Source organism: Affinundibacterium fentianense (genome assembly GCF_018139545.1).
In the GTDB taxonomy this organism is placed as follows: Bacteria; Pseudomonadota; Gammaproteobacteria; order Burkholderiales; family Burkholderiaceae_D; genus Undibacterium; species Undibacterium fentianense.
Window position 1 is genome coordinate 230,687 of sequence record NZ_JAGSPJ010000004.1, and the last position, 115,343, is coordinate 346,029.

The following is a 115,343-nucleotide window of genomic DNA, read 5'->3' on the forward strand; positions in this document are numbered from 1 at the left end:
CGTGACAAGCTGCGCCGCTTGCTGGCGCAGGAGACCGACATCCTGAGTATCAGCGAGGCACGCGACGGGATCGAGGCACTTGAGCGCATCGCCGCAGAAACACCTGATGTCGTGTTTCTGGATATTCAAATGCCAGAAGTGAGCGGCATCGAACTAGCGGCGTCATTACCCACACCTGCACCACTGATCGTCTTTGTCACCGCCTACGATCAGTACGCCATTCGGGCTTTTGATACGAATGCGATTGACTATCTGCTGAAGCCCTACGACCAGACGCGTCTACTTCGAGCGCTAGAGCGTGTGCGCGAACGCATGTTGGCACAGAGAGCAACTTCAGCAACCACTGCAAACACAGCAACAAGTTCAAGCCCGGCGTCAGGTCTGCCAGTGCGCCAGCTTTTGGTGAGTGAACGCGGCAAGACTAGAGTAGTCAAAGTCGAGCAAATTCAATGGATAGAAACCGCCGACAATTATGTGGTCTTGCACACACTAGATGCCCAATTCCTTCTTCGCCAAACCTTGACCGGGTTGCTGGAGCAGTTAGGCGAGGCGTTCGTCCGCTGCCATCGGCGTGCGGCGGTAAAAACTGATTGTATCGAAACCGTCATCACGCTTGAAAAAGGCGATTGCGAACTCGTCTTACGTGGCGGCGCACGGGTTTCATGTAGCCGCCAGTTTCGCACTTCGGTGATAGAAAAACTATAAACTCGGTACCGAGTAAATACGCTAATAATCCAGCTCGCCCCAGCCGCAATCCAATTCGCCCCATCTCGCTGGCGCCTCGATTTATTCTCAATTAGTCTGCATCCTGTTATCACTATCAGGTCACACATCATGCTCACAAATCACCATGACGACAGCCGCCAGTTCTTTCTTGACTGGGTACGCATTTTCGCTTTTTTTGTTCTTATTTTTTATCACGTGGGAATGTATTACGTCACTTGGGATTGGCACGTCAAGAGTGTCCACGCTAGCAATGCGATTGAACCATTGATGAAGCTTTCTTCGCCATGGCGGCTCGGCTTATTGTTCTTGGTGTCGGGTGTCGCATCGAGCTGGATGCTGAATAAGCTCAGCATCGGTCGTTTTATCCGGCAACGGAGTGCGCGACTCTTGATCCCGCTGATTTTTGGCATGCTGGTCGTCACGCCGCCTCAAGCCTTTATTGAGGCAGTCGAACAAGCTGGGTATCAGGGAAATTACTTCGATTTTATGAAGCTGTATCTTCAGGCTTATCACGGCTTTTGCGATAAGGATGGTTGTCTCGATCTTCCAACCTGGAATCATCTCTGGTTTGTGCCTTATCTATGGATTTACTCCTTATTATTGGCTGGAATCTCGCTCGGCCTTGGCAAGCATTTTGAGTCACTCGGCAACTTCTTAGCGAAACATCTAAACGGTTGGAAGTTATTTGTGCTACCAGCACTCCTACTTGGTCTAATCCGTATTTTGTTGGCGAATCGGTTTCCGACGACGCACGACTTAGTCAATGATTGGTTTAATCACGCCAATTCATTTAGCCTGTTTTTGCTCGGCGCTTTGTTGGCACGTCAAACTGAATTCTGGCAAGGCTTTAATACCGCGCGTTGGACTTTGCTAGGCACGGCACTCGCTTGCTGGGCGTTGGTGCTGATCTTCGATGCCTGGCCTGACGACAGATGGCCAGCCACGCCATTTCCTGTTTGGAGCAAGCTGTATCATTTAATTTATTCACTATGCCAGTGGAGCGCGATTGGTGCGGCATGTGGCTTCGCGCACAAGCATCTTCAATTTGATAGCCCCAAACGACGCTATCTGACCCAAGCTGTTTTTCCGCTATATATTTTGCATCAGACTTTTATCGTGGTATTCGCCTATGTGCTCAAACCAGCTTCACTAGCACCAGGGATTGAAGCGATAGTGTTGATCGTATTAACGATTACGAGCAGCTTTGCGGTATTTGAAATCGTGCGCAGAATACCAGCACTACAACCCATGTTTGGCTTGCGTGCGGATAAGGTCTTGGCACTGCAATCGACTGCACCTCATTAATAAAGAGCAAATCCGCGATGTCGGATAGATAGGCTCCAACATCCACACATTGGGTATTGGAGCCTTTAATATTGGAGCCCCTAATGCTTCTCATCCCATCAGACACCGTTGCTCGGCTTGTTTCAACCAACAGGCGAATAAGTTGAATATTTCAGCTATGTGGGCTAATATATTAACGGTATACTTAATTTATGTGCGCATTCCGCTGCTTGAATTTCCTAGGATTGTTGGTAAAAGCAAATAAGATGAGTGAATGTCTATGGTTCCGTTTGCTCTGATCTAAAAGTGAATAGTGCGAAGTGAAAAGTGCGATCGCGATAGCAAAGACAATATGCGCTCTGGTTTCAGCCTATGGTTGACATGATTTGGCATGTGGTGGGCTAAGTGCGTGAGCTTAAGCCCTTTGATAGCGTAACCTAATAAGCCTCCAGTTTTACCGGCATTGGTTCAACTGTTACGAACTATTTAGTGAAATTTGTATGTAATGTTTTTAAATGTAGGGCTTACGCAAAATTGCGCTAGCTAGGCGTGTCGCCGAAGACAGTACATTTGTACGGCGAGGCGACAACAACGACGCTAACGTCTGTTTTGCTGAAGTACTAAAATAATAGGGAATATGATGGAAACAAATAGTAAAGATTGGCGATATACGGTGATGCCAGCGGTGTTCACATGGCTAAAAGAGTCAGAATCCGGCGCTCTCGAAATTGACTTTGATGAGACAAAAAGACAAGCCGCATCTGTCTTAAAAGCGCAGGGAAAAGGCGGTAGCCGATTTGGTGGATTGGTCGCGTCTGGTACGCTCGGTGAAAACAGTTACCTGACTCCCGAACAGCGTCTCGCTTTACTCAAATCCCTATCTGCAGTTGCAAAAGAATACGATGTCCCATTGATCAGTGGCGCTGCAGCAGAAACCAAGGAACAGCTCGCGACTATCATTGAAGGACTCGCAGGAGTTGGCGTGAATACCGTCATGGTCATGCCACCAAAAACCAAGGAAGCGCCTTCTGATGAAGAAATGTATGCCTACTATGCACTTGCCGCAGCCACTGCAAAAAAAGTAGGCGTCACCATCATGCCGTATAACAATCCTGACGCAGCTGGCTATCATGCACTGTCAACCGATCTTCTGAGAAAGCTGTCTGCGCTACCAGAAGTCGTCGCTCTCAAAATATCGACGCTCGATGTGTCGATCATCGAAACGCTGATCGTAGAAAATAGTGATCTCAAAGTTTTAGCGGGCGTTGACTCTGTCACTGTGCATGCAGGATTGGCTGGCGCATGCGGTGGGATTACTGGTGTAGGCACCATCTTCCCCAAAGCAAGTATCACGATGCAAGAGCATGTGTTGAAAGGTGAATGGGCTGAGGCCAACAAAATTTCTCAGGCACTCAACTCCATCTCCTATCTCGATGCGCAGCCTTTGCTGTTGGAATACCTGAAGTTTGCCATGGGCATTCATCATAATGATGCCGAAGGTGGGCTTCGCACTTACGGTAAGAAATTGACGCAACAGCAAATTGATGATGTGCGCGCAAGATATATGCTTGCAAAAGAAAGATTGGAACGCTTGGGTTTGGCGGACTGATTCTTTCAAATAGTGGACTTACGCAAAAAGAGATAGCTCCTAGCAAGCATCTGTAAGACCATCAACTGTAAGTATTTGTGGGAGCTTTGCCTTAACGACTCGGTCGAATTGTCGATCGGGTCGTTTGTCTTTGAGAGAGACTATGCAAGCTTTCGCGTAGATGTTTCTATGATGCTGGGAGCTTGCCATAAAATCGTGTCACGGAATGGGAGTCAAACCTTGCATTTGACGTTCGACATTCAGTACACCACTTTCTTTCTGCTTCACAGCCTGACTAACTGTCGCGTAACATACTCCAAATGACTACCTACTTGCTCTTGTGTGTAGTGCCCACTTAAGTATGCCAGTGCCATACTTCCGTTTCGCGGGTTTCCTCAATTGATAGAGTAATTCGATGGTTTGAAGGTAAGCGTTCATTGACAGGTCTAAATTAAGTCTTTAAACTGACTTTTCAATATTCATTCAAGGGAGTATGCCATGCGCCTTTCCGAACAAGTCAAACCAATCAGCTATTTCAAAGATAACGCAGCTAAAGCTATTGCTGAAATGACCGAGACGCATGAACCACTGATCATTACTCAAAATGGTGAAGCGACCTGTGTCATACAAGATATTAAGAGCTATGAAGACACAAAAAATACCATGGCTCTGCTGAAAATATTGGCGCTTGGTCGCAAGCAAATCGAAGAAGGTCAATTTAAACCTGCTCGCAAAGTCTTCGCAAAAATGGACAAGGAAATACTCAAGTGAGTTACACCGTGTACATGCTGGACGATGCGGAAGACGACTTATGGAACATCCATAGTTACATTAAGAACCAGTTCTCCAAAACCTTAGCAGATCAAATTTACGTCAGCATTCGCGACAGCATTCTCCTGTTAGAAACAAACCCGCTTCTAGGCACAAGCATTCCGCAACTCGCAGCACTAGGAATGACGCAGTGGCGACAAATGGTCGTCATGGAAAAAAATAGAGTGGTCTATGAAGTTGAGCAGAATCGCCAACATATTTATGTCTATTTGATCTGCACAGAACGGCAAGACTACGATGCTTTTCTTCAACGAAGGATTTTTAAAAGATAATGCAGAGCGCTTGTTCGTGGCGAAATTTAAGCTGCCAATCACCTATTGTTCGTCTGGTTAACATGTCGTTTCACGGCTCAAATTACTCCAAGGGCAGACACAGTTGACGGCAGGCGGCTAGATGATTATCAGTTCTAACTTTCATGCATGGTAGTTGGTCATGCTTGAATGTTGGAACTGACCTCAAGCTCATGTCAAATGTAAGGCCTGACCACGTGCTCCCGCGCGCGCTCGATCGAATGTTACGGTAGTAGAGATCAAAAAAATCACACACGAGCCATCTAATATCAACCACTACAAACAGTAAGGAAAATTACTCATGGAGTACAACGATTTACTAACCGGTTTTTACTTCAATGTGAAAGTTGATGGGAGCAGCAGCGATGCCGATGCCTCATTTCAGGAAGTTCATGGCTTATATAAAGAAATGAATATCGAAGAGGTGAATACTAACGATGAAAATCACTCTACGTACCGCCTACCCAGCACCGCAAAGTGTCCTAATCTGATTTTAAGGCGAGGTATCGCATCGACTAATTCCGAATTGATCGCTTGGTGCCAAAACACAATCGACTGTGATTTGGATAAGCCGATACAAACTAAGAATATTTCACTGACTCTAACCAATGAAAATGGGGAGAGTTGTATGAGTTGGCGTTTCGTGAAAGCATATCCGATCAAATATTCAGTTGCGGATCTAAAATCAACGGAAAATTCGATTTTATTGGAAATTCTAGAATTTAGTTACCAATGCTTTGAAGTTGAAACCAGTCCAGTCAAGGAAAGTAAGCTTAAATCAAGACGTTAATACATTCGATAAATTGGCTACAGTCATTCTGCGTTTAAGCATGCATGGGGTCAGGTTTTAATTCGACTTTAAGCAATCAATCAACACCACGCTCTTTCTGTCTCACAGCCCGACTAACCGTCGCGTAACTTACACCAAAATGGCTACCGACTTGCTCGAGTGTGTAGTGTCCATTTAAGTATGCCAGTGCCATATTTTCGTTTCGCGTATTCCCCAGATTGACAAAGTAATCCAATGGTTTGATCGGGGCTTGTTTTTGTTTTTTGGGGATGTCTTTGCGTGATTGTTCGGAATCGAGCTTGCATTGCATATCCAGTACAAAATCGTCGTCACCGAGATAAATTTGGTTCTTCAGGCTCTGCCAAGGAGAAGGCTGTCCTTTGCCCTGTTGTACAAATTCACGATAGCGCTGCTGTGCGATATGCTTGGTCTTGGCAAATCCACCCAGAACCCAATCGGTCGTTAAACACGCAGCACCTTCTACCATGCCTGCGGTAGCGCGATAACTGCTCCACGGCCAATCTTTAGCGCTGCGAACCATGCCAGCACGTACCGGATTTAAGGCGATGTAGCGCGTCAATTCAAGCAGGTAGGATTCCTTCTGCACCAAAATCGCTTTAAATCGCCCCTTAAAAACATGGCCGACGCGTTGATACTGCCGATTGACATACTGGGTATAAGAACCATTGAGCAATTTCATCCCGTCAGACAAACTTGCGCGATTGGTTTCAATCAACAGGTGGTAATGATTGTCCATCAGACAGTAAGCGTGACAATACCAATCATAACGATCCACCACGATTTTCAACAGCGATAAAAACCGCTGTCTATCATCGTCATTGCCATAAATGTTCCCTCGTGCATTCCCGCGAGCGGTGACGTGGTACAAAGCACCTGTGTACTCTATACGCAAGGGTCTTACCATTTCAATCTTCCGTCGGTTTAGTAACGGTCGAGTGTGGGATGGTGAAAGAGGAGTGTCAAATATAAGGCCTGACCCCGTGCACCTTGCTTACTTTTTCTATGTTTCAACATCAAATCGAATGCACATCTCCCTTTAATGAATTCAAGATATTGGAGATCTCTCAATTTTAGCAGCGAAATAGAACTCGCTTCTCAAAATAGGCGCCTACGCTTTTAATCTAAATAACTCAATCAAAACCCCGGCGGCCGTTCCCCCGCTACCGCAAAATGTTTTTCCAAAGCCAAGCCCGCACGGGCGATGGTGGCTTCGTCGAATAGGCGGCCGATGAAGGTGACGCCGTAGGGGACTTTTCTTGGTGTGCTGAATTTGATCGGCGGATTGTTGGGATCAGGTGCCCAGTCGCTGCGGGTTTCGGTGATTTCTACGCTGCCTGTTTTTATGGTCAACGATGGATGTCCGGTGAAGTTGGAGATCGTCAGCATTTCGTCGCGTAGTGAGGGCACGAGTAAGAGATCGACTTCGTTCATGATGCGGGCCATTTCGATGGCGACTTTGCGGCGTAGGCGGTCGGCTTGCACGAAGTCGACTGCGGAAAGGAAGCGCGCTTCGCGGAAGAGGTTGGGCCAGGCATCGGGGACTTGGGCTTTGAGTTGATTGACTCGGGCGTCTAAGGTGATGTCTTCGAAGGCCGCCGCCGCTTCGGCGAACAGCACCACATTCAAAGAACTGTAGGGCCAATCGGGTAGCGATACCGGCGTTGGAATCATGCCGAGTTTTTTTGCCGCTTCCAAAGCCGCGCGATCGACGTCGGTGGCGCCGCTATCGTTCATCCATGCGGGAAAGTAGCCGACTTTTAAGCCGCGTACGGAGGCATTGGCATCGAAATCCAAAGTCGATGGTACACAGGCGACGTCGGCTTGATCGGGGCCGGAGATCGCGTTCAATACCAACATAGCGTCTTCCACGCTGCGCGTCATCGGGCCCAATTTGTCGAGCGACCAGCATAAGGTCATGGCGCCGGTGCGTGGCACGCGACCATAGGTGGGGCGCAGACCCGTCACACCACAGCGCATACTCGGGCTGACGATACTGCCGCCGGTTTCGCTGCCGATAGAAAACGCGACCAATGCCGCGGCAGTGGCTGCGCCTGGGCCCGCGCTGGAACCAGAAGCGCCTTCTTCCAATAACCACGGATTCATGGTCTGCCCACCGAACCAAATATCATTGAGTGCCAAGGCACCTAAGCTGAGCTTGGCAATCATCACCGCACCCGCTTCGTTCAAGCGCGTGATGACGGTGGCATCTTTGTTGGGCACACGATCTTTAAACGGCTCCGCGCCCCAAGTGGTGGCGATGCCAGCGGTGTCTAACAAATCTTTCACGCCATACGGAATGCCATGCAAAGGCCCACGATATTTTCCGGCGGCGATCTCGGCATCGGCTTGCTTGGCGCGCGCCAAAGCATGTTCGCGCGTGACGGTGATGACACTGCGCAGTTTGGGATCGAGCCTTTGAATGCGGTCCAGATAAATTTGCGTCAAACGCATCGAACTCAACTGCTTCGTTTCAATCCAGCGCGACAATTGCGATACCGGCGCATAAGCGATGTCCGCATCGCTCTTCGGCAAAGGCATGGCTTTGGCGTGTGAACGTATGAATTGATTGTGGGCAGAGCGTTTTTTGCCAGCGACGACAGCAGGGTTCCACACCGTGGCAGGAGAAACTTCTACTTCGATCGCCAGCTTACGCGGCCCCGTGCGACGCTCCAACGAAGATGCCATCGACACCCGCCAACTATTCGCCGCCATCTCGCGCTCTGCCGGCGTCATCGACACTTGCATCAACTTCTCTGCTTCCGCAAACGTCGTCGCCGTCACTTCCGGTCCCACCGCCGCTGTCGCACCGAAGGTTGGCGGTGCACCGGGTGTAGTTGGATTTTGTTCAGCGAGTGCAACACGACTTGAAGTGGCTAAAGCGAGCAGGCCTAAAGGCGCATTCATCAGAAATTGGCGGCGAAGTTTCATACGTTCTCTTGGTTAGGTGAGGTGGATGAAACTTGATACTAACATGCGGTTGTCACAGTGTTAGAGCAGAAATTTGATTTTACTTGGTAAAATCAATGGTAAGTTTGCATCCTGTGTAGTTGCTATTCATCGCGAGATGGGTTATTCGAGGCTTGGCTCTGTGTATCTTGGAATTGAGTGTTCATCGAACAAATCTCGACCAAGAGATGGTAGTAATTGTCCATCAGACGGCGAGCCTGGCGATACCAATCATAGCGATCCAAGGTGATATTCAACCGCAAAAAAGCCGCTGTCGACCATCTTCATTCGCATAAATATACACGTGCAATCTCGAGGGTCGTGACGTGGTAAAAAGCACCTGCATACTCTATTCGCAATGGCCTCACCATTTCAATTTCCGCCGATTTTGTTTCGGTAGAGTCTCGAATGTCGAGTTACAAATATAAAATTTAAGTCTTATTCCTTGCTTGGATGTGCCCCTTTGTTTGCGAATTTCATATTGAAAGACTTAATCGCAGCAGTTAACGAATATTCGATATAGCCACTTGGCAACTGGAGTCGAAGAGCCCCCCAATTTGTTTGACTATTTAAAGAAAATGTTATCATTGAGCTTAGCTCAAAGCCTTACTGTGATCGTGGCAGCACTAGAGGAAAATACGTACGGAGAGTCAATATGGATACAAGCGAATCAACTTCATATAGCGCAGGGCTCCAGCGCGGTATCGACGGTAAGGCGGAGGACTCACCTCTTTTTGATTTGGTATCGATCTTCGAGAACGACGAGCAAAAGAAGCTACGATCAGAAGGGCATAAGGAGGGACTACGCATTCGCGCTCAGAATGCAGTACTAGCAGAAACACTCAATAGCATCAATGAAAAGCAAGTCGAATCAACTCTCAACAATACTGTTTCAAGTAACTCCAGCGAAGAAAGTTCTAGCTATAGTTCAAGTTCGGGTTCTAGCGACGGTGGTGGTCTCCTTAACCTCGTCGGGCTAATTGGCGGTGCTTTTGCTCTATATTACCTCTACATATTTGCCAACAAATTCTGGGACTACTGCTCCGACTGGAAGCTCCACACTCTGCTGCAAGACAAATATGTTGCAGCCTATTACTATTATTTGGTCATAGTGCCATTAAAAGGTTTTGCGGGCATTGCATCGATCTTAAAATCGATAGCTTTGACGATCGGTATCTCGGACGCTTGGTTCACCACCACAGCGACCATCGCCTTAGTTATATGCGGCATCATTTATGCCGCTGTATTATTGGTCGCATACTATTTTCTATTGTTACTGCCAAGCGTCGCTTTTGTTCAGATTAAAGGACTCGTTACCGGCGATACCAATAATAGAAATGATTCGTACCCGATCACATCATTCGCACTGATTTTTGCCATTATTCCGCTCTGTTTGTGGGGAGCATTGAGCTTCAAACAAAAAGATAGACTCGAACCAGATGTCGCCACGCTAGGTTCGCAATCGGAATCGACAAACCGCTCTACCGAAAGTGGATACGAGTCTAGATCAAAAAATAATCACAATACAATCAAACCTAGAACTTCAATCGAATCAAAGAAAAGCACGCCACAAATCGCTCAGACTGAGTTAGTGTCAATATCCCCAGCGAACCAGTTTGCCACTAACAAGGTGCCATCTAATGTTGTAAAAACTCCAGAGTCCATAGCAAAGGAAGTTAAAATTGAATACGGTGCAAAGCTTGACGCCTGTATCGACAAACATAATTTTGGACACACGATGGATGAGATCTTAACAACTCTCTGCGCAGACGAAAAAAAACAATATGATTTGCATCGTTAATCTACAAACACTCTGTCACCAACAATTAATGCAAAAGACCAATTTCATCACTAAGGAAATGCTATGAGTCCATCTCAAACGATCGGAATGCTGTTCGTATCAACTGGAATCCTTGCTGGCTGCGCCAACAATATACATCCTGTTGCGGTCTCAAATGACAAGCTCGAGATTAAAAAAATGACATCCTGCGCGCGCCCCATAGGTACGATTTTCATTCGTGAAAGTGATGCTCTACCTTCATACCGCCAAATCTATAACGCCGCTGGCAACACGAGCAACTATGGCCACCTCGAATCACTTGTGCCACTTGCTCGAGCAGCTCTTCAGACACGAGGTTGTTTTACGGTTATTGATGCTCCAAAATCAAATGACTGGAACAATAGCCAACAGGCTTCTGCCCGTTACAGGCTAAACATTGAAAGAGCAATGTTGGATGATTCTGGCGATTTCACGACAGATGAACTTGGCCGACGCAAGCGTGTATCACTTAACCCTGGTATAAGCGTAACTAAAGCACTATTTGGTTCAAGACTGATTACTTCAGTCATAAGCGTAACGATTACAGATTCCACCACAGGAACGGTTTATAGAGGTATTGGCCGAGCATCAACTCAAGAAAATTACACAAGTATGCCCGAAGTTCATGAACTATCGACACTTGCAATGGGACGAATAGTTCCCGGCGATGGCGATTTACTCTCGGCCGCAATGTTATTTAGTATTGATCGGGCTGTCGATGAATATCGAAAAACACGTTAAATGATATAAATGCGTTTCTTTTGAACGACCAGATTACTGCTTACCACTTGTATTCTCAGCTACTCGTTTTGCCTCAAGAATCCAACTTTGAAAAGACGTCCATTTACTTCGACACTTTCCAGACCAAGAACACGATCATCATCGTCTAGCGCAACTACATAGTCGCTGTTTGCTAGTTTAAATGGTTGTTGGAGAATCGTTTCATCCGCTGACAAAATCAATTCCTCAAGTTCAGCCTTGTCGTAATTTATCGAAAACATATATTTCCTAATTTTTAGCAGTCGTTTAATTTAGCTCCCGCGTGAGCGTAACAGAAAATCAAAACGCATCTATTTTGAAAGCCGAGAAAAACAGGCTCTTTGAAGTGGCTAAAGCAAGCAGGCCTAAAGGCCCATTCATTAGAAATTGGCGACGGAGTTTCATACGTTCTCTCAGTTAGTTGGGGTAGATGAAGCTTGATACTAACATGGTGTCGAAGAGGTGTTGGTGCTGAGGCAGGTTTCAATCACGCGTAGTTGATGCGGCTTGGACATCTATTTCAGATTTGTTCGGAAACAAAAATGGATGCCCTGCGAACATTAAAATCTAGTCTCAAAATTTATTCCTATCCGACGATTTGACAAGGCCTTTTCTAATGTCGTGATCTGATTTTGAAAATCTTGGTAGTGGTTCACCGAAATTTGATCTTGCCCTAAGAGATTATTCATCGTGAGGCGTAACTTAGCATCGCTACTGACTTTATATGAAAGATAGCTATCCAAACGCCGTTGCGGCTTGCTATAGCTGCTCAAGTACACAGTGCTTCTTACGTCTCCTTCGGAAGCGAAGTTAAAAGCTGAGCCTAAACTCCAAGTGTCATTTGGTTGATAATCGATTCCAAGATTGGCGGTTATTCTTGGTTGGCCTAACAATCGATTGTTAGGGCCAGGCACATTCAAAACGCTTGACCAGTTACGCCCAAGATTCGCTTGCACGGCAATATGGTTAAGGTCCTTCAATAATAAATTTAGAGGAAATTTGACGTCAATTTCTATTCCCTTTGCTTGGGCCTTACCATCATTATTTGGTTGACTCACCCATCGATTATTTACGAAGCGTAAATCTCGTTGAATTACATTCTGAATTTGTTTTGCATAAAACGATGCGGAGAATTTGAGTCCGTCCTTACCGAAATGTTCGAAAGCACCATCGACGCCCAAGGCAATTTCGGGCTTCAAACGATAATTGCCAACGAAATCTGGATAGATAACACTATTGTTTGCACCCCGAAAGTTGTCCGACACCAGTTCACGGAAGTTTGGATTTCTAAAAGTTCTGGCAAGTGCTAGACGAACTTGGTTTTCTTTATTATTTTCAAATTTCAGCAAGGTTTGATAGATGGGACTGAAGACATTCGTGTTACTCACCCACGGCATCACTTCTACATCGGTTACCCGAGTTTGAAAACCTTCCCATCTAAGCCCAAAGTAGTTGGACCACAAAGGTGTCGTTTGCCATTCATCTTGTGCATAAGCCGCCGCACGATAGATGGTGATGTCTTGTGATTGCACGCCGCCATCAACCGAATGAAATTCTCTCCCTAGATCCCAACCAGTTTTTACTTGATGTCCTTGAGTCAGTGGGCTCTCAAAGTTTCCGAAAAACTTGACTGTGGTTTGCTTATCATCGAATTCCTTTTTTACCACAGAAAAACTGGGAGCTCCTTGATTAGCATAGTCGGTCTGGCTTTGTTTCGAACTTGCGCTGTTAACCCCAAAATTTACCGACATCTTTGCATCGCCACCAAACCGATGATCTAATTTAGCGGTCGATCCAATTGCGAATCTCTGATCAGAATAATGTGTTTCATTTGCACTCTTCACATTTGAGGTTTGATCCTCAGTTAACCCAATTCCTGTGGTGCGAATATCAATCGGTTGAAAATAGACGCTATTGGAGATAGTTAATTGGTCGCCATTTCCAAGCGTCCAAACGAATCTCGGCTCGATATTAAGAGAAGGGAGTGTCGCTTTGCGTGTTAACTTCGTGTTTTGTTTCGAGAGAACATGATCTCTCAAATTGATGCTCTCAACGCTCAGGTACTTATTCTCACCAAGTCGTGCATCAGCAATTCTCATCCCAACATCATAAGCAAATTGTTCCGTTTTATCGCTAAACTGGAGAGAAAGATTTGAAAACAGCGTATCGCTACCCCAGCGGTCCACTGCCACCTTCAGATTGCGCTTTACAAATTTCGCGATTCCTCTAAGGACAATGTTGATTGTTCCACCGATTGCTTGCGTGCTATGTTCTGCGGTCGCAGACCGTATGATTTCAACTCGATCGATTTGGTTAAGATTTAAGGTATCGATGGTAGTGCCTCTGAGCAAAGGCTGCCCATCGACAAGAATCTGCGTATAGCCGTCTAAGCCGTTTAAACTGACGATGTTTCCTTTGACCGAAATGCCAGACTGTCTTCTCAATACCTCGACTAAATTCGTATCTCCAAATTTCTCAATTTCCGCACGGGTGACTATCTGTTTCATCGCGGTGTCATCCCGCTTCGCATCAAACTTGCGGCTTTTTACTTCGACGCTCTGCTGCGTTTCATTCGTCACACCAGTAGCTTGCCCTTCTTTTACTTTTTCTTGTGCATACGTGTTTGAAGTACTCAAAAATAGAAAGCAAATAGATAGATATGCGCACGTTTTTTCTATTTTATTGTTCGAGTTTTTCATTGTTGGTTTTGCGATCTCAATTTCCCGTCTGTTTAATCACGGTCAAGTCTGCGATGGTAAAAGAACGATGCCAAATGTAAGGTATGACTACTTTCTATGTTACCCACCACCCGCTAGGTACAAATATGCTACAGACTGTCGCGGCTCACATCAGCTCGACACAAGCTGCAAACCTAGAGCTATTTCTCCATCCCTCCCTGAGAAGCTTTCAAGAGTTCTTTATCAACCGCCTTTTGAGATTCGTTCTGAAATAAAAATTGCCCCAACGAAGTCTTACAAACCAGCCTGCCAGAATCACTTGAATCTATCGCACTAAGCTTTTCCGACCTAATTTTATTCAAATACTTGAAACACTCTCCTTCCTTGGCTATTTCATTACGTTCTTTGACGACTAAATTTGAAAAAGCGTGTGCATCTCCTGTTGGACATGACGCATTCATCCAATAAGCACTCTCAAGCATTCGCACTATTCTCTCTTTATACAAAATCAATAAGTCGACCAAATTAATCACAGACTCAGTGTCTGTAATAAATTTCTCAGTAGCCGCCTTACATGAAAGCTTCTCTTTTGATCGAGCTATAAATTCATCCAGACTCTCTACTTTGCGACTGACCAATAAATTTGCTGCATACTCCGTATATTCAGAGACGACGTTGGACTTTTCGGCCCCCATCACTTTCGTTATAGGATTTTTGCATTCGGCCTGAGTTTTACGCCAATGTTCAGCCAATTTTTGTCCTTCTTTCAAATCCGCAGACAATGCATTTTGTCGCTTCTTTACTGGAAGATCTCCATTTACAAATATGTCCTGCCAGCGGCTATTGATGATCCTCCTTATCTCATCGTACTCAAATATACAATTATTGGCCGTTGCAGTCTCGATATTGTTAAAAGCAATCTGCCTATTTCCAGCAGCTATTTCACTATTAGCACCAGCGCAGCTATGAGCTGCTTTTTGCCACAATTCAGCCGCCAATTTGTATTCATTACGAGCGTCGATCCACCTCTTTTGATCGAATACGAGTTTTGCCGTGGATGCAGCGTTCTTCGCTAATGCAAAAGCACCCTCACAATTGCTTTCCATAGCTTGAACAGGCAAGGAGAAAAGACAGATGAATGCAATCAATAATTGGTGTAAATAGTTATATTTCATGTTTAGTGTTCGAAAAAGAGTCGATCTCAACAGACAAAGAAACAGCAATTCGTTGGCTCAATCTTGGTTTAAGATTCAAAGTTTTAGGTGTATTTTTATACACGCCTCTACCAATGCATGTTTTGTTAAAGCCGATAAATGCTTTTATTTGAGTGCAGATAATAACAAGCAGGATCCTCAATCTGCCACGCTCAAGTATTGCACAAAAAATCATAAACGTATCGTAACGTTAACGCTTTTCGTGTATCTATCCAACAAAATAATTACGCAATATAAATTTTGAAGTGAAATCGTATTTTTTAAGGAAGAATGGGTAACAAGCCTTACATTTGAAATTCAATAGTCAAACAACACCACGCTCTTTCTGTTTCACTGCCCGACTAACCGTCGCGTAACTTACACCAAAATGGCTACCGACTTGCTCGAGTGTGTAGTGCCCACTTAAGTAGGCAAGTGCCATATTTTCGTTTCGCGTATTTCCCAAATTGGCAAAGTAAACCAATGGTTTGATCGGGGCTTGTTTTTGTTTTTTGGGGATGTCTTTGAGTGACTGTTCGGGATCGAGCTTGCATTGCACATCCAGTACAAAATCGTCGTCGCCGAGATAAATTTGGTTCTTCAGGCTCTGCCAAGGAGAAGGCTGTCCTTTGCCTTGCTGTACAAATTCACGATAGCGCTGCTGTGCGATATGCTTGGTCTTGGCAAATCCACCCAGAACCCAATCGGTCGTTAAACACGCAGCACCATCTACCATGCCTGCGGTAGCGCGATAACTGCTCCACGGCCAATCTTTAGCGCTGCGAACCATGCCAGCACGTACGGGATTTAAGGCGATGTAGCGCGCCAATTCAAGCAGGTAGGGTTCTTTCTGCACTCGCTTTAAATCGCCCCTGAAAAGCATGACCGACGCGCTGATAGTGCCGATTGACATACTGGGTATAAGAACCATTGAGCAATTTCATACCGTCAGACAAACTTGCGCGGTTTGTTTCAATCAACAGGTAGTAGTGATTGTCCATCAGACAGTAAGCATGACAATACCAATCATAGCGATCTACTGCGATTTTCAACAGCGATAAAAACTGCTGGCTATCATCGTCATTGCCATACAAAAATGGGGTCAGTTCCAACATTCAAACATAGTGTATGAATGTTAGAACTAACCCCTTGCTGTGCTGTGGTTCGACCTCTTGACTACTGGGGCTAATTAATGGGTGACCCCGTGCTTCAGATTTCAAAACCTAATGACATAGGTATTCCATGCAAATGCGCCAACAATACTATTATTATACAGAGTGAACCAAACAGTATCCTCGTTCTTGATTTTGACCAAATTCAATTGCTGCATACTCGGGTAGGACAGCGTTTGAACTTGCATGGTGCCACTTGGATTATTTGACGCTCGCAAAAACGCAATCTTATTTTCAACGAAAATAATATCTAAAATATCACCTTGTGCGCTACATGGGAGTGTAATTCTCGCATCGTCGGAAAAACTATTGTGACTATTTAGAAATATTGTGAACGGGATATCCCAAGGACTAGTTCCTGGAGTTGACTGACTTATCTTACTTGGGTCTACATTCCAGCCTAAGTTATTCTCACTGCCATACACTGCCAAATCAAACAAACCATCTTTATTTGCATCAATAAAATCTAAACTCCAAATCGATTTACGATTCGTACTGGGTGGAAGTTTATCCTGCACATCTGAGAAACTGCCATCATGATTATTTTTCAAATATGCTAGTCTCCCAAGCACTGGCGGTGAAGCAAGTACGATATCTGCATAGCCATCATTATTAAAGTCGGCTGCAGCTGCACCATGGCAATAACAGTTTAGTTCTAATTGAAAATTCTTATACTTTCCATCAGCCTGACTTAATAAATATCTTGGCTTTTCACCTTGTGGAAAACCTTGGGGTATTTCCCCATCAATCCCGTGACAAGCAACAAAGACATCTGGCTTTTTATCACTGTTAAAATCAGCTACGATAATTTTTCGCGGACTAATACAACCAGTTCGAGCATCATCTCCGATTAATTTTTCAGTCTGATCTATCCAACCACCTTTGCCATCGGAATGAAAAAAATAGATTCGACCTGCAACGGTCGATCCAAATCCATTTCTGCCAGCAAAAACGTTGGTTGCAGCAACCATCGAAATGGTGCCATCTTGAAAGAAATCTCCATAAGCATGTCCCGCAGTTATTGCCTCATCTTTTACATACTCATTTGAAATAGGCATTATTTGTGGAGCAATGTTTATATTCTTTGCATTGAGATAAGAAGTACGTTGTACCGGCACTGGTGCAGTCCTTAAGTCTTCTATTTGCCTAAAAAACCAATCGATCTTCCCAAAGGCTTCGATAGCCCGGCTTGTATCAATTGGAGTAACAGCGCTTACGATAGCGACAGTTTTTCTAATTGACTCCTCTGGAGCCTGATAAGTAATTCCCTGCTGGATAGAAATGAGATTTGCTACAAGCAGTTTGTTATCTAAATGATCCGCAACGAATCCATAGTTCTTGTCTCCTTTAAACGTATGTGCGGAATTCAATATTGTTCTCACTAACGTACCACGAGTTGCTGTACCATTTGATAACTGAAAATTCCAATAGTTGAGACCTTCTTGATCAACACTCTCCCTTCCAAGTACATTTCGGTAAATAACTTTGATGAAATCGGCATTGGTCATGCTGTCGGTGTATCCAGTTACTTCCGAAAAATTAAGTCCGGCACGATAAAACGATTCTCCTATTTGATCAAAAGTCATTCCCGCAACTTTTCGACCAATCCAATATTCGAGCCCATCCGCGTCAGGAATTCTACTGAAATAGGCAATATAAAGTTCAATGATCGCATTCATGTCTGTTACCGGAATTTTTCTATATGCTTCACCCATTTTTAAATTTACATTCAGATCGACGAATCTAAATACATCCGCCGAAGTGAAAATTTGAGAAACACCATTTTTATCGGTAACAACAAATGAATCACTTTTCTTTAAAATTGCATAATCTGAGCGAGGACCATCGAAGGTAATAATCGATTGAGTTGATTGAGGAGCCGGAGCTAGAGTAGCGCTCAGAGTTGAAGAGTCACCACCACCTCCACATGCAGTGAGAAGAGCGACTAATATCAATGAGAGTTTGGTCTTCATTTTGAATCCTTGTTATAGGTATTTTATGTTTCTTCGATAGTGATCTTACAGACTCGGCATTTAATTTAACGATCTGCTTCAGCAAATTTAGAAAGCTCATTAATTAGGGCGCGATCTTTTACCCAAGAAATTCCGTTTTGAAGATTACTCAGACGATATACAGCAGCATCACTAGCGTTGAGAGTGTGCCATCCTTTTTTAATTGAAAAACGAGCCGAATAGGTTACCACCCAACATTTTATGCGGGGCCGTGGTTGATTCGATTTAAATGCTCCGTACTTTCCGATGTCACCGTCCAAGCTTACTTGCGGAACATTTGCACCTTCTATCTCGAAAGTATGTATGACGCGTTTCTTGCGGGGGAGTTCTGACATTCACACACTATTTGAAAATGTTTGAGGCCCCCCTTCTTTTCAGATCTGCCCATTAATTGGACACAAAGCGGTACTGAGATACTTCTGGAGTAGCAGTGCTACTTGGGCGAAAACAGCAACAGCATTTTCGCTAGAACCACATGGGTGACTGGTGCGATTCACGCAACCACACATTGAAGCAAAAGGCACGACAGCATTTTGAAACGAATGTGCGATGGCGTTACAGGAAAATTTTTATCGCGGTAATTTGCGAGTATTTGGTTCGACTTCTTGACTACCGGGGGCTAATGGATGACTCCTTGATTTTTTTATTTAGACTTTATCCAAAATCATTGTTACTGTTATGATGATTATTTTAATTAACTTGTGTAGGTTTCCAAATGCGTAAACTAGTAATTAAAGATTTTTCATGTATCGCAAAAGCTGAATTGGATTTTAGTCGGGTAACGGTTCTAATTGGGCCACAGGCTAGCGGAAAAAGTATTTTGTGCAAACTAAGCTACTTTTTTATCGACATTTTGCAGGAACAATCGAATTTAGTGAGCGATCACGAAAATCTCGATTCGTTTACAAAGCAATTAAAAATTAGGTTCTGCGAATGGTTCCCGCCATCTGCTTGGGGTGATAAGAAATTCAGCATCGATTTTTTTGCTGGTGAATATTCTGTTCAACTGAGCAGAAAAACATACAAGGGTATGGTCAGCGAAGATTTTCGAGTGAAATACTCATCTGCGTTCGAGCAACAGTATAACGAAACGTACTTACAAGTTAAGAAATTTCTATCTAGACCCAAGAAGAACGAATCTGACTTTTTTGAGATTGAGTGGGAAATTAGACACCTGTGTGAAAAATCATTGTCTAAAGTTTTAGGTTCTGACTATGTTCCTTCGCAAATTTTTATACCTGCTGGACGATCTTTTTTTACAAGCATTGGAAAAGCGGTAGCGGCATTCGAGCAAGGTAAAGTTTTAGATCCATTGACAATTAGGTTTGGTCGAATTTTTGCCGCTTATAAAGATCGACGCTTTGGAATGAATAGTGAAAATGTTGAAAAAAGCGGCATTCGAGAGTCTCTTAACTTACTTTTGGGTGGCGATTATGTAAACAGGAATGATTCCGAATATGTTCAATCAACAGATGGAAGAAAAATCCCTATTTCCGCTCTTTCATCTGGTCAACAAGAACTATTGCCATTGGTAACGGTATTACCACGGTTTATTTCGGCGAGCCGCCGAAATATTTATATCGAGGAGCCAGAAGCGCATTTATTTCCCTCTGCTCAAAGCAAATTGGTGGAAATATTCTCCAATTTAATTAATCAAACTCGCAATAATGTGGACATGGTATTGACAACACATAGTCCGTACGTTCTGGTTAAATTAAACAATTTAATTAAGGCTGGTCAGTTAGGTAGAGTACAAATTCGAGACCGCTCAACAAAAGTAAGTGAAGTTATCCCAAAGAATTTTTGGATGCGTCCAAATTTTGTGAAAGCTTACGCAATAATTAACGGTGAACTTAAAAACATAATTGATAAAGATGGCTTCATAGATGCAGAATATCTTGACGACGTCTCGGGTGAAATTTCGAATGAATTTATGCGTCTCCTAGAAATTGAGGTCGCGTAATGACACCGACAGAAATAAAATCTCAATTCTACAAAAAAACAAATTCTTCAAAAATTAAAGTAGAGGAAAATGGTAAACAAGCCGTATTTTTGAATCCAAATCGAAGTGCTTATTTCGTGATTAGAGTCGACGGTCATTTAATTAAAAATAAGGTCGCTTGTGATTTCGTTGTTTCGAAAGAAGAATTTGCGGATTTAATGATCGAATTAAAAGGCATGGATGTAGACCACGCTGTGGAACAAGTTCTTTCAACAGCAAAATTTTGGCATGACACAGCACTTAGAGAAGGAAAAATCGCGGCGCTCGTAGTCAGCTCGAGATATCCACGATTTGATTCAAAAGTCGCTCGGTACAAAGAAAAATTCGCACGACAATTTAAAGGTCCTTTGCATTTAGTTACAAAGAACCAAGAATATTGCATGGAGCGAGTAGTCGAATTCAATGGGCCATTATAGTCGGAATGGAGTAATCATTAATTCCATATGTGCCACGAAGGCAAAACATATGAAAGGGAGGGCACTAATCGTGACCTCCCTTCAAGCTACATTCAACCTCAAGCCAACCCACGCAACTCCCGCAACGCCACAGACACCGGTGCCAAATCCGCCCCCTGCGTCGTAATCGTCGCCAACAATTGATTCAACTTCGCAATCGCTGCGGTGTGTTGTTCGCGCCATGTTGCGATGTCTTCTTGGCGTGATAGCAGTGATTTGGTGACTTGGCTGGCGATCGAATACACGTCGTCGCGGGCGCTGCCGCGGGCTTGTGTTTGCCATAGCGTGTCGGTTGGTAGGCGATTGATTTGATCACGCCAGCCGGTTAAGCCTAGTTCGGCGTCGACACCAAAATAGGTGCGCGCTGCTTTTTCTAAATCGCTGCCTGTGCTTTGTGCGAGGTCGACTAAATCCAGCGCTGGGAAGATGAATTCCAAGGCGGCGAGATTTTCGGCGAGGCCTGCTTCAACACCTGCTTGGACCAAGGCTGCGCTGGCTTCTTGCAGGCTGGCGTAGGCAGCTGCTGGCAACCATGTGGAGACGTTGGCGCGTAGTTCGCGTGCACCTGGTTGGTAACGTTGGATCAGCGTTGGCAAGTCGGCGTTTTGAGTGCGGGCACGTAGCATCCAACGTGAGGCGCGTTGTGCAATCGCTGTCAATTTGCTGAGCAAGTCTAATTGCAGTTTGGAATCGACTTTGTAATCCAAGGCGTCGATTTGATCCCACAGCGCTTCTAAGTCAAAAATCTCGCGTGCTAAAGTGAAGGCGCGGATCACATCGGCGGCGGAAGCGGCGGCTTCTGAGGCGATGAAATTGACAAAGGTCGCGCCAGTGCGATTGACCACGGTGTTGGTGATGAAGGTGGCGATGATCTCACGCTTCAATTGGTGATTGGCAATCGCTTCTGGGAACTTCTCTGATAAAACTTGTGGGAAGTAGGCCTTCAAAGCGCGGCTGAAGAATGGGTCGTCTGGCAAATTAGACGCGACCAATTCATCAAACACCGCCATCTTGGCGTAGGCTAAGACGACTGCGTTTTCTGGTGCGGTGAGGCCTTGTTTGTGGGCGCGACGACGAGCGATTTCTTCATCCGATGGAAGGAATTCAATCGCACGGTTTAAGCGACCTTGGCGCTCTAAGGTTTGCATCAATCGTTGCTGACCATCGAGGACATACAGCGGACGATGGCAAGCGATGTCGAGTGCTTGGCCTTGGTAGTAGTTGTCGGTTAACACCAAATGGCCGACTTCATCGGTCATCGAGGCTAACAAATCATTACGTTGTTTGAGCGTGAGATCGCCTGCTTCGGTGATCGCGCCAACCAAGATCTTGATATTGACTTCGTGATCGGAGCAATCGACACCGGCGGAATTATCAATCGCGTCGGTGTAGATGCGACCACCTTTTTGCGCGAATTCGATACGACCGTTTTGGGTGCAACCGAGGTTACCGCCTTCTGCCAAGACTTTGCAACGCAGCTCGTTACCATTGACGCGGAAAGCATCGCTGGATTTGTCGCCGACTTGGGCATGGGTTTCAAACGTGGCTTTAACGTAGGTGCCGATACCGCCGTTGTAGAGCAAATCGACAGGCGCTTGCAAGATCGCTTTGAGCAATTCGACAGGCGTGAGTTCTGCGGTCTCGATGCCTAACACAGCGCGCGCTTCTGGGCTGAGGCTAATTGATTTAGCACCACGTGGATAGACGCCGCCGCCTTTGGAGATTAAGTCTTTGTTGTAATCATCCCAGCTGGAGCGCGGTAGATTGAACATGCGTTGGCGTTCAGCGAATGACTTAGCGACATCCGGATTTGGGTCGATGAAAATATGGCGGTGATCGAATGCCAATACCAACTTAATTTGTTCGGATAAGAGCATGCCGTTACCAAACACGTCGCCCGACATATCGCCGATACCTGCCACGGTGAATGGCGTGGTTTGGGTGTTGTGACCGAAAGAGCGGAAATGACGTTTGACCGATTCCCATGCGCCACGTGCGGTGATGCCCATTTTTTTGTGGTCGTAACCGACGGAGCCACCAGAGGCAAATGCATCGCCTAGCCAGAAGCCGTAATCGGCTGAAACACCATTCGCGATATCAGAGAAAGTTGCCGTACCTTTGTCGGCAGCAACCACCAAATATGGATCATCTGGATCATGGCGTACCACTTTGGTCGGTGGTACGACATTACCTTTGACGATGTTGTCGGTCACGTCTAACAGGCCTGACAAGAAGATCTTGTAGCATGCCACGCCTTCGGCTTGGTAGGCTTCGCGATCTGACATTGCAGGTGGATTTTTGAGGACGAAACCACCTTTAGAGCCGACTGGCACAATGACGGTATTTTTAACTTGCTGCGCTTTGACCAAACCAAGAATCTCGGTACGGAAATCTTCACGACGATCTGACCAACGCAGACCACCGCGCGCGACTTTGCCGCCGCGTAAATGCACACCTTCGACACGTGGGGAATAGACCCAGATTTCGAATAATGGTTTTGGTTCTGGCACGCCTGGTACTTCGCGTGGATTGAGTTTGAAACTCATGTAAGGCTTGAACGCACCGGTCTCTGTGGTTTGCCACAAGTTAGTACGTAGCGTTGCCAAAATCGTGGCGATGAATTGGCGTAAGATGCGGTCTTCATCCAGACTCGCAACTTGGCTCATCGCTGCTTCGATTTGTTCGCGGATGTGTTTTTGTGCTGCATCACGATCACCAACAAAATCAGGCTTAAAGCGTGCGCCGAATAATTCAGCGATCAATTGCGTAATGCCGCTGTTTTTGTTCAAAGCCGCTTCGATATAGTTTTGGCTGTAAGCGAAACCGAGTTGTTTGAAATAGCGTGAGCATGCACGCAAGACCGCGATAGAGCGAGCATCGAGTGCGGTGTTCAATACCAAACGATTCAGATCATCACTCTCAACTTCACCACGCCATGCTTGGCAGAACAGTTCTTCAAAACGGGCTTTGACCGCAGCCAGATCAGTTTCGACTGGCAATTGCAAACCCAGATCATGAATCCATAATTCGCTAGCGCCATCTGCTACGTGGTAAGGATGTTCGTCGAGTACACGTGCGCCCATGCGTTCTAGCACAGGTAGAGAATCGGACAAGGCGACTTTAGAGGTGTTGTAAATCTTAAATCGCAACAAACCCGCGACGGCATCTAAAGGACGATACAGCTTAACTGCCAATGGCGCGGCATTTGATAAGCCTGCCAAGATATCGGCGTCTTCAGCACCTGCTTGTGGGGAGAAGTCTTCGCGATAGGCGCTTGGGAAAGCATTCGCAAAACGATTCGCCAAATCCAAACCACGGCCTTCACCATGCGTGCGCAAGAGTTCGTTGCTGCAATCATCTTCCCAACGTTGTGCGAGTTTGGCGATGCGGGCTTCGAGCGCAGACACGTTCACATTCAACGGCGCATCGGCTTTGGCACGAACCAAATAGTGAATACGCGCTAAAGGACTATCGGTCAGCATCGGTGTGAATTCGATCGATTGACCATCTAAGGCGCTCATCAATTCGCTACTGATCTTGACGCGCAATTCGGTGTTGTAGCGATCACGCGGCACAAACACTTGTGCCGAAGTGAAGCGACCAAACGGATCACGGCGCAAGAACAGACGCACACGCTGACGCTCTTGCAAACGCAAAATACCAATCGCGTGATCGGTCAAGGTAGCGGTATCGACTTGGAATAATTCATCACGTGGATAATCATCAAGAATCGATTGCAATGCTTTAGCGGCATGGCTCTCAGGCACGACACCTGCGGCACTCATCACAGCAGCAGTGCGTTGGCGTACTTGTGGAATCTCACTCACTGCTGCGGAATACGCGGTGGAAGTGTAGAGACCGAGGAAGCGCGATTCACCAATCACTTGACCGGCATCGTTAAAGCGTTTGACCGCGATGTAATCGAGCCATGCTGGGCGATGCACGGTGGCGCGTGTCATAGCTTTGGTGACTAAGACCGTTTCGTCGGAATCGATCAATGCCACAACTTCAGGCGGCAATAAGGTTTCGTTGGTATTGACCTTGCCACGCAAAATGCCGAGGCCAGAATCTGGCAATGCCACCAAACTAACTTGATTGCCATTGCGTTTGAGTTCGTAATCACGCGCACCCAAGAAAGTGAAATGACGATCTTCTAACCAGCGCAAAAAGGCGATACCTTCGCCGTGGCTGTGATGCGTGCCGGTGAATTTTTCTGAGGCAGTGATGAGTTCTTTGACGCGGCCTAACATTGGCTGCCAATCAACCACGGCGCTACGCACATCGGCGAGCACATGCATCAAATCATCAACTAAGGCTTGTTGATCAGCGGCGCTGACGATGCGATCGCATTCGACCAAGATTAAGGATTCCACCGGATCATTACGGCCAGCGGCAGTCGCCGCAGCGACGGTACTGACTTCGGCAATGCTGCCATCGGCATTGCGCGCCACGCTCATTAAAGGATGCACGATCCAGTGCGCGGTGCGACCTGTGCGGTTAATCGCCATCGTGACGGAATCGACCAAGAACGGCATATTGTCGTTCACGATCTGCACCACGGTGTGCTCGCTGACAAAGCCATCTTCTGCCAAACTAGGGTTAAACACGCGGATCTTCGGCGTATTCGCTGCGCGCGGTGTATCTAACAAGCGCCAATGCGCGTTCGCCAGGGCAAACAAATTCGCCGCGCCACGGGCGGTGATTTCATCGGGATCGGTGTTTTCAAAATAAGCAGCGATAAAGCCGCCTTGACGTTTGCTGGCTGAGCCAGAATGTTCTTGGGCATATGCCATGAGTTCGGCAAAATGGGATGAGGTCATGCTTGTTCCTTACTTGTTTAAAGTTCAAGAAGTGCCAATTGTTTTAGTTTTAATGTTTGATTGCACACACTTTCTGGGTAAGAAAGCGGGCAATCAAACCTAGTGGAAAGTCTCTAGAAATTCCCATATTGCAAGTATCCTCCATTCGGCAAGGAATGACAAATTTGAGAGCGGTTTTTCGAGGAGATCAATACCACCTGACAAAGTGGCGTCAGTGTAGCTTTAATTGAAATTGGCAGGCGGTAAGACCAGTCGGTGAAATACGATTGTTTGGTTTAGATCAAATGCCTGTCGCGCGATCAGCAGCGGGTCTGATTGGAATATCTGACTGGGCGGATTTGGATGCCTTCTCGTTTGCCACTCTCCTCAAGCTGGCACGCCCAAAATCACACTCGATGCTTTGAAAATGCCGGTTGCGGTTTGCCCGACTTGTAGCGCCAATGCATGACAACTTTCATTTGTGATGGTGGCGGCGAGCGTCGCGCCGCCGGGGAGTTCGAGTACGATTTCGGTATTCACGGCGCCTTCTTGGATGCGCACAATATGGCCTTGGAGTTGATTGCGTGCCGATAGGCGTTGTGACTCACCGGCGCTAAGCAAGATGATGGAGGAAGATTTGATCAAGGCGAACACCTCAACACCGACTTGCAGCGCGAGCTCTTCGGTACTCTCATGACTGATATTAGCGACCATCGTCTGTCCGCCCGCTATGCTAAGGAGGATTTCGTCATTCACAGCGCCACGTTTGATTTGGGTGATGACACCTCGGTATTGATTGCGCACACTGGTTTTCATATTCATTTTTTTGAGCAGTAGAAAGTCGTCGGCCAACTTGTCGGCATGTTGCGCTAGTTGTTGGATAAATTGTTGATGCTCTTGTTCAATCAGCTTGAAGTTATCGACCAACTGCTGACCACGCTGCGTCAGGCGCGTGCCACCGCCACCTTTGCCGCCGGTAACACGCTCAACTAAGGGTTCGCCCGCCAAGTTATTCATGGTATCGATCGCATCCCATGCTGCTTTGTAGCTCATCTTGATTGCTTTCGCTGCTTGCGTGATGGAACCAGACTCGGCGATGTGGGCAAGGAGTTCGATTCGATTTTTTCCACCAAAATTTTCTCCATCGACGGCTAGCCAGACGGCGCCTTGCAGACTCATCGTTTGATTTTTGGGTGTACTCATGCTCTTCTTTCTTGTCATCACCGTTTATCGTGCGTCGGGTTTTTCATATTTTGCTTGCGTGTGGAATTCCTCCAACCGCTCTACGCATCAGGTAGTCAAGACCTAGGTAGGAGACTGCCATTTTTCATGTGCAAGACTTGCTCCCCGAAAACGGCGGCGTCATCGGGATCATGGGTAATTAATAACATAGGAACTTGCAGCTCCTTTTGTAGTTGATCTAACTCTGCCCGCATGACACGCCGCAAATGGACATCCAGCGCGGCAAAGGGTTCATCAAGCAGCAAAGCTGTCGGTTGCGCGATTAAAGCGCGCGCCAACGCTGTTCTTTGTTTTTGCCCGCCCGAGAGTTGATGCGGTAGTTGCTGCGCAACGGCGCGCAGTTGAAATACATTCAGCCAATATTCGACTTGAGGATCGGCGAACTCTGGTTTCGGATTGCGCCATCCTTGCACCAAACCAAAAGCGATATTTTGACGGACATTAAGATGCGGAAACAGCGCGTAATCTTGGAATAGATAAGCAACGCGGCGCTGCTGCGGCGACAAGTGAATGCCTTGTTGTTGGTCGTAAAAAACCGACTCGCCTAGCAAGATTTGTCCGGCGTCGGGTCGCATCAATCCGGCAATCGCTTTGAGGGTAAGACTTTTACCCGCGCCCGATTCCCCCAAAATCACAATACGCTGTGCATCCGTATCCAAACGGACGTCCAGTGAAAATGTGTGTTCACGGCTACGGAAGGTTTTTTGTATGTTGAGATGAAATCGCATGGCTAGTTTAAATTCACTGGAAAGTAGGCCGATTACTTAGATCTCATGACTGCGATGGCCGACGCGCCCTGGGGCGAGTCGATTGGCGCTCAATAGCACGATGATACAAACTAGCGAGGTGACCAACACCAAGAGATTCGCCCCCTCATCGTTACCCGCTTGGACGGCTTCGTAGATCGCGATCGACAGTGTCTGAGTCTGTCCGGGAATGCTACCCGCCACCATCAAGGTTGCGCCAAATTCACCCAAGGCTCTCGCAAAGCCAAGTAGGACGCCTGCCATGATGCCACGCCAAGCCAAAGGTAAACTAACCCGAAAAAAGATCGCAAACTCCGATACACCGAGCACGCGCGCGGCTTGTTCTAGTTGACTATCAATCGCTTCAAACGCAGCTCGTGCGGGTTTAAATACCAAGGGAAAGGCAACAATAGAGGCAGCAACCACGGCCCCCTGCCAAGTGAAAATAAAACTAAAGCCGAAATGATCGTGTAACCAAGCACCGAGCCAACTACGGCGACCGAGGAGAACCAACAGATAGTAGCCGAGCACTGTCGGTGGCATCACCATTGGCAAGGTCAGTAGTGTGTCCAACAAATCGCGTCCCCAAAACCGCCAACGTGCAAGCGCATAGCCGACCGAAACACCTAATACGATATTGATCAACGTCGCCACTCCTGCCACTTTGAGTGACAGGAAGACCGCGGTCCAATCTAAGTTTGTAAGGTGGTCCATTGGCGGGTGCGATGATCAAGGTTTCAGGAAGCCGTACTTCACGAGTATCGCTTGACCGGCTGCGGAGCTAACAAATTGAATGAATCGTTTGGCTTCTTCGCTATGCTTGCTGTCTTTAATCGGCGCTATGGGATAAGCAATCACGCTGTCGAGAGAGATCTCAAAGGCGACTTTGATCTTGTCACGCAGAATCGTCGCATCGCTCGCGTACACAAATCCGGCATCCACCTCGCCACGCGCAACATAGTCCAACGACTGGCGCACATTTTGGGTAGAGATCATTTTGTTTTCCAAGGCAGGCCACAATTTGGCTGCGCTCATCGCTTGAACCGCATAACGTCCCACTGGTACGCTGGCGGGCAAGCCCAGGGCTATTCGCTTTACCGCGACTTGATTCAGATCTTGTAATTGCTTGAACGCGAATTGGCTATCCGTCGGCACAATGAGTACCAAGCGATTGTGCGCAAAGTCATGCCGTCCCGCTGACACAATCAAGCCCTGTTTTTCTGCGGCATCCATCGTCTCTTGGTCGGCAGAAGCGAAGACATCCACGGGTGCGCCTTTGGCTATTTGCTGCAATAAAGCTCCCGAAGCTGCAAAATTCAGATTCACTTTCGCATCAGGATAATGGGTTTGATAGATCTGGGCGATGTCTTTAAATGCGTTGGTCAGACTCGCGGCAGCAGAGACCGTGACCTCCCCTGCCCAAGCATGCTGAACACTGATCAATACCATCACCGCACCGAAACACCTACGTCCCCATTTCCCACACCAATTTAGCATATTGTCTCCCGCGAGCCTTGCTATCAAAAAGCGTAATATACACTGATATATAACGCTTGCGTTGAACGAAGTAAGGACACGGAATGCGTGTTGCAAATACTTGATTTGTATCAGAAAAATAAAATTACATCATGTCTAGATGGCATACAATCTCGGCAACCCTTGATCGGGATCGCGCAATTTAATCTAGCTCGCATCGCTTTCTTCCCACTTGTCTACCCAAGATTGTTTATGAAAAACGGCATTTATCAAGCGCTCACAGCGCCCCTAGAATTACGCCAGAGTAGTCCAGGCTGGAGCTACACAATTGCTGTTTGCTGGTTAGTGTTAGGTTATTATCTTATTCAGTACCAAAAAAACTATAACGAACGGGAACGGTTACAAGAACCCGTGCAGGCTAAAGTACAATTCCTAAGTGCCCAATGCCAATTAAAAAGTGGTCGCAATTCACCCGCTTTTTTGAACCAGACTTACACCTACCAAGTACCGCACCAGACGCAAACTTACGAAGTAGTTGACTCGATTCGCTATCACACAATGGCGAAGTGTGAGGCTGCGTTACCGGATGCCAGCAAGCTTGCGTCACGCTCATTCGTCTGGTTCGACAACACCCGCCATGCGAAAGCGCGCTGGGACTTAGAGGAAGGTTCGTTCACGTCCATTTATTGGTTCACGGGCCTCGGCTTTGTTCTATTAGTCGGATTAGGAATCTATGGACAACGCCATCAGCGGGCGATGAAAAAATAGAGCTCGCTGTCCTCGCGAATTTGCTTGCGTTTGCTTGCATTTGCTTCGACATTCCTTTCTAATCTTGGCATGAACACGCCAAATTCCAACGCACCAGCGCTCTTTCAACAAGCCTATGGACTGCACCAGCAGGGCAAAATCCAACAAGCGAAACTGCTTTATGAGCAAATTATTGCGATGGCACCTGAGACCTCCGATGCCTATTTATTGTTGGGAGTGATTGCGCAGCAAACGCGCGACTCAGCCCTGGCTATTCGCTACTTCGAGACGGTGATACAGCAACAACCCAATTTTGCCGTGACGTATTGCCATATGGGCGTGGCACAGAAGAGTCTGGGCTTACGCGATCAAGCGCTGAAAAGCTATGACCAAGCCATCGCGCTTGACCCTCGCTTGGCGGATGCGTTTTACAATCGCGGGATTTTGAGAGCAGAGATGCGTCAGTATGAAGCCGCGCTGCAGGACTACGATGCGGCGATTGCTGTACGCCCGCACTATCCAGAGGCTTACTGTAACCGTGGTATCGCCTTACGCCAATTACATCGACTCGAAGAAGCCCTTGCAAGCTATCAACAAGCACTGACCTTGAAACCCAATTTGGTCGATGCCCTGTACAACCGCGGTCTGTGCTGGTTGCAGCTCGGTGATTTTGCGCAAGGATGGCCGGCGTATGAATGGCGCTGGCAATGCCAAGGAATTAGCGCATCCAAAAATCGCAGAGAATTCGTTGCGCCATTATGGTTAGGTGAGCAGAATTTGTCGGGAAAAACCATCTACGTGTATAGCGAGCAGGGATTGGGCGACACATTGCAATTTTGCCGGTATCTCACTATCCTCAAGGCGATGGGAGCATCCGTGATACTCGAAGTGCAAGCACCTTTGCTCAGCCTACTGCAACACATCGAAGGTCTGGATCAATGCATGACTCGTCCAGCCATTTATCCACCGATGGACTATCAAATTCCCTTGATGAGCCTACCTTTGGCATGTGAGACGAATCAAGTTACGGCTATTCCTGCGCCTGCTGCATACCTTTATGCCGATCCCATCAAATTAGCGAATTGGCAGCAACGCTTAGGCCAATTAACTGGACTCAAAGTTGGCCTAGTTTGGAGCGGTAGTGCCAGTCACAAAAACGACCAACAGCGTAGTATCGATTTATCTCAATTGCTGTCCTCTTTACCACAGCAAAGTGACGCAATCCATTACATCAGTTTGCAAAAAGAATACCGCGAAGCCGATACCGTGACCCTGCGTGCACATCCTGAAGTCATGGATTTTGCGGCAGAGTTACAGGATTTTTCAGATACCGCCGCTCTTTGTCAGGCACTCGATTTGGTCATTAGTGTCGATACCAGCGTTGCCCATTTAGCGGGTGGCTTAGGCAAACCCGTCTTGTTACTCTTGCCGTGGATCGCCGATTGGCGTTGGTTAGATCATCGCGACGATAGTCCTTGGTATCCCAGCTTCCATTTAATGCGGCAGTCCCGCGCGAACGATTGGGATGCGGTGTTGGCGCAACTACCCACAAGGTTGCAGCAACACCTTGTATTGAAATAAACCACACCCAAGATCGACGAACAGAGTTTTTGCTTGGGGTACAAAAATCGATGAAACGACACAGAGGACATTCGAGAGATGCTCGACTATCTGCAACGCATGCTGACACTCGCCGCCAACAAGGAACTTCAAGGTATCCATTTTTGGGCTAGCGTGTATGTCAGTTTTGTATTGTGTGGTACCGCTCTGCACATTCTACGGGTGCGTCGGTGGCCTTCTGTCACTGGTCGCCTTTTGCAATTAGGAATACGACCGCTTGGCTCATTGGGGATCAATGAGAGCGGTCGTACCCACCAAGGCTTCATTCCTAACGCACTGTATGAATACGAAGTGGGCGGGCAGCAGTATCGTGGCTCAGAGCTCTCGATCTGGAAAATGTCCGCATCGGGTTTCTTAAAAAAACAGTACGAGATTCTTGCCATCCTTAGTGGATGCCGATACGCAGGCACAAGTTCAAGTCTACTACAACCCAAAGCGACCGCATAAAAGCGTGTTTCTCAGACCGGGTTGGTTTGGCTTGGGGCTGACGCAAGTTGGACTGATCTTGGTACCAGCGTTTTATGTGTGGCGCTGGTAAATTTTTCAAGGTAGCGCTAGGCCATCCCCATTTCTTCTAAACGCATCAGGATTTCCAAGCGGCGCTCCTTCTTAATTTCTAGCCAGTGACGCTGCTCTTGCGCCCCCATAATAGCGTACAGCAAATTCAGACTCGTCGAGGGAAAACGTCGTTTGAGACTTTGATACAAAAAATAAGGATCGGCACTGTAGAGATCTCTTACAGTCACGATGCCGACATCTCTCAGCATGCTACTAGATTTAGGACCCAAGCCGGGGAGATGCTCTAAGGTGATTGGCTGTTTCATTTGCGCGTGATCTAAGTCAGACCCGTCCGACAATGTATTCCGCTTCCCGCTCCAGCCTTGCCGATTAGACATGGGTAAGGCTGGAGCATGATCAAAACATGAGGAAATACCTTGAATGGAAGCTTAATTTTTCAAAATTTTTTTCAAACTATCTGCACCACCCACCACCGGTAAGGCCAAGCTCGTTTGTTTGAGATCGACACTTAACTCGGTGCCAGCCTTTGGCCACAAAGTGAAATCTTGATCACTCGCCATAATCATCAAAGCCAAGCGTTTGCCCGCCGGAATAATGCGATCCATAGGCTGTAAATCGAAGGTCAAATCAACAAACTTATTTGGCAGCAACGGCGTTCCGGGTAATTTCGAATCATAATTGCCTGATTTCGTTAGGGAACGATGATTTTGTGGGTCCGCCCATCCGCGCGTGACGACCCCAACTTGTCCATTGGATCCGACGACTTTGTCGTCAAACGGGAGTGTCACTAACCACACAGACAGATTCGTTGCTGGTTTGCTCGCAGCAACACGCAAAGTAATCGTGGGAGTGCCCGACAAATGCACGGATTCGCTTAATTCTGGCGTCGCGTACAACAAGCGATGGGGGGATTGTTCTGCTTGGGCTAACACGCCGCCTTTGAATTGCACATCATCGACGAGTTTTTCTACCACTGACTTACTGAGTGCTTTCAAGCCCAAACTGCCGGCTTGATTGCCACCCGATCCCAAGTAAAGTTGGACCGCACTCGCTTCTGGATTGGGGAAATCAAGATACGGTGTTGGTGGTGTCCCACGCTCAAGATTTTCACGAACGATCATCGCGCGTGCGTCGCGTTCAACGCCATTATCCACACCGTACAAATAGTGTGAAAACCATCGATTGCGCATTTCCAAAGGTGGGGTGCCACCGCCATGACCGCCTTGGTGCAAATACAATTGGGTGGGTACGCCCTGCTTTTTAAGCGCTTCATAAATGCGAATGGAATGCTCGGGTACTACGTTCCAATCTTGCTGACCATGAGCGAGCAAGGTGGCGGCTTTGACACCTTTAATCTTGGTTAGCAGATCACGCTCTGCCCAAAAATCATTGTAGTCCCCTTGTTTTCGATCGAACTTGGCGGGGTACAAGCCGTCGCGGATGGTCGCATTGCAGTAAGCACGCTTTTCTGGCGCGCCGCTGTAAATAAAGTCATATAACTGATCGATGTCTTCCCCCAAATAGCCGCCGGGGTGACGCACCAAACCATTACTTCGATAATAATGATAGTAAGACGTGTTGGGCGCAATCGGAATAATCGCTTCAAGACCCGCCACACCCGTGGTTGCAGCAGCGAGTGGAATCGTGCCGTTGTATGAGGTGCCTGTCATGCCGACTTTACCGCTCGCCCAACTGGCTTTCACCTCAAGCTCGCCGTCGATTGTCGTGTAGCCTTTTGCACGACCATTAAGCCAATCGATCACGGCTTTTGGTGCGAGCTCTTCTGGTGCACCGCCCACAGTAGGGCAACCTTGAGACAATCCTGTACCCGGTGCCTCCGAGTGTACAACTGCGAATCCGCGCGGCAGCCATGTGTCGATTTCCGTTTTGGAAATTTCTGGACGGACAGGGATAAATTTCGCTTGTTCATTGACGGGACGCGGTGGTGGTGCTTCCCCTAGCTCGTGTTTCACGTCCCACATTTTTTGGTTCTTCATCGTTCCCGCGAAATACGGCGAGGATTCGTACACAACTGCCACTTTCAGACCCTCTGTTTCGGTTTGCTGTGGTCGCGTGACGTCAACATGAACACGGTCTTTCTTGCCATCGCCATCGCTATCAAATTCGGTCTCGACCCAAAGCTCTTGTTTTATCCATTTGGTTTTGTCTTGAAAACCTGGGACGATCTGGGCCTGGCCATTAAAGAAAGTAGGGACACTTTTTTGTACGAGCGTTTCGCCTTTATTCTCACTTGTACTCGCAGGTGTTTGCGCATACGCGAGGCTACTCAATGCGAATGCAAGGGCTAGGCTGATCGCCTTGACGGGGAAATGATCCGATAATGAAATGTCAGAATGATTCATGTGATGGGATAAGTGTTGAATTGACGTTGATTGTGGTCGATACAGGAAGGATGCCGACAATTCTAGCCCTCCCATGCCTCTCAGACTACGATTATGCCAAGAAGTTTAATCTAAATATATTAAATATTGTGCGGCATCGAATGCCATGCTGACTTACGCATCAATCATGCCGAAATCCGCCGATATCGACCGAAACCAAGCGATCTCGACAGCAGAACTTGGCCTCGCGTTGGTCGTGCCAAAGACTTGCAAGTTCTACCGAAGTTGCTATGCTGCGCGTCCTTGCTATCCAAACTGATTTCCTATGCAACGCCGTACTGTACTTATTCTCTCCTCCACCTTGCTCATCTCTGGGTTGTCTTTGTCGGCCTATTTTTGGTTGAAACCCGAAACCGTACAACACGCGCAATCGATCTTTAAAAAGAAACCGATAGTCACCCGTTTTGATTGGGACGCAGAATTAGAAAGCTATCTCAGTAGCTATGTTTTCAAGGAACTCCCCACCCAACAGCAGACACTGAGCGATCCGTTTGGGATCGTCGTTGACCGGGCTGGCAATCTATTCATCGCGGATGCGGGCGAACACAATCGCATCTTAAAGATGAACAAGGCAGGGGAAATCAGCGTGTTTGCAGGCGGCACCGAAGGCTATGCGGATAGCCCCAGCGAAGGCAAAGGAAACGCGCAGTTCCACACACCGTCTGGCCTCGCAATTGATACGTCTGGCAATCTCTACGTCGCGGATACCGGCAATCATCGAATTCGCAAAATTAGCAAGGACGGCATCGTGACAACGCTTGCTGGGAATGGACAAGCTGGCTTTCGTGATGGCAATGCAGGCGAGGCAGAATTTAACGGCCCTATCGGCGTCGCGGTTAGCAAAGAAGGTTATGTCTATGTCGCTGACACTTATAACGACAGGATACGCGTGATTTCACCCGCCGGGGTTGTGACCACTCTGGCTGGCGGCGACAGTCCCGGCATGCAAGATGGGGTCGGCTCCTTAGCGCGCTTTGATACACCCAGTCACATCGTGATCGATAGCCAAGGAGCGCTGATCGTCACCGACACCCGCAACAACGCGGTCAGAAAAATTCTGCCGAATGGCGATGTCAGCACGCTCATTAGCAGCGACCCCAAAGATCGCGATGCCCTGCTACGTCGTCCGGTTGGCCTTGCGATCACCCATGATGATCATGTCTATGTGAGCGAACTTTCACATGGCCGAATTCTACAAATCGCGCCTGACGGTCGAGTTCGTGGTTTAACGGGTGTCGATATTGATATCATTCCCGGTGATGACACCAGCCCCCGTCTGAATAGTCCTGTCGGGATCGCAGTCGATCGCGATGGTCATTTATTGGTCAGTGATAATGGTAAGTCGATGCTGCATCGTGTCAGGCAGCGCGGTGTGACAACAACGGACTCGATAGCACCACGTGCGGTCAGTGTGACCGAACCAGTTGCGCCATTGGTCTCTTCGACGCTATGGCCTTTATTGCCACAGGACAAACCACATGAGGTAGTTGGCACCATAGGTGAGGTGCGCGGGAATTATGAGGGAGAAAGTCGCGATCATTTTCATCGCGGTGTGGACATGCAAGCCGCAATGGGCGATGCGGTCGTTGCCATCAAAGAAGAAAAAGTAAGTTCTCCTGTGTCAGCATGGGCGGCAACAACCATCAACGAAGGGATGCGTGTCAACAAACTTTCCTACATCCATATGAAGGTGGGGCGCAGCCTAAAGGAAACACCTCTTGATGCGCAGAAATTTCAGCTGATTAAAGATCCACAAGGAAAATTGCAGCAAGTTCGCGTTCGGCGTGGCACACGCTTTCATGTGGGAGAAAGCCTCGGAACTGTCAATAGCATGTACCACGTCCATCTCAACTATGCACCGCAGGGGGACGTTGTGAATCCATTGCGGCTCAATTTTATCGGTTTTCAGGACAGTGTCGCGCCACAAATCACCCGAATCGATATCGCTGACCGTGATGGCAAAATCCTCGACAAACCGGTGCCTGTGAGACCTGTGACGCACATATCCAAGTCGAAGACGGGCAAAAAGCAAAGAATCGCGCCACTCCCATCCCTTGCGTCGACAGAACCCCTAAGATTGTCACGCAATTTGGAAGAGGTCAGCATCATCGTCGATGCCTACGATCAAGCCGACGGCAATATGGCGCGAAGACGCCTGGGTTTGTATGAACTCGGCTATCAAATAGTCGATGCGGACGGCAAAGCTTTGCCTGGTTTTGAGCAAGCAAACATGACGATACGTTTTAATCATTTGCCAGCTGATGAAGAGGCGGTCAAAGTCGCTTATGCTGAAAATAGTGGGATCACTGTGCATGGGAATGCTAGTACCAAGTTCCTCTACAACGTCACGAATGCGATTCACGATGGCCATGCCACGATTCAATTTTGGAAAATCAAAGACTTGCCTGCTGGCGAATACCAGATTCGTATTGTTGCCAAGGACTATGCGGGCAATCTCGCGGTAGGCAAAACAAGTTTGCGCGTGGTGCTCGACTAGGTCTGCGATATTAACTAGCTGACTTCTTCGCGCACAAAGTGTAGGATGACTTCGACAAGGCAAACGGAGTCATCCATCAGCCTTACACCTTTTAAGATATTTTTTTAACGCAATTCTCACTATTCCATTCAGTATGTTTTCAGCCGAACTCGACATTATTTTGCTCAATCTCGTCCTTGCTTTAGTCGCTTATCTGTCGGTGTATCCGGCGCTTGCCGGCAATGATCTGAACAAGATCGCACTCTATGACCTCGGCACCTCGGGTATTGCACTTGGTATCGTCGGCTATCACTACTGGGGGAGTGAAGTGCAATTCAATATACTGCTGGCAGACGTCAATTGGTTTTGGTTCACGCTGATCAGTTATGCTGCGATCGAATTTCCCATGATGCTCTGGTATTTCAAAAAGCATGGCGTGAAAATGAAGTAATTGTGAGAACCGACAGACTTGCCCGATGAGCGGACATCGATGCCCTTATTGCGACTCGGGCGGCTGCCGCTTTCGTGCAATGAAATTGCCAATGGCAACACCAATGCCGAGTATGAGTAAGCTAGGCAGAGCTAACATCAAAAGTCCGCCCCACATATAAATTTGTGCTTCTTTGCCGGCATTCACACTGAGCAAAAAACCGCTGAGTAAAATCACCAAACAAAGTAATGCATACCAAATGAGGCGACTTTTCTGTTGTTTCGTCTCAGAACGACGACCACGATACAAACCGAGGCCGTGGCCAAATCCAAATCCGAACAAACATGTCATGTAAATGCCGATAAGAAGTGTTGTCATGGTAGCGCTAGCACCGAAACCGTCGTTGCCACCCTTTCCTAAGCTCAGCAGTAATTATTTCTTATCCCATGCGATAGATGCATCCGCTATCTCGCAAATCTCTCGCATCCATCAATCTCAAATTGCAAGGCAACCGCCATCCCGGTTGCCGTGTATTTACTCACCAGCAGCGGCTTTTGTGCATGGTATGTTCCTTGTTTTGCCTTTTCAGTCAAGCACAGGGCGAGATCTTCGACACCATCTTGATTGAGGTCTCCACGATGTAACAGCTGAATTTGATAAATGAAACCTTCGTCTTCCAAGACCAGAGTATTGGGCGTTGGTGTGCTCTTGGTAAAGCCGAAACTATGCAAAGTTCGATGCGACTGATCGCGCCTTGGGCCCAATGAAGAACGGATTGTCGCCAAATCAAAGTCCGTGACGATTTGTTCTAACACGTCTTTTTTCACGAAGTGCGATGTTAGCGAAGTCTGCGCGAACGCCTGCAGACTCGCAGCAAAAAAGAACATGCATCCTACTACCCAGATTTTTCTACAGCTTTGCATACCATCGCCCCATTGTCGTAAAAAAAGCACTACTTTATTTCACTAGTATGGCACACAACACATAACTTATTCCCATCGGGATCTCGAAAATAAGCACCGTAATAATCTGCATGATAGGCCGGCCGCAAACCCGGCGGCCCTTCACATTGGCCGCCATGCAACAGCGCGACTTGATAGGCCTGCTCTACCATTGCATGCGTCGCGGCCATCAGAGCAATGGTTTGTCCGTTTCCTGGATGCGCGATTTGTTGGTCAAACGGGCGCGCTATCACAAACAAAGGTCTTGGGTCGGGATGGCTCTGCCAGCCAGCCCAAGGACGGCTAGGGTCACAGAACCGAGACGTTATTCCAAGCACTGCCATCAATGGACGGTAAAACGCTAAAGCCCGCTCAAAATCCGTAATACCGACCACAATATGAGAAAACATGCTTTACTCCGAGTTCAGATCAGACCTTGTGCCCTTGAAATTACGCATGCCAATTCAAATCGATTTCAATAAAACATAATCTCGTTCGACGATGTCACCGAATTGATAATCCATCCAACCCACATGCTGAAATCCGACTTTTTGGTAATACGCTAAGGCTCTCGCATTATGTTCCCACATGCCTAACCAAATTTGATTCGCACCAAACTCGCGTGCGGCCGCTTCGACTTCCAACAACAAAGCTTGTGCAATGCCCTTACCGTGCCATGCTTTACTCACGTAATAGCGATACAACGCAACGGCTCGCTCGGCTGCTATCGAATCCGGTGGCGGATTCTTCACCACCTGCGCAAATCCGACTAATGCTTCGCCAATGAACGCCAAGATGACCGCGTACTTAGGATCACAGATTTCCGCGCTTTGCTGCGCAATCCCAAAGTTCTTCGCGCAATGCGTACGGATTTGTTCTGGATCATTTTGTTCAGAATAGGTGTCGACAAAGGTCTGTTCAGCCAAGGCGGCTAAGGCGGCAGCATCAACAAGACAGGCTCGACGAAATGAGAGAGGACGAGAGGATTCAAGAGACATAGTTAAAAAATAGTAGAAAGTGAAGGCGAATTGAAGATCGGAGATCCTTGCTAGAAGCCTTCAACAAAACGTCGTTGAGCAAATCATCTTACTGGATTCTGTCTGATTCTTCTACGTGAATGAGGATTCCTTACACCTAAAGCGCTTGGGATTTATTTCTTGACTGGAATCACGTGAGCAGCCGCGGGTGCGCGAGCGATGGTGCAAGCTTTGGTCTGATGACCGGACTTCACTATGTGTTCAAGCTGGACAGGTCCGAAAATTTTGCTCGTACCGGCCAATCCCCCGACTTGCACGATATAAATCAGCTGTTGATCGGCACTCACATACAAACTGTGACGATAGCCATCACGGATACGTCCCAATTCATTGAGTTGATAAAGATGCCCAGGCGCGGACAAAACAGGAACAGGGTTCGCAAGCGGCAAATCGACTTGCAATCCGATGGCACTGACACAAGGCTTCAAGGCCTGAACCAAAGGATGCTGATCATTTATTTCTGGCACCAAAGGTAACTGTGCATGTGAATTCATGGTTAGCATTCCTAGACTGGTCAACAGCGATACCCAGCGCCAATTACAAGCATGCCGTATCGACACTGGCTTACACCTTTTTCTCTTCGCAATTAAACATCCAACGCACCCCAAACTGGTCGGCCAGGGTGCCAAAATAGGCGCCCCAAAACATATCAGTTAATGGCATTTCAACGTCGGCATGATGAGACAATGCTTGAAACAAACGCTCGGTTTCAGCCCGCGTGTCCGGTTCCAAATTAATACTCATGTTGTTGCCGTATTTCATACGAAAGCCCATCGACTCTGAGGCATCCGTCGCCATAATCACGTGCCCACCTAAAATCGGTAGTTCTATATGCAAAATGAGATTGCGATCTTGCTCCGACAACAGTGCTTGTCCCGGCTGCGGCGGGATATCTGTAAATCGCATTATCGGACCTAGAAAATCCCCTCCAAAAACCTCTCTATAAAACAGAAAGGCTTGCTCTGTGGTTCCCGGAAAATTAAGGTAGGTGCTTACTTTTGCCATTGTGTGTCTCCGTACAGGGTGAAGCTTTTTCTGCATTCCACCCATCCGTGGGAACCGACAATATGCGTCAGCAGAGCTTGATTGGAATGCGTAAAAAGCGACCTTAACAGCAAGTCAAACGCATCGCAAGAGATTCTCTATAGCAAGCCTAAATCGAGCGGTGCCACGCCTTTAAACACACTGTCCGATTGGGCCGTATTGAGTCCATAGGCTCGCGCAAAGAGACCGCCTAGTACAGCGCGATATTCATTCAATACGGGATAATCACGTTGCTGAAACAAACTATTCGGTGTCAAAGCGACTTGCTCTCCGACGACGCGCCCACCTTTCACCGAACCCCCAAGCACCCAGTAGACACTTCCGTGTCCATGATCTGTCCCTCGCTTGCCATTTTCACGGAATGTGCGGCCAAATTCACTGATCACGACCACGGTCGTATTTTTCCATTGGCTCCCCATTTCCGCTCGAAAACCGGCGAGACCACGCCCTAACTCTTCCAATTTGCTTGCGAGGGTTCCGGTCGCACCGCCCTGATTCACGTGGGTATCCCAGCCGCCCACATCCACAAAACCCAATTGGTACTTGTCGCGCATCATCTTTCCGATGCGACGAGCCTCCAGCTCGAATCCTTTGCTTGAAATCGCATCACGATTACCATCATCGTTCATTTGATTTTTTTGCATATTTTGCTTATTCATCAGCATCGCTTGCTCTTCCAACTTCCTATTCTGCTCGACTTCGCTGCGTACCTCAAAACCATCTGCCACTTGCTTCTCTAAGCTAGTCTTGCCATACATCTGCGCAATAATGCTACTTTGACGTTCATCTAAGCGATTTTTCCCCAGCTTTTGTAAGCCTGCATTGGCAACCTTTGCATCACCTCGCAAAATGATCGGTAATTGGTCGGTGAATGACATCGCCGCGCCCGCATTGAGCTGTGCCGCCAAACGATTGAGGAAACCCGATTGATAATTTCGGCTGCCGCCAAGTTCCTGGCCCATCTCAATACTATCTTGCGTTTCAAAATGACTACGACTGAGATCATGGGTTCCCGCAAAGGGTAAAAACGCCACCTCTCCAGCTTGATAAAGCGGATAAATCGATGTCCTTAATGCTGGGTGCAAACCCCAATCGGCGTTGAGTGCTAATGCTGTCGAAGGATCCGATCCGGGCTGCGCGATGGCGATATTCGGTCGCGCTTCGTAGTAAAAATTGCTGCTAATCGGAACTAAAAGACTACTCGCATCGTAAGCGCCACGGAGAAATACCACTAAAGTCCGATGCGGTGACGACGAGCCCGCTGCTGCGGCAAAGAGTTGCGAACTCAAGGGCAAACTAGCCGCCGCGAGTGAATACGTACCGAGATGCTTTAAGAATGAACGACGTTGCATGATCTTTTTCCTCTTGAACTTAACTTTGATTTCATTTCTCTACGTTTGCTTTCGCTGGTTTTTTCCGTTTTTTAGGGAAACCATCTAGCGACGCATCATCTCGGGTGAGGAGAAGAAGAAAGCTTGCCACTCCTGCGGATTTGCCGCTTGATTCAATGCTTCACGTGCCGCGGGCGACCACGACTCCACCATTTTTTTTGCAAACGCGTCGCGACTTAAATTGAAGTGCGCCAATTCGCGATGATCAGCACTGGTTTCTTCTTCATCGGTTTTGAATAATGCTGGGGCTCCACGCGCGATTAACTTTGCAACCTCAAAGCGCTGCGTCATTTGTGCGGGACTCGCCCAGGCTATTTCCTTCATTGAATAACCATCTGGCGTTTGATGACCATTCGCTTGCTGTCCCAGCGTATTCATCCAACTTAAAACGGGACCGGGATTGACAATCAATTGGTCTTCATAAGCGAGTCGTACAGAGGACAAGACGTAATGCATTGGGTCTTTCCATTTTTTCCCCAAGGAGGCGATAAATTCAGGTGTTTCAAACATGGTTTTCAACACATGCCGGATATCGCCTTGGGTTTGCAGAAAAGCACGTGCCATTTGCTGCACGAGCGTTTCCGATGGTTCGTCTGCCACAAAATATTGTGCGAGTTTCTGACTAATAAACCGCGCGGTCGCTGGATGACGGCACAACAAATCCAATACTTGTTCGATTTCTTGTAAGCCACTTCCCGGGATGTTAACCCCCAGCAGGTTTTTATCTCCAAAGTCATGTCGTCTAGGATTGAATTCCGTCATGCCAAAACGCACTGACTCTTCTCTCGCTTGACGAAGTCGCGCCGCTGGTCGCTGGACTATTTTATCCGCCCGAATGTTGACACCTAAACCCGTCAAAACCCTTGCTAATTCTTGTACATCGATTTGTGTGTAACCGCTGCCTACACCCATCGTATGCAGCTCCAGTAACTCGCGTGCATAGTTTTCATTGATCTTACCAACCGCATTGTGTTCGTTATCTAGGTAACGTAGCATGGCCGGATGCAAAATCGTTGCACGTAGCAAATCACGAAAATGCCCCAAAGCATTGGGTCGTATCGCAGTTTCTTCAAAATCGCCAAGCATCGCACGCAAGTTTTCTTTACGGCTAGAAATGTTGAAGTGATTCATCCAGAACCAATCCATCTGTTCGAGCAATTGATTCGATGAATAGACCGCCCGTAAAACAGACCTCGACGCCGCTTCGCGTGCGAGGCGACTTAATTCTTGTTGATACGCTTTACGTAATGTATCGTCGGTTCCCTTCATCTTGGCTGCCGCCTCACGTTGTTGATCCAATTCCTGCATCATCGTCAAAAACGGCTTCTGCGAAATGGTCATACGCTCAATCTGGGCTTGGATGGTCGAAGGCACATCGCTTTGCTTTGCATTCAGTTGTTGCATCAAGAAGCGATCAGGTCCCAACATCGCTAACTGCGCGGCGCTTGAACGATTGCTCCCCCATGTAAGCCGATTCAAGAAAGCCAGAGGTTCAACTTGCGCATGTTGAAAATAGTCGCTCTGTGGGAAAGAAAGGACGGCTGGACTTGGTATCGTAGTATGGCTCGCCACGCTAGGGCGATTGCTTTGTGACCGATCTCGATCCGAATGCGGAGTACTAGAACAAGCGCTTAACATCAACATACAGCTCAAACTGTATCCACTCAGACGGCGTAAAGTCGCGATGCGAATTCGATTGCGTGCGCTAAACGACAAACTAGCTCGCTGCCGAACAGCTATTTGTGACACTGAAAGATCAGGCATAGCGATTTCCTCACAAAATCAAGTAGATCAAAGAAGTCTGTGAGCTTAAGTCCTACTTTCGCCGATTGCACGCCATTTTTGGTAACTTCCACCACAGTCTCGTAAGCACTTGTAACAAGAGCGATAGAATTCGTTTTGCGTATCCATTACAATCATTGTCGCTGACCTCTACTATGACAACACCCTGACAACGCCATGACTCTGCCGACATCACACGATTTTCGTCAAGCGAACGCTCAGACCGATTCCTTGCAGGAAACGGAAAATATTAGCGAGGCTGCGCATCCATCTGCTGCAGAGATGACGCAATGGCTGGCACAAGCGGGCATTCCAGAGGAATTCGCCACCGCGATGCTATTTAGCAATTTATATCAAGAGCTGCGTCGCCTCGCACGAGGCCGCCTGCGCCACGAATCTGCTGACCATACTTTGTCGGCAACAGCGCTCACGCATGAAGCATACTTTCGTTTAGCCGCGCAACAGCAAACCCACTGGAAGAATCGCAGCCATTTCATGGCGATGGCTGCAACTATGATGCGTCGAATCTTGATCGATGCAGCATTGGCGCGTCAAACTGATAAGCGTGCTGCAGAGATGGTGACCTTATCGGCAGCAGACTATTTGGCCGACGAGAATACGCCCGCTCTTGACGTGTTGGATTTACATCGTGCGCTGCAAGATTTCGAACAACAAGACCCTCGTGCCGCGCGCATCGTGGAGTTGCGCTATTTCGGTGGACTCGACTTAGAAGAAATCGCCGAAACGATGGATCTCTCCATCGCCACCGTGAAGCGCGATTGGACCTTGGCAAAGACTTGGTTGAAATCGCGTCTTTAAACTGCGCGAACACAAGGTATTCATACTGAACCATCCTTGATATCGTTTCAATCAAGTCTAAGGCTGCTTACCTCCTACAAGCTCTTGCAGAGATTTTAACTGCGCCTCGTGATCACCTGCTAAAGCAAGAATCGCATGGGCTTTTTCATACGATGTAATTGCTTGCTGACGCCACTGTGTTTGTTTAACTGGCTCCCATTGCATCATCAACACTTGTGCCTCGCCCAAATTCAGCAAAGCATCACGCGCTTTTGGCTGTTCCGACAGAGGACTCAAGGCACGTATCGATTGCTGCACAATCCCGATGGCCTGTGCTTTCTCACCCACACCATAAAGTGCTCGCGCTTTATATAAATTCTGCCACGCTATCATACGGTCTAGATTGGGATTGGCTTGGGCTTTTGCACGTGCCGCCAAACCTTGCAAGGCGAGCTCCACCACAGGTAAAGCGGCAGCGTACTCTTGATTCCATACTAAGGCGCGGCCATGATGTAAGGCAACTCTCGGTTGATCCGTTTCCCATTTATTCCCAGCGCCATTCTCGCGCGCAAGTTTCGCCACGGCTTCCCACGCGATCGTGGTCGCTTGCAACGCAGCAGACGTATCTGGTTGACGCAACAAAATCACACCTAAATTCGCTGCTTCGGTAATGAGCCCATCCATCACTGCCGTGTTATTCGGCGCAAGTTTCGCTGCTATTTGTCGTTCCTGTACCGCCTTCTCGGCGTCACCGCGGGCGTCCTTGATACCGTTGAGACGGGCTTTTGTTAACGCACGTGCACCAAATAGGGCTGCACGGATTTGATGCCATTGCAAGGCATCGGCACCATCACCATCGGTTTTGCCTTCACCGAGGCTGTCTAGCAGAACTTCACTCTGGCGAAACCAATCTAAAGCTTGTTCAGGTTTGTTGAGGCTAGGAACTGACTGCGTATCATGAAACTGCCCCATCCGAAATAAGGTAGCAGCACGATTCATTTTGAGTGCACGTTGTTGTGCCGATGGCGCAGCTAGAATCGCTTCGTCGAGCAAACTCAAAGCCTGCTGCATGCGTTTGACCGATTCTTCTGGCTGATTAGCAGCGCGTAAACCGAGCGCTTGCACTTGCAAGGCTTGCATATACCAACCGACAAAGCCGGCGTCGTGCTTTTGTTGTGACCAAACTTGTTGTGCTAACTTCACCGCACGCTCCGCAAATGCGCGTCCTTCGTCGCCCTTATTTAAGGAGGCGCCCGTATCATTCCCATCGATCTCGGCGAGACGCGCGTAGACACCGGCTAATTCGGTAAGCCAAGCGGGATCATTATTTGCCTCCGCAGCGAGCTCCTCCAGATGTTGAATCAAATCCTTAAGTAAATCTTCCTTAATTTGCAAACCACCAGGAAGATTGGTGATGGCGTCGCCATACCGCAAAACCAAATCCCGTGTGATCGTTCGTATCCTTTGCAGATGGGTCTGCGCTGTATCGCGTGCCAATGCGGCTTGATGACCTTGCCATAAGGCACTGCCAACGCCACCTATCAAGGCCATCGCAGCAACACTGCTCAACCCGACAACAAGACGATTCCGCACCACAAATTTTTTCAACAAATACATCCAACTTGGCGCATGCGCAGACACAGGATGGCCAGACAAGTGCGCCCGAATATCGGCGATCAACGCATCCACACTGCTGTAGCGTCGTGCGGGTTCTTTTTCCAAAGCTTTTAATAAAATATTATCAAGATCCCCTTTGAGTTTCTTGCGTGTCCTTATCCAATCAGGATCGCTCACCTGTTCAGCAGAGAGACTGCTCGGCTTGGTCGGTGTCTCCTCTAAAACGCTGCGCGCCGCTTCAATCGGCGTACTTGCTTGACGTCCATACGGGCGTGCACCGGTCAACAAGACATACAGCAAAACACCGAGACTATAGATGTCGGTCGCTGTGCTTACTGGCTCGCCACGGACCTGTTCAGGGCTGGCGAAATACGGTGTATAGGGTCGCTGGCCGACTTGTGTTTGCTCCGCAGACTGCGGCGCTGATTCTGGGCTACCGTTCAAAGGATCGAGAGCCTTGGCGATACCAAAATCCAGCAACTTAACTTGTCCCTGTTGATTCACTAAGACATTGCTGGGCTTTAAATCTCGATGCACCAATAATTGACCATGTGCGTAAGCCACCGCATCACAAAGTTGTAAGAACAAGTCTAAGCGCGCCTGCAATGGCAAGCCCTGGCATGCTTGATCAATCGCTTTGCCTTCGATCAATTCCATTACAAAATAGGGATGGGCAGCGTGGCTTTGTCCCGCATCCAAGAGACGGGCAATATGGGGATGATTCAGGCGCGCCAAGGCTTGCTGCTCGGATGCGAAACGTTTCAAAATGTCGTCGCCTCCGCGTCCAACTTTCAATAGCTTGACGGCCGCCAATCCTTGAAACCGGCCATCCGCGCGACGCGCTTGATACACATCCCCCATCCCACCGGTACCGATTTTCTGCTGCAGCTCCCAAGCACCAAGGCGTTCGCCAGTTTGCACATTGGCGGCGTCGTTTGCCTGATCATGTGGAGAATATGGTGAAGCGTATTGCGAGGACAATTGCGTCAACAAAGCCGCCGACCAATCGGGCGCTTGGGTCAATAAATGTTTGACCTGACTTCCCTGATCGCCAGCCAAGCTGGACAATAGTTTGCGCACCTCTTCGATCACGGTCGCATCACTCTCCAAGCTAATCAAGCGGCTTTGTGCCTGATCTTCAGGTAATTCAGAAAGGGTTTCAAATAATTGTTTGACCCGTGCCCAGCGCGCAGGATCGAGCGGTTGCCATGCGGTTGTCATCAGAAAATCTCACAGAAGAAGAATGTGAGTCATCTTACTCGAACTTTTTGGTGTATTTTTATTATGTTGTCATCAAAAAACAAAAATGGCGAAAGAAAACTCTTTCGCCATCGATCGGGGCAGCGTCATGACATCAAAATAGCGCTGACGCATCCCTCCATCAATAAATAAAATTCACGCGGCGACCATTGACATTCCGTTGTACGGGATTGCCATAAATATTCACACTACCAGAACCATTAGTCTGTGCAACAACACTTTGTGAAACACTCGCACTGACTGAACCAGAGCCGTGGCTACTCAAATCTGCGTTTAAACTTTTTACAGCGGACAATTGCGCGGATCCCGAACCGTGCGTACTGACGATCAACTGACGCACATTGCCACTGGCATTTGCTGAGCCCGACCCATTCACTGAAACGCGCAATTCATTGCCATTGACTGGCCCCAAATTCAATGAGCCCGAACCTTGCAAATTCACATTTACATCTGCACTATTCAATCCTAGGGCATTGATACTGCCGGAACCCGAGTTCAACAGGTTTAAACTGGCAACTCGCCCGTCTAAAGTAATACTGCGAGAGCCGTTATTCCGAACCTGAATATTGCCACCGTTTAAACCAACCACAGACAAGCGCCCAGAACCATTCGTATTGAGATCATTCAAGGTCGGTACGGTATAGACCACGCGAATTGGATTATTACTACTAATTTTCTCATCGATCCAAATTCTTTGTGTAGCACCATCGACTTGCGTTTGAACCAAATTAAGTAAATTGCTATCCGCCGAAATTTCTAAACTCGGAGCCGAACCAATTCGCACTTCAACTTGCAGGGGGCCGCTGACGCTGAGTCCTGCAACACCATTCACTTGGCGTTTATCGGTCATAACCTCACCGTTCCCTTTAATGGCATTGTTACTCCATGCCGTTTCGAAACGCGCATCATTGCCATCCGGTGCAATGATAATTGCGCAACCAGAAAACGCCAAAATAGAACAAAGTGCAAAAATAGTACGCATGCTAAATTCCTTCAAAAAAATGATGGGTAACTAGAACACCTCTCCGCTTGTCAGAGCCAAGCGGTCGACGGTGCATCGATTCAAAAAAAATGAAAACCTTCACCCGCCGCCTAAGCTGATTCAATACGGCGATGCGGGATGCATGTCGACACTATAAATTTGTCAAAACGCTTTCTAAAGAGGAAAGCGATGAAGCGACGGGTTTGCGGCTTGAACTGCGAAATGAGCGGCGTAAGCAGACACCGCATTGCGGTTATCCACAATAGACGCTGGTCCAAGGCAACTTGATAATGCGAACCTCGGAATGCGCAGAAGAAGCGGTGCAGCTGTCACGATGTAATCCAGAAGCACTATGCGCATTCCAATTTTGCCAGACCGCCTGCTATCACGATAACAGTTGCGCATACGGCACTTATCAAGATCAGGAGACAAATATGAAACGGATGACCGGACACCTCTATTTCTGGGTTTTAGTAGCGATTTTTTGTGGGGGCCTCTATGGCTTTCTCGACGCGACAAATGCAGTGAAACTTAAACCTCTAGGAGATGGCTTTATCGCTTTGGTCAAGATGCTGATCAGTCCAGTCATTTTCTGTACGGTCGTACTCGGTATCGCAGGCGCGGGCGATATGAAAAAAGTCGGTCGGGTCGGAGGCAAAGCCTTAATTTACTTTGAGGTTGTCTCCACGCTCGCTTTGGCAATTGGTCTGATTGTGGTGAACCTCTTGCGTCCTGGTGCCGGCTTTAATGTCGATCCTGCAACACTCGATGGTAAAGCAGTCGCCACTTACGCCAAAGCGGCACATGATCAAAGCACGGTCGATTTCTTATTGCATATTATTCCTAAGACTTTTACCGATGCATTCACGGGTTCGGGTGACTTATTGCAAGTATTATTGGTCGCGATCTTGTTCGGTTACGCCATGATGCGTATGGGCAAAACAGGACAAGCGGTACATCTGTTCATCGAAGAAGCCTCGCATATTTTCTTTGGCATGATGAACGTCATTATGAAACTGGCACCGATCGGTGCAGGCGCAGCAATGGCATTTACGATTGGTAAGTATGGCATCGCTTCTCTTAAACCTTTAGCGGCATTGATGGGAAGTTTTTATCTCACCTGCGTCTTATTTGTCGTGATTGTGTTGGGGTTGATTGCAAAATTTGTCGGCTTTAACATTTTCCGCTTCATTGCCTATATCAAAGAAGAATTGCTCACCGTCCTAGGCACCTCGTCTTCAGAGTCCGCTTTGGTTCCCCTCATGAACAAGCTGGAAAAATTGGGCTGTTCGAAATCCGTGGTGGGTTTGGTCATTCCCTCTGGCTACTCATTCAACCTTGACGGTACAAATATTTACATGACAATGGCAGCGATTTTTGTTGCACAGGCGCTCAATATCGAACTGACACTCACACAAGAATTAACCATGTTAGCAGTCGCGATGCTAACTTCAAAAGGTGCCTCGGGTGTGACTGGCGCTGGTTTCATTACCTTGGCTGCAACCTTGGCCGTGATTCCAACGATTCCCGTAGCAGGGCTTGCTCTCATTTTAGGTATCGATCGCTTCATGTCAGAAGCACGTGCATTAACCAACTTCATTGGCAACGGAGTTGCAACCGTGGTGGTGTCACATTGGGAAGGCGAACTCAAGCACGATGTGATGCATCAAACATTAGGTAGCCAAGCTAAATAATTTCACACATCCCTCGCCCCCCTAACTAAATTAGGCGTCAGACCGTTCGGTATGACGCCTTTTTTCTTAGAGACAGAATTCGCATACTTCCGAAGGAGAACAAACTCATTCCATACTTGAATCCATCGACAAATACTGTCATGATTTGGCAGTAGATCTCCACCTATCTTATTCGAGCAGAAATCGCTGCATGGCATAGCTCTCTGTCGATCACCGCAAATCATGTCCCGGACCAAACGTTTACTCGACCTTTTACAAATTCTGCGCAATCATCGTTTTCCCGTAACTGGAGAAAATTTGGCGCGGGAGCTACACATCAGCATTCGTACCCTCTATCGTGATATCGCCAGCTTACAAGAACAGGGGGCGAGCATTATCGGAGAACCTGGCCTCGGCTACGTCTTAAAGCCAGGTTTCATGCTGCCGCCGCTGATGTTTTCCGAAGAAGAAATCGAAGCCTTAGTCCTTGGATCACGTTGGGTCGCTGAGCGCGCTGACCAGCATTTAGGTTTGGCTGCCCGTCAAGCATTACAAAAAATTGCCGCTGTATTACCCGCAGATTTACGTCATCTACTCGATACGACACCCCTACTCGCTGGTCCCGATCCACACTCAAGCGATTTCGATACGGCCTTACCTCTAATACGGGCAACAATCAGGAGCGAACACAAGTTGCAACTGGCCTATCGGGATGGTCAGGGAAAGTCGAGTCGACGTATGGTTTGGCCATTTGCCTTAGGCTATTTTGAGCATGTACGCATCTTAATTGCTTGGTGTGAATTGCGCCAAGAGATACGACACTTCCGTACCGACCGCATTACTTCTTTTGAAGTCTACCCATTGCGATATCCCAAACGTCGACAAGCACTCCTCAAAGAATGGAAAATGCAAGAAGGAATCACTACTGACAAATTCTGACAGTAGCACGCAATACACTACGATCAAGCAGGTACAGTAAATACGCTAAAGACCTTACGTACTTAAGCTCACAACCACTTGATCGGAATCTATTCATGCCACAACCCAATTTCATTCTTCTGTATGTCGACAATCCCATTCTAAGTACCCATTTTTATGCGGATCTATTGAACCTACACGCGATCGAATCATCGCCGACTTTCTCTCTTTTTGGATTGGACTCGGGACTAATGCTAGGCCTTTGGTCCAAACATGCCGCCTTACCTCGCGTGCAGGCAGCTGCTGGCGCACATGAATTGGCTTTCGCTGTCGCCAACCAACAAACGGTTGAGGAATGGGCCATCGATTGGCAAGAGCGCGGGATAGTTTTGATTCAAGCGCCCTGTCAAATGGATTTCGGTTTTACTTTCGTTGGACTAGATCCCGACGGCCATCGTCTACGGGTCTTCGCACCGGGTAGCCACCCATGAGAAAGCCCAAAAATTGGATCGCCGTCGCCTCGGCGGACCACGTCGCACGGGGTGTCGAACAAGGCTTTATCCAAGTCTGCCACGGTAAATTGGCGCCACTCCGTCGTATCCAAGCGGGTGATCGCGTCGTCATGTATTCCCCGACGCATTGCTATGAGGGATCGTCCCATCGCGCAAACCGTCTACAAAGTTTTACCGCAATTGCCACTGTGATTGGGGGGCAAGCCTACCAAGTATCGATGTCAGCAGACTTCTTTCCTTTTCGACGAGATGTGGTGTGGCATATCTCGCGAGTCGCTTCAATCTTACCTCTGTTATCGCAACTCGACCTGACGCGCGGAAGGCAAAACTGGGGGTATGCCTTTCGCTTTGGACTTATCGAAATAAGCACACATGATATGGACTATATCGCCCAAGCGATGTCTGCTCAGCTAATCGACCATAGCAAGTTGGCACCAGTATCACCACTGCTGGCTGGGATGCAACAGAGATTGTTGTTTGACCGGCTCGAAACCTCTTGAAATCCGCGATTGTGTTTGCAGAGCGCCGCTTTTGGGTCAGAATGACATCTCCCACTTTGGAGGTGATTCATGCGTTTTTCGCCCTATCTTTCATCACGTCAGGCTTGGTCTTCGCTCGCAATCTTGTTTGCCATCATTTTGTTGATTCGCTTCTCGTTACAGCATCTACAACCCGTATTGCACACTGAAGAACGCTCTACCCAGCTTGGATTTTCGCTGAAATCGGCGCAAAGCCAGTTGCATCAGATCACTCGTGAACGTCACCCTATCGGCAGTAAAGCGCATGCGCGGGTACGCGATTATCTGATCGAGGAGATTCGCGCGATCGGGCTCGTTCCTGAAATACAGAGGCATTTTGCCAGTTTCGAAAAGGGCACATCGAATGGTCAAGTCGAGAATATTCTGGTTCGTCTACCGGGACGGCTAGCGGGGCATCAAACCGATTCAAGCAAACTTGCACCCACCAAAAAATCGCTACTATTGGTCGCCCACTATGATGCGGTACCGATGAGTTTTGGCGCTAGTGATGATGGGGTGTCTGTGGTCTCTATTTTGCAATCCTTACGCGCACTCAAGTCACAAGGCCCACTACTCAATGACGTGCTAGTTTTACTGAGCGACGGGGAAGAAGCCGGATTGCTTGGGGCCTCTGGATTTGCGCAGGCACATCCATGGATGGCTGAGGTCGGGATGGTTTTGAACTTCGATAATCGTGGCAACGCTGGGCCCGTACTAATGTTTGAGCCATCGATGGGGAACGCCAAATTGATCGCTGGCTTAGCTCAAGCAGTTCCCACAGTGGTGAGTAATTCCGTCATGTACGAAGTCTATAAGGCACTTCCCAACGACACCGATTTTACCGTTTTCCGTCAACGCGGCATTCCGGGTTTAAATTTTGCGATGATACAAAATCTGTCGAGCTATCATACGCGATACGATCGATCCGAGCTGATCAGTCCAGCCTCGCAGCAGCAACAAGGCGAGATGATGCTGCAATTACTCAAGTACTTCGGCGAACAAGATTTAAATCAATTATCTGGCACGGACAGCATCTACTTCAATTTTCCAGGACTGGGTTTGCTGCATTATCCAGTTAGCTATGCACTGCCTCTGGCTCTATTCATTACTTTATTGTGGATAAGTTGCGTATGGTATTGGCGCCAACGTGAATCGATTCGATACACTCGGGTTCTTGCCTCTGCAACTGCATTTCTCGTCCTCACGGGCGGAATTGGATGGTCCGTGCAGTTGATCTGGAATCAGCTGATTCAGGCTTTGCCTAGTTATTTGGACATGCACGATCAGGATCCAGGGCATTTCTATTTACTCGGCATCATGCTCGCGAGCCTGCTTCTCTTCGGTGTAGCAAAACAGTTCCTAAGCCGCTGGATACGATCATCCGAATGGACACTGGGAACAAGTTTCATCTGGATCATACTCCTCGCGTTGACCAGTATCCGATTCCCCGGCGCGAGTTTTCTGTTCGCATGGCCACTGCTATTTGTCATACTGTCTCTGCTGCTATCTCTCTATTTTTCTCGGCGTCAATCGACTGACGCTAGTCAAGCTGAATCGCTTGCAAGCGGATGGATTATCTTTGCCGGAAGTGCTTTCATGCTCGTCCTGTTTGCGCCATTAATTCTCTTATTCAACGTGGCACTCGGATTTCACTTGATTGCTGTACCCGTGATTCTTTTCATCATTTGCCTTGGCTTACTGTCACCCTTGTTAGACAGACTAATATCGGCAATCAAAGCAAAATGGATTGTCCTTGCGACCATGATGGCCAGTGTCAGTGCATTCGGCTTAGGCGCACAAGCCACCGCGGCCTATCACGAAGCCTATCCCATCCCGCCCCAATTAATCTATGTCGCATACCCACAAACGAAGCAATATGTTTGGCTAAGCCCAAATCAAGTACTCGACCGTACTAAGCTACGTATGTTTAAAGCAGACAGCGTGCGTCAAACGCAGCCAGAGTTATTTGGTAAGGGTATTCCTCGCGCGAATTGGCCATATTGGGTTAATCCAGCGTCTGATGCAGGTCTAGTCGCACCCAGCATCGAAATCGAATCCGACCAAACTATCGAACACGAAGGAACGGTCGAACGTCAAGTGCGGCTGCTGCTACGTCAGGATAGCCATGCAAGTAATACCCGTATTCAGATCGAAGGCAGCCCTGTCTTAAGCGCCGAATTGCAAGGTCAGACACTGAGTCGCACAAGCAAAGACAACTGGTTCAGCAGCGTGCATGCGATGCCTGCTGAAGGGGTGAGATTGGTGTTTCGCCTTCCTGCCGGTCTGCCAGCTCATACCGTCAAAGTAAGACTAATTAGCTCGTTTTATGCACTTCCAACAAACGATCGATCCGCCACGATTGCGACGCAAATCCCATCTGCCAATACCGTAGATTTCATTGCACTAGCAATCAATAGTCTCGATTTACCTTAATTTGGCGCGGAATTACTCAGCCTCACTGTGCGAGCCAGTCGGGGCGTCACTCCGTGAGTAATTCCGCAAGCAGCCCATCTGCCGCATCTTCAATATAATCTAGCACGGTGTCAAATCCGCGCGCACCACCATAATACGGATCAGGCACAACATCCGATGGGCTCTGCTTCGCGTAAGACATCATCAATGACAATTTATGGCGCTGTGATGGCGGACATTGTTGCAGTAAATTGCGTAGATTGTCTTTGTCCATCGCGACTATCCTATCAAATCGCTCAAAATCTTGAGGATTCACTTGGCGAGCACGCTGATTTGACAGATCGATTCCGCGCTTGCCTGCAAATTCTTGCGAGCGAGGATCGGGCGGCTCACCAACATGATAAGCGTGGGTGCCTGCCGAATCGATCAAGAATGCAGAAGACCGACCAGCTGCAGTGACTTTGTCTCGAAATACCCCCTCCGCAGTTGGAGAACGGCAGATATTTCCCATGCAGACAAACAAAACTGCCCATTTCTTTTCACTCATTTTTCGCCCCTAACATTGTCGTGACCTCAGCTATCGGAGGCAATGATCTTTGCCTTTGCCAATCTCCCTTGGATGTCGCCAAAATAGACGATGACGTAGCGCCCATTCCGGTTCAATTCGCGTGATATCTGGCAAGCCAGAAAGGTCACGAGTTGAATTCATCGTCGAAACTTCTTACACAGAAAGGCAATTATAAGGTTTCATTTTGCGACGCTGGGTGTTATAAACTGTCACCCACGTATCTTTTTTTCATTCGCAAGAAAAATCGACTGTGATTTTCAATATCGAGCATGTCAACACCTATTTCTCACTTGCTACAACAAGCCATTCAACACCACCAACAAGGACGCTTGCAGCAAGCGGAAGATTTGTATGTCCAGGTTTTGCAACAAGATCCAGATCAATTTGACGCTTTGCATTTGATTGGTGTGATTGCTAAACAGCGTGGTGATCTGCAAAGCGCACTGAATTTCTTGGGCAAAGCAATCTTTGTTAATCCAAGTCAGCCAAAGGCGCATTGCAATCTCGGCGCCTGTTTTCAGGAAATGGGGAAATGGGAACAAGCACTACGCTGTTATGAAAGCGCTGTTACTTTGCAAGCCGATTATGCACTTGCTTGGAATAATCGTGGGAATACGCTGCGTGCAATGGGGCGTTTTCAAGAAGCCATTGATAGCTATACGCGGGCGATGGACTATCAACTTAACTATCCTGAAGCCTACCTAAACCGCGCTTTGTGTTTGCAAGAAATCGCCGAGCATACGCTTGCACTGCAAGATTTTTCCGATGTATTGAGATTGCGAGCAAACGATATCGATGCGCTCTTTGGGCGTGGACTCAGCTTACAACTCACGTTCCAATACGACGACGCACTGACTGCCTACAATCAAGCGATCGCATCAGCATGCAAACCCACCGCGAGTGAAGCGGCATCGTCCTCAATGGCAGCGAAGCTTGCGAGTATCTATACCAACCGTGGCTTGGTCTTATCCAGAATGAATAAACTGGACGAGGCACTTGATGATTTTCTACAAGCCCTCGCTTTACGGCCAAATTTCGTATCAGCGAATTTACAAGCAGGTCATCTGTATCGAGCTCTGCAGAATAATCAACAGGCGATTGTTCACTATCAACATGCACTAACCCATTGCAACGACCCATCACATCGGGAACAACTACGTTTCCATCTTGCGAGCCTCGATGGGATTAGCATGCCCGCCAGTGCACCACAAACCTATATCCGGGAACTATTTGATCAATATGCGGCCCATTTTGATACGCACTTGCAAACGCAACTGAAGTATCAAATACCACAAGCGATCGAGAAGGCGCTTCATAGCACAGGGATTGCAGAGCATCCGTATTGCCTAGACTTGGGTTGCGGTACGGGATTGTGTGGAACGTTCCTAAGGCCAATTTCGCAAGAATTGCATGGCGTCGACCTATCTAACAATATGCTCGCAAAAGCCGCGGAGCGCAGCTTATACGATGCTTTGGTGTGCGACGACATCGTACACTTTTTGACACACACCAACAGGCGATATGATTTGATCGTCGCAGCGGATGTTCTAGTGTATTTCGGTGATCTTCAGCCAGTCTTTCAGCAAATTAGTCGTTGCCTCAACACAGCGGGACATTGCGTATTTTCTGTAGAACTGTCAACACGTGACGACGTCTATTTGCAAAACTCGCAACGCTATGCCCACACACAAGACTATCTACAACGAATCGCTACAGAGCATGGTCTTCAATTCACCTATTCTGAGGTGACAATCGGTCGCTATGAGGACGACCAAGCGGTACAAAGCTTGGTCGTCGTGCTTAGAAAATCTAGTGCAGGAAACGGTTCAGGATCGCACTAAGAGGCTAAGCGCGCGACCAGTTTACGCGTCACCGGGGCGAACAATAGCACCAATGGAAAAGCGCATGCCCATGCGACCAGAAATGCATGCAGCCAACGCAGAATAAAAGCGCCACCCAATCCAGTATTCACTGCAGTCAAAATACCCGACATACAAAATGCCATGAACATGGACATGATCAATGCAAAAAGCAATTGTTGTTTCTTTTCTTTCGTCATCTTGATTCAACTATTATTGAAAAAATAAGGCGACACTGCAACCGACGCCACCGAACCATATCAGCGAGCGCAAATTACTACGATTCGCGAGATAAGCGGCAACGTAGGCGCAACGCAGTACCACAAAGGCCATCGCTAAGCCGTCTATCGTTGCCTGATTCGCGTGTGCTTGCTGCGCCAACACTACACCAGCAATAAAGAGCGGCAAGGCCTCAAAGCCATTATTTTGCGCAGCGATTGCGCGCTGCGGCCAACCACTCAGCTTTGACTCCCATTCACGCGGCATATCATTGTCGTAGCCTCCGTGCTTACGCGACAGCTTAGGGCGGCTAGCCTTCGCAAAACCCACCGTGACGATAGGAATAAAACACGCTGCCAGTACACACCAATTTGCAATACTCATAGTTCACCTCAATTCGTCCAATGTTGTTCACTTCGCCAACGCAAACAAGGTGGGTACTAAGCCATCCTCGCTTGATCGAAGCGTGCATCATAAAGCAAATAAGAGGGTCACGTTCGAGGGATGCGTCTAAATCGTCGCAAAAACAATATCGAAAAATCACGCACATTAAAGGATCTGTTTTTTCGATGAATTGATGCGCAATATTCGATTTGAATGATGAATACAGCACCCCTATACTGAATTTGTGAGTCAACATGACCTAGGTCAGATTCACTTCGAAACTCATTTGGAGAATGAACATGCAGATAGATATACAAGCGCGCGGTTTTGAATTAACCGATGCAATACGTGAACATACACTGAAGAGTATCCGTTTCGCGACAGGTTGGGCAGGCGATGATGTACGTCGCATCACTATCCGATTGTCCGATATCAATGGCCCTCGTGGAGGCGAAGACAAACGCTGTCTGATTCAGATCCCGCTCGCGGGCAAGCAAGACATTATTATTGATGATGTTGAAGCGGATCTATACGTTGCGATTGACAAAGCTACACAAAGGGCTGAGCGCATGTTAGCCAAGCATATCGAACGGCATCGCGAACATCTTCACCACAATTGGAAGAAAAACGAAGACGCGACACTAAATGAGCAAGACGAACAAGAGCGCTCCCTTCCATCATAAACGATCTTTATAGAGGAAACTGATCATGAGACAGTATGCTACCAATAGTCCCGAAGCCATGGCACGTATCATCGCCCTCTCGATGTTGGTCGACGGAGGCCTAGACAAATCAGAGTTAGATGTCATCGCGCGTTACGGTGTGCTTGAGCGACTTGCGATGTCAGAACAAGAATTTGAAAAAATTGTACATGTCTTGTGTGAGGACATGTTGCAATGTGTTCCGGGTATTAATCACGGCCAAATTGAGCTCGATGAAGCGAGCATAGACAGTATTTTGTCGGATATTCAAGATCACCAGCTACGGAAAACCTTGCTCGGTATCATGCTCGCGGTGGTCGATGCCGATGAACGCATGAGTGATGGAGAAGCCATTTTGATTACTCGCGCAATGGAATGTTGGGCCTTGGATTTAATTGAGGTTCGGGAAATTATCTTTTCCAATCCAGAAACCCAATACCGCGACGAGCAAGCTGCCTATGCGTCGCGTAAATCAGCGAAGGCTAGCGCACAATTCCCGCCTTCGCCACCCTCAATTCTCGCAACGCACTATTAGTTCATTTAAGATTCATGTTAAAGCAATTTTTTCGGCGGGTCCTGCCGAACCAAGCCACAATTCAAAATCTACCGATAAGCCAGCGCTTCACCGGCCGCTTGAACATGCCAGAAATATGGCTCGTTCAACGCCAGCGTTTAGCGCTGGGTTTGGCACTAGGCGTTTTTTGCGGAATGATTCCGGGTCCATTACAAATGATCTCGGCGATCGGACTCACGTTGATACTGAAGGTCAATTTGCCAATGGCCCTGATCGGAACTTTCTTGACGAACCCTTTCACCATTGTCCCGATTTATATGGCGGCCTACGGAATTGGGCAAAGCATCTTAGGAGTCAGTAATTGGAAACAACTCCCGGCTTTCCCCGAGGTAGAATGGAGCACGCCTTCCCTGACTGTGCAAAATTGGCTAAATTGGGGCAGTGAATTGGGGACACCATGGCTATTAGGTATGTTGATCCTCGCCACCATCTTAGCGAGCCTGGCCTATCTCTGTATCCATACTGGTTGGCATCTCAGCCACTACCTAGCGGTGCGGAACCGACAGCAACGACAACGAAGTCAGCTTCGCAAACAAATTTAACGAGAAAAGAGGTTGTAGTTTGAGCACGCTCAATTTCAAGCACTTACGCTATTATTGGATGGTTGCCAAAACTGGCAGTATCACTAAAGCAGCTGAGCAACTCCATCTGACCGCCCATGCGGTAAGCGGTCAGATCAACGAGTTCGAGAGTACACTGGGTGTCGAGCTTTTCCGAAAAAATGGTAGAAATATTGAATTGACCGAAGCAGGCAAACGCATTCTCAGCTACGCCGATACGATTTTCAACACGGGAGATCAATTACTCGACGAACTCCGCACGGAAATGAATGCGCGTCGTCGGACTTTACGTATCGGCATTGCAGACGCGGTACCGAAGGTGATTGCCTATCGCCTCATCCAACCCGCATTAAATCTATCTGATCCAGTGCGTATCAATTGCCGTGAAGGGCGTTTAGATTTACTACTGGGCGAACTCGCGCTGCACAAACTTGACCTCATCATCGCGGATCGGCCTCTAGCGGCGGGCTCGAATGTGCGCGCCTACAACCACCTATTGGGCGAATGTGGCCTAACCGTCTTTGCGACAGCAGCACTTGCGAAACGATACAAAGGCGATTTCCCGCAAAGACTCAATCAGGCACCACTTTTAATTCCTGGCGAAGATGTCGCAATTCAAGGCAAATTGCTACGTTGGTTAGAAGAACACCAGATTCGTCCACAAATCGTCGGTGAATTTGACGACGGCGCTTTAATGAAAGCCTTTGGCGCGGCCGGCGCGGGCTTTTTTTTCGCTCCGAGCGCGATGCGCGACGACATCTGTCAGCAACATAATGTCATTGCGATTGGCGATATTGATAGCGTGATTGAGCAAATTTATGTGATTACAACGGAACGTCGCCTCTCGGATCCAGCAATCATTGCAATTAGTCAAACGGCCAAGAGAGACCTTTTTGGAACCGCAGTATGACGCGAGTTCGAAAGCACTAACTCAGCGCACGTTTGCGACAACCAGGCAATTGGCCGCGCCAAGCTTTATACGCAGCGAACACACTCGCGCTGAGCCAGATTAGACTCAAGCTCGCATCAATGACACGATCTTTGGTACTACATTTCCCATCAATTTGGCAGTCAACATTCACCAAAAAAACACCGAGTACAGAAATACCCACGAAAAATCCACAAGCGTAAGCCACCGCGCAAAACATACGGCGCGCAACAGAAGGCATTGTTTCATGCACGTCGGTGTCAATATCGACTCTTTGCATATCGAATTTTTGGCTAACTAATTGATCAAAATGAAAAAAGAATGCCGAGAGTCAGTGTGTGGTTGGCACCAGTACTTCTACTGACACGCTAACCATATTTCGCAGCATACTGGATAACTTGATCACAATTCTGGCACCAACCAGCTAATTCCACAAGAGTACAGCTCGATCAAACTCACCCAACCATCAAACCAAAGCATTCAAAAATGCGGTTCGGTGCAACGAGCGACGCCATCTATCTCGCTCAGGTAAGGAATGTCAACAAACAATCGATACGACGAATCAGATATCCACATCGCTCGCGCCACCGCTAACTGTTGTAATTTTTCATCGTTTCGACTTGCGCGATCGACTTCACATTCAGCACACAAAAGTCATGCATAACTTCATTCTCTGCACATACAGACTCTTTACAGTGCGGGTTCCACAACTAGGAGAGTCACATGCAAAGAGCACTGTTTTTCAAACTATTCACGATAGGCCTATTGATGTTGGTCATCGGCATTCCACTTGTCATGATCGAAAATACGATCAACGCGCGCCTGCGATATCGTGACGACGCGGTAAGGAGTATCGCTGCCGACTCCGTCGGTCAACAAAGTTTGTTAGGCCCCGTCATGATCATTCCTTATAGCGAATATTATGAGGAAGAAGAAATCGTTGATGTCCCGAGTAAACGCAGCGTGCAACGCCAACGCGTTCTGCACAAACGCCTGTTTGTCTTTCCCAATGAACTAAAGATGCTGTCAAATTTAGACACGGATCAACGGTATCGGGGTATCCACAAAGTCTTGGTTTATAGTGGACAACATCTTTTGACTGGCAATTTCAACCTGCCAGATCAGACTGCATTTCAGCGAGACAAGAACAATTCTCGCCTCGTGATTGAAGCACCGATGGTATCGCTAGGCTTGAGTGATACGCGAGGTTTAAAGAATATTCCCGTGATCCAGTGGGATGGTCGAAACATCGAGTTTCAACAAAATAGCCAAATGCACTTCTTCAAGCACGGACTTCATGCGCCACTCGGCAAAATGGATTTCAATGCAGCGCAAGCGATTGAATTCTCTTTAGAACTCAGTATCGACGGTATCGAACAATTTGCCATCGTACCGATCGCAAAGAATAATCAAGTAACATTGCGCTCTAAGTGGCAACATCCCCAATTCTTTGGTCGTTTCCTCCCATCGACAAAAGAAAGAAAGGTGGATGCCAATGGCTTCAGTGCTACTTGGAACATCTCTTCCCTCTCAAGCAATGCGCAGCAACAATTACTCGCGACCGAGTGCTGCCAAGCGCAAGAAAAGGCGATGGAAACTGGGGTAGCTCAGAGCGTGGGCGCGATTGACAGTTTCGGCGTCGCGTTAATTGAACCGATTAACATCTATTCACAATCGGATCGCGCGATTAAATACGGCATCTTATTCGTTGCGCTAAGTTTTGCTGCCTTTTTCTTGTTCGAAATTTTGAAGCAATTGCCTATCCATCCTGTGCAATATGCTTTGGTCGGTTTGGCTTTGGTTTTGTTCTTCTTGCTGTTGGTCAGCCTCTCCGAGCATATCCATTTTATGTGGGCTTACTTAATCGCCAGCATAGCCTGTTTAAGTCTCATCAGTTTCTACCTCAGTTATGCTCTGCGCAGCTGGCGTCGTGGTCTCGGTTTTGGTGCCGCGTTAAGCTTATTGTATGGAGTATTGTACGGATTACTGCAATCAGAAAACAATGCCCTCGTCATGGGTAGTATCTTGCTGTTTAGTGTACTGGCAAGCATCATGTTAGTCACCCGCAAAGTCGACTGGTATCAGCTAGGCAAACTGACTGACCCTATCCAAATCAAAGGAAACACGCCGCAAGCAGATGAGCTTACGTAACGAACTTGCTTGCTCCCTTTAACAAGCAAGCATAATTATTTCTTAAGAACTGCCTTAAATTTGCACAGTTTGAGGCAGTTTCCTCATCATTTTTCGAAAAAAAACCACGCTTTATCGATTGCTAATGCAGAACCTAGCATTGTGGTCTAAGATGCCTTAAGACAACTTCTCATGACGACCTAGACTGACAGCCGCCAACCAAGAGCGGCCATTTCGGATGACTGGTCTGATCTTCATCATGCAGCTCCTACCACCATGCAGACATTATTGGCGCGACGCATCTCCTTTTTAAAACAGCTGACCCTCTGCTTGCTGTTTGGGATGAGTGGTTTTTACCATTTTGCCCAGTCTGCGACGCTAGGCTCGCTTCGCTTTGATCACATCGGACAGGAGCAAGGTCTCCAAATACAATCGATCACCGCCATCGCTCAAGATCAGCAGGGCTTCATGTGGTTTGGAACCCAAGCAGGACTCATCAAGTTTGATGGATACCGCACCACTGTTTTTCGTAGCGATCCACTCGACCCGACAACCCTGAGTGACAATTTTGCCTCAGCGCTCTACTTACACCATAACGGCGACCTTTGGATAGGAACGCAATCCGGACTGAGTCTGTATGACCGGCGAACTCAAAGCTTCATCAATTTCCATCGCGATGGTCAAGATCGCAGTCTAAAGGGAAACTACAAAGTATATGCAATCGTCAATGACGGAGCAGAAGGACTCTGGCTAGCAACCGACTACGGTTTAATGCATTTTGATATTCGTACTAGAGAATTTGTCGATTATCGGCACGATAAGGATAACGACAACAGTGTGCGTGATGATTTGATTACGGACTTGATACGCGATACGCGTGGAAATTTATGGATTGCAACGCCGATTGGTCTCGATCGATTTGAACCTCAGCGCAAAGTTTTTGAACATATCAATCTTAACTTGCGTCACCGTAACAATCTCAGCCAAAACAACATCATTGCACTCTCGCTCGATCGTCAACAAACATTGTGGGTCGGCAGTGAAGCGGGACTTACTAAGGTATGGATAGATCCAGAGGGAGTCAAAACGAGTAGTTTTGGTGATCAAGAGGGATTTGACCTATCCCATATCCAAGCCATCTACCACGATCAACATGACATTCTTTGGGTCGGCACTGTGACCCAAGGGCTACTTCGCTATCTTCCGACAAAACGAGAATTCGAACAATTCCGCCATCGACCACTCGATCCCAACAGCTTATTGCATAACCATGTCAGCAAAATCTACCAAGACCAAACTGGCGTCTTGTGGATCGGCGCCAAATCGTCGGGTTTAAGTCGGGTAGACCTCGTAAGCGGTGGCTTTAGTCGCTATGTACAACTGCAAGATGATGCAACAGGAACCAGTGATAATCGGATTCGCGCAATTGCCGCAGCGGGTGAACAACAACTTTGGCTAGGAACCTATGCTGGCGGCTTACTACGAATGAATTTAAACACCCGTAAAGTCGAAGTTTGGCAAAAAAATCCCAAACAAAAAATGGGCCTTCCCGATAACCAAATCGCCAGTTTCTTACCGGAGAGCGATGGCCGCATGTGGGTAGGAACACGCGCGGGCTTGACGCTGTTTGATATCGTCCAGAATCAATTCAAGCCGATTTACATTAGTGACGACCCAAACGACAACTTTATTGAGAGGATCATTCGCGATCAACAAGGCAATTTGTGGGTGTCAAGTCGAGGTGGATTACATCGACGTATCCCAGGGCAACAACATTTCACCAGCTTTCGCCATGATGCCAAAGATCCTCATAGCATGGCGAATAGTTGGGCCATGGCGCTACTCGAAGATCGCCAAGGCCGCCTATGGATAGGCACCATGAACGGCCTCGACTATTTTGATCGAGAAGAAGAAAAATTTGTTCACATTCAACACGACGAAAAAGACAAAACCAGTCTTAGTCACAACCGAGTTCACAGCCTATTTGAAGATAGCCGTGGCCGTCTTTGGGTCGGCACTTCCGGTGGCCTCAATCGGATGGAAAAGAATGCCAGTGACAAGTATCAGTTTCAATTCTATCCAACTCGTGCGGATGGATCTGCCGAATCGATCGGCGGCATACTCGAAGATAAATCGGGCAATATTTGGGTCAGTAGTACCGCGGGAATTTCGCGTTTGGACATGCAGACTGGTCGATTCAAGAACTACACAGAGAAAGATGGGATGATTCAAGGCTCATTCCTTATCGGTGCAGTCCATCTCTCACAAGATGGTACGATGAATTTCGGTGGATGGACTGGTTTAACCCGATTTAAGCCAGAAGACATCTTCGATAATCCGATTCCACCTAGAGTCGTCATCACCGATCTTCTTCTTTCCGATCAATCGATTACGAAGTTAGAAAAAGACGGCAGCGCACGTCTAGTTGGCTCGCTACACGACGCCAAAGAAATTCAATTGTCATATCTCGACTCAATTTTTTCTATCGAATTTTCTGCACTTCATTTCGCCAATCCTGCGGAGAATCGATACGCGTATCAATTGATAGGATTTGATCCAAAATGGGTTGAAACCGATGCGAAGAAACGCTTTGCCACCTATACCAACTTAGATCCAGGACGCTACATTTTTCGCGTCAAAGCCAGCAATAAAAATGGCGTATGGAATGAGGACGGCGTCGCATTAACGATTACCATCACGCCGCCTTTTTGGAAAACATGGTGGTTCCGTATCCTATTAGTGATCCTGTTAATCGGACTCACCTATGCATTCTTTCTTTTCCGCGTGCGTCAATTAATGCAGCAAAAGATCTTGTTAGAACAACAGGTAGCACACCGTACACAAGAACTACAAGACCAGAATGTCGCAGTTGAAAAGCAAAAGGAAACTCTCGAACACGCCCATAGAAATATCTCCTTATTGAGCGAAATCGGTAAAGAAATTACTGCCACACTAGATATGGAATCCATCATTAATCTGCTTTATCACAAGGTCAACGAACTCATGGATGCGAGCATTTTTGGGATCGGCTTTTACGATCATGAAGCCAGCCTCATCCGCTTTCCCTTCGTGATCGAAGCAGGCAAACGCTATGCGCCCTATACGCGCGCAACGAATGATAAAAACCAACTTGCGGTTTGGTGCCTCGATCAGCAAAAAGAAGTCGTGATTAATGATCTGTACGCTGAATATCATCACTATATCGACAATCTTGCATTGACTGAGAAGCCTGAAGCGTGGGGTGCAATTCGAGAAGATGGAGCAAGTGAACAGGTTCCCCTTTCTTCTTTATATGTTCCTTTCTTTGTTCGAGGTGAAATCCGCGGCATCATCAATGTGCAAAGCTATCATCGGAATGCCTACGAGACTACAGATCTCGACATTTTGCGCACGCTCGCATCGTATGTAGGCATTGCACTGGACAATGCACAAGCCTATCAACAGCTACAAGAAACCCAGGCACAATTAGTCGAGCGCGACAAACTCGCCGCACTTGGCTCATTGGTTGCGGGCGTCGCCCATGAACTGAATACGCCTTTAGGAAACAGTTTATTGATTGCAAGTTCGATTGAAGACAATATTCATGCGATCAATGAAAAAATCGCGAGCGGATCAATTAAACGTTCTGATCTCAAGCAATTTTCCGAGCGCAGCACCGAAGCTTGCACCCTACTGATACGCAGTTTGCATACGAGCGCGAATCTAGTCAGTAGCTTTAAACAAGTCGCGGTCGATCAGGCTAGTGCGCAAAATCGGCAATTCAATCTGAAGAAAACGACCACCGAAATCATTGCCACCATGATGAATCAAGTTCGTTTAGCCGAGCATCAACTTCACATCAACATTCCCGAACAGATTGATATGCACAGTTATCCTGGCCCGTATGGACAAGTGTTGATCAATCTTTTACAAAATGCACTCTTGCATGGATTTGATGGGCGCAAGCAGGGTTTAATACAAATCAGTGCCAGCATGCTCACTCCTGAACGAGTACAGATTCGCTTTGAAGACAATGGCGTCGGCATTAAGGAGGACAATTTACATCGGATATTCGAACCTTTTTTCACCACCAAACTCGGTCACGGCGGCTCTGGCTTAGGCCTGAATGTCACTTACAACATCATCACATCTTTACTAGGTGGGAGTATTCGGGTCGAAAGTGAAGTCGGTGTGGGAACAAGCTTCTTCTTAGAGCTACCTATTACTATCGAAGAGCAGGATAGCGCAAAAGAGATACTTTCGAATACAAATGCGTCTTACCCGCCTCAATCCAATCCAGATTCTTGACGCCCTACCCAGAAAGTAAAGATACCTAAGCTCAGAAGTGCCAGGATAGATGCCAGCAAGATCGCTTGCATCTGCATGGCCGATGAACTGCCATTCAATGCCGCCATCACATAGCTCCAAGGATAGTAGATCCATTTTTCCGAACGACCAATCTGGAGAATACCCATCGTCGCAACGACACCGAAGGCAAGCGGCGCAACGATATTTTGCACTCGCCAACTCATCCAGTGCTGCCAAATTAGAATCGGTAAGGCACTCAAACTTGCGCACCACAAGAAATGGAAAAATCGAAAATCAAATGCGCCATCTAATGGATAAGATAAAACGCCAAATACAAGGATACTCAATAGACAACTCAAGAGCAGCACTAAATTAGCACCGATCAAGAACAGCAATGCCAAGACAAACTTCGCAAGGAACAACTGACGTGGCGTAATCGGTAGAGTCAGCATTAGCCGCCAAGTTGCGTGTTTATGTTCGTTCCCATTCAATAAGCCGGTCATCAAAGCGAGATACAAAGGCAGCATAAAATAGCCCCATATTGCGGTTGTTCCGGCCCAGTACATGGTCCAAGGAATCACGCCAGTTTTATTCGTCTTGAGTTGTACGCTGAAACACAATAGGCTAACCATCAGAGGACATGCCAGCATCATCAACAAAGCAAGTGATCGTTTTACCTTAAGCAGCTCAATCTGTATTAATCGAAAGATCATGCTTCTGCTCCTTGCGTTTGTTCACGAAACCATTGTTCCAATCGCATCTTCTCAAAATTCGAATTATGTAATTGAAGGTTTGCATGAACCAATAGTGCATTCACTTCGTACACACTTGCTTGTGGTAGGTCTAGTACCTGTATGTGCGTCGCACTCAACTTCCGCGTCTTCAAGCTCTGCGCTGACAGTAAGGACTCCGCACTTCCTGCATCATTCACATGCAGCGTGAGTACACCATGTTGGGTAGGATGAATCGCATTCAACTCCGCTTGAAACTGGACTTTGCGGTCTTTCAAAAGAGCTAAATGCGTGGCAATTTTCTCGACTTCATCAAGCTGATGACTAGAAATCAGGATCGTACATTCTGTTTGGTCGGGCAAGCTCGCAAGGAGATCTCGCATCTCGTGAATACCTGCGGGATCCAGCCCATTCAGCGGCTCATCGAGTATCAATAGTTTGGGTTGTCCGAGTAAAGCATGCGCTAGCGCTAATCGTTGCTTCATGCCCAACGAGAAATGCCGAATCAGTCTTTGCGTATCGACCCGCAAACCCACGCTATCCAAGACACGTTCGATTTCCGAATTGGGCAGTGACTTGACCAGACAAGCAATCTTGAGAAATTCAAACGCGGTCAAGTTCGGATAGGCGCTCGGCGCTTCCACTAAACATCCGAGATCCCGAAGGATTGTTTGACGATGTGAACGGATATCTTTATCTAAGACTCGAATACTGCCGCTATCAGGCTGCAGCAGTCCAACAATAAGCCGTATCGCTGTCGATTTACCTTCGCCATTATTCCCTAGGAAGGCAAAGATACTTTTCCGGGGAACCTGCAAATCAAGGCCTTGCAGCACTTGTAAGTGTCCAAACCGTTTACTCACTGCTGTCATTTCTATCGCGAAATTCGCCACACTATTCTCCTCTTTGAGGACAACGATGCATTCTGTATCAACAGAATCATGCCGTCCCAAGCAACCCAAATAGAGCATACGTGTTTCGCATCGGCAGAGTACGTTACTGCGATAGAAGCGGGGTTTTCAGGAATGAGTGCGCGAAAACCGCAGATAAGGTGAGTGCCAGATACCAGATAGTGGTAACCAGAATAAAAAATGGGCCAAGAAGCAGCGAACTTCTTGGCCCAACTGGAGATTTAGGTGATAGAGATTAGACCTCGCTCACCGCCTTCGCCAAGCCTCTTTGCTTTGCGGATTGAATCAATTCTTGGATTTTCCTTTCGGCTTCCTTCGAGATCCCTTCCATTTTTTTACCTAACTGATCCATTTGTGCGCCTAGCGCTTCCATCGGTTTGGATGCTTCCGCCATTTTTTTGCTTAACTCTTCGAGTGGTTGCAAACTGCGTTGAAGATCCTGTTCTTGCAAATGAAACTCTTTTTGATTTTTTTGCATTTCCTCAGCCAATTTGCTAAACCTAGCTTGTTCTTTCGCCAGTGCTTCCAAGGCGTGTTGACGCGCTTGATCAGATTGCGCATTGGCGACTTTCTCAGCTGCCGCTTCTAACTTTTTCTCTAATCCTTGCATTTTCTTCTCGACGACACGCATCGCCTTTTCAACAGTGGCATCAATCGCTTTGTGATCAAGCTGAACGGCCTCCATCTGCGCACCAATTTTCTCCATCACTTCACCATGTTGCTCCATCTTTTTGCCATGTTGCTCCATTTCTTGACCCAATACTTCTAAGGGTTGGTAGGCTGCGTTGGCTTGTTCAAGAATCGCTTTGTCTTTGATCACATAAGACTGCCCCTTTTCGGAGAACCAAAGAAATTCATCTTGGTTATTTTTCTTGAGGCGCTCAATTTCGGTCAGACCTGCTTTGCTACTACGCACAAATGTACTGTGCTCACTTCGTGGTCGAATTAGCGCAAAATTGGTCGCATTTTCCTCCTTTTGCACTTTATTCCGTTGCTCTTGCCGATCAAGCGGTGCAGGCGCAGAAGATTCTTCTGTCAGCATCGATATCGACGTCAAGCTTGGCGTCTCGACCGGCGAAGACACAACTGAGCCGATCATGCTCGGCTCGGGTGCAGTGCCGCTGTTAGTTGCTAGCTCGGCAGAAGCTGTCGATGCTAAAGAAGTAGGCGCATTGGCTTGTGCATATAAAGCGATACAGGTCGCACTCAGTCCTAAAGCAGGTAATAAGACTTTCCAGCCCGCGGTTGCGACTGTCGAGACCTGTGCGGTCGACATTGCTCGGGTCAAACGTTTGATACGTAACATAAGTTGTCCTCCATGTGCCACTTGGGCGAGTTGAGGGTGAATAAACTGGAATCGCTCCAGCTCGGATAATGCAAGTGCTAGACGCCGCGGTTCGCCTAACATACTTGCGGCTAAATCATCTGCGATCTGTTCCCGCTCGATTCGAATTTGCTTGGATAGCCACCAAACAACTGGGTGATAAAACAAGACAATTTCGATCAAACTCTGAAATAGGTTAACTAAATAATCCCATCGCTTAATGTGTGCGACTTCATGCGCCAGCAGGGCTTCGACCAATTCAACCGGCATTCCACTCAACAGTGCGCTCGGAAAAATAACGATGGGTCGCCACCAGCCTGCTGTCACAGGAAATTCAAGATGATCCGATACACCAAAGCGGATACGCCGCTGCATGCCCATTGCCGATGCCATCGATTGTAATTTCGCGGACCAAATTGGATCACGGTCTTGATGAGCGAAATCAATTTGCTTGGAGACCCAACGTAGACCCAATACAAAACGAAGTAAGAATACCAACATGCCTAGTATCCAAGCGGCAAATAGATACGGTAGACAAGACAGGATCATTTCACGCGTGTGGGGTGCGATGGTTCGCGCTGCGGGCCCCAATGCGTGAGCTTTGTGAGCGGCCTCCTCGTCTCTAGGAATCGACCCAAGTGAAGAGACAAACTCTGCGTTGGATCCCGATCGAAAGGTAGAGGTCGATGGGGCGTGTTGAATCACATAGCTCAAAGGAAAACAGACACAGAGCAGCAAAGCACCTAGCGCGAGAATATAGCGAGCCTGTGCGAAAACTGGACTATGTTCACGACGCAAAACTCGCAAGGCGATAGCAGTAAAAACAAACAGAGCCGCACCTTGCCACACGAAGTGCAGCAAAGCCATTCCAATTACCGCAATCCAATCTTGCAAATAGATCTGTAAGTTGGGGAATAGTGTGGCGGGAAGATCTAGAAGGATGCTTGGATTCATCTCACTCTCCCTTTTGTTCGTCTTGTTGACCTTGCTGATTCGGATCGTTGTGTAAAAAGGCTTGAATTTCGGCTCTATCCTTATCACTGACATGCTCTTTCAGGGCTGCCATGATGAGCTCTTTGCCCGAGCCAGAGAAGGCGCGTTGGATGAAATCCTTGAGCAAATTTGTCTGCAACTTCTCTTGCGGTTGCGCTGCTGCATACACATGTGATCGTGCACTTTCATCTCGGCTGAGCAGACCGTCGGTATGCATAATTTGCAATTGACGTAATACCGTTGCCTGGTTAATTTCAGGGCGATCGACTTGTACTCGTTCGAACACTTGTTTCGCGGTTGCGGGGCCGTGTTGCCATAACACGCGCAGTAGAGCTAGCTCTGCTGCAGTGGGCTTTCGACTCACTGGTTTAGGGCGAGAATGTGTGTCGACTTTCGATGTCTGATGCTTAACCATACGATTTCCTTATTCAATAGCGTTAGCATAGACCATCTAGAATTTTTTTTCTAGAAAAATTTTTCTAGTTTGGTGAAAATAATTTTCAAGACTAGATAAACCACGATACAAACGATTCTTCACTTGCGCATTTGAATCGGGTCAACCTAGGCGTTTTTTGAAACAAAAGTCGCACAACGAGCGAACTGTCGCTTATCCTTTATTCTTTTGCGACTTCTTCGCGGAACCGATGGAAACCTACACAGCAACTTGGCCTTCACATCCTCAATCGCGCATCCTATGAACAGGCCTTTGAAATTACATCTACAGGGTTGGCGTTACTACACGCAGTCTGTGGCACTAGTGCATCAGAATTATTGCTATGGACTATCGCAGTACGCCGATTTCCAGATATCGCATGAGGAATTGCCTCCACCACCACCGCATATTTTACGCAAGGGTACGGTATGGTCCCAGGTTCAAGATATTCAGGGCCCCGAGAAAGATACGCTCATCCGCGCGATTCCTGACTGGTCGACTACCCAAGGCGAACCTGATTGCACCGTACGCACAGCGTATCCTTACGATTTCACTCCCGCGCAGCACGGCAATACTTTGGTGTTCTCAATCACGGAGACGAATGCACTTCCTGACATCTTAGTGAGTGGTCCTGCTCTGCGAGACATCGCGTCCAATCACAGAGTCAAAATTTTGACCGCATCGGAATTCTCCCGACAAGCTTTGATCGAGAGTGGTGCAGCCGCCGAGCGAACTTTAGCCATCCCATTAGGCTACGACCCTGCACTATTTTTCCCGCTTGCCGCTCAAAAACGCGAGCTCTTACGACAACGCCTAGGCTGGCAAGATCAATTTGTGTTTTTGTCCGTCAGTGCAATGTATATTCACAAGGGTATCGATTTAACTTTAAAGGCATTTGCTGAAATTTCAGTCGAATTTCCAAACGCGATTTTGGTCTTAAAAGGGAATGACAGCGCCTATGTGTCAAAAGCAGCCTTGCATTCCGCTATCACCAACTTGAGTGATACAGAGTGGCAGCGCATACAGCCCAAATTGCGTTACCTTGGCAAAGCGACCTCGATGGCGCAAATTGCAAATTACTATCACGCAGCGGATGTCTTGCTGTCACCGTATCGTGCCGAAGGATTTAATCTGCCTGTCATTGAAGCTGCGGCTTGCGGTCTTCCAGTGATCTGCACTGCCGGTGGGCCAACCGATGAGACCACCACCGCGGAATTTGCGTGGAGAATTCCGAGTAAGGCACACACGATAAAATCGGAATTTTGGCGCGGCGATTGGTTGGAACCTGACTACCGTGAATTTCATCACCTGATGCGTCTCGCGATTACGCGCCCAGATTTGCTACAAGCGGCCCGGCTTGCTGGTCCGAAGCATGTTCGTCAACGTTACACATGGCAACATGTCACACACGAGTTGGCGCAAGCAATTCGGCACTTTTAATTGCACCTACCATTCAATCGACTAGGTATGGAGCAAGCGTTGTAACATTCCTTGTAAGCTAGCTTGCCGCCGCGAGGCATCCAAAATCCACAAAGGATGCTTGACGCCTTTGCAGTCCTGCTCTTGTAAAACACGCAGCAAGGTATGGAAATCAGGCGCAATCGCGTGCGTTGTTTGGGTATCAATAGACAAATTGGCGTCACGATAAAAATACAGGCTGTCCTCGGTCAATAAAAAGACATGGTTCACGTAGGCCTGATCTTGCCATACAGGCAACCATGGCCCCGCTCCCTCACACACGATGGCCTGCGGCTGTCGTGCCTGCAAATGCATAAAAGCTGCTTGAACTTTCTCACGACCAAGAATTTTGTACGGGCTTGAGATCCCGTCTAACAATTGCGCGTTGGCAAACGGTAAGCCCGTCTTCTCTAGGAGATACGCAATGTCAGGCCGATTGGCTAACCGTTGCCCTTTTTCACTAGTCCACATTTCGACATTCTGTAACGATGCGGAGCCTATGCGCATCAAAAAAGTGTCGAGAATCCTATCCTTGAAAATCACTTGGCGTGGGACAACCAAATCCAAATCATCCGTACTGGTCAGGGGTGAGGCATGACAAAGTAGTGCCCCGTCCGAAAAAGCCATACGCTGGTTTAATTCGATAGATTGGCCAAACATGTAATCAACGCCATCCCGCAGACGCATTCCAGCGAAAGGCTTAAACCCCAAAGAGGGGCACCCCGCTTGATTCAATACACGAATCAGCTCAGTTGCTAGTGTGGTCTTGCCGGCGTTGGTATGGGTTGCGACGACCCAATAGATTTGTGTTGACTTCGGTATCATGGGGAAACTTACACGACGATGGCTATCCTATAGGGGGAAGCAAATTTGTCATAGTCGACAAACATAATTCCCAATGAAAACGATTCTCTCTTGAAACTTGTGCATTCACTTTCAGTTTTACGCCTCGATTCTATTCCTGTTGGTGAGGCGTGTTCTTTCTAAATATCCACAGGATCAATTTCAACGCCCCATTTCACCCGCGTCTTTATGGCTCGCAGATCTGCGAGCCACTCTCTTAGGAAGGCTTGAAGGGCAGGGCGTGAATTCGATTCAACTAAGAGTTGGGCGCGATCTACATTGTGAACCCGCGTCATCGTCATCGGGATAGGATCGTTAATCGTGATACCGTGATGCGCAGTACAGTGCGCGGCTTCTTTCAGGAAAAGAATGGCCGTTTCCAATTCTTTGGCCTCGGCACGTAGCAAGGCTTGATAAATAAACGGTGGCATCGCAGCTTGCTGGCGCTCTTCCAACAAGTCATCGGCAAAGCCCTGGTAATTGTGATGCATCAAGGCGTGGTACAAAGGATGGTCAGGATATCGCGTTTGAATTAAGACTTCACTCGGGTTACCGCCCTCCTTCTGCCCTGCCCGTCCAGCGCGTCCGGCGACTTGCATGAGTTGTGCAAACAATCGCTCACTCGCTCGAAAATCTTGTGAGAATAGAGCACTATCAGGGTTAAGTGCGGCGACCAATGTTAAATTCTTAAAATCGTGCCCTTTTGCAACCATCTGCGTCCCGATCAAAATATCGACGTCGCCCCGGTGCACAGTATCGAATGCGGCTTCGGCACTTCCTTTTAAGCGAGTCGAATCAGCATCAATTCGAAAAACTCGGGCTTCGGGGAAAATCGCCTGCAGTCCTTCCTCCAATCTTTGCGTGCCTCTTCCCAAAGCTTGCAAGTCCACATTCCCACACGTTGGACAAGCACGCGGAATTCTTTGCTCCCATCCACAATGATGACAGCGCAATTTTTTATCCAGTTTATGCATGACCAGATGCGCGGTACAACGAGTGCAATTGCTCATCCAACCACAGGCATCACAATGGATCACAGGTGCATAGCCGCGTCGATTCAAAAACAGTAGTGATTGCTCACCCTTCTCTAAACGTAAGCGGATCGCAGAAATTAATCTTTGTGTCAATCCTTCGGAGGGTTTTTCACGTTCGGTATTAATGATTTTTACGATCGGCAAAACAGCCGCTTGCACCGCACGCTCTTGCAATTCCAATTTAATATAACGTCCCGCTTTGGAATGCTGCCAAGTTTCTAAAGAGGGGGTTGCCGAGCCCAATACCACAGGGATACCGAGTTGGTGCGCGCGCCATACGGCAAGGTCTCGTGCTGAATAGCGCAAGCCCTCTTGCTGTTTGTAAGATGGATCATGTTCCTCATCAATGATGATCAATTGCAAATGAGGAAGCGATGATAAAATTGCCAATCGAGTGCCGAGAATAATTCTCGCTTGTCCAGTATGCGAGGATAACCAATGAAGTAGGCGCTCACCTTCCGCCATTCCGCTGTGCAAAGTCGCTACCTGCAATCCCGGGAAGCGCTGCCGAATATTCCCTTCAAGTTGCGGTGTCAGATTAATTTCGGGTACCAAGATGAGAACCTGACTCTGCTCCTGACGTGCCAACATTCGCGCGGCTGTTTGCAAATACACTTCCGTTTTGCCACTGCCGGTAACCCCATGCAACAAGTAAGGGGCAAATCCACTTTTGCTTGTGATGGTTTCAACTGCTTGATGTTGTTCGCGATTCAAATCGGGCGGACTACTTGGCTCGACAGAGTCGAGCTTTGCGAGCGCCAGCTTCGCCAATTTCTTTAAATTTCTATCCAGTGAGGTCGGCTTTGGTACCCGTAAATTTTTTGGCAAGGCAGGGATCGCGACCTCGCCGATAGGTCTTTGATAATAGTTAGCGGCGAATTGACATAGCGCAATCCAGCGCGCATCGAGTGCAGGGCATTGGTGTCGCACCGCTAAAACGGATTTGATTTTGTCTGCTGGGACATCGGTTTGCGAATGGACAGCAAGTATCAGACCCGCCATTTCCTGTCGACCAAACGGTACTAAGGCAATCTGCCCGACTTGTGGCAAAGGGTTATCCGGACTAGGCTCCCAACGATAGTCAAAGAGCCTGTCAAGTGGGGTATCAAGAGCAATTGTGAGGTAAATGGGTTCCACGAACTTAATGTAAGGCTTGAGGTAATGCGCTAACTATCGGTTTCATAAGCTCTTTTTACTCTATCCACACAAACTGTGGATAACTTTGTGGACAAAGGTATCTTGACAAGCTGGAAGCCTAGTCTCTATGCGGGTTTCAACAAAATGCACAATTGCCAAGCACAAAAAAATCCCTTTAAAAACAATAGGTTATAAATATTTATTTGAAGCAAAAAACAAATTTCCATATTATTTTTTTGTGTGTCTTTTTTTGTGAATAACTACCAAAATATCTAGCCGAAATTCTGACTTATCCACCGCGAATTCATTTGCTCTCTACGCTGTTCTGGCTGCTAAGCAGCATCGTTACGATGTTTTGCGTAGCAACATGACGATGAATCAAGCTTGATCATTCGATATTGCGATCGATGCCCAGTCTCGATTCATCGAGTAACGCAAAATCCGCGCAACACTTCCAAGCCAGACGCGAACCAATTTCACACCAGTATCACGCATGCCTCATACTGGCATAAGCAAACTGGATTGTGCGCAAATTGGAATTAAAAGGCCAACACGACTTAAGACTGGCGTTGTTGACGACTCACTTCATGCACCGTTTCGACCAACACACTCACCGCGTCAGGTGAGGTAAATTGAGAAATACCATGGCCCAAATTGAAGACATGGCCATGACCGGCACTTGGTTTGCCGTAAGAATGCAATGCTGCCGTGACCTCTTTGCGAATTTGGTCTGGTTCTGCAAACAAGACCGCTGGATCGAGATTGCCTTGTAATGCAACTTTGCCGCCGACACGCTCGCGAGCCTGACCTAAGTTCACCGTCCAATCCAAGCCAAGCGCATCAGCACCAATGTCAGCAATTTGTTCCAACCATAATCCACCACCTTTGGTAAACACGATACAAGGTATGCGTTGACCATCTTTTTCTTTTTGTAATTTGCTAACGACATCCTGCATGTACTTCAACGAGAATCGTTGGTAGGCGCCATCCGCTAGTGCCCCCCCCCAGCTATCAAATATCATGACCGCCTGAGCACCCGCGTCAATCTGAGCATTCAAATAACTTGCGACGGCTTCAGCATTCAAACGCAAAATACGATCCATCAAATCGGGGCGCTTGTACATCAAAGTCTTGACTCCATGAAACTCACGCGAACCCTGACCTTCCACCATGTAACATGCCAAAGTCCAAGGACTGCCAGAAAAACCGATCAAAGGCACACGGCCATCTAGCGTACGGCGGATCTGCGTGACTGCGTCAAACACATATTGCAAGCTGCCTTCTTCCGGCACTTTCAAATCCAAAATCGATTGTTCGTCTTTAAGGGGACGTTCAAACTTTGGCCCCTCCCCCTCTTCAAAGTACAAACCCAAGCCCATCGCATCAGGCACGGTCAAAATGTCCGAGAACAAAATAGCCGCATCGAGCTTAAAGCGATCCAAAGGCTGAATGGTCACTTCGGTCGCAAAATCAGGATTTTTCGCCAAACTCATAAACGAGCCCGCCCCCTTGCGCGTCGCACGATACTCAGGCAAATAGCGTCCAGCTTGGCGCATCAACCACAAAGGGGTGTAATCCGTTTCCTGACGCAACAAAGCGCGTAAAAATGTGTCATTTTTGAGCGGGGCAAATTGATTAGACATAGCGACTTTCAGAGAGCAATAGAGGTAATTCGATATTATCCCTGATCTAGGCCCAAACCGTATATGTAAAATGTCAAAGGCCGTTCGACTGCCAAGGGCAAGACAACAGAACTACGCGCAAACAAAAACATCACTAAATTAACTTAGTGTACTTAGACGAACTATTGGAACGCCCCCCTTGGTTCTAAAATGCCGAATTATGAAATTTTGCAGTTCCCGAATTGTTTAATAAATGCGCAAAATCCTTGAAAAACACTTTCACAACGAACTTATAGGGTGTCCATCAAAAAATTTTTTCATGTCAGATCACTTTTTCAGGCACCTTTATGGTTGCCAAAAGCAATATGCAAAGAAAAGAAGTCGACTCGAAGCTTGAACTCTCGCCTAGTAGGTAGTGCTGACCGTATTTGCTCAGTCGCTGATTTGCCCTTAATCAGCCCAATGAAAGGTCACTTAGTTGGGGTGTGTACCGAGCTTAGAATTTAAATCAACATTTCACCAAACTGCTGACTTAAGAGTCTCTGAATTTAGGAATCAAATGATGATGTGTCCAAGAATGATTGGGCAAAATAGTCCGTTGTTGCTCAATCAGGTTGTTGACTTCCAGCGCAATTAAAAAAAGGGATTGATGAACATTTATACAAAGTTAAAGTAAAAATTTGGAGCCAAGCTTTGAGTAAAGTCATAGAAGTCTAGCAAACACTTCATCGTTACGAAATAAGAGTAAAGACAGCACTTCCTCCCAAAAGCAGAACTGCGCATCGCACTTGCTTCAAAAAGACGCTCTGTGGCATATTGCAAGTTAAGAAAGTAAATTTCACTATTTTTCTTCAGACTTGAGAACCTCAACGAGGCGTTTGGAAATTTTTGAAGTTCATAATGGTTTGCAATTTGACATTCTTATATAGGAGGCTATCTTGACCCAGGATATTTCATCAGCAATTCAAGCTGTCGCCAGCGTCGTAACAGCGATTATCGCGCTTGTCGCATTAAAACAAGTATCACTTCTTCGAACGCAAATTAAAACTGATCACGAACGCAGTAGACGTCATAGAGCTGTCGAAGACCTCCGAGATTGGAACAACCATTTGACAGAGAACATCACATCTACGCGCCGCCTAGTAGAAACATTTTCAGACGAGCAATTAGAAGCACTTAAAGAAAATAAAGGCATTAAGCTTTCTAAACAATATCGAGCCATTGCTGACGTGGCGTTGGGCATTGCGCCAGAAGATGTGCTTCTCGAGGATGGTGACTTCTATTTGCTTTCGCCAGAACATGCGATACGACTAAGAAATCATTGCATCCGCCATCTAAATGCCTTTGAGATCACGTTGGCGGCGTGGCGACATGGCATCGCCGACAATCATATTATCGAAGAACAACTGAGCTACTTGGTCGATCTGAAGCGAGGCTGGAAGATGCTTGAAAAGTTTCGCAAACAAGTTGTTGGGCTCGACGCCCACCCTGCCACTGAAATGTTTGTTCAACTTATTTCAGAGAAGAAGGGGGCGATCGAGCTTGAGAAGCAATTGTTTGAGGAATCCAGCAAACCACAGGGACTACCCAAAATTGTATGACTTCTCAAAAAATTAACTCATTAAAGTAAAGTAACTTAATCAATAGTTCTGACCAAAACTTGGATACAATAGATAATCCAGCATCTAGATTGGAATCGATTGTATCCGTCTTGAATAGAAGACTGCTCGATCCTTGCACGATTCGCCTACGATACTGAATCGGACTGAAGTAAAATTCCTCGAAATGTACCCATAATTTCGTAGTAATTGAACAATCAGTTTGTGCTTCCGTCACATTTACAAATCCTTTTTGACTCGTTCAAGCGTGCGTTGCACCACCACTGCTGAGCGAATTTTTGACCGGTGCTGGGGCCACAAACGAATTAGTCACGCGATGCGGTGAGTATGCGTAATACATACCAGAACATCAGCGCAACGGAGGCGAACAATTCCAAAGCTGCGCCCACGTAACGCTCTTCATCATAGTGATGAATAATATTCGAGGCGTCATACAAAATCGCCCCCCCAGCAAAAGCCACCATCGCGACGCTAAAAAACATACCGAGTTGGAAGCCAAAAACCAAGCCGGAAACGACCAAGATCAAAGCCAATAATCCGCCCCACTTGAGAACCGTTCCCAAGAAACTAAAATCCTTACGAGACGTATAAGCAATCGCGATGAGTGCCACTGTTGCGACCAGTGTAATGACAGCGGCATTAGTGATCACGCCAGGTGCATAGCTGTCAGCGATATACAGCAAAGGAACGAAGATGATTGCTTCCGCCAAAATGAAAGTCGCCAATGCAGCGTATTGCAAAGCTTTACTTTCAACGGTGTGGGCAGTACGTGACGCCAACCAACTTATCAACATAAAAGCGCCGATGATCGCAAGCCAGGGCAACTGGAAAATCGCATTAGCAATGGATTCAGACAGCCCTGTTGCAAAAAACAACATTTCTAGTGCAGTGAACGCGACGATAGCGCCGCCTAAATGATTAAACGTCTTTGCAATAAATTTCTCACGAGACCGCCCATATGTGTGGTGGCCAGTTACCTGTGCTTCGAGTTCCATTATTTTCCTTACTAAGGGTTGTGGGTAGAAATTGAGGTGGACGTAAAGCAGATACAGCAAAGTTTTTCTCGAAGCACGCAAGGACGCCGCTTGCCACAAAAAATGATTGCAAATAGATTATCCAAAGCTATACTAAGCCCTGTTTATCATTTCTTCAACAATTAAACCAATAAAGTTTGATTTTTGACGCAAACCCGTGATCTCGATGTAATGAATGAACTCAACCTAAATCAAGCGAGACAACAGGATGTCACAAACACTTCTGCTTCCAATGACTGCACATGTCCTGCTGGCCGCGCTGCTGTATGGGCTACTGACACTTGTGCGAGCACCTAAAGTTTGGGGTATTGGCGCTCGTCAAGATGGATCGAATCCTTGGGCTATGTATGAACCGAAAATAAGCGCCAATTTATCCAATCAATTTGAATGGCCCTTATTCTTTCACATCGCGTGCCTCATTTTCATGATGACAACCACAAACAATCCTTATGATACTGTGGTCAGTGTCTTGGCTTGGCTGTTCATCATTGGACGCATATTGCACAGCATGATTCAAATCGGGACGAACAATATTCGCCTACGCGGACTTGTTTTTACCATTAACTTTTTGGCAGTGATGGGTTTATGGGGCATGCTATTTTTCGCCCGTATGCCTTAAACCAAGATGGCAAATCACTTTCCATGTATTGTTTGACAGGATTAGCAATGGAATTTCAAACCATCCCTATTTTACGTATTTTTGACGAAGACAAAGCCAAGGAATTTTATCTAGATTTCCTCGGTATGCAGCTGGATTGGGAACATCGCTTTGAAGCGGGGATGCCGATTTACATGCAAGTATCGAATGGTGAATTCGTCTTGCACCTGAGCGAGCACTCTGGTGATTGCACTCCCGGTAGCAAAATATTTGTTCGAGTCAAACATTTCGAGAAATGGTTCGAGGCGATCAACGCTCGTCCCTATAAATACAATCGACCCACTATCGAAATGGCCAGTTGGGGTGATCGCACTTTCACCGTGACCGATCCGTTTTCGAATCGACTGCTGTTCAATGAAACAAAAGAAATGTGAATGCCATTCCGACTGAGGCCCAAAAATTCGACCAGAGCAATCCTATGACCTTGAATAAAACTATCATTTTAATTAATCTTGGTATCGTTGGTGCTGGAGTTCTATTCTTATCCACTCTTGTTTCGACCACGCTACCGACTCTGCTCAAATTCAGCGACTTTGAACTCGGGTGGATACGCAATATGTGCTTACTTGCGACGGTATCGACTATCCTGATTGCAGCCAGCAAAAGAACGCGAGCAGCGGAAGGAATCAAAGGCAATGAGAGCACCGCTAAGAGAACTGGACAATAGATTAAGTCAAATTAACGACGACGCAGATATTCCTACAACACGCCACTTCACGCAATCTTGAAAAATGATGAATCCATCCGACAAAACAACGACGACGAACCGCCCACTTTCGATTCGATTTATGATCGTTAGCCTCCTCGCTTGTATTTTGAGCGTCATCACGATAGCCGCTGGGGCCTTATACATTGGCCTAGAATTTGATGCCTACATGTCACATTGGTATGGCTCACATAGCATCATCTTCCTCTGTTTTGCTGTCACCTATTTGATCGACTTTGGCGTTGCGCGTCTGCAAAAACCGCGCACTTTGCCATTGCAGACTGCGTCTTGATATTGCGTTCGATGCGTTCGTCACTCATTGCACTCTGCATATTGGGTGCAATGCTGGTCGCGGCGTATTGCTTCGACTCAGATCAAGGTCGTTTCAGCGATACAAGAAATTTCATAGATCAATCCTTCGGCACCGCCAAAGCATCCCTTTCACACACTAACAACTTGATCTAACAAGCAGGGCCCCAAGTAACGAGGCATATTGCGCGCAGTAAGCTTTGCCGACGTGTATTACCACGCAAGACCAAATGGAGAAGACAAGATCGATCCTTCGTGCATTGTTTTAATCAGTGAACCAACTAAGCAAAATTACCAATACTCAAGCGTATCTGCTGCAACTAACTGCCTCTCTTGAACGACAACAGTCGAGGGCTCTTTCAATGCTTTACCACTCCGCAGAACTTTTCAATCTCTCTTGGCAGCGCGCTTGGTCGAATCTAGAATTATGCCCGCCAAAGAATACAGCTGCGAAGCTAGTCGCAGCCTACAGTCAGTCTCACAGGCATTATCATACTTGCCAACATTTACAGGAATGTTTAACGTACTTTTCGGAAGTCGTGGATCTAGTAAAGTTTCCAGGAGAAGTTGAAATCGCTTTGTGGTTTCACGATGCCGTGTACGAATTACGAGCGAATGACAATGAAAAACGCAGTGCCGATTGGGCGCTAGAAGTGCTGTCCTGCGCTGGTGCTAGCGATGAGCAATTATCGCGTGTAGGGAGTTTGATTATGGCGACCTGCCATCAAGCCGAACCAAGCGAGTCAGATCAACGGCTATTAGTGGACATTGATTTATCAATACTGGGGGCGAACCCAGCTCGATTTGCAGAGTATGATACGCAAGTTGGACTTGAATATCACTGGGTTCCAAAATGGATCTATCGCTCGAAACGCAAAGCGGTATTAAGAAATTTTTTGGATCGACCACAAATTTATGGCACGGCGCATTTTCATGAACGCTTGGAAGCACAGGCCAGAGTCAACTTAGCAGCCTGCATTTAGAATTAAACCAAGGGCAATACGGCTTAGACGATCATTTCTTTGATGCGTCCACTTTCCATCGCTTACTCATTTTTATCAAGGTTTTATCTTTCACCATCTCTGCAAAAGTAGTTTCAACGCGACGAATAAACCCTATTGGCGTGCTTTTACCAAACGCAAAATACAATGCCGTATCACGCGGCACTTGCACTGTTTTTTCTAGTTCCTCTGGCTTCAAATCACATGCGGCACCAAATGCTGCAATCCCATCAGGATCGAAAGGAATCAAATCAACCCGACCAGCCTTCAACTTTCGGCAGTTCGACAACATTGAAGGTGCGGTGTCCACTTTGACCCCTATTCGCGCGAAAACAGGAAGACTGGCGTTGTTCGCTTCGTCACCGACGAGATATTGGCGCACATCGTCTAAACGCCGCACCTTGATTTCGGATCGGCGTTTTAATTTGTATAGCCATTCTTCACTGCGCGTCACTGGACCAATCCAATAATAATTTTCTTCGCGCTCGGGAATTCGGGCAACGGTGAACAACATCACCGATGATTGCATCCGTGCAGTATGCAGGGCGCGTGTCCACGGCACTAGCTCAACTTCCAAGCGCATTCCCATGCGGCGTGCGAGATCTTCTGCGACATCGACACTTAGACCTTGTACACGCTGATCCTTGACGAAATTGTAGGGAAAATTCAAATCACTCGTCACCACTTTGAGTACGGAATTAGACGTGGCAAACCCGAGCTGCGGCAGCAAAAACAAAAATGATAACAGTGAAATCAACAATAACTTCAATAGATGTACTCCGGCTCATTCGAAGATTTTGCCCATCAAGGCATAGCTTGCGCTTGATACCACGCTATCCATCCATTGTATCGGCAAATACTCAACACCGCTTTCAGTGGATTCAACTCGGATTGCGACGCCCTCCACGTCGGTCAATCCGGCACAGATGAATACGGAGAAAACAGATCCAAATCGCAATCGGATACGCGCCTCATCACTAGCGGGTGATAGGGAGTCCCTGTATCGTGCTTGAAATAGTTTAATGCCTTAAGTACTACTCAGCAATCTCATCCGCAAGTTAGCCTTGGCGGAGCGAGATCAAGAACAAGCAATCGATGGAGCGATTGCTTGCACCGCATAGGAGAAAATGCAGTGATTTCGCCTCATTCTTGGCTCACTATTTACACACTATGGGCTATTTTGCGGAGTGGCAGATGTAGGAACCCTAGCTTGTTGTATCGCACTGCGCCGACCATCCGGTAACACCGTCAAGACTTTTACGGTAACTGGTTTTGATGCATCAACACGGAATCGTAAAGTTAACGCAGTCAATGCAGTCTTTTCGTCAGGGATGCTGCCATCAAGGCTGACATATAAGCGGCTATGCTGAACAGGGGAACGCAATTGAATCTTTGCATGTTGTCCCATCCACTGCACCTGATCTAATCCATATGGACGCGGGATCCGATACCGAATTTTGTGCGAACTTAAGCGTGGATAGTGTGCCTCTAGACGAGCCTCGAATTGGGCGAAGTCGCGTTGCGCTTGTTCACTCCATGCCACCTCAGCCATCGCCAGCAAGCGCGGAAAGACCATGTATTCGACTTTCTCTTCAGTGGGTAAATATTCGGTCCAAACATTCGCTTGCACGCCGCGAATCAGGCGCTGTTGCGATACGCTCAGTACACTCGGCACAGGGTTATAGGAATAGACCTTTTGAATGGGTATGTCGCCGCCAAGTTGCCATAATTCTTGCTCTTTGGGTCCCTGACCCGCATCGAAGTAGCACCATGCTGTTGGCGTCATAATAACCTCATGCCCTTCCTTTGCTGCGGCGATCCCACCCGCTTCACCGCGCCAAGACATCACGGTCGCATTCGGTGCTAAACCACCTTCCAAAATTTCATCCCAACCTATCATACGCTTGCCTTTGCTATGAATAAATTGGCCCACTCGCCGAATAAAATAACTTTGCAATTCTTCTTCACTGGCTAGCCCTTCTCGCTGCATTACAGCTTGCGCGATAGAACTCGCCTTCCAACGCGTCTTCGGTGCTTCATCTCCGCCAATGTGTATGTATTGACTAGGAAATAAATCCATCACTTCCCCTAGCACATTGTTCAAAAATTCAAATGTCTTTTCGCTAGGACAAAGTATGTCGTCGATCACGCCCCAAACCGTGCCGACTTCAAAGGGACCCGGCGTGCAGGCTAATTCCGGATAAGCCGCTAACGCAGCCAATGAGTGACCTGGCAATTCAATTTCGGGCACCACCTCGATATGTTTCGTCTGGGCGTAAGCAACGATATCTTTAATTTGCTCTTGCGTATAAAAGCCACCGTAGGCTTTACCATCACCGATATACGGATCGAAATTGCGCTCTTTCATCGTCTCTTTGCGAAATGCGCCAACTTCGGTCAACTTTGGATACTTCTTAATCTCGATGCGCCAGCCCTGATCTTCCGTCAGATGCCAATGAAAGGTATTCATCTTATAGATCGCCATTTGATCAAGTAGCGACTTAATAAACTCCACACTAAACATGTGACGGCCTACATCCAAATGTAAGCCGCGCCAAGCGAAGCGCGGTTGATCTTGCATAGTCATAGCGGGCAAACGCAATGTGTTTGACGCTTTGAGCGGCAGCATCTGCAACAAGCTTTGGATGGCATAGAACTGGCCAGCAGTACTGCCTTGAATCGAAATTCGACCACGCTGTATGATGAGCTGATAGGCTTCCTTTTGTTCCGCTCCCGTCGAAGTTGCCCGCTCTATACTGGAAAAAAGAATGACATTTTTCTGGTTGACTTGTGGATGGCCAGACACGACCTGCAGTTGCCTCCCTTGCGTTTGCATCAAAGCTTGTTGCAGAAGTTTTGCATTGCTCAGGCTGGCAGCGTCGCTCGCATAAATCGCCGTATCTTGATGGAAAGTAAAATACCCTTTCTCAATTTTCAGCGATTTCGGTAAGGGAATAATCGATACTTGTGATGAGAGTTCTGCAGACGCGGAAACCGCTGTCAAGACTAGGCTTACTCCGATTAAAATCTTTTGCCACATGCTAATTTCTCCCATCGCCTAGGTTTGATTTGCTTCTGATTTGTCTCTAATTTGCCCCTGTCTACCTACGTCTAGTTTTAAATTTTTGTACAAAACTCTTAAACCAAATCGCACTGTCTTTCCAGATTCTTCGTTGGCTAACATAATCCACATAGATCAAACCAAAACGGCGTAAGTAGCCTGAATTCCACTCGAAATTATCGAGCAAACTCCAATAGAAAAATCCTTGAATATTGACGCCTGCGGCAATTGCTTTTGCGACTTCTTGAAAATGGCGTTGCATATAATCGATACGAGCTGCATCATGAATTTGCTCGCCGACCAATTGATCCGCAACAGCCATGCCATTTTCCGTAATATAAATTGGCGGCAAACCGAGATCTTTGTATTCTTGGTGAATGCCGATCAGCAAGCGACTCAGTCCTTCGGGATAAATCTCCCATCCCATGTCGGTCAAACCTAAGGTCGCCGCCGGAATGCGTGGCGGGGTTTCGGTACTAATGTAGGCACGAAAGTAGTAATTCACCCCCAAGAAATCCAAAGGCTGTTGAATCACTTGCATATCCTCAGGTTCAACTAAAAATCGACTCCGATCGATCTTTGCAAGTGCAAGTTCAGGATAATGTCCACGAAAAATCGGATCCATAAACCATTGTACGGAACGTGCGTACTCCCAAGCGGCTGCGGCACAATCGGCTTCACTATCAGTCGCAGGATCAGCGGTCCATTGATTCAAAACAATCCCTAATTGGGCACTGATATTTTGAGCACGCATCGCCTGTATCGCCAATCCATGTGAAAGCAAAAGATGATGCGAAACCTGCAGTGCAGCGACTTCATCCTGCATGCCTGGCGCAAACTGACCCGTTCCATGTCCCAAGTTCGCAGTACACCAAGGCTCATTATGCGTAGCGATACTCGCGAGTTGATTACCAAATCGCGCAGCCATTTCCTGCGCATAGCGTGCGAAGTGCTGCGCTGTTTGGCGGTTTAGCCACCCGCCTTGTTCTTGCAGGGCTTGCGGTAAATCCCAGTGATACAAAGTCATATGCGCGCGAATATTTTTCTGCGCAAGCGCTTGGATCAAACGAGCATAGAATTCCATTCCTTCTTCATTCCATGCGCCACTACCATCTGGCTGCACGCGTGACCAAGAAACCGAAAAGCGGTAGGCATCAAGACCGAGATTCGCGATATGCTCAACGTCTTCGGCGTAGCGATGATAATGGTCGCATGCGACGTCACCATTGCTATGATCCAAAATTTTGCCAGGTGTATGGCTAAAGGTATCCCAAATAGAAGGAGCCCGCCCTCCCTCGGTTGCTGCGCCTTCAATCTGATAAGCACTCGTCGCCACACCCCATACGAATTGAGGTGGAAATTGCTGGGCTAAGGCGGTTTGTTCTGGCATGGATCATTCCTTATAGTACTGTATTGCGATTCTTCCTAGAGGTGTCACACAAAGCTTTAGTGCGACGACCTGCAAAGAACCAATAGCGATCAAATTTTAAGTCGATGATTTGTCGTACATACCTGCATATTTCAGGCCAAAATAAGCGATGAATACATAGCATGCTGCGGGGACAAAAAATGACCACTGCAATCCTATCTGGTCAGCCAAGAAACCTTGAATGAATGGCACAATCGCGCCACCGACGATGGCCATACAGAGGACGCCGGAGCCTTGACCAGTTAGTGCACCAAGGTCCTTCAAAGCCATACTAAAAATCGTTGGAAACATAATCGAGTTACACAGTCCGACCGCAATAATTGCCCACATTGCGAGGCTGCCGCTACCCAAAATTGCTGTCAAAATCAATGCGATCGAACACGCTGCGTTAAAGGCCAATGCTTTTCCAGGACTCACTTGACGCATCACGACAAACCCAATAAATCGTCCTACCATCGCACCACCCCAGTAGTAACTCACATATTGCGCCGCATCCGCAGCACTCAGCGCAGCAACGTTCGGCTCACCCATGAAATTGATCAGAAAACTACCAATACTCACTTCGCCACCAACATACAAAAAGATCCCGATCGCCCCGAGCACGAGGTGACGATGTGCAAAGACCGAATTCCTCTCTGCGGTGGATTGTGGTGTCAACACCGTTTCTTCTTGATGCGCAATTTGCGGTAGACGTGCCAACGCAAATAAACCGGCCAGACCCAAAAGTGCCGCGGCGAGCGCCAAATAGGGTCCTTGCACAGCTGCAGCTTCTTGCGCCTTGTGGGCGACTTGCTGGGCCACTGGTAAGGCATCAAACTGCGCTGCCGTCATCACCGTGGTGGATAGAATCAATAAGCCGCCGATTGCGGGAGCAACGGTGGTTCCCAAAGAATTAAAGGCTTGTGTTAAGGTCAAACGACTGGAGGCAGTCTTTGGGTCACCCAACACTGTCACATACGGATTTGCTGCGACCTGCAAAATAGTGATCCCAGCGGCAAGAACAAAAAATGCCAACAAGAATAGACCGTAACCCCTAGTCGCTGCAGGATAGAACAAGGCGCAACCGCATGCAGCAATCACCAAACCTGCGACGGCTCCGCGTTGATAACCTATCCGCTTAATCAATATTCCTGCTGGCCACGAAACGATAAAGTAAGCACCAAAAAAGCAAAATTGCACTAGCATGGCTTGCACATACGTGAGGGTATACACGGCTTTCAGATGAGGAATCAAGACGTCATTTAAGGATGTCAGCAAACCCCACATAAAAAATAGTATCGTCACGATGACTAATGCGGACGTGTGATTTCCTGTTGTACTTGGAAATGCCCCCGTGTCCTGCTTGGACATTGCGCTACCGATTTGACTTGCCATATTGTGTCTCCTGAAATTCTTATTCTTACTTGCCAACGTTGTACGTTCTCACGAGTGCCAACTTGACTGTGCACAACTGCCGTTGATTTTGTAGTTGTACTGCGCCAAAAAGGCTTGCATTAGGTCGGCCAGTCGGCCGACCTCCCTAGCGACTTATTTCAAACTCTCGCAAGATTGCGTATCGGCGTCTTTCGTTGCGCCGCCAACAATCTTGATATCTGCAAATGCGGCGGCAAAATTGCCATCTGTGCTGATGCTAAATGGCGTTTTGACTTTACGTAAATCGACACCAAATGCCGTGAAACAAGATAGGGGAATCTTCACTCTCTTTATTCCCTTTCCAACTAGTGGGCTAAAGACGGAACTGACATTCAAGCTGGTGGTGCAAGCTTCACCACAATCCATCGTCATGCCGACCCTAGCTGTGGGTGGGGTCTGAACCTGTACGTCAAACTGTAAAACCCCATCAGCCTGCAAGTTGCTGGGAATAGGAGTCGGAAAGGCGGCAGAAGCCTCAAAGCGCCCTTTTCCGCTCCAGGTAATGTGTTTGCCCAGCACGGCGCCAACCGATACCGACTTGACCGTCACCGTGTCGTCAGGGTTTACCAGTCCAAAATCTGCACCTACCGTCACTTTACGCTTGCCTGTTGTAACAAATAATGGATAGCTAGTGAGATCTTGGGGAGAAGAAATCGTCAAGCTCGATGCCATCTCACAAGCTGAAGTATTGTCCTCTGGCAAGGGCCCCATGTTTCGAGTTTTGCCATACTGCAGGCCATAGCCGTATTTAAATTGCACAAGCTGACCGGCGCTCGTGAGGTTCTTTGCTAGACACGCCTGTGCCGGCCATGAGAACGAGAGCTTACCTTTGATCTTGTGGGCAACTTTGCCTTGCGCGTCTTTAAACAAGACATCCGCCACGCCCTTACCTTCGGTTCCTGGTAACCACGCGGCGACAAAGCTATCCGACAAATTGATTAGGTCGTTGGCATACACAGCGCGTCCGCTGACCATCAGCGTGACAACAGGTTTACCTTTTCCTGCCACTTTTTTAAGAACAGCGAGATCTTCAGGGAACAGCTGGCTATGTGCCAGCGGGCGACTTGCAGCGACGTCACCAAACCCCTCTGCATACGGGGTTTCTCCGAGAACGGCTAACACCACATCGAATTGCGCGAGATCCACATCATCCGCTTGTGCACTGTAATGGACATTGATTGCACCAGCGGCTTCCTTAATACCGGTCAAGATCGTATCACCGGGCGTGTAATCTCCCTCTTTGTTTTCCGTACCTTGCCAAGTAATGGACCAGCCGCCAGATTGATTGATCATGCTATCGGCATTCTTACCGACCACTAAAATTTTCTTACCTCGTTGTAGGGGAAGTACTTGTTGGTTATTTTTAATCAGCACGAGAGACTCACGCACTGCTTGGCGGGCAATATCCCGGGCCAGCAGCGCTTCTTGCTTACCCGCATATTGATTCTGGGATGGTTTTTTTCCGAATAAATTGGCACGTAATTTCACCCGCAAAATACGACTCACGGCGTCATCAATACGTGCCATCGGAATCTCGCCGCGTTCCACTTGCGCGATGGTATTCGCGATAAACGACTTCCAATTATCGGGTACCATCACCATGTCAATTCCAGCATTGATCGCTTGTGCACAACTATCATTGCTGCAACCGGGCACTTCCGCGATGCCATCCCAATCCGAAACGACAAAACCATCGAAGCCCATTTTGTCTTTTAGCGCATCCGTCAATAAGGCTTTGCTGCCGTGCATTTTGCCGTAGTTCGTCTTCGTCTCGACATCGTGCCAACTATTGTAAGAGGCCATTACAGTTTGCGCCCCTGCAGCGAAGGCGCCGTAATAACCTTGCGCGTGTTGATTAATCATCTCACTCAGACTTGCCTGATTCACGCCACGATCAACGCCCTTAAAAGTCCCACCATCTCCAATAAAATGTTTTGCAGTCGCAACGACATTCTTGTCGTCCTTAAATTGGCCTTGCAGCGCTTTAACATACACTGCACCGTATTCTTTGACTAGATGACCATCTTCGGCAAAGCTCTCGTAAGAGCGACCCCAGCGCGCATCACGCCCTACCGCCAAAGTGGGCGCGAAGACCCAAGCAATTCCCGTTGCTCGTACAGCTTTTCCTACTTGTTCCGCCATTTGCCCAACGAGCTTGGGATTGCGCGCAGCACCCAGGCCGATATTGTGTGGAAATAGGGTTGCTCCAACCACATTGCTATTCCCATGTATCGCATCGATTCCCCAGATCACTGGTACCTTGGTTACCATATCAGTACGCATCGACGCATCGTAATATTGGTCTGCCAAGGCAACCCAATCAGCAGCTTTGGCATACTTGTTCATTCCTGGCCAACTACCACCGCCATTTAATACTGACCCCAAGTAGTATTTGCGTACGTCATCCGGTGTAATAAATTTGATTTCCGCTTGCGTCATTTGCCCGACCTTTTGCGCCAAGGTCATTTGGCTCACGATCGACTTTATTTTGGCTTCCAGCGCGGGATCTTTTGCGATAGCGCTTTTGATGTGCGGCCAATCTTTGTAAACTTTGGCACTCGGCGCTGCCTGTACTGCGCTACTTGCAAGGGGCAGACTCGCGATACTAAAAGTCAATGCGATGGCGGCTGACAGGGTGAATCCTTGTGGCGGCGTTAAGTTAATTTTCATTTTGTCTCACTTTATTTAAAAGCACGATGCGTTCTACCGGTAATTTGTTCTTCAGCAGAGACATCGTTTTTACTTGTTGCTGAATCGATCACGCGTGTCGCGCGACCGGACAGTAAGCCGTTTTCCATTTGCTGGCGTATTCATTAGCCTAATTCAATGGAATTTACCCATTCGCCCCAAAAGGTCAGGCAGGCAAACCCATCTTTTTTTATTACTTCCATTATTCGACCTATTCTGTCTTGCTAATCGTTTTCTACATCTTGTGGACGCATTACGTTAGGACAAAATTGGGGACTTACTCAGCTGGTCGTCCCATTGAATAAGCGATTGAAAGCTCGAACGACAACGATGATCAGGGACTGAATTTACTGGCTCAAAAATAGACCCTAATGTCGACTCTGGATCGATTGGGAAGCTTTCCGTTTTTATTCTAAATCAATTTTGGAAACGTTACCAATTATTTCTAAAATTTTTTTTGTTACGTTGTAATCATGATTCCGATCGCAATTTTGATCAGTATTCTGACGGTCAAAAGACGAGGCCAATGTGCACTTTAACGAAGGCGGCGGACCGCATCGCTGCGTCAACCCACGCTTTAGAAAGCGCGCCCAACCAACCAGTCAGAATGCGAGGCGAACGACGGACAAATACCGCCATTCGCCTCCACTCTTGCTTACTTCTCCCCCCCGGGACAAGTAGTGCATAAACTAGTTTGAATAGTTCACTCGACCGCCTAAAAGCAAGCAGACGGCGTACTCAAGCAGCTCCCCTAAGAAATGTACGGAACCAATGACCGCTTTGTTTCATCGTGCGTTGCTGTGTTTGGAAATCCACATACACCAATCCAAATCGTCGCATATACCCCTCTGCCCATTCGAAATTATCGATAAGGCTCCAAGCAAAGTAGCCGCGCACATCGACCCCAGCTTCACGCGCTCGTTGCAAAGAAGCGAGATGGCGAATGAAATAATCGCGTCTGGCACAATCCTGCACGCTTCCATCGGCATCCATCACGTCCTCGTAGCTGGCGCCGTTTTCAGTTAGGTAGATAGGAATTGCCGGATAGTCGTTGGCAATTCTTTGCAAGAGTTCGCGCATCCCATCTGGCGCGACTTCCCACCCAAATCCAGTACGTTCACGTCCTGCAACTTCTTCTAAACGAGTATGCAAGGGAGGACAATCAGGTGCCGATGCAATCGTTTCAGGAAAATAGTAATTCACACCTAAGAAATCGATTGGAGTCGCTATTGCCGCCATATCGCTTGGTCGTATCGTTGGCAAGTCGTTCGCGCAGTGAGCAAGGATATCGATAGGATAGCCCCGCCCGAACAGCGGATCAAGGAACCAACGATTGCGCAAACCATCGTGCCGCTGCATGGCGGCTAAGTCTGTCTCGCTCGAGCTGGCGGGGCGCAATGGATGCAGACTTAAGGCGATTCCTACCTTTGCATGGGCGACATTCTTACGTATTATCGGCACTGCCAATCCGTGGGAAAGCATTACGTGATGGGCAACCAGCAAAGCTGCTTTGAAGTTTTTTTGTCCGGGAGCATGCATCCCATCCCAATTCCCATGCATGGCTGTACACCACGGCTCATTATGCGTGATCCAATTCTGTATGCGGTCGCCAAGATGGCGCGTTACGGTGTCAACGTAGACTAGATAGGCATCAATCGTAGCGCGATTTTCCCATCCCCCTATTTCCTGCAAATATTGTGGTAAATCCCAATGGTAGAGCGTGGCCCAAGGATCTAGCCCACGCGCTAACATACCATCGACCAAACGCGAGTAAAAATCGAGACCGGCTTGATTCGGTACTCCACTAACATCGGGGAAAATTCGCGTCCACGCAATAGAAAAACGATACGCATTCATTCCAATTTGTTTAGCCAAATCTAGATCTTCTGGCCAGCGGTGGTAGTGGTCACAGGCAATCTCGGCATTGCTGGCATCGCGAATCTTGCCAGGTGTTTGGCAAAAATGATCCCAAATTGAGGGGGTGCGTCCATCGACTGTCGCGCCCCCCTCAATCTGAAAGGAAGAAGTCGAACATCCCCAAACGAAATCAGAGGGAAAGTCGGCACGAGCGAAGCTTGATGGCATCTGAGATAAATTGTTAGCGTCTGTAGGCATCATGGTGTTGTCGAAGGCGGGTAAATTGAAGGAGTTAAGGTCGGCCAAACGGCTCAGGCGCAACTGCGCTAGTCATCCAAGCTTTCACCGCTTGTTGCGGTTCGTAGGGGATGCTGCCAAACAGGGTGAAAAGCGCCTCAATTTCGGCGAGACTAGCCGTTTGAAAATTCAAAGCCGGAATGGCTTGGCCACTCTGATTCGTCACTAGACCCCAAGTGCCATTACCTTGACCGCCATTGTTCGAAAGTAGCTTGTAGGACCAGCTCGTCGCTGCCCAGCCTAGTGTGGCGTAGGTGTCATAAGTGACGCGGGTGATTTGCCCTCCCAATTCAGGGCCTAATCCTGCCCATGGTTGAAATTCCCCGACGAACAACGCTGCGTTCAGATTTTTGAGTCGCACTTGCCATTCGCAGACACCGGTACTACCGTTCAAGCCAATGCCACCGCAACGCAGCCAATCGAGATGCACCTGAAGGCTAGGTTGAGCCCACCCAAAGAATCCTGGGTAAGGATGAATTTCAAAGGCATAGTTCTGCATGCCTTGTTCCGCTGGATTTCCATACGCAGCAATGCCACTCGAATGACCTGGCAATATGATTACATGATTGCGATCGACAGCACGCACTGCTTGATACAAGCGTTTAATTTCTCTAGCCATCACCTCGGGACTAGCGCCCCACGGCTCATTCAACAGACTATAGCCTGCCACTGCGGCGCGGTCTTTGTAGCGCCCAGCCACTTGTTGCCATAGCCAGATCGTACGCTCTTGGTACTCCGCGCTATTCCAATATAAATTTTTGCCCGCACACCCAGAATGATGCTCCCATCCTTGACTACCCACTGCACCATGCAGATCAAGAATGACATGCATGCCACGTTGCTCTGCTTGTGTAATCGCGTCATCTAAGTACTCCCATGCATCGGCACGCAAGGTACGCGGTTTTTTCTCGTCTTCGATCACACTCCAGATAAACGGTAGGCGCACCACGTTCAAACCAAATTGGGCAATCTGATCCCAATCACGGCTTCGCATCCAATTTTGTCGAAATAGTCGATACAGGCGCTCCCGCTCAGCATAGCCAAAGCGCTGATCTAACAAGGCTTCTAACTTGCATTGATCATCGATACCGTTTGCGCCCTGGCCCATCATCCAGAATTCTTGCATCAGCCAATTGCCGAGATTGACCCCTTTGAGGTTTTTTTGCGTCCCGTCTGGACGTACCCATCGTGTCCCCTCAATACGTAGCATGACTGGTTGCTCTGTCACAATCGTTTGCGGAATCGGTACGATGATGGTGCTACTCGGTTTCGCCGATTCAGAATTGGTTTGATGACTATTCACCGTACTGTCAGATCCACAGGCATTCATACTCAAGCAAATCACGACCGCAAACAGCCAATGCAAGCGCGCTAAGCAAGCGAATTTCTTCTGGTACCTTAACCAATCTAATTTCAACATATACGCTCCTTACTACCCTTCGCTTTTCCCTTTTGGTTTCGGGTATCTCTTCGCATGTCCACTCACTTCCGCTTTACTTACTTTTGGCTTGTTTACTTCTGTTGTTAACTTTGGCAACGAGTTTCAAATCAAAATGGAATCGTTTCCATTTGTCATTCAAAAAAAACATGCTGGTTCGCATGTTTCTTAAGTCGGTATGTCGATTTATAAGGATCTATGATGTCCCTATCCCTTACGCGATGAACCACGTGGTGCTTTCTCCACTGAACTACGCCAAGTCATACTCACAGGGAATTTTCTTTGTACTGGCCGCGCCAAGTCATAGCAACGATTTAATAGAAAACTCAAGCCATTCATCGTCATTTCACGCCAAGCGATATGCACTGAAGACAAACGCGGTGCAGAAAACGCTGCAGTTTCGGTATCGTCGTAGCCAACGACGGAAACCTCGCCAGGAACGTCTATACCCGCATGCTGAAAATACGACAAAGCACCGACTGCCATTTCATCATTCGCGCAGAACACGGCGGTGAAGTCATAACCTGATTCAACTAATTCTTTTGCTGATGCCCAACCACCGTCGGGAGCAAAGTTACTTTCTGCTACCCACATCTTACTGGTATCGATACCGTTTTGTTCCAATTCATGCATAAAGCCGCCAATACGGTCCACGTTATCCGGCGCACTTGACGGGCCAGCTATCACCGCAATTTTTTTGTGTTTATGCTTCAGCAAAGCTTGTGCTGCCATGCGTCCACCGAGATTATGATCGGCAGTGAAACACTGGTCGGCGATGCAGTCATAACGATGATTTAACACGACCAAGTTGGTTTTTTTATTGCCCAAAACTTCGATATCCGCATCTTGCAATGCATTGCTCATCACAATCAAGCCGTCACAACCACGCTCGATCAAAAAATTAATTCCATCAATCGCTTGTTCACGCAAATCGCCAGCACCTACACCGAAGGCGACCACCATATGCAAACCCTCGGCTCTTAACTCATTATCAATCGACTGCAAAATCGGCATATAGAAGGTCCCCTTCAACAACGGGATATACACACCGATCATGCGGGTTGATCCAGATAACAAAGAACGCGCCGCGTGAGATGGTCGGAAATCCAATTCTTCAATGGCTTTTTTTACTTTTTCCAAAGTCGCAGGCGACACAGATCCTTTGCCACTCACAACGCGTGAGGCTGTTCCCAATCCAACTCCCGCTAAGCGGGCTACATCTTTAATGGTTGCCATAATCTTTTTTACTCGCTTCCCATCTAGGGTTCCGCGCTAAACATTTCTGGAAAGAGGTATTGTAACGCGCTCTTTCACCTTACTAACAATCTACCAAGTGCATGCCGCCCTAAGCTGATACCTCTACACCACACTCCGACTACCGCAGCAAGCTCAAGCGCCAGCTGCCAGACTCTAATCCACGCAAACAACTAGGTTCCATATCGACGCGGTTGCGCGCCACCAAAATCGACTTTCTCCGCAGCGCAAGTCGCGGCGATAAACTCCGCATGGGTCGGCATCACATCAACGCATTTCTGTATGGTCTTCTGCACTTGCGCAAGGAAATAAGCAATATCTTCTTCGCTGCGCTGATCAACCAAGGGATGATAGCTCCCCGCTCGTAGTCCTTGTCCATGCATCACTTGTAACCAGCTGGCATCAGCAAACAATTCTTCGCCCAGCCTGAAAATGCGACCATGGCTACGATATAAGTCAATCCGATGCTGCACTTCTTTTGGAACCTCCATATCTCTGCAATATTTCCAAAATGGGTCGCCTTCATGCTGATTTAACTTGTAATGCATGATCAAAAAATCGCGTATGCGCAGATACTCTTCATCATTTTGCGCGTTATAGGTATCGATATCGACCTGATTGAAACCTTGGTCAGGGAACAAACTCAATAGCCGCATGATCGCTGTTTGTATCATGTGGATACTGGTTGATTCGAGTGGCTCCATGAAGCCGCCAGACAATCCAATCGCCACACAGTTTTTGTTCCATGCACGTTGACGCTTGCCCGTGGTAAACCGAATTAGGCGAGGTTCTGCTAAAGCTTCACCATCCAAATTCTTCATCAAGATGGCTTGTGCTTCATCCGCACTCATGAATTTGCTGCAAAAGACATGGCCATTACCAGTCCGATGTTGCAGTGGTATGCGCCACTGCCACCCAGCTTGATGCGCGGTTGAACGCGTGTAAGGCAAAAGTGTTTCAGAGGAGACGCAAGGTACTGCGATAGCGCTATCAGCGGGTAGGTAATGGCTCCAATCCTCATACCCCGTCCGCAATGTTTTCTCAATAAGCAATCCTGCCAAACCTGAGCAATCAATGAAAAAATCCGCATCGAGCAGTTCACCATTTTCCATTCGCAATGCGGTAATGTGTCCACTCTGCTCATGAGTTTGTACCTCGACTATCCGACCTTCCGTGCGCACAACGCCTTGACTTTCGGCGATCCCACGTAGGTATCGGGCATACAAACCTGCATCAAAATGGAAGGCATAAGAAATGTCCGACAAAGGTGAATTCGGCATATCTTTGGGCGGCCGCATAAATTTGCCTTGGCGCGGGGCAACCGTATTAATCGAAAATGCCTCTAAATCTGGAGCCTTCCCAGCTTGATACATCTTCAGCCAATATTGGTAAAACTTCGCAACCACCTGATCGCGACCAATTTGACCGAAACCATGGATGTAAGAGTCACCTGGCTTTCCCCAGTTTACAAACTCGATGCCAAGTTTAAACGTCGCCTGAGTTTGTCGGATGAATTCATCCTCGTCCAAATTCAGCAGTTGATTGAAAGCGCGAATACTCGGAATCGTTGCCTCTCCGACCCCAATGGTTGAAATCTGATCTGATTCCACCAAACGGATTCTCTGTCCATGTGGCAAGCAGCGAGAAAGGGCCGCAGCGGTCATCCAGCCAGCGGTCCCACCACCAACAATAAGCACGTCCTTGAGAGCGCGCTCATTGGGTCGAGAAGATGGAATGACATCATTCAAATTAGTGTACATGGCGAATCCTAAAGTCGTTGTTCTGTCTTGGGATCAAAGAGAGAAATTTTGCGCGTATCGATGCTGTACAAGACCGTCTGACCGATGGCAAACGGACGCTGTTCGTTGACGATGCACGAAATCGTTTGGGCGCCAGCATGCAACCAAACCACCTGGTGATTGCCCATCGGCTCCACTAGCGCGACCGTGCCGACAAATTGCCCCTCATCACGAATTTGAATTTGTTCAGGACGCACACCCAGAATCACCTCCCCATTCTGTGGGCCAGATGCTGCGAAAGCATACGAGGACAAATCCATACTAATCGAGTTCGAAACGAACCGTTGTTGCGGATCAAGTTGACCATGCAGGAAGTTCATCGCAGGTGCGCCTAAAAAACCTGCCACAAACAGATTCAATGGTCGCTCATACACACATTCCGGCGTGCCGATTTGTTGAATTTTACCTGCTTGCATGACGACGATACGCGTCGCCAAAGTCATTGCTTCCACTTGATCGTGCGTGACATAAATCATCGTCGATTGGAGTTGCTGGTGTAATAATTTCAATTCACGACGCAAGTTGGTACGTAATTTCGCATCAAGATTCGACAAAGGCTCATCAAACAAAAATACTTCTGCTTCTCGCACCAAAGCACGACCAATCGCGACCCGTTGGCGTTGGCCTCCAGATAGTGCTGCTGGTTTGCGCTTCAACAGGGGCGTCAGATGCAGCATCTCAGCAACTTTATTGATGCGTCTATCGATTTCTGCCTTGGGTGTACGATTGATTCTTAGGCCAAAGGACATATTCTTTTCAACACTCATGGTGGGATACAGTGCGTAGGATTGAAACACCATCCCAATTTGTCGCTCACTTGGATCGGCCCACGTCATATCTTGACCAGCAATTTCCACGCTACCATCACTGACATCAATCAAACCCGCGATCGCATGTAACAAAGTCGATTTGCCACATCCTGAAGGACCAAGAAGGACCAAAAACTCACCCGCTTCGACCGCGAGATTGAGTTCTGAAATAATCTGATTCCCGCTTAGATTTATGCCGAGATTTTGCAAACGAACATTTGCCACGTTATATCCTCTATTTCCCTTTTTTTGCTACCTGTTGTGTTTCATTCTCTTGTCCATCCGGACGTTTCACAATCAACCTTTAACCGCACCGGCAGCGATCCCTCGTACAAACCATCGACCGGACACAAAGTACAGCGTCAAGGGTACCAGCGAGGTCAAGATCGTCGCCGCCATATTCACGTTGTAAAGACGCGTTCCAGTCGTCGTATTGATGACATTGTTTAGTTGCACCGTCATGGGTAAATGATCGCGACCCGCAAACACCAAACCCAAAATGTAATCATTCCAAACACCGGTCAATTGCATAATCGCCGCCACCACAACAATGGGTGTTGACATTGGCAACACCAATTGCAAGAAAATTCGCACAAAACCACCGCCGTCAATGCGGGCGGCTTGAAACAGTTCATGGGGAATTGTGCTGTAGTAGTTGCGGAACAATAAAGTCATCACTGGCATACTAAAGACCGTATGTACCAGAACAATGCCAGGCAATGAACTATACAGATCAATGCTCGCTAAGATTCTGACCAGTGGAAAGATCATGACCTGCACAGGAATAAAAGCACCGACCATGAGAATACCAAATAGAAAATTAGCGCCTCGTGGTCGCCAGAATGACAAAGCATAGCCATTCAAAGCACCCAGCAAGATAGGAATGATCGTACTAGGTACGGCAATCGCTACTGAATTCATAAAGCCACCGCGTATCCCTTCGCAGGCGATCCCTGTGCAGGCACTGGACCATGCGGTGATCCATGGCTCGATACTCATTTGCATTGGTAGTGCAAAGATATTTCCGGCGCGAATTTCGTCCATGCTCTTCACTGAGGTGACTAACATGATGTAGAGCGGTAGCAAGAAGAAAACAGCAGCGCTAATTAGGAAGGCATAAATACCCCAACGTGCTACGGTCCACTTACGCGGATTTTTCTTCATAGTTGTTAACTTTGGTGACATGGTCGTGACCGCACTCATCAATGTTTCCTCCGACTACGTGCATACACATACGGTGCGAGAATCACGATCACGGGAACAAGCAGCATGACGGCTCCTGCTGAGGCCAGCGCGATATTAGCGCGACCAAATAAGTGATCCATAATGAATTTGGCAGGGACTTCACTGGCGGTTCCCGGTCCACCTTGGGTCATCGCAACTACCGAATCAAACAACTTAATCGCGGTCGTTGACAGCAGCAGAAAAACCGTTGCAATGGCTGGAGCGAGCATGGGAATAACGATGGAGATATACACGCGCCACACGGGAATCCCATCGAGCCTAGCGGCTTTCCATATTTCCTCATCAATCCCGCGTAGTGCTGCTAACAAGAGTGCCATGACTAATCCGGCTGTCTGCCAGACCGTGGCAATCACGATCGTATATATAACCTTATCCTGATCGATGATCCAATCAAAAGCAAAATCTGGGAAGCCCATTTGACGGACCGCATACTCAATCCCAATACCTGGAGTTAGCATCCATTGCCAAATCAGGCCGGTCGCCACAAATGACATCGCATAGGGATACAAAAAAACCGTCCTCAATGCGCCTTCTGCCATCACTTTTTGGTCAATAAACACCGCTAGCAAAAATCCCAAAACCATACTGATCAGAATAAATAACACGGTGTAGATCGCGATATTTTCTATCGATAGTAACCATCGATCGTTATCAAATAATTTCACATACTGCGCAAATCCCACAAAGGTCTCAGTCGGCATCGTGCGTGAGTTGGAAAACGACACTTTGATCGACCATAGAGTCGCGCCCAAGTAGGCAACCAAGGTCACCATCGCCATCGGCAAGATGGCCGCGAATGGGACGAAGCGGCGGAGTAGGTGATGGGTCAACTGCTTACGCATACGAGTTAATCTTTAAACGCGCTAGCGATGCTTTTTTGGACTTTTTCAACTGGAATACGCGTATTCCAATACGCCGTCAGAATATCTTGTAATGCGCCATTTTGATCTGGCGTCAAGAAAATTTCACTTATTCCAAGATGACGCGATTTATCTTTCATAATCGCCATTCCCGTTTGTGCGCAGATATCCATGCTTGACGTATCGACATCGCTACGAATCGGAATCGATCCTTTGAGCTTATTAAATTCCAGTTGTGTGGCTGGGTTCAACAAAACTCGCGCCAACAGTTTCTGTGCTTGCACAGTTGCTGGACTATTGGTACGCGGAAAGACGAAAGCATCGCCTTGGATCAAATAGGGAGAGTTCGGTGTGAGTCCCGCGATGCAACCAAAGTCTTTCCCCGCAACCTGCTTGGCTGCAGCGAACTCTCCTTTTACCCAGTCACCCATGATTTGTACGCCCGCTTTGCCGCTAATCAACAAGGCAGTTGCATCATTCCAGTTGCGCCCCGGTGATCCCGGATCAATATAGCTTTGCATCCGTTTAAATGCGAGCAAGACTTTCTTAAATGCCTCTGAGTTAATCGCCTTCTGATCGCGATCGCGAATCACACTCAGGTAGAGATCTTTGCCCCCCACATTGGTGAGCATTGCTTGAAAGACGATTGTTTCTTGCCATGCTTGCCCACCATGAGCGAGTGGGATGATACCAGCCGCTTTCAGTTTATCCATTGCCGCAAACATCTCATCCATACTGGCCGGCTCTTTCGCAATACCAGCTTTCTTGAATGCAGCCTTGGAATACCAAAACCAAGTTTGCATGTGAATATTCACTGGAACCGCGTAGTAGTGACCGTTAATTCGGATCACATTTAAGACGGGTTCCGGCAAGATTTTTTCCCAAGCTTCACTTTTAGCAACGTCATCAACGTTATTCAGCATCCCTTGTTCAACCAAATCTAAGAATTGTTTGGTGGTGTTGAATTGAGCGGCGGTAGGTGGATTACTTCCCACAATACGATTGATTGCGACAGCACGTGCTTGATCGGCACCCGCGATGGCGGTATCAACCCAAATCCCCCCTGCTTTACGATAATTCTCGGCAATGAGTTTGGCAGCGGCCGACTCACTATTAGAAGTCCACCAATGAATGATTTCTGCTTTTTCGGCGGGCAAAGGTTTTGCAGCGCGGGGGGCGCCATTTTGCGCTGTCGCGTTGGCCGCCATCAGCATGGCGGCAGGTGCTATGGACGCCAGACAAATTGCCAGCATGTTTTTCTTGAAATTTAACATCCAGTCTCCTTGCAATGCAGATACCTTGTCTGCATCGTTCATTCTTTTGTCTTTAGCAATTCGCCGAGAATATTTTTCCTCGTGCCGACTACGCTATTCTTGGTATCCACGGGCACGGTGTAATGCTGCCTATATCGCACAAGTTGGAAACGTTACCAAATTAGACCACTATAGCATTCTTCAAATTTTACTGTCAAACAATTCAGTTTAGGTTTAAGTATTAGTATTTCTTCGTCACAATTTGCGCTGCAACTTTACATTTCAACTCTAGGGTTAAGTCTTTTTTGTTGACACCTGAAAATGAATAATGCCATACTTTCGCACAAATTGGAAACGATTCCATTCGTGTGCATTGCGAACACAACAATAGGCCCGTCGCTCCTTTCAAAGATGCGCTATACCCATCTCGACCAGCTTGTTCTTTTGCTGCCGAATTGACTTCGCCTTCATCGCCCAGATCGTTTTATCCGCCGGAGATTTCAATATGAGCCTACGCATTCCTTTCTTTAAAGCGCATCGGAAAACACGCGCCCCAATCTATCTTCTCGGTTTGTGCGGCTGCCTCGTCGCGCTCGGTGCATGTGGTGGTGGCGCCTCCTCTGGTTCGCCGGTAGTATCGACAACACCGATCGTCAATCCCAGTCAAAATACTCCACCGCTACCCGGAGCCGGGATTCCCGCGAATTGGAAATTGGTATGGGCGGATGAATTTGATCAAGCAGGTTTACCAAATGCCACAAAATGGATGTTTGATACCGAGCGCAATAAAGCGGGTTGGTATAACAACGAGCGTCAATACTATTCCAAAGATAGGCTGGAAAACGCGCAAGTGAAGAATGGCGTGTTAACCATCACCGCCCGTAAAGAGCAACTCAGCAATGAACCCGATTATGGCGGTCAAGCGTATACCTCTGCACGGCTGTTGACCCGCGGCAAGGTGAGCTGGACCTATGGTTATTTCGAAATTCGAGCAAAGCTTCCTTGCGGGCTGGGTACTTGGCCTGCAATCTGGACCTTGGGGAGCAAAGGTGTTTGGCCAGATGACGGTGAGATCGACATCATGGAGCACGTTGGTAAAAACAAAGGAAAAATTTTAGGTAGCGCCTACACCGCCTTTTACAATTGGCCCAGCGGCACGGGCAATACGAAGGAAACTGTGGTAAGTGATGCTTGCGATAGCTTCCACACCTACCAATTATTCTGGGATCAGGAGCAAATTGCGATTGGAGTGGACAACAAATATTACTTCCAATTCGTCAATCCGAAAACCGGTGATTACAAAAAATGGCCTTTCGATCAACCACAATATTTGATTTTGAATTTGGCAATCGGTGGTGATCTTGGTGGCGCGGTTGATGAAAGCATCTTCCCTAGTCAATTCGAAATTGACTATGTGCGGGTATATCAAAAATAGTCAGGGAATTAACCGAGAAATAGGATAATGTTGAAACCTCCGATCGCCCACTTCAATCCTCTCGCGCAAGTGAACATTCACCCGCTGTTTGACAGTCATCAATGCGTTGTGATCGATGATTTCCTTCTCAATCCCGAAGAAATTGTCGCCTATGCGAGTCAGTCTCGCGCTGCATTTCGCTACGATCACGACAACTACTTCCCGGGATTAGAAATGAATATGGGGCGTCATTTTGCACTGCAATTCGAGCAATTTTTTATGCTGAAGTTACGCCGCTATTTTGGAGTCAGGCGTAATTTGGGAAGTGCCTGCCGTCTTTCGATGACCACGCTGCAATGCGATCAATTGCAACCTTTGCAGAGGCTCTGTCATCGCGATGCAGAAACGCTGCCTGCCGATATGGGCATCGGGGCATCGGTAGTCTATTTATTTGATCAACCAGAACTGGGTGGAACTTGCTTTTTCCGCCCCTTACAAGCCTTAGATACAATTCGAGGCTTCCTACAACAGGCGGCAAACGAAGACAATGCCAAGCTTGACGAGCAATTGCGGCAAGCACCGAGCTACTGCTTTCAATCTAACCCTTGGTTTGAGTTACGACACACCATTGCTGCCAAATGGAACCGTGCCATATTTTACGAGGGGACCGTGTTTCATGCCGCCCATATTACCGACGCTCGCTTATTGAGTGATCAGGTACTTCAATCTAGGCTTTGTCTCAATGCGTTTTTTCGATTTAAGAAACAGGCAATGCAAACCTAATCTCTCAACTATGAACCTAAACGGGACAAAGCATGCACGAACCCGTGCTGTAAGACCTAAGCGATCAGGCAGCAAATCTGAGGTAAATACGCGGTTCATTCACTCGCAACGAGATTACCTTGCTTAACACTTAATTTCCTTCCGCTTTTTCCCAATATTGCCGCGCGCTGCGACTTTGCGAATCGAGTCAGGGGCAAACGGGACCTTGCATGCTGTATCTCCAACGTCAACACTTACCGGACCAATTTTCTCGCCAGTTTGAATGGCCGCCTCACTTAGCGCAGCTACAAACGAGCCCAATGCAATGACAAAACTATTCATACCTGAACGCACCGCATTGGATTGTTGATGGATATGCGTTTGTACAAAATCGAGCAAACGTTGTAACCAATCGAGATCGAGATCGTCGTCCGGGGTAACGGATACATAAGTGACCAAGGTCGCCCATGCCGTTGCAGCCAAATCTTCTTGGATCGCACTTCCCCATTCATTGATCAGCTCAATTGCGTACGGGCTCTCGGTGACGACCCAAGCCACACTGTAACGACGTATCGCATCGCAGTTCGCGGTTTGTACCCAACGCTGCAACTGCGTTTTACTCATCTCTTTACCGTTCGCCATGAGACCGGCTAGATATTGTGCGTCATAGTTACCCGATGCATAGAGTTCGCAGGCAAGTGCAGTATCGTGTTTGTACGCTTTCAGAATCTTTTTCAACTCTTCGATTTTGACCCCGAAAACCGGTTCCTGCGCACCGTGTTTACGCAAAATGGCACGATAGGATTCTGTTCCTAACTTTTCTAACTGTTCCAAGATTTCTTGTGCACGCATTGCTGTCTCCAATAAGAAGAAAGAACTGCTTTCATTCGCATTTCATGAAAGGCTTTATATTTGCACAAATACTTTCATTAGGCGATACTTCACGAATAATTTTCTCGCCTTATTCGAAAGGATGCATGTTGAAACCTCGTCTCGCACTTCTCCTCTATTCCAGCTTGTTTTTTGTTATCGCAACGCCACACGCTCAGGCCCAAACTGATGAAGCAAAGTACTGGGGCAAAGATGTGACTTCGAGCATGGATCATCCCTTTATCAAACGTTTCACTGGCTCGTGGTTGACTGGCTATTCGAATGTTGAATGGGATATCAGCAAATTTCCGACATCGAACCTCATCGGTAAAGATAAAAAATTTCAAGACGTGGTGACATTAGAGGGAAAACAAACGCGCATCTTGTATCTAGCACCACGCGGAAAAATGCCGGTCGAAGTTTTCCGCAACTACCAACAAGCATTGCTCAGCGCAGGGGTGAAGATGCGGTGGGTATGCGAGACCCAGTGCAGCGCCCTCTATTGGGCATGGAGAGACATGAATGAGCCCAACAAGGGAATGCAATGGGCCGAGGGTAGCATCTATACGCCCACATCGAGTCGATACAGTCATAGCTCCGCTCTGTCACCAGACAAGGGCATGATGCTCGTAGGAAGTATCAAACGCGGCGACCAAGAAACTCAGGTTTTGCTCTACACCTCAGTCGCTGCTTTTGAGAGTACCGGTTTAAGCCAAACGTATATTCACATCGCTGAACCTAAACCGATGCCAACAAATCAGGTCGAAGTCGACGTGAAGGCCTTACAAATCAGCCTGCGAGAAGAAGGCAAAGTCACGCTAAAGGGTCTGTTCTTCGATACGGGAAAAGCCAACATCAAAGAAGAATCGAAAGCCCAACTCGACGAGATCGCGAAACTACTGCAAGCTCAGCCCAGTCGCCAATTTTTCATTGTTGGCCACACCGACAATGTAGGTAACTTCGACGCCAATCAAACACTCTCACAGCAACGAGCGCAGGCGGTGGTCAATGCCTTGCTTGCGGCACCATATCGGATTAATGCAAGCCGTCTGGTCGCTAAGGGTAATGCCAATCTTGCCCCCGTTGCCAGCAACACGGAAGAAGCTGGACGGGCACGCAATCGACGTGTCGAGCTGGTCGAGCAATGAGGATTGACTGACATGAGACAAAAAAGCCCGTCACACTGGACGGGCTTTTTTTTTAAGCTTTAGAGCAAGATTACTTCTTCTGCCCTTCTCCCACGAACGCTTTCGCTTCGGCACCAACACGTATCACGCGAATTTGACGAACTTCGCCACCGCTACCCAATTTTTCTAAGGCATCTTGGCCAGCCTTGATACTGCCAATTGCGATAAACCCATCTGGTAGAGCGGCGCCCGAAGATTGACCAATCAGCATTTTGCCTTGTCCATTCATTGCAAAATAGGAGCTGGTATTTGTTACGGACGAAACTTCACTCAACATCGTGTCTGGCCAAGTACCATTCAAACTTAAGACGAATTTCCCATCATCTAGATGCATCTGACCGATCGCTGGTGCTGGTGTGGCTGGTCGAGGTGCGCCTGGGTTAAATGCTGCTGGTTTGTAATGGGTCTCAAGCTGCCCCACTAAACGTGCGATAGACGCTGGTGCCGCACGGGCTTGCAGTTCAAGCAGGATATTACCTTGTGCCGTGCTAACCTCGACATACAAACCCGCAGGTAAATAGTAAGCATCACGGCTAAGGGCTTCTGGTGCGTTAGCAACTTCATAGGCCATCAAGGCGATCGCGATTGCAGAATGCTGCTGTGCTTTGGCGTAGGGAAGGACTTCATTGTATGTATCGAATAGAGTATGCCAAGTACGACCATAATTGAAATCTGTCTTATTCGTCGCGGATGGCGTCGGCACGCCCTTCATCGAAAAGGCAGACGCGTCAGTGCCTGATAAGGCCTCCGCGCGTATGCGAGGATAATCACTGGTCTTCACCTCAAAGCCAAACTCAGAGACGAACTGAACAGCGCCTTGCAAGCTATTGGCAACCCGCATGAATGGGGCTTTCCATGCGCTGGGCACAGTAATACCGGAAATGGCACCTGGCGCACCATCACGGTTGAGCATCATCACCACCTTGTCGAGCTCTTTCAGATGTTTTTCAGTATAAGCCGCTGCCCCCACAATGCCTAACTCTTCACCAGCCGATGCCAACATGACGATACTACGTCTGGGCTTTGCGCCAGCCTTCGCGAGCAATCGCATGGCTTCGATCGTGGGTGACACGCCCGAACCATCGTCCACTGCACCCGTTGCACTATCAAAACTATCGAGATGCGCTCCAATCACGACATATTCATCTGGCTTCTCGCTCCCAAGGATCTTCGCAACCACATTGTGGTAGGGCACAGGCCCTGGATAAAACCAATTGCGGATATCAAACTCCAATTCAACTTTCTCGCCATTTTTCACCAACTGTTGAATTTCGTTGTAATGATCTGCTGTTAACTTGATATCGGGCATCGTCGGTAGCTTATCCCAGCTACTTGGTTTTGCATCCAATAAGGCCAGCGGTTCCTTGCCTGCCTGCAAAGTCCCCAGCGCTCCCGCTTCCATTAATTTAAGGCTGACTGGATCGGGCTTATACTCCTTACGACCATCGCGTCCCATCCCACGGCTTTCACCCGGAATGAGAACCCAGGCATTTTTGAATTCAGCCATTCTCGTTATCGCCTCGGCCTCATTCGCTGGGCCGATCACGGCAACGCCTCGTTGTACACCTTTGGTACCTGCGGTATAACTCGGCGTACCAAACCGTAGAGTCTTCTCAGTTGGCGCGATCATCTTGCCAAACCATGGGCCGCGATTAAAACCTAATGGTTGTTGTGCGGCTTCCTCAAGTTCGGCTTGAATACCCCATTGACGCATTTGATCACGCGTCCAGCGAGCAGCATGCGTGAAATTATCACTCCCCGCCATACGACCACCGAAGCGATTGGTCAACACATCTAACCAAGTCATTGCTTGCGGATCTTGTAAGCCAATTTCGACTATCTTCTTAGAAGTGGCGTCTTGCGCAAGACTAAGCGGGCTAAAGCCGAATAGAAGGGATATTGCGAGTATACGGAATTGCGATTGTTTCATTTTGCCTCGACAAGAAAGTGGAGTGATCATGCAAGTGAGACTATTCAAAGTGCTCCTCTGCATTGAAAAGACAGATCACCACACACACTTGTGGGCTGGTCACGCCATCAGACGCCAAATCGAATTCGCTGCCACATTATCAGGCCGCGAAAGATCGCTTGCTCATCCTAAGTAAGCTGATCTGTCCGCGCGATTCGACCCTAGTTCGATCGGCAAGTTCCCAACTAAGGGTATTTCCTGATCAGGCCGCCTGTTTCGCCATACAGTGGGTTCGAATATAGTCTAGATGCATAGGCATGGCTTCCACACATTTTCGAATGACTGCTTGGGTGTTGTAAAGGAAGCCCTCGATTTCTTCTTGGTTGCGTTGGTCCACCACGGGACTGTAGCGACGCGGGCGCATGCCTTGACCATGCATGACCTGCAACCAACTGTCTTCGGGAAACAATTCTTCGTTTTCACGCAAAATGCGGCCATGACTGGAAAATAGATCAAGTTTCAACTGCAAACTTTCGGGAACTTCCATTTCACGACAGTAACGCCAAAAGTCGGAGTCATCCCGTTGATTCACTTTGTAATGCAAAATCAAGAAATCACGAATCTGTGCATATTCTTTATCTGTCAAGCGATTGTAGTTATCGATATCCACTTGATCGAAATCTTTATCTGGGAAGAAGCTCAGTAGGCGCATCAAACCTGTCTTGACCATGTGAATGCTGGTGGATTCTAAGGGTTCCATAAATCCCCCTGATAGACCAATCGCCAGACAATTTTTGTTCCAAGCTTGCTTGCGTTTTCCTGTAGTAAATTTGATTTGACGCGGCTCTGCCAAAGGCTGCCCATCCAAATTTTTCATAAGAATTGTTTCAGCAGCCTGGTAGTCCATAAAGCGACTAGAGAAAACGTGGCCATTACCGATGCGGTGTTGCAACGGTATACGCCACTGCCAACCCGCACTATGAGCGGTCGAACGCGTATGCGCTTGCGCCGATCCAGCAGGGCTGCACGGTACCGCAATTGCCGTGTCACAAGGTAGCCAATGGCTCCAATCTTCATATCCGGTGTGCAAGGCCTTTTCAATCAACAGACCAACCATCCCTGAACAATCGATAAAGAAATCGCCGTGAATAGTCTCACCATTTTCCATCACGACAGCATCGATAAATCCATCTTCTCGCAGCAGGGTTTGTACGATTCTCCCTTCTGTTCTTTTCACTCCGCGCTGTTCAGCGTAGCCGCGTAAATATTTCGCGTATAAACCCGCATCAAAATGGTAAGCGTAAGAAAGATCGGCCAATGGAGAATTAGGTAAATCGGGTCTTCCAGTACTAAATCGCCCCATCATGCTGGCGACGGTATTAATCGAATAGGGTTCAAGTCCACCCGCGAGCCCCTGCTGGTTCAATTTGAGCCAATAGTGGTAAAAATTGGCCATGGGTTGATCACGTCCAACCGAACCAAAGCCATGAAAATATTTACTGTTATTCAGCCCCCAATTGACGAATTCAATGCCTAATTTGAATGTACCTTGAGTATGTCGAATAAAGTCGTTTTCATCGATACCCAGATGCATATTGAAATTGCGAATACTAGGGATCGTCGCTTCGCCAACACCGATGGTAGAGATTTGATCGGATTCAATCAGGCGATAGTGATACCCGTGAGGGAGCAGTTGCGACAAGGCTGCCGCACTCATCCAACCGGCGGTTCCTCCACCCACAATGACGATATTTTTGATGCGTCGATCTGACATAGTCCATCCTTATATGGGGTGTAATACTGTTGTGCCGAGTCAAGCATTTCTATTTTGGCAGTTCAATATGTATGTCGTGAAGGAATGCTTGCTCGATTCTCATCTATCGATTTATTCACTCACATCAACTCTTTGAACAAAAAAGAGCCTATGCATATCCATTGTATTGATGGATTTACATAGACTCAATCACCCCGAGGAATGCAAGAGAAATCGGTAGACTTATTTGTCTTTTTTTAGCATTTTTTAGTAGTTAAATCCAAATCGCACACCAAACATACGCGGTTCGACTGGTGCGTAATTCATTTGTGCGCCAACCCCACTTCCGCGCCAGTAAGCTGCTTTGCTGTCGGTCGCATTTCGCACAAACAATTCAGCGTGCCATTGATCTTCTGGTGCGTCGAGACGTACAGATGCATCAACCAAGGTGTACGCTTTTTGGAAGCGACCAATATGTGCGAATTCATCATTTCTGACATCAAAGTACGCTTTGTCACGCCAGTTCATTTTGATATACGGAGTGATCGCAAAACCACTTGGCAAATCAAATTTTTGTGAGAAATTCAGCATGAAGGTACGGCGTGGCGCATTCGGCAAATTATTGTTCGTGACGTCATATAAACGTTTACCATTGTCAGGACCGATTCCAGTGTATGGTGCTGGACAAGGTGTCAAGCCGAACTCTGTACGCGCATCGCAATTGTAATCATCGCTGTATGAGCCGTAATCATGAATTTTGGTGTCGAGCAAAGTAAATGCGCCACCAATTTTGCCGCCTGGCCATGGTTTGTAATCCCACTCCACTTCTAGACCACGGATCTTCGTGTTACCAACGTTGATCGTGCGCCAAGTTTCGTACACGTCGCATTTTGGTTGGTCAGACGTACATGGCAATGGTGTTTTGTATTTGCTGACGAAATAAGTCCCTGTCAATTGTTGGTCTTTGTAATTCATCGCAAATGCGACAGCAGACAAGCTTAAGGTATTGTCGAGGAATTTTCCTTTATAACCCAGTTCGAAGTTCGTCACCAGTTCAGGCTTATATGGCAAGAAGGTTTCGGAATTCGGTTTGCCATCGGCACAAACACGTTGGACTGGGTCGGTTGCACTGCCGCCGCACGCTAAAGTGCGATCGCCAAAACCACCCGCTTTATAACCCGTTGCCAAAGCAGCGTAGGCCATTTCATTTTTGTTGATTTGCGTTTGCAAACCTAAACGCCATGTCGCTTTATGCCATTTTTCGCTATGATCATTTTTGCTTGGCGTTCCGTAGAGATGATATGCCGCTGCACTACCACCTGGGCCGTAATTTAAGTCATTTCCCTGTGGCAGATGGTATCCAGGCGTACCTGGTTCACCTGGATCGAAGCCGCCATTATAGAATTCCTTCTGACCCCACCAACCACCTAAGTTGAGTCCATCTTTGTCAGTTTTACTGTCTGCGCTGTAACGTGCGCCGAAAGTCGCTGTCCAAGTTGGCGCAAATTCCCAATCAGCTTGCGCAAATACCGCTTTCGCATCCACTTGACGGTCTGGCTGGGCGTAAAAAGCACCGGAGGCTAAACCAACTGGGGCACGATACAGATCGACAACTTCGTAATTGATCTGGTTTTTCTCATGCATCCAAAACAAACCTGCCACATATTTCAGACTGTCAACACGTTGTTTGAATTGCAGTTCATGGACGGTTGACACATATTTGGAATCGACGGTTTGTTGGTATTGATCTGCCAAAGGCCACGTACCCCAGTTGTTGCCACCTGCTATGCGCGGATGATCTTGGGTGATTTGGAATGGTAGAGCCGTTTGGTTACCTTTATCATTATCATACAGCTGACTACGACGCTGATCTGCTAGTGCAAAGTTATAGTCCAAGCTCGCATCATTGCTGATATTCCAGTTCGAACCAGCGCGCAAGGTACGGATCTTCATATCGGTCATACCAGGCACATTGATCTTCAAATCGAAGCGGCCCCATCCTGTAGGACAAGCGTAGCGTGTCCCTCTCACTGAGTCGCAATCTTTGAACGCCGTACCACCCGCACTAGAGTCTTGAAACTCTTCGTACGTTGCGTGTAACTTCCAGTCACGATTGACCTTGTACAAAGCAGACAAGCGAGCAGCCCACTCGTTTTGATTGGTGTAATAGTCGCTAGGATCTACTTTGCGATTCCAACGTTGGATATTGTCGGGAATGCCGTCTGGGATCCAACCTTTTGAGGGTAAGTTCGCTTCACTAAAATCTTGCATTTGGTTCGCATAACCGTCGCGCGTCACTTTCATGATTGCAGCGCGGATCGCGAGATCATCACTTATTTTGATGTTCTGAATTGCGTGAACTTGACGTTTATTGTAATTGCCTAACTCGAGCTCTGCACTTCCATAGTTCCCACGAAAATCTGGTTTCGCGGAAATCACGTTAATCGTACCGCCAGTTGAGTTGCGGCCGAAGAGCGTTCCTTGAGGTCCGCGCAAGACTTCAACTTGCGCAACGTCGAACATCAAGGCTTGTGCACCTTGAGGACGCGGTGAATACATTCCATCAACGTGGAATCCTACAGCGGGATCGCCGATTTCGGTGGTGTTACTGGAAGTAATACCGCGTATCGTCACTTGAATCGCAGAATCATTCGATTGCACGATGGTGACGTTAGGAATTTCGTTGGCCAAATCTTTTGCACTTGTCACCCCCATGCGTGCCAAGCTTTCTTGGTTGAATGCTGTCACGGCGAGCGGTGTTCGTAGCAGTGAAGTCGAGTAACGCGTGGCGGTCACATTGACTTCTTGAATCTTATCTGACTCTTTGTTGTCGTTTTTCTTTGGGCTTACGGGCTCATTGGTTTTGCTTTGGTCAGCGACTGTTTGCTGCGCTTGCGCGTGCATTGTCATCAATCCGCAAGCGCCGGCTACTGCGACGCTCATAAGAGTTCTTTTGGTTTTCAGATGAAACATGTTGTCTCCTTGTTGAGATAGGCAATCAGCACTATCTGCTGTCCTTCAATCTTATCAGGCGACTGTGTCGCCATTTCTTGATTTGCTGTTGAATTACTTGTTTTATTGCGACTTCTTGACTTGCTTTTACTTGATCCTCAAGCGTTGTTTGATTCAGTTACATCGTGCTGCAGCGCTTGTTGACTCTTCATGCTTAGGCTTCAGTTTTCTTCGATTTCACGTCGCTGCCAGAGATTCTTCCGTGAGCACAGTGATTCAAACTGAGTCACAAATTCAGGGTTCCTGCTTTCGCACTTTTTTGCGTCTTTCAATCGAGCGTCTGACTCTTTTGTTGATCGACAGTTTCAAAAAATCAGATGAATTTCTTGAATTAGGTGCCATAAGTGGAATCGTTTCCATTTGTGATTTGGAATATAGCACTCATTAAAAAATAGTGTCAACAATTTTTTGGAAACGTTCCCAATTTGTGTTTTTTTGCGACATTTTTGTCAGCTTTAGGATGAAGAATGCGGGAATATATGTCGTGCTTAAAGAATCTAAGAGAATGCGTTATTACTTCTCCCAATCATCAATTGCATGGAGCTGAAAGAATGAAATTGGGTGATGAAATACAGGAATCTACCCGCCGCTCTTCACCAGCAAAGCGTTCCCAGCCTGACGGGCTCATCGCAACCATTCTTGCATTTCGTGCGCGGTAATTCTCAATCTTTTATTGGAAAAGAGGAGTCACTGACGCGATTATCCTGTGGATAACTTTGTGAATATTTTTTGAATAATTTAGTACCCCAAGGAATCAACATAGAGTCTAGCTGAGATTTGCTCTATAAGTATATGAAAAATAAGGGAATTTTACGATGTTAAATTTTGTTAAACAATTTCTTGACTGAAATTATTCTTAAAATTTTGTGGATAAGATGCAGGCTATGAGAATAGCCAAGAATAAGTTTAGCTAGTTAGCAATGGATTTTGTCTAATCAACCTGGATCGCAAAGTACTCAGGATGAGGGACTGGGTAGTGCAAATCCATCTTTGCCAAAGTTTCTGCCACGATACTTGCGATAATTAAATTTCGCTGTGTTTTCGAATTGGAAGGGACAATGTGCCAAGGGGCATAGTCTGTATGGGTAGCCCGAATTGTGGTTTGATAAACCGTCTGATAAGCTTCCCATGATTGACGCTCAAGCAAATCCTGTTCACTGAATTTCCAATGTTTATTCGGGTCTTGCAAACGTTCTTCTAGTCGCTTTTTTTGTTCATCTTTCGCGATGTGTAAAAAGAACTTCAAGATGGTGGTACCAGTCTCATGCAGCATACGCTCAAACGCATTGATATGCGCATAGCGTCGCTTGGCTTCAGAATGGTCAATCAATTGGTGAACTTGTGTGATCAGAACATCTTCATAATGGCTACGATTGAAGATGACCAACTCACCTGCCGCTGGGACCTGTTGATGAATTCTCCACAAAAAGTCATGGTCTAATTCATGTGGACTCGGCGTTTTAAAGCTGACGCTACGAACACCGGCTGGGTTCGCAGCACCAAACACCACTCGCACTGTTCCATCTTTTCCTGAGGTGTCCATGCCCTGCAAAATAATCAGCACTTTATGTTGATGCTGGGCATACAAGATATTTTGAAATTCGGCAATTTGTACGCTGATTTCGGTCGTCTTTTGTTTCATCAACTGCTTCGTCGATTCGGTGAATAAAGGACGATGTGCAGCGTTCTTGTCCAACAAAACGAATTTGTCCGAAGCTAAAAATTGTGTGGAAATAGTCATATGATCTTTCTCCATCTTGGTGTGCGGTGAAAAGTATTTTTTGATTGTACTTCTGCTCCGACACGAAGTCATTCAAGGATATGATGCAAGCGCTTATGTTCAATTTTTGTACAACGATCCATCACGACTTGCATTCCACTCGCTCGCGCTAGTTGCTCAACGCGCTCATTCACGATGCCCAATTGCATCCAGATTGATTTCGCATTGACTTGTTGGGCTTCTTCAAAGATGGCTGGGATATCCTCAGCCTTCCTAAAGCAATCAACGATATCGACTTCTAGCCCCGTCGCTTGAACGGCCAATCGAAGACTTGGATAGCACATTTCTCCGAGGATTTCATTACCCGCTTGCTGTGGATTGATAGCAAGGACGCGATAACCATGTGCCTGCAAATAGTTCGCTACCTTGTAACTATCACGCTCTGGTTTATTGGAGATTCCAACGACAGCGATGGTTTTTGCTGAGATCAATAATTGATCAATTAAATTATCAGACATAGAGTTCATGCTCACTCTCGTGGAAAAAATAAAAAGGCAGCCGTGGCTGCCTTTTTATTGTAGTACTTTTTCGTAATACATTTTTTTGCTTCTACATCGTCTTTGCTGTGCAAATTGATGCGTTGCTTGAATTAACGCTTAGAACGCAATTTCTGAATCGCTGCCAATTGTGCGATCGCTGATGCCAACTCGGCTTGTGCTTGCGCATAGTCGATGCCTGCTTCGCGATTAACCAAAGCTTCTTCCGCCAATTTCTTAGCTTCCGCTGCTTTTGCTTCATCAAGATCAGCGCCACGAATCGCTGTATCAGCCAATACAGTCACTGTATCTGGTTGTACTTCCAAGATACCGCCTGCAACGAATACGAATTCGTCTTCAGCTTTACCTTCAACCTTGATACGCACTGCGCCTGGCTTAATACGTGTGATCAATGGAGTGTGTTTTGGATAGATACCCAACTCACCTGATTCACCCGGCAACGCGACGAACAATGCCTCGCCAGAAAAGATACTCTCTTCTGCAGAAACGACGTCAACGTGAATAGTATGTGCCATGTGCTAACCTTTTTAGTTTGCTTCCCCTCCCCTGAATTCGACATTCTAGGAAGGGGGGCTTCATTCTTCACCCTCCATTAATCGGAGGGTAAGGAATAATTATGCTGCCATTTTCTTCGCTTTTTCGATCGCTTCGTCGATTGTACCTACCATGTAGAACGCTTGTTCTGGCAAGTGATCGAGTTCACCGGATGCAATCATCTTGAAGCCTTTGATTGTATCTTTCAGTGAAACGTATTTACCTGGGGAACCAGTAAATACCTCAGCAACGTGGAAAGGCTGAGACAAGAAACGTTGCATCTTACGTGCA

Annotated in this window: 98 protein-coding genes (2 of these 98 running past the window's edge); 38 read left to right on the top strand and 60 right to left on the bottom strand. The window is 47.5% G+C overall.

Annotated features, from left to right (window positions below):
• The 6 genes from KDM90_RS10805 to KDM90_RS10830 form a co-directional block, all read left to right on the top strand.
• On the top strand, positions 1-705 hold the 3' portion of the coding sequence (locus KDM90_RS10805; protein ID WP_212675617.1) for a LytR/AlgR family response regulator transcription factor. Its footprint begins 36 nt before the window's first position; the window shows 705 of its 741 coding nt (coding positions 37-741); its start codon lies off the left edge, out of view; it ends in the stop codon at positions 703-705.
• Between the two features lie 129 nt (positions 706-834).
• Positions 835-2,031 (top strand): acyltransferase family protein, encoded by a 1,197-nt coding sequence (locus tag KDM90_RS10810; protein WP_212675618.1) that lies wholly within the window; start codon positions 835-837, stop codon positions 2,029-2,031.
• 616 nt (positions 2,032-2,647) lie between these two features.
• On the top strand, positions 2,648-3,619 hold the full coding sequence (locus KDM90_RS10815) for a dihydrodipicolinate synthase family protein (protein WP_212675619.1): 972 nt from the start codon (positions 2,648-2,650) through the stop codon (positions 3,617-3,619).
• A 477-nt stretch (positions 3,620-4,096) separates the two neighbouring features.
• A complete protein-coding gene (locus KDM90_RS10820; protein ID WP_186922967.1) occupies positions 4,097-4,369 on the top strand; it encodes a type II toxin-antitoxin system Phd/YefM family antitoxin in 273 nt (90 codons plus the stop codon).
• Positions 4,366-4,701, top strand: coding sequence for a type II toxin-antitoxin system RelE/ParE family toxin (locus KDM90_RS10825; protein WP_212675620.1), 336 nt, complete (start codon positions 4,366-4,368; stop codon positions 4,699-4,701). The genes KDM90_RS10820 and KDM90_RS10825 overlap by 4 nt, the downstream gene beginning before the upstream one ends.
• A 319-nt stretch (positions 4,702-5,020) precedes the next feature.
• Positions 5,021-5,509, top strand: a complete 489-nt coding sequence (locus KDM90_RS10830) for a phage tail protein (RefSeq protein WP_212675621.1) — start codon at positions 5,021-5,023, stop codon at positions 5,507-5,509.
• Between the two features lie 76 nt (positions 5,510-5,585).
• Here the strand turns inward: KDM90_RS10830 and KDM90_RS10835 are convergent, their stop codons facing one another.
• Both KDM90_RS10835 and KDM90_RS10840 read right to left on the bottom strand, forming a co-directional pair.
• Positions 5,586-6,434, bottom strand: a complete 849-nt coding sequence (locus KDM90_RS10835) for a transposase (RefSeq protein ID WP_212675622.1) — start codon at positions 6,432-6,434, stop codon at positions 5,586-5,588.
• Between the two features lie 230 nt (positions 6,435-6,664).
• Positions 6,665-8,458: an amidase gene (locus KDM90_RS10840; RefSeq protein WP_212675623.1), complete on the bottom strand. Its 1,794-nt coding sequence runs from the start codon at positions 8,456-8,458 to the stop codon at positions 6,665-6,667.
• Positions 8,459-9,131: 673 nt separating this feature from the next.
• On the opposite strand from KDM90_RS10840, the gene KDM90_RS10845 reads away from it, so the two are divergent.
• Both KDM90_RS10845 and KDM90_RS10850 read left to right on the top strand, forming a co-directional pair.
• The gene (locus tag KDM90_RS10845; RefSeq protein ID WP_212675624.1) at positions 9,132-10,277 is read left to right on the top strand and encodes a hypothetical protein; all 1,146 of its coding nucleotides are present in this window, start codon (positions 9,132-9,134) and stop codon (positions 10,275-10,277) included.
• Positions 10,278-10,340: 63 nt separating this feature from the next.
• Positions 10,341-11,036 (top strand): hypothetical protein, encoded by a 696-nt coding sequence (locus KDM90_RS10850; protein WP_212675625.1) that lies wholly within the window; start codon positions 10,341-10,343, stop codon positions 11,034-11,036.
• Between the two features lie 59 nt (positions 11,037-11,095).
• Here the strand turns inward: KDM90_RS10850 and KDM90_RS10855 are convergent, their stop codons facing one another.
• The 7 genes from KDM90_RS10855 to KDM90_RS10885 all read right to left on the bottom strand — a co-directional run bounded on the left by KDM90_RS10855 (position 11,096) and on the right by KDM90_RS10885 (position 18,444).
• On the bottom strand, positions 11,096-11,296 hold the full coding sequence (locus tag KDM90_RS10855) for a hypothetical protein (protein ID WP_212675626.1): 201 nt from the start codon (positions 11,294-11,296) through the stop codon (positions 11,096-11,098).
• Between the two features lie 318 nt (positions 11,297-11,614).
• Positions 11,615-13,690, bottom strand: coding sequence for a TonB-dependent receptor plug domain-containing protein (locus tag KDM90_RS10860; RefSeq protein ID WP_212675627.1), 2,076 nt, complete (start codon positions 13,688-13,690; stop codon positions 11,615-11,617).
• Positions 13,691-13,932: 242 nt separating this feature from the next.
• Positions 13,933-14,907, bottom strand: coding sequence for a hypothetical protein (locus KDM90_RS10865; protein ID WP_212675628.1), 975 nt, complete (start codon positions 14,905-14,907; stop codon positions 13,933-13,935).
• Between the two features lie 343 nt (positions 14,908-15,250).
• On the bottom strand, positions 15,251-15,781 hold the full coding sequence (locus KDM90_RS10870; RefSeq protein ID WP_212675629.1) for a hypothetical protein: 531 nt from the start codon (positions 15,779-15,781) through the stop codon (positions 15,251-15,253).
• Positions 15,756-16,040, bottom strand: a complete 285-nt coding sequence (locus tag KDM90_RS10875; protein ID WP_212675630.1) for a transposase — start codon at positions 16,038-16,040, stop codon at positions 15,756-15,758. The genes KDM90_RS10870 and KDM90_RS10875 overlap by 26 nt, the downstream gene beginning before the upstream one ends.
• 101 nt (positions 16,041-16,141) lie before the next feature.
• Positions 16,142-18,070, bottom strand: coding sequence for an FG-GAP-like repeat-containing protein (locus tag KDM90_RS10880; protein WP_212675631.1), 1,929 nt, complete (start codon positions 18,068-18,070; stop codon positions 16,142-16,144).
• Positions 18,071-18,135: 65 nt separating this feature from the next.
• Positions 18,136-18,444: a hypothetical protein gene (locus KDM90_RS10885; RefSeq protein ID WP_212675632.1), complete on the bottom strand. Its 309-nt coding sequence runs from the start codon at positions 18,442-18,444 to the stop codon at positions 18,136-18,138.
• A gap of 380 nt (positions 18,445-18,824) precedes the next feature.
• On the opposite strand from KDM90_RS10885, the gene KDM90_RS10890 reads away from it, so the two are divergent.
• Complete coding sequence (locus KDM90_RS10890) at positions 18,825-20,072, top strand: AAA family ATPase (RefSeq protein WP_212675633.1); 1,248 nt, start codon at positions 18,825-18,827, stop codon at positions 20,070-20,072.
• Complete coding sequence (locus KDM90_RS10895; protein WP_212675634.1) at positions 20,072-20,527, top strand: hypothetical protein; 456 nt, start codon at positions 20,072-20,074, stop codon at positions 20,525-20,527. The genes KDM90_RS10890 and KDM90_RS10895 overlap by 1 nt, the downstream gene beginning before the upstream one ends.
• Before the next feature lie 98 nt (positions 20,528-20,625).
• Here KDM90_RS10895 and KDM90_RS10900 read toward each other — a convergent pair whose 3' ends face one another.
• The 5 genes from KDM90_RS10900 to modA form a co-directional block, all read right to left on the bottom strand.
• A complete protein-coding gene (locus KDM90_RS10900; protein ID WP_212675635.1) occupies positions 20,626-25,386 on the bottom strand; it encodes an NAD-glutamate dehydrogenase in 4,761 nt (1,586 codons plus the stop codon).
• A 366-nt stretch (positions 25,387-25,752) separates the two neighbouring features.
• Positions 25,753-26,568 (bottom strand): TOBE domain-containing protein, encoded by an 816-nt coding sequence (locus KDM90_RS10905; RefSeq protein WP_230409739.1) that lies wholly within the window; start codon positions 26,566-26,568, stop codon positions 25,753-25,755.
• 95 nt (positions 26,569-26,663) lie between these two features.
• Complete coding sequence (locus KDM90_RS10910) at positions 26,664-27,335, bottom strand: sulfate/molybdate ABC transporter ATP-binding protein (RefSeq protein WP_212675636.1); 672 nt, start codon at positions 27,333-27,335, stop codon at positions 26,664-26,666.
• 36 nt (positions 27,336-27,371) lie between these two features.
• Positions 27,372-28,067 (bottom strand): molybdate ABC transporter permease subunit, encoded by a 696-nt coding sequence (gene modB / locus KDM90_RS10915; protein ID WP_212675637.1) that lies wholly within the window; start codon positions 28,065-28,067, stop codon positions 27,372-27,374.
• 15 nt (positions 28,068-28,082) lie between these two features.
• Positions 28,083-28,850 carry a molybdate ABC transporter substrate-binding protein gene (modA, locus tag KDM90_RS10920; RefSeq protein WP_212675638.1) on the bottom strand — a complete coding sequence of 256 codons (768 nt, stop codon included), beginning with the start codon at positions 28,848-28,850 and terminating at the stop codon, positions 28,083-28,085.
• A 231-nt stretch (positions 28,851-29,081) separates the two neighbouring features.
• On the opposite strand from modA, the gene KDM90_RS10925 reads away from it, so the two are divergent.
• The 3 genes from KDM90_RS10925 to KDM90_RS10935 all read left to right on the top strand — a co-directional run bounded on the left by KDM90_RS10925 (position 29,082) and on the right by KDM90_RS10935 (position 31,643).
• Complete coding sequence (locus tag KDM90_RS10925; RefSeq protein ID WP_212675639.1) at positions 29,082-29,597, top strand: hypothetical protein; 516 nt, start codon at positions 29,082-29,084, stop codon at positions 29,595-29,597.
• A gap of 69 nt (positions 29,598-29,666) precedes the next feature.
• Entirely contained in the window at positions 29,667-31,157 is a 1,491-nt protein-coding gene (locus tag KDM90_RS10930) for a tetratricopeptide repeat protein (protein WP_212675640.1), read from the top strand.
• 78 nt (positions 31,158-31,235) lie between these two features.
• Positions 31,236-31,643 carry a hypothetical protein gene (locus KDM90_RS10935; protein WP_212675641.1) on the top strand — a complete coding sequence of 136 codons (408 nt, stop codon included), beginning with the start codon at positions 31,236-31,238 and terminating at the stop codon, positions 31,641-31,643.
• Positions 31,644-31,750: 107 nt separating this feature from the next.
• Here KDM90_RS10935 and KDM90_RS10940 read toward each other — a convergent pair whose 3' ends face one another.
• Positions 31,751-32,092, bottom strand: a complete 342-nt coding sequence (locus KDM90_RS10940) for a TfoX/Sxy family DNA transformation protein (RefSeq protein WP_230409740.1) — start codon at positions 32,090-32,092, stop codon at positions 31,751-31,753.
• A 51-nt stretch (positions 32,093-32,143) separates the two neighbouring features.
• On the bottom strand, positions 32,144-34,078 hold the full coding sequence (locus tag KDM90_RS10945) for a Xaa-Pro dipeptidyl-peptidase (protein ID WP_212675642.1): 1,935 nt from the start codon (positions 34,076-34,078) through the stop codon (positions 32,144-32,146).
• 304 nt (positions 34,079-34,382) lie between these two features.
• Here KDM90_RS10945 and KDM90_RS10950 point away from each other — a divergent pair, with 304 nt between their 5' ends.
• On the top strand, positions 34,383-36,614 hold the full coding sequence (locus KDM90_RS10950; protein WP_212675643.1) for an NHL repeat-containing protein: 2,232 nt from the start codon (positions 34,383-34,385) through the stop codon (positions 36,612-36,614).
• Between the two features lie 133 nt (positions 36,615-36,747).
• Positions 36,748-37,044 carry a hypothetical protein gene (locus KDM90_RS10955; RefSeq protein WP_212675644.1) on the top strand — a complete coding sequence of 99 codons (297 nt, stop codon included), beginning with the start codon at positions 36,748-36,750 and terminating at the stop codon, positions 37,042-37,044.
• Positions 37,045-37,089: 45 nt separating this feature from the next.
• Here the strand turns inward: KDM90_RS10955 and KDM90_RS10960 are convergent, their stop codons facing one another.
• The 8 genes from KDM90_RS10960 to KDM90_RS10995 form a co-directional block, all read right to left on the bottom strand.
• Complete coding sequence (locus KDM90_RS10960; protein WP_212675645.1) at positions 37,090-37,401, bottom strand: hypothetical protein; 312 nt, start codon at positions 37,399-37,401, stop codon at positions 37,090-37,092.
• Between the two features lie 86 nt (positions 37,402-37,487).
• A complete protein-coding gene (locus KDM90_RS10965) occupies positions 37,488-37,910 on the bottom strand; it encodes a hypothetical protein (RefSeq protein ID WP_212675646.1) in 423 nt (140 codons plus the stop codon).
• Between the two features lie 65 nt (positions 37,911-37,975).
• A complete protein-coding gene (locus tag KDM90_RS10970) occupies positions 37,976-38,374 on the bottom strand; it encodes a VOC family protein (RefSeq protein WP_212675647.1) in 399 nt (132 codons plus the stop codon).
• A 54-nt stretch (positions 38,375-38,428) separates the two neighbouring features.
• Positions 38,429-38,962, bottom strand: coding sequence for a GNAT family N-acetyltransferase (locus KDM90_RS10975; protein ID WP_212675648.1), 534 nt, complete (start codon positions 38,960-38,962; stop codon positions 38,429-38,431).
• A 152-nt stretch (positions 38,963-39,114) separates the two neighbouring features.
• On the bottom strand, positions 39,115-39,495 hold the full coding sequence (locus KDM90_RS10980; protein ID WP_212675649.1) for a hypothetical protein: 381 nt from the start codon (positions 39,493-39,495) through the stop codon (positions 39,115-39,117).
• Between the two features lie 70 nt (positions 39,496-39,565).
• Positions 39,566-40,006: a VOC family protein gene (locus KDM90_RS10985; protein ID WP_212675650.1), complete on the bottom strand. Its 441-nt coding sequence runs from the start codon at positions 40,004-40,006 to the stop codon at positions 39,566-39,568.
• A 137-nt stretch (positions 40,007-40,143) separates the two neighbouring features.
• Complete coding sequence (locus KDM90_RS10990; protein WP_212675651.1) at positions 40,144-41,397, bottom strand: DUF1501 domain-containing protein; 1,254 nt, start codon at positions 41,395-41,397, stop codon at positions 40,144-40,146.
• Positions 41,398-41,481: 84 nt separating this feature from the next.
• The gene (locus KDM90_RS10995) at positions 41,482-43,200 is read right to left on the bottom strand and encodes a DUF1800 domain-containing protein (protein ID WP_230409741.1); all 1,719 of its coding nucleotides are present in this window, start codon (positions 43,198-43,200) and stop codon (positions 41,482-41,484) included.
• Between the two features lie 195 nt (positions 43,201-43,395).
• Between KDM90_RS10995 and KDM90_RS11000 the strand changes: the two genes are divergently transcribed.
• On the top strand, positions 43,396-44,037 hold the full coding sequence (locus KDM90_RS11000; protein ID WP_212675652.1) for an ECF-type sigma factor: 642 nt from the start codon (positions 43,396-43,398) through the stop codon (positions 44,035-44,037).
• Between the two features lie 57 nt (positions 44,038-44,094).
• On the opposite strand, the gene KDM90_RS11005 is transcribed toward KDM90_RS11000, so the two are convergent.
• Positions 44,095-46,854, bottom strand: a complete 2,760-nt coding sequence (locus tag KDM90_RS11005; RefSeq protein WP_212675653.1) for a serine/threonine-protein kinase — start codon at positions 46,852-46,854, stop codon at positions 44,095-44,097.
• A 160-nt stretch (positions 46,855-47,014) separates the two neighbouring features.
• Positions 47,015-47,875, bottom strand: coding sequence for a GIN domain-containing protein (locus KDM90_RS11010; protein ID WP_212675654.1), 861 nt, complete (start codon positions 47,873-47,875; stop codon positions 47,015-47,017).
• Between the two features lie 434 nt (positions 47,876-48,309).
• Here KDM90_RS11010 and KDM90_RS11015 point away from each other — a divergent pair, with 434 nt between their 5' ends.
• From KDM90_RS11015 to KDM90_RS11035, 5 genes are all read left to right on the top strand, one after another.
• Positions 48,310-49,569 carry a dicarboxylate/amino acid:cation symporter gene (locus KDM90_RS11015; protein ID WP_212675655.1) on the top strand — a complete coding sequence of 420 codons (1,260 nt, stop codon included), beginning with the start codon at positions 48,310-48,312 and terminating at the stop codon, positions 49,567-49,569.
• 222 nt (positions 49,570-49,791) lie between these two features.
• Positions 49,792-50,487: a helix-turn-helix transcriptional regulator gene (locus KDM90_RS11020; protein WP_212675656.1), complete on the top strand. Its 696-nt coding sequence runs from the start codon at positions 49,792-49,794 to the stop codon at positions 50,485-50,487.
• Positions 50,488-50,582: 95 nt separating this feature from the next.
• On the top strand, positions 50,583-50,957 hold the full coding sequence (locus tag KDM90_RS11025; protein WP_212675657.1) for a VOC family protein: 375 nt from the start codon (positions 50,583-50,585) through the stop codon (positions 50,955-50,957).
• Positions 50,954-51,478 (top strand): EVE domain-containing protein, encoded by a 525-nt coding sequence (locus tag KDM90_RS11030; protein WP_212675658.1) that lies wholly within the window; start codon positions 50,954-50,956, stop codon positions 51,476-51,478. The genes KDM90_RS11025 and KDM90_RS11030 overlap by 4 nt, the downstream gene beginning before the upstream one ends.
• A gap of 69 nt (positions 51,479-51,547) precedes the next feature.
• On the top strand, positions 51,548-53,929 hold the full coding sequence (locus KDM90_RS11035; protein ID WP_212675659.1) for a M28 family peptidase: 2,382 nt from the start codon (positions 51,548-51,550) through the stop codon (positions 53,927-53,929).
• 46 nt (positions 53,930-53,975) lie between these two features.
• Here the strand turns inward: KDM90_RS11035 and KDM90_RS11040 are convergent, their stop codons facing one another.
• Positions 53,976-54,455, bottom strand: coding sequence for a low molecular weight protein-tyrosine-phosphatase (locus tag KDM90_RS11040; protein ID WP_212675660.1), 480 nt, complete (start codon positions 54,453-54,455; stop codon positions 53,976-53,978).
• A gap of 30 nt (positions 54,456-54,485) precedes the next feature.
• Positions 54,486-54,617 carry a hypothetical protein gene (locus KDM90_RS18155; protein ID WP_268977746.1) on the bottom strand — a complete coding sequence of 44 codons (132 nt, stop codon included), beginning with the start codon at positions 54,615-54,617 and terminating at the stop codon, positions 54,486-54,488.
• A gap of 128 nt (positions 54,618-54,745) precedes the next feature.
• Here KDM90_RS18155 and KDM90_RS11045 point away from each other — a divergent pair, with 128 nt between their 5' ends.
• A complete protein-coding gene (locus KDM90_RS11045) occupies positions 54,746-56,317 on the top strand; it encodes a tetratricopeptide repeat protein (protein ID WP_212675661.1) in 1,572 nt (523 codons plus the stop codon).
• On the opposite strand, the gene KDM90_RS11050 is transcribed toward KDM90_RS11045, so the two are convergent.
• Together KDM90_RS11050 and KDM90_RS11055 are read right to left on the bottom strand one after the other, a co-directional pair.
• Positions 56,314-56,535, bottom strand: a complete 222-nt coding sequence (locus KDM90_RS11050; protein WP_212675662.1) for a DUF2798 domain-containing protein — start codon at positions 56,533-56,535, stop codon at positions 56,314-56,316. The two genes, KDM90_RS11045 and KDM90_RS11050, sit on opposite strands and share 4 nt — an antisense overlap.
• A 13-nt stretch (positions 56,536-56,548) precedes the next feature.
• Positions 56,549-56,938, bottom strand: coding sequence for an MAPEG family protein (locus tag KDM90_RS11055; RefSeq protein WP_212675663.1), 390 nt, complete (start codon positions 56,936-56,938; stop codon positions 56,549-56,551).
• Positions 56,939-57,237: 299 nt separating this feature from the next.
• On the opposite strand from KDM90_RS11055, the gene KDM90_RS11060 reads away from it, so the two are divergent.
• Genes KDM90_RS11060 through nhaR form a run of 4 tightly spaced genes read left to right on the top strand, consistent with a single transcriptional unit; the run spans position 57,238 to position 59,683 of the window.
• The gene (locus KDM90_RS11060; protein ID WP_212675664.1) at positions 57,238-57,621 is read left to right on the top strand and encodes an HPF/RaiA family ribosome-associated protein; all 384 of its coding nucleotides are present in this window, start codon (positions 57,238-57,240) and stop codon (positions 57,619-57,621) included.
• A 25-nt stretch (positions 57,622-57,646) separates the two neighbouring features.
• Positions 57,647-58,174 (top strand): tellurite resistance TerB family protein, encoded by a 528-nt coding sequence (locus KDM90_RS11065; RefSeq protein WP_212675665.1) that lies wholly within the window; start codon positions 57,647-57,649, stop codon positions 58,172-58,174.
• A 14-nt stretch (positions 58,175-58,188) separates the two neighbouring features.
• Entirely contained in the window at positions 58,189-58,755 is a 567-nt protein-coding gene (locus KDM90_RS11070) for a DUF2062 domain-containing protein (RefSeq protein WP_212675666.1), read from the top strand.
• A gap of 19 nt (positions 58,756-58,774) precedes the next feature.
• Entirely contained in the window at positions 58,775-59,683 is a 909-nt protein-coding gene (gene nhaR, locus KDM90_RS11075) for a transcriptional activator NhaR (protein WP_212675667.1), read from the top strand.
• Positions 59,684-59,699: 16 nt separating this feature from the next.
• On the opposite strand, the gene KDM90_RS11080 is transcribed toward nhaR, so the two are convergent.
• Positions 59,700-59,981, bottom strand: a complete 282-nt coding sequence (locus KDM90_RS11080) for a hypothetical protein (protein ID WP_212675668.1) — start codon at positions 59,979-59,981, stop codon at positions 59,700-59,702.
• Between the two features lie 443 nt (positions 59,982-60,424).
• Between KDM90_RS11080 and creD the strand changes: the two genes are divergently transcribed.
• Positions 60,425-61,852 (top strand): cell envelope integrity protein CreD, encoded by a 1,428-nt coding sequence (gene creD / locus KDM90_RS11085; protein WP_212675669.1) that lies wholly within the window; start codon positions 60,425-60,427, stop codon positions 61,850-61,852.
• 255 nt (positions 61,853-62,107) lie between these two features.
• The gene (locus tag KDM90_RS11090) at positions 62,108-66,118 is read left to right on the top strand and encodes a sensor histidine kinase (protein ID WP_212675670.1); all 4,011 of its coding nucleotides are present in this window, start codon (positions 62,108-62,110) and stop codon (positions 66,116-66,118) included.
• Here the strand turns inward: KDM90_RS11090 and KDM90_RS11095 are convergent.
• The 4 genes from KDM90_RS11095 to KDM90_RS11110 form a co-directional block, all read right to left on the bottom strand.
• Complete coding sequence (locus KDM90_RS11095) at positions 66,097-66,831, bottom strand: ABC transporter permease (RefSeq protein ID WP_212675671.1); 735 nt, start codon at positions 66,829-66,831, stop codon at positions 66,097-66,099. The two genes, KDM90_RS11090 and KDM90_RS11095, sit on opposite strands and share 22 nt — an antisense overlap.
• Complete coding sequence (locus KDM90_RS11100; RefSeq protein ID WP_212675672.1) at positions 66,828-67,820, bottom strand: ATP-binding cassette domain-containing protein; 993 nt, start codon at positions 67,818-67,820, stop codon at positions 66,828-66,830. The genes KDM90_RS11095 and KDM90_RS11100 overlap by 4 nt, the downstream gene beginning before the upstream one ends.
• Before the next feature lie 175 nt (positions 67,821-67,995).
• Positions 67,996-70,038, bottom strand: coding sequence for a M56 family metallopeptidase (locus KDM90_RS11105; RefSeq protein WP_212675673.1), 2,043 nt, complete (start codon positions 70,036-70,038; stop codon positions 67,996-67,998).
• A 1-nt stretch (position 70,039) separates the two neighbouring features.
• Positions 70,040-70,492 carry a BlaI/MecI/CopY family transcriptional regulator gene (locus tag KDM90_RS11110; RefSeq protein WP_212675674.1) on the bottom strand — a complete coding sequence of 151 codons (453 nt, stop codon included), beginning with the start codon at positions 70,490-70,492 and terminating at the stop codon, positions 70,040-70,042.
• 291 nt (positions 70,493-70,783) lie between these two features.
• Here KDM90_RS11110 and KDM90_RS11115 point away from each other — a divergent pair, with 291 nt between their 5' ends.
• Positions 70,784-71,950 carry a glycosyltransferase family 4 protein gene (locus KDM90_RS11115; protein WP_212675675.1) on the top strand — a complete coding sequence of 389 codons (1,167 nt, stop codon included), beginning with the start codon at positions 70,784-70,786 and terminating at the stop codon, positions 71,948-71,950.
• Positions 71,951-71,971: 21 nt separating this feature from the next.
• Here the strand turns inward: KDM90_RS11115 and KDM90_RS11120 are convergent, their stop codons facing one another.
• From KDM90_RS11120 to hemE, 3 genes are all read right to left on the bottom strand, one after another.
• The gene (locus KDM90_RS11120; protein ID WP_212675676.1) at positions 71,972-72,793 is read right to left on the bottom strand and encodes a hypothetical protein; all 822 of its coding nucleotides are present in this window, start codon (positions 72,791-72,793) and stop codon (positions 71,972-71,974) included.
• Between the two features lie 158 nt (positions 72,794-72,951).
• Positions 72,952-74,982 (bottom strand): primosomal protein N', encoded by a 2,031-nt coding sequence (locus KDM90_RS11125; protein WP_212675677.1) that lies wholly within the window; start codon positions 74,980-74,982, stop codon positions 72,952-72,954.
• A 557-nt stretch (positions 74,983-75,539) separates the two neighbouring features.
• Positions 75,540-76,625: a uroporphyrinogen decarboxylase gene (hemE, locus tag KDM90_RS11130; RefSeq protein WP_212675678.1), complete on the bottom strand. Its 1,086-nt coding sequence runs from the start codon at positions 76,623-76,625 to the stop codon at positions 75,540-75,542.
• A gap of 917 nt (positions 76,626-77,542) precedes the next feature.
• On the opposite strand from hemE, the gene KDM90_RS11135 reads away from it, so the two are divergent.
• On the top strand, positions 77,543-78,205 hold the full coding sequence (locus KDM90_RS11135; protein ID WP_212675679.1) for a hypothetical protein: 663 nt from the start codon (positions 77,543-77,545) through the stop codon (positions 78,203-78,205).
• Between the two features lie 323 nt (positions 78,206-78,528).
• Here KDM90_RS11135 and KDM90_RS11140 read toward each other — a convergent pair whose 3' ends face one another.
• A complete protein-coding gene (locus tag KDM90_RS11140; RefSeq protein ID WP_212675680.1) occupies positions 78,529-79,218 on the bottom strand; it encodes a Bax inhibitor-1/YccA family protein in 690 nt (229 codons plus the stop codon).
• Positions 79,219-79,465: 247 nt separating this feature from the next.
• Between KDM90_RS11140 and KDM90_RS11145 the strand changes: the two genes are divergently transcribed.
• From KDM90_RS11145 to KDM90_RS11165, 5 genes are all read left to right on the top strand, one after another.
• Positions 79,466-79,876, top strand: coding sequence for an MAPEG family protein (locus KDM90_RS11145; protein WP_212675681.1), 411 nt, complete (start codon positions 79,466-79,468; stop codon positions 79,874-79,876).
• Positions 79,877-79,923: 47 nt separating this feature from the next.
• Positions 79,924-80,289: a glyoxalase superfamily protein gene (locus KDM90_RS11150; RefSeq protein WP_212675682.1), complete on the top strand. Its 366-nt coding sequence runs from the start codon at positions 79,924-79,926 to the stop codon at positions 80,287-80,289.
• 44 nt (positions 80,290-80,333) lie between these two features.
• On the top strand, positions 80,334-80,582 hold the full coding sequence (locus tag KDM90_RS11155) for a hypothetical protein (protein ID WP_212675683.1): 249 nt from the start codon (positions 80,334-80,336) through the stop codon (positions 80,580-80,582).
• 64 nt (positions 80,583-80,646) lie between these two features.
• Positions 80,647-80,913 carry a hypothetical protein gene (locus tag KDM90_RS11160; protein WP_212675684.1) on the top strand — a complete coding sequence of 89 codons (267 nt, stop codon included), beginning with the start codon at positions 80,647-80,649 and terminating at the stop codon, positions 80,911-80,913.
• Between the two features lie 379 nt (positions 80,914-81,292).
• Complete coding sequence (locus KDM90_RS11165; RefSeq protein WP_212675685.1) at positions 81,293-81,913, top strand: HD domain-containing protein; 621 nt, start codon at positions 81,293-81,295, stop codon at positions 81,911-81,913.
• A gap of 31 nt (positions 81,914-81,944) precedes the next feature.
• Here KDM90_RS11165 and KDM90_RS11170 read toward each other — a convergent pair whose 3' ends face one another.
• The 13 genes from KDM90_RS11170 to KDM90_RS11230 all read right to left on the bottom strand — a co-directional run bounded on the left by KDM90_RS11170 (position 81,945) and on the right by KDM90_RS11230 (position 101,334).
• Positions 81,945-82,688 (bottom strand): substrate-binding periplasmic protein, encoded by a 744-nt coding sequence (locus KDM90_RS11170; protein WP_212675686.1) that lies wholly within the window; start codon positions 82,686-82,688, stop codon positions 81,945-81,947.
• Between the two features lie 411 nt (positions 82,689-83,099).
• A complete protein-coding gene (locus KDM90_RS11175; protein WP_212675687.1) occupies positions 83,100-84,971 on the bottom strand; it encodes a beta-N-acetylhexosaminidase in 1,872 nt (623 codons plus the stop codon).
• Positions 84,972-85,032: 61 nt separating this feature from the next.
• The gene (locus KDM90_RS11180; RefSeq protein WP_212675688.1) at positions 85,033-86,382 is read right to left on the bottom strand and encodes a GH1 family beta-glucosidase; all 1,350 of its coding nucleotides are present in this window, start codon (positions 86,380-86,382) and stop codon (positions 85,033-85,035) included.
• Between the two features lie 96 nt (positions 86,383-86,478).
• Positions 86,479-87,771 (bottom strand): sugar MFS transporter, encoded by a 1,293-nt coding sequence (locus KDM90_RS11185; protein ID WP_212675842.1) that lies wholly within the window; start codon positions 87,769-87,771, stop codon positions 86,479-86,481.
• A 177-nt stretch (positions 87,772-87,948) separates the two neighbouring features.
• The gene (locus KDM90_RS11190) at positions 87,949-90,504 is read right to left on the bottom strand and encodes a glycoside hydrolase family 3 protein (RefSeq protein WP_212675689.1); all 2,556 of its coding nucleotides are present in this window, start codon (positions 90,502-90,504) and stop codon (positions 87,949-87,951) included.
• 756 nt (positions 90,505-91,260) lie between these two features.
• Positions 91,261-92,640 (bottom strand): GH1 family beta-glucosidase, encoded by a 1,380-nt coding sequence (locus tag KDM90_RS11195; RefSeq protein ID WP_230409742.1) that lies wholly within the window; start codon positions 92,638-92,640, stop codon positions 91,261-91,263.
• Between the two features lie 31 nt (positions 92,641-92,671).
• Entirely contained in the window at positions 92,672-94,096 is a 1,425-nt protein-coding gene (locus KDM90_RS11200; RefSeq protein ID WP_230409743.1) for a glycoside hydrolase family 5 protein, read from the bottom strand.
• 225 nt (positions 94,097-94,321) lie between these two features.
• Entirely contained in the window at positions 94,322-95,350 is a 1,029-nt protein-coding gene (locus tag KDM90_RS11205) for a LacI family DNA-binding transcriptional regulator (RefSeq protein WP_212675690.1), read from the bottom strand.
• A gap of 191 nt (positions 95,351-95,541) precedes the next feature.
• Positions 95,542-97,128 carry a tryptophan halogenase family protein gene (locus KDM90_RS11210; protein WP_212675691.1) on the bottom strand — a complete coding sequence of 529 codons (1,587 nt, stop codon included), beginning with the start codon at positions 97,126-97,128 and terminating at the stop codon, positions 95,542-95,544.
• A gap of 8 nt (positions 97,129-97,136) precedes the next feature.
• Positions 97,137-98,201: an ABC transporter ATP-binding protein gene (locus tag KDM90_RS11215; protein WP_212675692.1), complete on the bottom strand. Its 1,065-nt coding sequence runs from the start codon at positions 98,199-98,201 to the stop codon at positions 97,137-97,139.
• 72 nt (positions 98,202-98,273) lie between these two features.
• Complete coding sequence (locus KDM90_RS11220) at positions 98,274-99,161, bottom strand: carbohydrate ABC transporter permease (RefSeq protein ID WP_230409765.1); 888 nt, start codon at positions 99,159-99,161, stop codon at positions 98,274-98,276.
• A 17-nt stretch (positions 99,162-99,178) separates the two neighbouring features.
• Positions 99,179-100,063, bottom strand: a complete 885-nt coding sequence (locus tag KDM90_RS11225; RefSeq protein ID WP_212675694.1) for a carbohydrate ABC transporter permease — start codon at positions 100,061-100,063, stop codon at positions 99,179-99,181.
• 5 nt (positions 100,064-100,068) lie between these two features.
• Entirely contained in the window at positions 100,069-101,334 is a 1,266-nt protein-coding gene (locus KDM90_RS11230; RefSeq protein ID WP_438947433.1) for an ABC transporter substrate-binding protein, read from the bottom strand.
• Positions 101,335-101,839: 505 nt separating this feature from the next.
• Between KDM90_RS11230 and KDM90_RS11235 the strand changes: the two genes are divergently transcribed.
• Complete coding sequence (locus tag KDM90_RS11235) at positions 101,840-102,769, top strand: glycoside hydrolase family 16 protein (protein ID WP_212675695.1); 930 nt, start codon at positions 101,840-101,842, stop codon at positions 102,767-102,769.
• A 27-nt stretch (positions 102,770-102,796) separates the two neighbouring features.
• Positions 102,797-103,531, top strand: a complete 735-nt coding sequence (locus KDM90_RS11240) for a DUF6445 family protein (protein WP_212675696.1) — start codon at positions 102,797-102,799, stop codon at positions 103,529-103,531.
• 123 nt (positions 103,532-103,654) lie between these two features.
• Here the strand turns inward: KDM90_RS11240 and KDM90_RS11245 are convergent, their stop codons facing one another.
• Positions 103,655-104,362: a DNA alkylation repair protein gene (locus KDM90_RS11245; RefSeq protein WP_212675697.1), complete on the bottom strand. Its 708-nt coding sequence runs from the start codon at positions 104,360-104,362 to the stop codon at positions 103,655-103,657.
• 125 nt (positions 104,363-104,487) lie between these two features.
• On the opposite strand from KDM90_RS11245, the gene KDM90_RS11250 reads away from it, so the two are divergent.
• Entirely contained in the window at positions 104,488-105,528 is a 1,041-nt protein-coding gene (locus KDM90_RS11250; protein ID WP_212675698.1) for an OmpA family protein, read from the top strand.
• Positions 105,529-105,598: 70 nt separating this feature from the next.
• Here the strand turns inward: KDM90_RS11250 and KDM90_RS11255 are convergent, their stop codons facing one another.
• The 7 genes from KDM90_RS11255 to atpD form a co-directional block, all read right to left on the bottom strand.
• A complete protein-coding gene (locus KDM90_RS11255) occupies positions 105,599-107,497 on the bottom strand; it encodes a M28 family metallopeptidase (RefSeq protein WP_212675699.1) in 1,899 nt (632 codons plus the stop codon).
• Between the two features lie 241 nt (positions 107,498-107,738).
• Positions 107,739-109,250: a tryptophan halogenase family protein gene (locus tag KDM90_RS11260; RefSeq protein WP_212675700.1), complete on the bottom strand. Its 1,512-nt coding sequence runs from the start codon at positions 109,248-109,250 to the stop codon at positions 107,739-107,741.
• 246 nt (positions 109,251-109,496) lie between these two features.
• On the bottom strand, positions 109,497-112,172 hold the full coding sequence (locus KDM90_RS11265) for a TonB-dependent receptor (RefSeq protein ID WP_230409744.1): 2,676 nt from the start codon (positions 112,170-112,172) through the stop codon (positions 109,497-109,499).
• 1,000 nt (positions 112,173-113,172) lie between these two features.
• Positions 113,173-113,982: a PPK2 family polyphosphate kinase gene (locus tag KDM90_RS11270; protein ID WP_212675702.1), complete on the bottom strand. Its 810-nt coding sequence runs from the start codon at positions 113,980-113,982 to the stop codon at positions 113,173-113,175.
• 68 nt (positions 113,983-114,050) lie between these two features.
• Positions 114,051-114,488, bottom strand: coding sequence for a CoA-binding protein (locus KDM90_RS11275; RefSeq protein WP_230409745.1), 438 nt, complete (start codon positions 114,486-114,488; stop codon positions 114,051-114,053).
• Between the two features lie 122 nt (positions 114,489-114,610).
• Complete coding sequence (locus tag KDM90_RS11280; RefSeq protein WP_186917568.1) at positions 114,611-115,033, bottom strand: F0F1 ATP synthase subunit epsilon; 423 nt, start codon at positions 115,031-115,033, stop codon at positions 114,611-114,613.
• A 99-nt stretch (positions 115,034-115,132) separates the two neighbouring features.
• Positions 115,133-115,343 carry the 3' end of a F0F1 ATP synthase subunit beta gene (gene atpD / locus KDM90_RS11285; RefSeq protein WP_186917569.1) on the bottom strand. It continues 1,193 nt past the right edge of the window, so only the last 211 of its 1,404 coding nucleotides appear in the window; the start codon falls outside the window, past its right edge — the gene reads right to left on this strand; it ends in the stop codon at positions 115,133-115,135.

Coding starts and splice junctions, on each gene's coding strand:
- KDM90_RS11145 (WP_212675681.1), top strand. CDS start 79,466: ATGTCACAAACACTTCTGCTTCCAATGACTGCACATGTCCTGCTGGCC.
- KDM90_RS10965 (WP_212675646.1), bottom strand. CDS start 37,910: ATGTTCTTTTTTGCTGCGAGTCTGCAGGCGTTCGCGCAGACTTCGCTA.
- KDM90_RS11270 (WP_212675702.1), bottom strand. CDS start 113,982: ATGACTATTTCCACACAATTTTTAGCTTCGGACAAATTCGTTTTGTTG.
- KDM90_RS10890 (WP_212675633.1), top strand. CDS start 18,825: ATGCGTAAACTAGTAATTAAAGATTTTTCATGTATCGCAAAAGCTGAA.
- KDM90_RS11055 (WP_212675663.1), bottom strand. CDS start 56,938: ATGAGTATTGCAAATTGGTGTGTACTGGCAGCGTGTTTTATTCCTATC.
- KDM90_RS10845 (WP_212675624.1), top strand. CDS start 9,132: ATGGATACAAGCGAATCAACTTCATATAGCGCAGGGCTCCAGCGCGGT.
- KDM90_RS11240 (WP_212675696.1), top strand. CDS start 102,797: ATGTTGAAACCTCCGATCGCCCACTTCAATCCTCTCGCGCAAGTGAAC.
- KDM90_RS11175 (WP_212675687.1), bottom strand. CDS start 84,971: ATGTGGCAAAAGATTTTAATCGGAGTAAGCCTAGTCTTGACAGCGGTT.
- KDM90_RS11035 (WP_212675659.1), top strand. CDS start 51,548: ATGCGTTTTTCGCCCTATCTTTCATCACGTCAGGCTTGGTCTTCGCTC.
- KDM90_RS11030 (WP_212675658.1), top strand. CDS start 50,954: ATGAGAAAGCCCAAAAATTGGATCGCCGTCGCCTCGGCGGACCACGTC.
- KDM90_RS10910 (WP_212675636.1), bottom strand. CDS start 27,335: ATGCGATTTCATCTCAACATACAAAAAACCTTCCGTAGCCGTGAACAC.
- KDM90_RS11000 (WP_212675652.1), top strand. CDS start 43,396: ATGACTCTGCCGACATCACACGATTTTCGTCAAGCGAACGCTCAGACC.
- KDM90_RS11220 (WP_230409765.1), bottom strand. CDS start 99,161: ATGTCACCAAAGTTAACAACTATGAAGAAAAATCCGCGTAAGTGGACC.
- KDM90_RS10885 (WP_212675632.1), bottom strand. CDS start 18,444: ATGTCAGAACTCCCCCGCAAGAAACGCGTCATACATACTTTCGAGATA.
- KDM90_RS10850 (WP_212675625.1), top strand. CDS start 10,341: ATGAGTCCATCTCAAACGATCGGAATGCTGTTCGTATCAACTGGAATC.
- KDM90_RS11070 (WP_212675666.1), top strand. CDS start 58,189: ATGTTAAAGCAATTTTTTCGGCGGGTCCTGCCGAACCAAGCCACAATT.
- KDM90_RS10970 (WP_212675647.1), bottom strand. CDS start 38,374: ATGTTTTCTCATATTGTGGTCGGTATTACGGATTTTGAGCGGGCTTTA.
- KDM90_RS11190 (WP_212675689.1), bottom strand. CDS start 90,504: ATGAAAATTAACTTAACGCCGCCACAAGGATTCACCCTGTCAGCCGCC.
- KDM90_RS11200 (WP_230409743.1), bottom strand. CDS start 94,096: ATGTTGAAATTAGATTGGTTAAGGTACCAGAAGAAATTCGCTTGCTTA.
- KDM90_RS11140 (WP_212675680.1), bottom strand. CDS start 79,218: ATGGAACTCGAAGCACAGGTAACTGGCCACCACACATATGGGCGGTCT.
- KDM90_RS11165 (WP_212675685.1), top strand. CDS start 81,293: ATGCTTTACCACTCCGCAGAACTTTTCAATCTCTCTTGGCAGCGCGCT.
- KDM90_RS11065 (WP_212675665.1), top strand. CDS start 57,647: ATGAGACAGTATGCTACCAATAGTCCCGAAGCCATGGCACGTATCATC.
- KDM90_RS11105 (WP_212675673.1), bottom strand. CDS start 70,038: ATGAATCCAAGCATCCTTCTAGATCTTCCCGCCACACTATTCCCCAAC.
- hemE (WP_212675678.1), bottom strand. CDS start 76,625: ATGTCTAATCAATTTGCCCCGCTCAAAAATGACACATTTTTACGCGCT.
- KDM90_RS10855 (WP_212675626.1), bottom strand. CDS start 11,296: ATGTTTTCGATAAATTACGACAAGGCTGAACTTGAGGAATTGATTTTG.
- KDM90_RS10865 (WP_212675628.1), bottom strand. CDS start 14,907: ATGAAATATAACTATTTACACCAATTATTGATTGCATTCATCTGTCTT.
- KDM90_RS11040 (WP_212675660.1), bottom strand. CDS start 54,455: ATGAGTGAAAAGAAATGGGCAGTTTTGTTTGTCTGCATGGGAAATATC.
- KDM90_RS11265 (WP_230409744.1), bottom strand. CDS start 112,172: ATGAGCGTCGCAGTAGCCGGCGCTTGCGGATTGATGACAATGCACGCG.
- KDM90_RS11195 (WP_230409742.1), bottom strand. CDS start 92,640: ATGATGCCTACAGACGCTAACAATTTATCTCAGATGCCATCAAGCTTC.
- KDM90_RS10930 (WP_212675640.1), top strand. CDS start 29,667: ATGAACACGCCAAATTCCAACGCACCAGCGCTCTTTCAACAAGCCTAT.
- KDM90_RS10815 (WP_212675619.1), top strand. CDS start 2,648: ATGATGGAAACAAATAGTAAAGATTGGCGATATACGGTGATGCCAGCG.
- KDM90_RS11225 (WP_212675694.1), bottom strand. CDS start 100,063: ATGCGTAAGCAGTTGACCCATCACCTACTCCGCCGCTTCGTCCCATTC.
- modB (WP_212675637.1), bottom strand. CDS start 28,067: ATGGACCACCTTACAAACTTAGATTGGACCGCGGTCTTCCTGTCACTC.
- KDM90_RS11235 (WP_212675695.1), top strand. CDS start 101,840: ATGAGCCTACGCATTCCTTTCTTTAAAGCGCATCGGAAAACACGCGCC.
- KDM90_RS10975 (WP_212675648.1), bottom strand. CDS start 38,962: ATGTCTCTTGAATCCTCTCGTCCTCTCTCATTTCGTCGAGCCTGTCTT.
- KDM90_RS11090 (WP_212675670.1), top strand. CDS start 62,108: ATGCAGACATTATTGGCGCGACGCATCTCCTTTTTAAAACAGCTGACC.
- KDM90_RS11060 (WP_212675664.1), top strand. CDS start 57,238: ATGCAGATAGATATACAAGCGCGCGGTTTTGAATTAACCGATGCAATA.
- KDM90_RS10990 (WP_212675651.1), bottom strand. CDS start 41,397: ATGCAACGTCGTTCATTCTTAAAGCATCTCGGTACGTATTCACTCGCG.
- KDM90_RS11255 (WP_212675699.1), bottom strand. CDS start 107,497: ATGAAACAATCGCAATTCCGTATACTCGCAATATCCCTTCTATTCGGC.
- KDM90_RS11280 (WP_186917568.1), bottom strand. CDS start 115,033: ATGGCACATACTATTCACGTTGACGTCGTTTCTGCAGAAGAGAGTATC.
- KDM90_RS10830 (WP_212675621.1), top strand. CDS start 5,021: ATGGAGTACAACGATTTACTAACCGGTTTTTACTTCAATGTGAAAGTT.
- KDM90_RS10980 (WP_212675649.1), bottom strand. CDS start 39,495: ATGAATTCACATGCACAGTTACCTTTGGTGCCAGAAATAAATGATCAG.
- KDM90_RS11275 (WP_230409745.1), bottom strand. CDS start 114,488: ATGAACTCTATGTCTGATAATTTAATTGATCAATTATTGATCTCAGCA.
- KDM90_RS11015 (WP_212675655.1), top strand. CDS start 48,310: ATGAAACGGATGACCGGACACCTCTATTTCTGGGTTTTAGTAGCGATT.
- KDM90_RS10985 (WP_212675650.1), bottom strand. CDS start 40,006: ATGGCAAAAGTAAGCACCTACCTTAATTTTCCGGGAACCACAGAGCAA.
- KDM90_RS11100 (WP_212675672.1), bottom strand. CDS start 67,820: ATGCTCTATTTGGGTTGCTTGGGACGGCATGATTCTGTTGATACAGAA.
- KDM90_RS10820 (WP_186922967.1), top strand. CDS start 4,097: ATGCGCCTTTCCGAACAAGTCAAACCAATCAGCTATTTCAAAGATAAC.
- KDM90_RS11245 (WP_212675697.1), bottom strand. CDS start 104,362: ATGCGTGCACAAGAAATCTTGGAACAGTTAGAAAAGTTAGGAACAGAA.
- KDM90_RS11250 (WP_212675698.1), top strand. CDS start 104,488: ATGTTGAAACCTCGTCTCGCACTTCTCCTCTATTCCAGCTTGTTTTTT.
- KDM90_RS10900 (WP_212675635.1), bottom strand. CDS start 25,386: ATGACCTCATCCCATTTTGCCGAACTCATGGCATATGCCCAAGAACAT.
- KDM90_RS11260 (WP_212675700.1), bottom strand. CDS start 109,250: ATGTCAGATCGACGCATCAAAAATATCGTCATTGTGGGTGGAGGAACC.
- KDM90_RS11150 (WP_212675682.1), top strand. CDS start 79,924: ATGGAATTTCAAACCATCCCTATTTTACGTATTTTTGACGAAGACAAA.
- KDM90_RS10840 (WP_212675623.1), bottom strand. CDS start 8,458: ATGAAACTTCGCCGCCAATTTCTGATGAATGCGCCTTTAGGCCTGCTC.
- creD (WP_212675669.1), top strand. CDS start 60,425: ATGCAAAGAGCACTGTTTTTCAAACTATTCACGATAGGCCTATTGATG.
- KDM90_RS18155 (WP_268977746.1), bottom strand. CDS start 54,617: ATGAATTCAACTCGTGACCTTTCTGGCTTGCCAGATATCACGCGAATT.
- KDM90_RS11020 (WP_212675656.1), top strand. CDS start 49,792: ATGTCCCGGACCAAACGTTTACTCGACCTTTTACAAATTCTGCGCAAT.
- KDM90_RS11180 (WP_212675688.1), bottom strand. CDS start 86,382: ATGCCAGAACAAACCGCCTTAGCCCAGCAATTTCCACCTCAATTCGTA.
- KDM90_RS10925 (WP_212675639.1), top strand. CDS start 29,082: ATGAAAAACGGCATTTATCAAGCGCTCACAGCGCCCCTAGAATTACGC.
- KDM90_RS11210 (WP_212675691.1), bottom strand. CDS start 97,128: ATGTACACTAATTTGAATGATGTCATTCCATCTTCTCGACCCAATGAG.
- KDM90_RS11185 (WP_212675842.1), bottom strand. CDS start 87,771: ATGTCCAAGCAGGACACGGGGGCATTTCCAAGTACAACAGGAAATCAC.
- KDM90_RS10945 (WP_212675642.1), bottom strand. CDS start 34,078: ATGAATCATTCTGACATTTCATTATCGGATCATTTCCCCGTCAAGGCG.
- KDM90_RS11095 (WP_212675671.1), bottom strand. CDS start 66,831: ATGATCTTTCGATTAATACAGATTGAGCTGCTTAAGGTAAAACGATCA.
- KDM90_RS11025 (WP_212675657.1), top strand. CDS start 50,583: ATGCCACAACCCAATTTCATTCTTCTGTATGTCGACAATCCCATTCTA.
- KDM90_RS10835 (WP_212675622.1), bottom strand. CDS start 6,434: ATGGTAAGACCCTTGCGTATAGAGTACACAGGTGCTTTGTACCACGTC.
- KDM90_RS10950 (WP_212675643.1), top strand. CDS start 34,383: ATGCAACGCCGTACTGTACTTATTCTCTCCTCCACCTTGCTCATCTCT.
- KDM90_RS10810 (WP_212675618.1), top strand. CDS start 835: ATGCTCACAAATCACCATGACGACAGCCGCCAGTTCTTTCTTGACTGG.
- KDM90_RS11080 (WP_212675668.1), bottom strand. CDS start 59,981: ATGCAAAGAGTCGATATTGACACCGACGTGCATGAAACAATGCCTTCT.
- KDM90_RS11205 (WP_212675690.1), bottom strand. CDS start 95,350: ATGGCAACCATTAAAGATGTAGCCCGCTTAGCGGGAGTTGGATTGGGA.
- KDM90_RS10940 (WP_230409740.1), bottom strand. CDS start 32,092: ATGTCTAATCGGCAAGGCTGGAGCGGGAAGCGGAATACATTGTCGGAC.
- KDM90_RS11155 (WP_212675683.1), top strand. CDS start 80,334: ATGACCTTGAATAAAACTATCATTTTAATTAATCTTGGTATCGTTGGT.
- KDM90_RS10875 (WP_212675630.1), bottom strand. CDS start 16,040: ATGTTGGAACTGACCCCATTTTTGTATGGCAATGACGATGATAGCCAG.
- KDM90_RS11120 (WP_212675676.1), bottom strand. CDS start 72,793: ATGATACCGAAGTCAACACAAATCTATTGGGTCGTCGCAACCCATACC.
- KDM90_RS10880 (WP_212675631.1), bottom strand. CDS start 18,070: ATGAAGACCAAACTCTCATTGATATTAGTCGCTCTTCTCACTGCATGT.
- KDM90_RS11160 (WP_212675684.1), top strand. CDS start 80,647: ATGATGAATCCATCCGACAAAACAACGACGACGAACCGCCCACTTTCG.
- KDM90_RS11045 (WP_212675661.1), top strand. CDS start 54,746: ATGTCAACACCTATTTCTCACTTGCTACAACAAGCCATTCAACACCAC.
- KDM90_RS10905 (WP_230409739.1), bottom strand. CDS start 26,568: ATGAGTACACCCAAAAATCAAACGATGAGTCTGCAAGGCGCCGTCTGG.
- KDM90_RS10895 (WP_212675634.1), top strand. CDS start 20,072: ATGACACCGACAGAAATAAAATCTCAATTCTACAAAAAAACAAATTCT.
- KDM90_RS11005 (WP_212675653.1), bottom strand. CDS start 46,854: ATGACAACCGCATGGCAACCGCTCGATCCTGCGCGCTGGGCACGGGTC.
- KDM90_RS10955 (WP_212675644.1), top strand. CDS start 36,748: ATGTTTTCAGCCGAACTCGACATTATTTTGCTCAATCTCGTCCTTGCT.
- KDM90_RS10960 (WP_212675645.1), bottom strand. CDS start 37,401: ATGACAACACTTCTTATCGGCATTTACATGACATGTTTGTTCGGATTT.
- modA (WP_212675638.1), bottom strand. CDS start 28,850: ATGCTAAATTGGTGTGGGAAATGGGGACGTAGGTGTTTCGGTGCGGTG.
- KDM90_RS11110 (WP_212675674.1), bottom strand. CDS start 70,492: ATGGTTAAGCATCAGACATCGAAAGTCGACACACATTCTCGCCCTAAA.
- KDM90_RS10935 (WP_212675641.1), top strand. CDS start 31,236: ATGCTCGACTATCTGCAACGCATGCTGACACTCGCCGCCAACAAGGAA.
- KDM90_RS11010 (WP_212675654.1), bottom strand. CDS start 47,875: ATGCGTACTATTTTTGCACTTTGTTCTATTTTGGCGTTTTCTGGTTGC.
- KDM90_RS11050 (WP_212675662.1), bottom strand. CDS start 56,535: ATGACGAAAGAAAAGAAACAACAATTGCTTTTTGCATTGATCATGTCC.
- KDM90_RS11230 (WP_438947433.1), bottom strand. CDS start 101,334: ATGCTGGCAATTTGTCTGGCGTCCATAGCACCTGCCGCCATGCTGATG.
- KDM90_RS10995 (WP_230409741.1), bottom strand. CDS start 43,200: ATGCCTGATCTTTCAGTGTCACAAATAGCTGTTCGGCAGCGAGCTAGT.